This is a genomic window from Streptomyces griseoflavus, from assembly GCF_014649995.1.
Lineage (GTDB): Bacteria > Actinomycetota > Actinomycetes > Streptomycetales > Streptomycetaceae > Streptomyces > Streptomyces griseoflavus.
The window spans coordinates 99,821-193,949 of the sequence record NZ_BMUC01000004.1 but is presented as its reverse complement, the minus strand read 5'-3'; the positions used below and the strand labels follow the sequence as shown (position 1 = coordinate 193,949).

Sequence of the window (94,129 nt, the reverse complement as noted above, 5' to 3'; positions counted from 1 at the left end):
GCGGGGTGGAGCAGCTCGGTAGCTCGCTGGGCTCATAACCCAGAGGTCGCAGGTTCAAATCCTGTCCCCGCTACTGACGTCGCGCAGTCGCGACAACAAAGGCCCGGATTCCCAACGGAGTCCGGGCCTTTGTGATGGGCGAACGCATGTACCTGGACCTTCGACGGCCCTGCCGCCGACGGGAGTTGGCCGATCTGTGTTTGACTTGTCTCTCTGTGGGCATGTCGACAAAACGCTGTAGTGACCTCACTGACTGCGGTATACCAGGTGTACCCAGGTTGCAGGTGGTGCGACGATGGATGGTATGGGGGACAAGGCAACTCTGTTCGCGTCAGGACGATTTGTACAGTCCTTCCCTCGGGAGGAACCTCGCGACGGCGAAGCCGCCGACGAGGCGGCGGAGGAGCTGCGCCGGCGGATCGCCGCCGAGGCCGGTGACGTCGAGGCGATGAGCGTGCTCGGCGCCATGCTGCTGCGCCGCGGTGACCTCGACGGAGCCGAACCCCACCTGCGTGCCGCCACCACCGCGGGCGACCGCGCCGCCGCCAACAACCTGGGTGTCCTGCTGCACCAGCGGGGCTACCCCGACGAGGCCGCCGGATGGTGGCGGATCGCCGCCGTCGCCGGTTCCACCGCGGCGGCCCACGCGCTCGGCCGCCACCACCGCGAGCGCGGCGACGAACCGGCTGCCGAGTACTGGCTGCGCCAGGCCGCCGAGCAGGGGCACGCCCTCGGCGCCTACGCCCTGGCCGACCTGCTGGAACACCGCGGGGACACCGGCGGGGCCGAGCGCTGGATGCGGGCCGCCGCCGAACGGGGGCACCGGGAGGCGGCGTACCGGCTGGCCCGCGCCCTGGACCGCCGGGCCGCTCGCGAGTCCGGCGACGACGGCGGGGCGCCGGCCGACGAGGCCGAGCAGTGGTACCGCCAGGCCGCCGCACGCGGGCACCGCCGGGCCGCGCTGCACCTCGGGGCGATCCTGGAGAAGCGCGGCGAGCTCAAGGAGGCCGGCCGCTGGTACCTGACCTCCGCCAAGGACGGGGAGGCCCGGGCCGCGTGCGCGCTCGGTTTCCTGCTGCGCGACGCCGGTGACAGCGAGAACGCCGCCGTGTGGTGGCTGCGCGCCGCGCAGGACGGCGACGGCAACGCCGCCAACGCGCTGGGCGCCCTGCACGCCCAGCGCGGCGAGACCCAGACCGCCGAGCGCTGGTACCGGGCGGCGATGGACGCCGGCGACATCAACGGCGCGTACAACCTCGGGCTGCTCTGCGCCGACCAGGGGCGGACCGGCCCCGCCGAGCAGTGGTACCGCCGGGCCGCCTACGCCGGGCACCGCGAGGCGGCGAACGCGCTGGCGATCCTGCTGCTGCGGGCCGGGGACGAGACCGGCGCGGAGCCGTGGTTCTCCAAGGCCGCGGAGGCCGGCAGTGTCGACGCCGCCTTCAACCTGGGCATCCTGCACGCCGGCCGGGGCGAGGAGCGGGCCGCGCTGCGCTGGTACGAGCGGGCGGCGGCCGCCGGGCACACCGAGGCGGCGCTGCAGGTCGGCATGGCCCGGCTGCGGGACGGCGAGGAGGGCGAGGCGGAGCGGTTCCTGCGGTGCGCGGCGGGCGGCGGCAGCGCGGAGGCCGCCTACCGGCTGGCGACGGTACTGGACGCCCGCCGGCCGCCGGAGCCCGCGCACGAGCTGGGGGAACCGGTGCACCGGCGCAGCGAGTGCGAGGAGTGGTACGAGCGGGCGGCGTCCCAGGGGCACCGGAGGGCCCAGGTGCGGGTCGGCATGCTGGCCGCGGCACGGGGCGACGTGGTCGAGGCGGCCCGGTGGTACCGGGAGGCGGCGGAGGCCGGGTCGCGCAACGGCGCGTTCAACCTGGGGCTGCTGCTGGCCCGGGAGGGGAGCGAGCCCGAGGCGGCGGTGTGGTGGACGCGTGCGGCGGACGCGGGCCACGGGCGGGCGGCGTTGCGGCTCGCGTTGGTGTACGCGCGGCGGGGGGAGCTGGCGGAGGGGCAGCGGTGGGCCGACCGGGCGGTGGCGCTCGGGCCCGTGGCGGTGGCGGAGCGGGCCACGCGGCTGCGGGACGCGCTGCGGGAGGAGCTTTCGGCGTGAGGTCGCACCGTGCCGGGACGGATTTGCTTCCGTCGGCCCTCTTGACGTAGTGTTTCCTTCATCGACGCGGGGTGGAGCAGCTCGGTAGCTCGCTGGGCTCATAACCCAGAGGTCGCAGGTTCAAATCCTGTCCCCGCTACTGAAGGCCGAGGGCCGGAATCCGACAGGGTTCCGGCCCTCGGTCGTGTGTGAGCCCCCGGCACTGGTCAGTGCCGGGGGCTCTCGTCGTTCGCGTCCGCGGTCGGCGGCTACGGCGCCGCGCAGTTCGGGCAGACGCCGCGGTAGGTCACTTCCACGCCGGAGACCGTGAAGCCGAAGCGTTCGGTGTCCGGCAGGTCCGCCAGCGGGTTGCCGGTGGGGTGGACGTCGCGGATCGCCCCGCACTGCGCGCACACCAGGTGGTGGTGCGGGCGGTGGGCGTTGGGGTCGTAGCGCTTGGCCCGCTTGTCCGTGGCGACCTCGACCACCTCGCCGAGCGAGACCAGTTCGCCCAGCGTGTTGTAGACGGTCGCCCGGGAGATCTCGGGCAGCTTGGCGACGGCCCGGGCGTGCACCTCGTCGGCCGTCAGGTGGACGTGTTCGCCGTCGAGGACCTCGGCCACGACACGGCGCTGTGCGGTCATCCGCCATCCACGTCCACGGAGCCGTTCCAGAAGGTCACTCATAGGCACCAGCCTAACAGCAGGGGGATCGGGTCCCGAATGGGTGTGACTTTGGAGCCTTACTTGACTTAGACATTGTCCATTGTAGGATCGAGCTCGGCTTTAGCCAAGGGACAGGTTGGTCAGTGATGACGCAGGAGGCGCACGTGACGCAGGGACCGCTTACTACGGAGGCCGGGGCTCCGGTTGCCGACAACCAGAACAGCGAGACCGCGGGCGCCGGTGGCCCGGTCCTCGTGCAGGACCAGCTCCTCCTGGAGAAGCTGGCCCACTTCAACCGTGAGCGCATCCCGGAGCGCGTGGTGCACGCCCGCGGCGCCGGTGCCTACGGCACCTTCACGGTGACCGCCGACGTCACGCGGTACACGCGCGCCAAGTTCCTCTCCGAGGTCGGCAAGGAGACGGAGACCTTCCTGCGCTTCTCCACGGTGGCGGGCAACCTCGGTGCCCCGGACGCCGTGCGCGACCCCCGCGGTTTCGCGCTGAAGTTCTACACCGAGGAGGGCAACTACGACCTCGTCGGCAACAACACCCCGGTGTTCTTCATCCGCGACGCGATCAAGTTCCCCGACTTCATCCACACCCAGAAGCGCGACCCGTACACCGGCTCGCAGGAGGCGGACAACGTCTTCGACTTCTGGGGCCTGTCGCCGGAGTCCACGCACCAGGTGACCTGGCTGTTCGGTGACCGCGGCATCCCGGCGTCGTACCGCCACATGGACGGCTTCGGCTCGCACACCTTCCAGTGGAACAACGAGGCCGGCGAGGTCTTCTGGGTCAAGTACCACTTCAAGACGGACCAGGGCATCAAGAACCTGACCGCCGAAGAGGCCGAGATCCTCGCGGGCAAGGACCCCGACTCCCACCAGCGGGACCTGCGCGAGGCCATCGAGCGCGGCGACTTCCCGTCCTGGACCGTCTACGTCCAGGTCATGCCGGCGGCCGAGGCGGCCACGTACCGCTTCAACCCGTTCGACCTGACCAAGGTCTGGCCGCACGCGGACTACCCGCTGATCGAGTTCGGCAAGCTGGAGCTCAACCGCAACCCGGAGAACATCTTCGCCGAGGTCGAGCAGTCCATCTTCAGCCCCGCCCACTTCGTGCCGGGCATCGGTCCCTCCCCGGACAAGATGCTCCAGGGCCGCCTCTTCGGCTACGGCGACGCCCACCGCTACCGCGTCGGCATCAACGCCGACCAGCTGCCGGTGAACCGCCCGCACGCCACCGAGGCGCGCACCCACTCCCGTGACGGCTACCTGTACGACGGCCGCCACAAGGGTGCGAAGAACTACGAGCCGAACAGCTTCGGCGGCCCGGCCCAGACCGGCCGTCCGCTGTGGCAGCCGATCCCGGTCACCGGCGTCACCGGTGAGACGGTCACGCCCGTGCACGCCGAGGACAACGACTTCGTCCAGGCCGGCAACCTGTACCGCCTGATGACGGAGGAGGAGAAGGAGCGCCTGGTCAACAACCTGGCGAACGCCATCTCCGGTGTCACCCGTGACGAGATCGCCGACCGCGCGATCAACAACTTCCGCCAGGCGGACGAGGACTTCGGCAAGCGGCTGGAGGCCGCGGTGCAGGCCCTGCGCGGCTGATTCCAGCGCTGGACCGCTTGTCGATCGACGGGCCGGACTCCCTTCGGGGGTCCGGCCCGTCTCCCGTTTCCTACGCCGGTGCGTGCAGGGCCCGCTGTCGCCGGGGTGCCCAGCAGCGGATGATGTCGCGGACCGAGACGATCCCGGTGGGCTCGCCCCGGTCGAGGACGATCAGATGACGGAACCCGCCGTGGCTCATGGCGACGGCGGCCTCCTCCAGGGTCCAGTCCGGGATGGCGAAGACGACGTCGGTGGTGGTGTGGGCGTGGGCGCGCTCGGTGTCCGGGTCCTGGCCCAGGCCGAGCGAGTTGAGGATGTCGCGCTCGGTCAGGATGCCGATGCCGGTGCCGTCGGGGTCGTGGACCACGGCCGCGCCCACCCGGCGGGCGGACATCAGGGCGGCGGCCTGGCGGAGTGTGTGGGCGGGGCCGATGGTGAGGACCACGGTGCTCATGGCGTCACGGACGAGCATGGATGGAGCCACCTCCTACCGGAAAACGCGAGGTCACGGGCGAGGAAGCCCGCTCGTTCGCGATTTCACAAGTTCACAAGTGGGGGGACTCTCAGAGTGGCAGGCAAAGCGGGGGTCAACAAGAGGGCGCGTGCCGCCGGTCGGGGGCGCGCACCGCCCGCGCGAGCCGTCAGTAGCGCTGGTTGAGATACCCCAGCAGCTCGTCGTGCAGCAGCCCGTTCGACGCCGCCGCGTTGCCGCTGTGCGGTCCGGGGCGGCCGTCGAGGCCCGTGAACGAACCGCCGGCCTCCGTGACCACGATCGCCGTGGCCGCCATGTCCCACAGCGACAGCTCCGGTTCGGCGCACAGGTCCACCGACCCCTCCGCCACCATCATGTACGGCCAGAAGTCCCCGTACGCGCGCGTGCGCCACACCTCACGGGTGAGGTCGAGGAAGCCGTCGAGCCGCCCCTGTTCCTCCCAGCCGCTGAGCGAGGAGTACGCGAAGGAGGCGTCGGAGAGCTCGGCGACGCGGGACACCTGGAGCCGGGAGGCCGACGACAGGCTGCGGCCCGCGTAGGCGCCGTGCCCGCGGGCGGCCCACCAGCGGCGGCCCAGGGCAGGCGCGGAGACGACCCCCACGACCGGCTGGAAGCCGCCCTCCCCGGCCTCCATCAGGGAGATCAGCGTGGCCCACACGGGCACCCCGCGCACGTAGTTCTTGGTGCCGTCGATCGGATCGATCACCCAGCGGCGCGGGCCCGTGCCCTCGACGCCGTACTCCTCGCCCAGGACCGCGTCCCTCGGGCGGGCACGCTGCAGATGGCCGCGGACGAGCTCCTCCGCCGCCTTGTCCGCCTCGCTCACCGGCGTCATGTCCGGTTTGGTCTCCACCTTGAGATCGAGGGCCTTGAACCGGTCCATCGTCGCGGCGTCGGCGGCGTCGGCGAGGACGTGGGCGAGACGCAGGTCGTCAAGGTAGTCGGGCATGCAACGAACGGTATCCGCCGAGGTCGCCGCGGGGCCAGCGGGGGCCCGGTCCGAGAACCCTTGACAGTGCCCGACGGCGCGTCAAATCTGAACCACAGGACCGGCCGCTCGCCCCGAGGGAGGCGAAGATGCCCGCAGCGCGGGAGTCCCTGCTGGACGCCGCATACACGGCACTGGCACGCCGGCCGTGGTCCGCGGTGCGGATGGTGGACGTGGCCGCCGCGGCCGGAGTCTCCCGGCAGACGCTCTACAACGAGTTCGGCAGCAAGGACGGCCTCGCCCGGGCCCTCGTCCGCAGGGAGGCCGACGGCTACCTCGCCGGTGTCGAGCGCGCCCTCACCGCTCACGCCGACCCGCGCGACCGGCTGACCGCTGCCGCCGAGTGGACCGTCGCCAGCGCCCGCGGCAACCCCCTGGTCCGTGCCATGCTCACCGGATGCTGGGGCGAACGCCTGCCCGCGCCGGCCCTCCCGGCCGCGCCCTCCGGCTCCACCGTCCCCGCCCAGCGCCGCGCCGACGGCCCGCTGCCCTCACCCGCCGACTTCGTCGCCCTCGTCCGCGACCGGGCCGCGGCCGTCCTCGCCGGCCCCGGCGCCCCGAGGAGCGACACCGCCGAACTGGCCCGCTCCTGCGAGCTCGTCGTCCGGCTCGCCCTGTCCTGCGTCGCCGCGCCACCGGCCGACGACGGCGTCGCCGACCTGGTCCGCGGCGCCCTGCACCGGCAGCCGGTCACCTGAGACGGCTCAGTGAGCGGACCCCGAGAGCTGCAACCCGATCACCCCGACGATCACCAGAGTGATCGACACGATCTTCAGCGTCGACACCAGGTCCCCGAGGAACACCATCCCGTAGATGGCCGTCCCCGCCGCTCCGATGCCCGTCCACACCGCGTACGCGGGACCGACGTCCAGCTTCTTCAACGCCATGGTCAGCAGCCCGAAGCTGCCCAGCGCGAACGCGCAGAAGGCGACGGTCGGCCACAGCCGGGTGAACCCGTGCGAGAGCTTCAGGCACACGGCGAAGCCGGTCTCGAGCAACCCGGCCACGATGACCAGCAGCCACGCCATGTGTCGTCCTCCCGCATGTCCACGTTCGGTGACCGCTTCGCCGGGTTCGGCAGGTACGGGTCCGGCTCGGTGCGATTATGCACTTACCGTCCGCACGCCACGGCAAACACGCGAGGGTCAGTCGCCCTCGGTGCGCTCCCGTGTCGCCAGCAGCCTGCGCAGCGAGTACAGCCGCGCCGGATCGGCGTGCCCCTCGCTCACCCAGGCGTCCAGCGCGCAGTCCGGCTCGTCGTGACTGCACGCGCGGGGACAGCCCTCGGTGCCCGGCTCCAGGTCGGGGAAGGCGTGGATGACCCGGGACGGGTCGACATGGGCGAGCCCGAAGGACCGCACCCCGGGGGTGTCGATCACCCACCCCCCGGCGCCCGCCAGCGGCAGCGCCAGCGCGGAGGTCGTCGTGTGCCGCCCCCGCCCCGTCACCGCGTTGACATGACCGGTCGTCCGCCGTCGCTCCTCGGGCACCAGCGCGTTGACCAGCGTCGTCTTGCCGACCCCGGAATGCCCCACGAACGCGGTGATCCGGCCGTCCAGCTGCTCGCGCACCCGGTCCGCCGCCTCCCCGCTCTCCAGCTCCGCGCGGCTGGTGACGACGTACGGGATGTCGAGGTCGCCGTAGAGCTCCAGCAGCTTGTCGGCCGGCGCGAGGTCCGACTTGGTCAGCACCAGCAGCGGCTCCAGACCGCCGTCGTACGCCGCGACCAGACAGCGGTCGATCAGCCGCGGGCGGGGCTCGGGATCCGCGAGCGCGGTGACCACGGCGAGCTGGTCGGCGTTGGCCACGACCACTCGCTCGTAGGGGTCGTCGTCGTCGGCGGTGCGGCGCAGGACCGAGGTGCGCTCCTCGATCCGCACGATCCGCGCGAGCGTGTCCTTCTTCCCGGAGAGGTCGCCCACGATCGCCACCCGGTCGCCGACCACGGCCGCCTTGCGGCCCAGCTCTCGGGCCTTCATCGCCAGCACGACACGGTCGTCGACGAGGCAGGTCAGCCGGCCCCGGTCCACGGTGAGGACCAGGCCCTCGGCGGCGTCCTCGTGCTTGGGCCGGATGTGGGTGCGCGGCCGGTTGCCCTTGCGGTTGGGGCGCGAGCGGATGTCGTCCTCGTCGGTGTGCTTGCCGTAGCGGCGCATGGCGGACCCCTATGCCCCGAGCATCCCGGTCCACAGATCGGGGAAGTCCGGCAGGGTCTTCGCGGTGGTCGCCACGTTCTCGATCTGCACGCCCTCGACCGCCAGGCCGATGACCGCGCCGGCGGTGGCCATGCGGTGGTCCTCGTAGGTGTGGAAGACGCCGCCGTGCAGCCGGCGCGGGCGGATGTGCAGCCCGTCGGCGGTCTCGGTGACGTCGCCGCCGAGCTCGTTGATCTCCTTGGTGAGCGCGGCCAGCCGGTCCGTCTCGTGCAGCCGCAGATGCGCCACGCCCCGCAGGGTGGACGGGGAGTCGGCGAGGGCCGCCACGGCCGCGATGCCCGGCGTCAGCTCACCGACCTCACCGAGGTCGACGTCGATGCCGTGGACCGACCCGGAACCGGTGAACTCCAGCCCGTACTCGGTCAGCTCGCAGGAGCCGCCCATCTCGGTGAAGATCTCCCGCAGCCGGTCACCGGGCTGGGTGGTACGGGCCGGCCAGTCCGGTACGACCACCCTGCCGCCGGTCACCAGCGCCGCCGCCAGGAACGGCTGGGCGTTGGACAGGTCGGGCTCCACGGTCAGGTCCCGGCCCAGCAGGGCGCCCGGGGTGACCCGCCACACGTTCGGCTCGCCGCCCGACTCCGGGGCGTCCACCTGGGCGCCCACCGCGCGGAGCATGTCGACGGTCATCCGGATGTGCGGCAGGGACGGCAGGGTCTGCCCGGTGTGCCGCACCTCCACGCCCTGGTTGAACCGCGGCGCGGACAGCAGCAGGGCGCTGACGAACTGGGAGGACGAGGACGCGTCGACCTCGACCGTGCCGCCCTCCAGGGCACCGCCGCCGTGCACCGTCATCGGCAGTGCGCCGCGCTCGTCGTCGTCGATCCTGGCACCCAGCCGGCGCAGCGCGTCGATGACCCCGTTCAGCGGACGCTCGTACGACCGCGGGTCGCCGTCGAAGCGCACGGGGCCGTCGGCCAGCGTGGCGACCGGGGGCAGGAACCGCATCACGGTGCCGGCGTTGCCGACGTCGACGGTGGCCGGGCCGTGCAGACCGTCGGGCAGCACCCGCCAGGCCTCGCCGGTGCCGTCGGGGCCCACGCCCTCCTCGATCCCGACGCCCATGGCGCGCAGCGCCCCCGCCATCAGGAGCGTGTCGCGCGAGCGCAGCGGGCGGCGCAGCCAGCCCGGCTCGGAGGCGAGGGCGGCGAGCACGAGAGCTCGGTTGGTGACCGACTTGGACCCGGGCACGTGGACCGTCGCGTCGACGGCTCCGCTTGCGTGCGGGGCGGGCCAGAGAGCGGTGTGCGCGGGGTTCGGGGCCATGGGGCCACTCTATAAGGAGGGGGACGGCAAGGCCGCCCGCCACCTGCGCGTCCGCGGGCGGGGACCCGCTCGGCTCCCCCGGCGGGTGCCGCCGGCGTCACAGCCCCAGCAGCCACCTGCCCCCGCCCAGCAGGGAGCACAGCGACACCGCGTGGAACAGGAACAGCCACAGCCCCGCCGGTACGTGCGTCAGCCGGGACAGCTGGTCCGCGTCCGAGTCCCCGGCGCCCCCGCGCGCCCGCTTGGCCTGGAGCTCGAAGGCCGGACGCACCCCGCCGAGCAGCAGGAACCACACCACCGCGTACGCGAACGCCGCCTGCACCTGGGGGCCGGCCAGCCAGGACACCAGGACGAACGTACCGCCGGTGACCAGCATCGACACCGCCCCGTAGGCATTGCGGATCATCACCAGCATCGCGAGCAGCAGCGCCGTCGCCAGCCACAGCAGCAGCGTGATGCGCCCGTCGCCCAGCAGCGCGGCGCCGCCCAGGCCCAGCAGCGGGGGAGCGGTGTAGCCGGCCGCCGCGGTGAGGATCATGCCGATGCCGTCCGGCTTGCCGCGGCTGACGGTCAGGCCGCTGGTGTCGGAGTGCAGCCGTATCCCCGTCAGCGTGCGGCCCGTGAGCAGCGCCACCAGCCCGTGCCCGCCCTCGTGCGCGATGGTGATGGCGTTGCGGGACAGCCGCCACAGCCCGGGAGGCACGACCACCGCGGCGGCGGCGACCAGGGTGGCGACGACCACCCACGCGTCGGGGTCGGGCTGGGTGCCGGACACCTCGTCCCAGAGGGAGCCGAGCGACGCGGACGCGGTGCTGACCATGCTTTCCATGTGTGGCGGATCGCCCCCTGTGTGCGTACGGAGTCTGGCAGTGTTGCACGTATGTGCGGACGGTATGCAGCGAGTCGCAGGCCCGAGGACCTCGCGGGGATCTTCGGGATCGAGAAGTGGGAGCCGGAGGAGACCCTGGAGCCCGATTTCAACGTGGCGCCGACCAAGGAGGTCCACGCCGTTCTCGACCGTGCCCTCAAGGACGTGCCGGACCCGCGTCCGGTTCGGCAGCTGCGGAAGCTGAAGTGGGGACTGGTGCCCTCCTGGTCGAAGACCCCCGAGGGCGGCGCCCGGATGATCAACGCCCGCGCGGAGACGGTCCACGAGAAGCCGTCCTACCGCCGCGCCTTCTCCTCCCGGCGCTGCATCCTGCCCGCCGACGGCTACTACGAGTGGGTCACCGGCAAGGAGGAGCGCGACCTGGAGGTCGAGGGCCGGAAGAAGCGGCCCCGCAAGCAGCCCTACTTCGTGACGCCGGCCGACGGCTCCGTGTTCGCCATGGCCGGGCTCTACGAGTTCTGGCGTGACCGGACGCTGCCCGACGACCACCCCCTGGCCTGGTGGGTGACCTGCTCCGTCATCACCACCGAGGCGGAGAGCAGCCCGCTCGCCGTGGCCCCGGCGGACGGGCCGCACGCCCTCGCCGAGATCCACCCGCGGATGCCGCTGATGCTCACCCCGGACCGCTGGGACGCCTGGCTGGACCCGGCCCGCACCGACGTCGACGAGCTGCGCGAGCTGCTCGCCCCGCCGCCCGCCGGCCTGATGCGCGCCTACCCGGTCGCCACGGCGGTCAGCAACGTCCGCAACAACGGGCCGGAGCTGCTGAAGGAGCTGACCGCACCGGAAGAGGGCACACTCTTCTGACGTGACCCCCCACAGCGCAGACGCAGACGTGACGGACGTGACCGAGACCGTCGGGACGGACGCCGGCCCCGCCCGCATCACCTGGCACCGTGCCCCCGGCCGGGCCCGCCTGGTCCTCGCCGTGAGCCACGGCGCCGGCGGCGGCATCGAGGCACGGGACCTCAGGGCGCTCGCCGCCGCGCTGCCCGCGCACGGGGTGAGCGTCGCCCTCGTCGAACAGCCCTGGCGGGTGGCCGGCAAGAAGGTCGCCCCCGCTCCGAAGACCCTGGACACCGGCTGGCGCGGCATCTGGCCCGCGCTGGCGGCACCGGGCCTGCCGGTGATTTCGGGAGGGCGCAGCGCCGGCGCCCGCGTCGCCTGCCGCACCGCCACGGAACTCGGCGCCCGTGCCGTCCTCGCCCTGAGCTTCCCCCTCCATCCGCCGGGCAGGCCGGAGAGGTCCCGCGCCGACGAGCTGCTGGGCGCCGGCGTGCCCACGCTCGTCGTCCAGGGCGGCAACGACCCGTTCGGCAGGCCCGGGGAGTTCCCCGAGGGGGCCTACGAACTGGTCGAGGTCCCGCACGGCGATCACGGCTTCGCCGTGCCCAAGCGGGCGGACATCACCCAGGACGAGGCCGTGGCGGTCGTCACCGGCGCCGTCGTGCGGTGGACCGGGGCCCTCGGCTGAGTCCCGGGGCCCTCGGCTGAGTCCCGGGAATGCCCGGGCGGCTCCCGCTGTTGGGACGGACGTATCTGCCGGTCGACGGCACCACCGTCATAGGAGAGGGAGTCCGCCGCATGGGTTCCACGTTCTGCCCGAGCCGCAGTGCCCGCGCCGACCTGGAGTGGACGGTGCTGCACGCGGCGAAGACCGCCCCTGTTCGGGCGGCGGGCGGACCGGATCGTCGTCTATCCTCCGATTCGGGTGAGACCGGTCTCGGTCTCACGACGACACTGGAGGAGGTGGGTCCGGTTCCCGGTACCGACTCAGGGACCGAACACGGCCAGGCGGAGCAGCCCGAGGGCCGGGGCAGCGCGAGAGCGGAGTCGACCGAGGAGCGCAGCGCGCGCTTCGAGCGGGACGCCCTCGAGTTCCTCGACCAGATGTACTCGGCCGCCCTGCGCATGACGCGCAACCCCGCCGACGCCGAGGACCTGGTGCAGGAGACGTACGCCAAGGCGTACGCGTCCTTCCACCAGTTCCGCGAAGGCACCAACCTCAAGGCGTGGCTGTACCGGATCCTCACCAACACCTTCATCAACTCCTACCGCAAGAAGCAGCGTGAACCGCAGCGCAGCGCGGCCGAGGAGATCGAGGACTGGCAGCTCGCGCGCGCCGAGTCGCACATGTCGACCGGTCTGCGTTCCGCCGAGTCGCAGGCGCTGGACCACCTGCCCGACTCGGACGTGAAGGAAGCACTCCAGGCGATCCCCGAGGAGTTCCGCATCGCGGTGTACCTCGCCGATGTCGAGGGCTTTGCCTACAAGGAGATCGCCGACATCATGGGGACACCCATCGGTACGGTGATGTCCCGGCTGCACCGGGGGCGCCGCCAGCTGCGCGGCATGCTCGAGGACTACGCGCGCGAGCGCGGGCTGGTCCCGGCCGGTGCCGGGGAGTCGAACGAAGCGAAAGGCTCGGGGTCATGAGCTGCGGAGAGCCGCACGAGACGGATTGCAGCGAAATCCTCGATCATCTCTACGAGTTCCTCGACCGTGAGATGCCGGATTCCGACTGTGTGAAGTTCGAGCACCACTTCGAGGAATGCTCCCCGTGCCTGGAGAAGTACGGGCTCGAGCAGGCCGTGAAGAAGCTGGTCAAGCGCTGCTGCGGCCAGGACGACGTGCCGGGCGACCTGCGCTCCAAGGTGATGGGGCGGATCGACCTGATCCGCTCCGGCCAGGCCGTCCCCGACCAGGACGTCACGGCCACCCCCCAGGAGTCCTGAACTCCTGACGGCCCCCGGCCCTCCTGTCACTCGTACGTGCTAATCCGCGGGTTATCGGCCCGTGGAGGCACCCCCCGCCGCCCTAGGCTCCAGAGCCTGGCGGACGTCACGCCGAGTGCGGCGGGCACGGTCGGGGGAGGGGCTCATGGAGGCGTTACCGGCAAGGGCCCGGGCGTATGTCGCCGGTGTCACCCTGCTGGCCCTGCTCAGTCTGCTCCCCCTCCCGGGGCTCCCGTCACCGGGGCTCCCGCCCGGCGCCCGGATCCCCTGGGCACCCGTCGTCCTGCTCGCCGCGCTGTACGCCGGCTGCGAGCGCGTCGCCCGGTCGCGCCTCGTCCCCGCCCCGTATCCGGGCGGCATCTTCCACCCCGTCCTGCTCGCCGGGGCCTTCCTGCTGCCGCCGCAGGCCGCGGCGCTGGTCGCGCTGCCCGGGGCGCTGCTGCTCCCCGTGGAGCAGCGGCCGCGCCGGGTGCGCCGGCTGTGGCGGGCCGGCCGGCTCGTCCTCGCGGTGTGGGCCGCGAGCCGGGCCCACCTGGCGGCCGGGGGCCGGGACGCCGTGGCGGCCTGTGACGTGCCGGGCGCGCTCGTGGCGGCCGGGGCCGCGGTGCTGGCGTTCTGCCTGGTGCTCACGCTGCTCGACGGCGGCGTCCCGGCGACGGCGGCCGGCCCGCTCCCGCGCGGAGCCCGGACGGCGGCCGCGGCCGGCTGGGCGGGGAGGTTCCTGAGATCCCTGGCCCCGCTCACCGTGCACGGACTCGCCGGGCTGATGATGGCACTGCTGTGGCGCAGTACGTACGGCCCCGTGGCGGCGCTGCTGGTGCTGCTGCCGATGGGCGTCTCCTGGTGGGCGTTCGCCCAGGCCCACCGCGAGCGGGCCGCCCACCAGGCCACCATCCGCGCCCTCGTCCAGGCCGTCGACATCAAGGACGGCTACACGCGCGGGCACAGCGAACGCGTCGGACGGGCCTCGACGATGATCGCGCGGGAACTCGGCCTGGACGACGAACGCGTCGAGGTGCTGCGCTTCGCGGGCATCCTGCACGACGTCGGCAAGCTCGGCGTGCCCACCCGGCTGCTCACCAAGGACGGCCCGCTGACCCCCGAGGAACGCCGGGTGATCGAGCTGCACCCCGAGTACGGACACGAGATGGTGCGGGGCATCTCCTTCCTCGGCGAGGCCCGCGCGGCGGTGCTGCACCACCACGAGCGCCTCGACGGATCCGGCTACCCCTACGGACTGGCGGGCGGTCAGATCCCCGAGTCCGCCCGGGTGGTCGCCGTCGCCGACGCCTTCGACGCGATGACCTCCACCCGCTCCTACAGCCGGGCGCGGCCCGTCCCGGCCGCGCTGGAGGAACTCCGCCGGTGCGCGGGCACCCACTTCGACCCGCGGATGGTGAGCGCGCTGGTCCGGGCCGTCGGCCGGACGGGATGGCATCCCGCGGTGACCGCCGACGACACCCGCGCCACCCCCGTACCCGGCCCCGCCGCCCGGAACCTCACCGACCGCCCCGGGGCGCGCCGGTGAGGCCCCGCCTGCACACCGTCGTGCACGTCTGCGCCGTCGTCCTCGCCGCGGGCTGCCTCGGCAGCACCCTCCACCACGGCGTCGCGGACCGGGGCGCCGCCCTGGCCTTCGGGGTGCTCGTCACCGTCGGCGAGCTCACCCGGCGGGGCGGGACGCTGGTCCGGGAGGGCGCGCCGCTCGCCGCCGCCGGATCGCTGTCGTACGCGCTGCTGGGGGAGATCGCCGGACGCCCGGCCCAGCCCGGCGCCGCCCAGGTCGTCACCGTGGTGCTCGCCGCGTCCCTGCTCGGCAGCGTGCCGCACGTCGGGCGCGGCGACGGGCCCGCCCTCGACGCACCGGCCCGCCGGGTGCTGGCCGTCGGCTTCGTCGCCGTGTGCTTCCAGCCGCTCTCCGGCAGGGGCGCCTTCGACGACTGGGGCGGGCCCGCGCACGCGCTGCTGCTGCTCGCCCTGCTGTCCCTGTCCGCGCTGTGCGACGCCGTGCTGGCCGCCGCGCTCGCCCGCTCCCGCACCGGCTGGCCCTTCCTGCCGATGCTCCGCGACGAGCTGCGGGCCGTTCCCGGCATCGGCGCGGCCGTCATCGCCACCGGCGCGGTGATGGCCCTCGGGGTCGCGGTCGTCGGGCTGTGGGCGCTGCCCGTCTTCTCCGTCCCCCTGCTGCTCGCGCAACTGTCCTACCGGCGGTACGCGGCCGTGCGCGCCACCTACCGGCAGACCATCGCCTCCCTGGCGCGCGCCACCGAGATCGCCGGGTACACCCCCGCCGGGCACGCCCGCCGGGTCGCCGCCCTTAGCCGGGCGGTGGGCCGGGACCTCGGGCTGACCGAGGCCGAACTGAACGTGCTGGAGCACGCGGCACTGATGCACGACATCGGCCAGCTCAGCCTCGTCGACCCGGTCCCCGCCGGCGCCACCGCCGGACTGCCGGTCACCGAGCAGCGGCGGATCGCCCTGCTCGGCGGCGCGGTCGTACGCCAGACCGGCGTCGACCCCCGGGTGGCCCGTATCGTCGAACGCCAGGCCGATCCGCACGGGGAGCAGCCGCTCGCCGCACGGATCGTCCGGGTGGTGAACGCGTACGAGGAGAAGTCCCGGGAAGGAGGTCCCGGCGGGCCGCTGACCGCCCTGGAGGAACTGAGGCTCGCCGCCGCCGGGGAGTACGCGCCGGAGGTCGTCGACGCCTTGGCCCGAGTCCTGTCCCGGAAGACGGAGGAGGCGCGTGAGTACCCGGACCGCTCGCGGTGAGAGCCGCGAACACGGCTGTCTGACCCCGTACGAGGCTGGGTAACCCATGGGTAATGAGCGTCCTCGCGGCCGTACGTGGTTGGATGCGAAGGAGAGGGTGTCCGGGGGCGCGGTGCGGAACAGCCGGCCCACCGAACGGAACTGGCAGGCGGGAATCGTGAGGATCTTCGGCAAGGGACGGCACCGGCCCTCCGCCTCCTGGCGGCAGGCCACGGACCGCGCGTTCACGCTCATCGGCGACGGCCGGTACGAGGACGCGGGCGCGCTGCTGACACGTGCCGCCGACCTGGAACCCTGGCTGTCGGAGTCCTGGTTCAACCTCGCGCTGCTGCACAAGTTCCGGCACGACTGGGAGCAGGCCCGCGCGGCCGGTCTGCGCGCCGTGGCGCTGCTCGACCGCGACGCCGGCGCTCCCGACTGGTGGAACGTCGGCATCGCCGCCACCGCCCTGCAGGACTGGCCGCTGGCCCGGCGGGCCTGGCAGGCCTACGGACTGAAGGTGCCGGGGCCGGCCACCGACTCCGGTGAGCCCCTCGGCATGGACCTGGGCAGCGCGGCCGTCCGGCTCTCCCCGGAGGGGGAGGCGGAGGTCGTGTGGGGCCGGCGCCTGGACCCCGCCCGGATCGAGGTGCTGTCCATTCCGCTGCCGTCCTCCGGGCGCCGCTGGGGCGAGGTCGTGCTCCACGACGGCGTCCCGCACGGCGAGCGGAGCACCGCCGCCGGCCACACCTACCCGGTGTTCGACGAGATCGAGTTGTGGGCGCCCTCGCCGGTGCCGACCTGGGTGGTGCTGCTGGAGGCCGCCTCCGAGGCCGACCGGGACGCGCTGGAACAGCTCGCCTCCGACGCCGGTTTCGCCGCCGAGGACTGGTCGTCCTCCGTGCGGCTGCTGTGCCGGATGTGCTCGGAGTCGCGGATGCCGTCCGACGAGGGCGAGGGCGAGCACCTCGACCCGCACGACCACAGCGAGCCGGGGCACCCCGGACCGCTGGGCCACGTCACGGACGGGCAGTCGTGGGTGCCGGAGCGCGAGTGCGGGCTTGCCGCGCCGGCCTCGCTGGTCCGGGGGTTGCTGGACGGATGGGTCGCGGACAGCCCCGATTCCCGGGACTGGCGGGATCTCGAAGAGGTCTGTTAGGGACGGCCGCCCGCGCCGTTCGCCGTACGCTGTATCCGCACCACACCCCCGTTTTTCCCAGGAAGGCACACCCCGGTCATGGCTCAGCAGGACACCGATCAGCAGCACGCGGGCGTGCTCCCCGTCGACGACGAGGGGTACGTCATCGACACGGAGGACTGCGAGGAGCGCGAGGCGGCCTGGCGGGAGCGCGGCACCTCGCGCCCGATCACGGTGGTCGGCAACCCGGTGCTGCACAAGGAGTGCCAGGACGTCACCGACTTCGGCGAGGAGTTCCAGCAGCTGGTCGCCGACATGTTCGCCAGCCAGCGCACCGCCGAGGGTGTGGGCCTGGCCGCCAACCAGATCGGTGTCGGCCTCAAGGTCTTCGTCTACGACTGCCCGGACGACGAGGGCGTGCGGCACACCGGCGTGATCTGCAACCCGAAGCTCGTGGAGCTGCCCGCCGAGCGGCGCCGGCTGGACGACAGCAGCGAGGGCTGCCTGTCGGTGCCCACCGCGTACGCGTCGCTGGCCCGCCCCGACTACGCCGAAGTGACCGGCCAGGACGAGAAGGGCAACCCGGTCCGGGTACGCGGCACCGGCTACTTCGCACGGTGTTTGCAGCACGAGACCGACCACCTCTACGGCTACCTGTACATCGACCGGCTCTCCAAGCGGGAGCGCAAGGCGGCGCTGCGGCAGATGGCCGAGAACGAGCCGCGCTACCCCGTGGTCGCCAACGACTGACCGGCGGCGGGAGCAGCCCCTTCACCGCCCCGCGCACGGCGCCCGGCCGGACCCCGTCCGGCCGGGCGCCGTGCGTTTTCGTGTGCGGAGAACCGGCGAATGAAGCAAATCCGTTCCCAGAACGGTCAGTCGTGGTGCTGAATGGAGGTGCGGTGATACGCGCGGCGTGCGCCCGGCTCGGGGGTGGGCACGCGCCAACTGGCGGCTGAGAGGGGATTGTTCGTGCATGCTCTGTCACACGGCACCACATCGACACCGACCACCGTCGCAGTTCCACCGGCGCTCTCCCTTCCGGTGATCGAGGAGGAATTTCCCCGGCAACTCCACCCGTATTGGCCGAAGCTTCAGGAGACGACGCGGGCGTGGCTGCTCGAAAAGCGGCTCATGTCCCCGGACAAGGTGGCGGAATATGCCGACGGCCTGTGCTACACCGACCTCATGGCGGGGTACTACACGACCGCCCCCGACGAAGTGCTCCAGGCGATAGCGGACTACAGCGCGTGGTTCTTCGTCTGGGACGACCGGCACGACCGCGACATCGTCCACGGCCGCCCCGCCTCGTGGCGGCTGCTCAAGGACAGGCTGCACACGGCCCTCGACAGCCCCGGGGACCACCTCGGCCACGAGGATCCGGTGGTCGCGGGTCTCGCGGACAGCGTGCTGCGGCTGTACGGGTTCCTGCCGGACACCTGGAACGCGCGGTTCGCCCGGCACTTCCACACGGTGATCGAGGCGTACGACCAGGAATTCCACAACCGCACGGAGGGAATCGTCCCCACCGTCGAGGAATACCTGGAACTGCGCCGGCTCACCTTCGCGCACCGGATCTGGACCGACCTGCTGGAACCGAGCGCGGGCAGTGAACTTCCCGAGGCGGTGCGGAAGAACCCGGCATACCGGAAGGCGGCACTGCTCAGTCAGGAATTCGCCGCCTGGTACAACGACCTGTGCTCACTCCCGAAGGAAATAGCGGGCAGTGAGGTGCACAATCTCGGCATCAGTCTCGTCACTCACGAGGGGCTGACACTCGAAGAAGCCATTGCCGAAGTCAGGCACCGTGTGGAGGAATGCATCCGGGAATTCCAGCAGGCCGAGAAGGAAGCCTTACGCTTCGCCGACGGTCTGGACGACGGCACGGTGGGAGGGAAGGAGACGGGCGCTGCCGTACGCACCTGCGTCGCCACGATGCGGAACTGGTTCAGTTCCGTCTACTGGTTCCACCACGAGTCCGGCCGGTACCGGGTCGACAGCTGGGACGACCGGTCCACACCCCCGTACGTCGACAACGAAGCGGCAGGTGAGAAATGACCGTCGAATCGGTGGAATCCGGAGCGTCCGGGACGACCGCACGGCGCGAGCCGCCCCTGGCCGGCGGAGGGCTCCCCGTCCTCGGCCACGGCTGGAAGCTGGCGCGCGACCCGCTCGCCTTCATGTCCGCCCTGCGCGACCACGGCGACGTGGTGCGCCTGAAGCTCGGACCGAAGACGGTGTACGCCGTCACCACCCCCGCCCTCACCGGGGAAGTGGCCCTGAGCCCCGACTACATCATCGCCGGCCCACTGTGGGAGTCCCTGCAGGACCTGCTCGGCGACGAGGGCGTGGCCACCGCCAACGGCCCGCTGCACCGGCGTCAGCGCCGGACCATCCAGCCCGCCTTCAAACTCGACGCGATCCCCGCCTACGGGCCGATCATGGCGGAGGAGGCGTACGCGCTCGTGGACCGGTGGAACTCCGGCGAGGAGCTCGACATCACGGCGGAGTCCTTCCGGGCGGCCGTCCGGATCGCCGCCCGCTGCCTGATGCGCGGCAGCTACATGGACGCCCGGGCGGACCGCATCTGCACCGACCTGGCCGCCCTGTTCAGCGGCATGTACCAGCGCATGGTGGTCCCGCTCGGGCCGCTCTACAAGGTGCCGGTTCCGGCCAATCGGGAATTCAACCGGGCGCTGACCGATTTGCATGTCCTGGTCGACGAGATCGTGGCCGACCGACGGGCAAGCGGTCAAAAGCCGGACGATTTGCTGACGGCTTTGCTGGACGCGAAGGACGACAATGGCGACCCCATCGGGGAACAGGAGATCCACGATCAGGTCATCGCCATACTCACCCCCGGCAGTGAAACCGTCGGGGCGACGATCATGTCGCTCCTCCTGGTTCTCACCGAGCACCCGGAACTCGGCGACAAGATCCGCGAGGAGGTGAAAGCGGTCGTCGGGGACCGCCCGGTCGCATTCGAAGACGTCCGACGGCTGACCTACACCGCGAATGTCGTCACGGAGACGCTGCGGCTGTATCCGGCCGTATGGATATTGACCCGCCGCGCGGTGGCCGAAACGGAACTCGGCGGATACCGCATTCCCAAGGGGGCGGACCTCATCTACAGTCCGTACGCCATCCAGCGCGACCGGCGTTCCTACGAGCGGAACGAGGAGTTCGACCCCGACCGCTGGCTCCCGGAGCGGTCCAAGGACGTGCCCAAGTACGCGATGAGCCCGTTCAGCGTGGGCAACCGGAAATGCCCCAGCGACCACTTCTCGATGGCCGAGCTCACGCTCCTCACCGCGGTGATCGCCTCCGCCTTCCGGTTCGCGCACGTGCCCGGTTCGGACATCCGGCCCCGGATCGGCATCACCCTCCGGCCGCGCCGGCTGATGCTGCGGGCCCTGCCCCGCTGAGCATCCGCCCGGCCGCCCGGGACGCCGTCCCGCACCGCGCGTGCGGTGCGGGACGGCGCCGGGGGAGCACGCGCTAGAAGTCCTCGTCCAGGTCGACCGTGCCCTCCACGGCGACCTGGTACGCGGACGGGCGCCGCTCGAAGAAGTTCGTCAGCTCCTGGACGCCCTGCAGCTCCATGAAGGAGAACGGGTTCTCCGATCCGTACACCGGTGCGAAGCCCAGCCGCACCAGCCGCTGGTCGGCGACGCACTCCAGGTACTGCCGCATCGACTCGGTGTTCATGCCCGGCAGCCCGTCGCCGCACAGGTCACGCGCGAACTGAAGCTCCGCCTCGACCGCCTCGCGCAGCATGTCGGTCACCTGCTGCCCGAGCTGCTCGTCGAACAGCTCCGGCTCCTCCTTGCGGACGGTGTCGACCACGTCGAAGGCGAACGACATGTGCATCGTCTCGTCCCGGAACACCCAGTTGGTCCCGGTCGCCAGACCGTGCAGCAGGCCCCGGCCGCGGAACCAGTAGACGTAGGCGAACGCCCCGTAGAAGAACAGGCCCTCGATGCAGGCGGCGAAGCAGATCAGGTTCAGCAGGAAGCGGCGCCGGTCGGCCCGGGTCTCCAGCCGGTCGAGCTTCTCCACCGAGTCCATCCACCGGAAGCAGAACTCGGCCTTCTCCCGGATGGAGGGGATGTTCTCCACGGCCGCGAAGGCCGCCGCCCGGTCGTCGGGGTCGGGCAGGTAGGTGTCCAGCAGCGTCAGGTAGAACTGGACGTGCACCGCCTCCTCGAACAGCTGCCGCGACAGGTACAGCCGCGCCTCCGGGGAGTTGATGTGCTTGTACAGCGTCAGCACCAGGTTGTTCGCCACGATCGAGTCACCGGTGGCGAAGAACGCGACCAGCCGCCCGATGAGGTGCTGTTCCTCGGGGCTGAGCTTCGCCAGGTCGGCGACGTCCGAGTGGAGGTCGACCTCCTCGACGTGCCAGGTGTTCTTGATGGCGTCCCGGTAGCGTTCGTAGAAGTCGGGGTAGCGCATGGGGCGCAGGGTCAGTTCGAAGCCCGGGTCGAGCAGGTTCTTGGTCTCACTGGTCATCACTGGCAGGCCTCGCAGGACTCGGGGTTTTCCAGGGAGCAGGCGACGGCCTCGGGGTCGGCCGCCTGCTGGACGGGGACGGTGGTCCGGGCCGCGGCGCGGGCGATCCGGGTCGCCGGGCGGGAACGCAGGTAGTACGTGGTCTTCAGACCCTGCTTCCAGGCGTAGGCGTACATCGAGGAGAGCTTGCCGATGGTCGGCGTCTCCAGGAACAGGTTGAGCGACTGCGCCTGGTCCAGGTACGGGGTGCGGGCGGCGGCCATGTCGATCAGACCGCGCTGCGGGATCTCCCACGCCGTGCGGTACAGCCGGCGCACCTCCTCGGGGATCCACGCGAAGTCCTGCACCGAGCCGCCGGCCTCGCGCAGCGCCTCACGGGAGCGCGCGTCCCACACACCGAGCCGCTTCAGGTCGTCCACCAGGTACGAGTTGACCTGGAGGAACTCCCCGGACAGCGTCTCGCGCTTGAACAGGTTGGACACCTGCGGCTCGATGCACTCGTACACGCCCGCGATCGACGCGATGGTGGCGGTGGGGGCGATCGCCAGCAGCAGCGAGTTGCGCATCCCGGTCGCCGCGATCCGTGTCCGCAGCGCCGCCCAGCGCTCCGGCCAGGCGAACTCGACACCGTAGTGGTCGGGGTGCAGCACGCCCCGGGCGGTGCGGGTCTTCTCCCAGGCGGGCAGCGGGCCGTGGCGCTCGGCCAGGTCGGCGGACGTCTCGTACGCGGCGAGCATGATCCGCTCGGCGATCCTGGTGGACAGTGCCTTCGCCTCCGGGGAGTCGAAGGGCAGCCGCAGCTTGAAGAAGACGTCCTGCAGACCCATGGCGCCGAGGCCGACGGGGCGCCACCGGGCGTTGGAGCGGCCCGCCTGCTCGGTCGGGTAGAAGTTGATGTCGACGACCCGGTCGAGGAACGTCACGGCCGTGCGGACCGTCTCGTCCAGGCGCTCCCAGTCGACGTCCCCGTCCGCCACGAAGGCGCCGAGGTTGACCGACCCCAGGTTGCAGACCGCGGTCTCCCCGTCGTCGGTGACCTCCAGGATCTCCGTGCACAGGTTCGAGGAGTGGATGACGTGGCCCGGTTCGGCGGTCTGGTTGGCCGTGCGGTTGGCGGTGTCCTTGAAGGTCATCCAGCCGTTGCCGGTCTGCGCGAGGGTGCGCATCATGCGGCCGTACAGCTCGCGCGCCGGGAGCGTCCTCCGCGCCAGGCCCTTCGCCTCGGCGGCCCGGTAGGCCGCGTCGAACTCCCCGCCCCACAGGTCGACCAGTTCCGGCACGTCCGCGGGTGAGAACAGGGACCACGAACCGTCCGCGTCCACCCGGCGCATGAACTCGTCCGGCACCCAGTGCGCCAGGTTCAGGTTGTGCGTACGGCGGGCGTCCTCACCGGTGTTGTCGCGCAGCTCCAGGAACTCCTCGACGTCCAGGTGCCAGGTCTCCAGGTAGACCGCCGCCGCGCCCTTGCGCCGCCCGCCCTGGTTCACGGCGGCGACCGAGGCGTCCAGCGTCTTCAGGAAGGGGACGATGCCGTTGGAGTGCCCGTTGGTGCCGCGGATCAGCGAACCGCGGGCGCGGATGCGGGAGTAGGCCAGGCCGATGCCGCCGGCGTGCTTGGAGAGCCGGGCGACCTGGTGGTAGCGGTCGTAGATCGAGTCCAGCTCGTCCTTGGGCGAGTCGAGGAGGTAGCAGGACGACATCTGGGGATGCCGGGTCCCGGAGTTGAACAGGGTGGGGGAGGAGGGCAGGTAGTCCAGGCGGCTCATCAGGCCGTAGAGCGCGGCGACCTCGTCCACCGAGCGGGCGCTGTCGTCCTCGGCGAGACCGCAGGCGACGCGCAGCAGGAAGTGCTGGGGGGTCTCGACGACCTTGCGGGTGACCGGGTGCCGCAGCAGGTAGCGGCTGTGCAGGGTGCGCAGGCCGAAGTAGCCGAAGCGGTCGTCGGCACCGGTGTCGATCAGTGCGTCGAGCCGGTCCGCGTGCCGTGCGGCGAACGCTGCGGTCCGGTCGGCGATCAGACCCTCGCGGTGCCCGGTCGCCACGGACCCGGTGAAGGAGGTGACGCCCTGCGAGGCGGCCTCGGCGCGGATGCCGATGGTCAGCAGCCGGGCGGCGAGCCGGGAGTAGGCGGGGTCCTCGGAGATGAGTCCGGCCGCCGCCTCGGTGGCCAGTTCCCGCAGCTCCGCCTCGTCGGCGGCGGCCGACCGGCCGCGCAGCGCGGCGGCGGCGACCCGGCCGGGGTCGGCGTCGGGCAGGTCGGCGGTCAGCTCCGTCAGGGTCCGCAGCAGCGCGGCACCGGGGCCGCCCTCGCTCTCCCGGGTCACCTCGATCGCTGAGGCCGGATCGGCTGGCGCGATGGTCACGTGGGGCTCTCCCTCGCTCGGCACGGGGGCCTCGAAGAGCGCAGGGGGCAGCACACGAACGCACGGGGCGTCGCGTCCACCGGCCCATTCCGCGAGGCCCGGACGTCAGGGCACCCGGACCGGACGGCCGGGCGCACTGTCGGCAGGTCCTCGGACTGACCTCTCCGCACGCCTCGACGTGGGCGTGCGGGGGGACACCGTTGCGGGACAGTTCCGGATTCACACCGGATTCCCCTGCGGCGACAGCGAGCACGAGCATACATCTTGTGCCGGGCGGCGCCAGCAGCCCCATATGTTGTGTCGCGTTGGTGTCGGAGCGTCAGCTCGCAGGCGACGAGCGTGACGTCCGTCCGGGGCGGGTGCCGGACGACGGGCGTGCCGCCGCGGGTACGCCGACGGGCCGCCGGATCTCCTCCCGCGGCCCGTCGCCCGTCGTCCGCGACGCTAGTGCGCGCTGCCGGCCGTGGCCGGCGGGAGCTTCACGTCGACGCCGGGATCGCCCGCGTCCGCCGTGTAGTCCTCGGGCTTGGTCCGGTCGATGCCCTCGGGAGCCTTGAGGGCCCGCATCGCGAAGGTCAGCACCACGGTCACCACGACGTTGAGCACGAAGGCCGTGAGGCCGATGTAGCCGATCTCGCCGATCCCCGGGATCTCCTTCGCGGACCCGCCGAAGTGCTTCTGCGTCGGCGAGGCCACCCCGTACGCGGCGACCGTGCCGTAGATCATGCCGACCGCCCAGCCGCCGATCAGCGCCCAGCGGTGGAACCAGCGGGTGAACAGGCCGCCCACCAGTGCCGGGAAGGTCTGCAGGATCCAAATGCCGCCGAGGAGCTGGAAGTTGATGGCGACGGTCTTGTCCATGGTCAGGACGAAGGCCAGCGCGCCCACCTTCACCAGCAGCGAGACGACCTTGGAGACCTTGGTCTCCTGAGCGGGGGTGGCGTCCGGCCTGATGAAGTCCTTGTAGATGTTGCGGGTGAAGAGGTTCGCCGCCGCGATCGACATGATCGCCGCCGGCACCAGCGCGCCGATGCCGATCGCCGCGAAGGCCACGCCCGCGAACCACGCCGGGAACATGTCCTCGAAGAGCTGCGGGATGGCCAGCTGCCCGTTGCTCACCTTGACGCCGGCCGCGATCGCCATGAAGCCGAGCAGCGCCAGCAGGCCCAGCATCAGCGAGTACAGCGGCAGGATCGTGGTGTTGCGGCGGATCACCTCACGGCTGCGCGAGGACAGCGTCGCCGTGATCGAGTGCGGGTACATGAACAGCGCGAGCGCCGAGCCCAGCGCCAGCGTGGCGTACGTCCACTGGCCCGCCTCGCCCGGCACCAGCGCACCGCGCGGCGCGCCCGTGGCCGGGTTGGTCTCGCTGTACGCCTCCCGCGCCGAGGCGAAGATCTCGTCGAAGCCGCCCAGCTTGACCGGGATGTAGATGATCGCCACCGCGATCACGAGGTAGATCAGCGTGTCCTTGACGAACGCGATGAGCGCGGGGGCCCGCAGGCCCGACGAGTACGTGTACGCCGCGAGCACACCGAAGGCGATCAGCAGCGGCAGGTCCTTGACGAACCAGTTGGTGTTCTCGCCGCCGCCGACGCCCATCACGTCCAGCACGGCCTGGATGCCGACCAGTTGGAGCGCGATGTACGGCATCGTCGCCAGGATGCCGGTGACCGCGACGGCCAGCGACAGCCCCTTCGAGCCGAACCGGCCGCGCACGAAGTCGGACGTCGTCACGTAGCCGTGCTTGTGCGACACCGACCACAGCCGGGGCAGGAAGGTGAAGATCAGCGGGTACACCAGGATCGTGTACGGCACGGCGAAGAAGCCGGCCGCGCCCGCCGCGTAGATGGCCGCCGGCACGGCGACGAAGGTGTACGCGGTGTACAGGTCCCCGCCCAGCAGGAACCAGGTCACCCATGTGCCGAACGAGCGCCCGCCCAGGCCCCATTCGTCGAGCGTGTGCTCGTTCGCGGCCTTGCGCCAGCGCGCGGCCAGGAAGCCCATCGCGGTGACGAGCACGAAGAAGAAGATGAAGACGGCGAGTGCCACGCCGTTCACGCCGTCGTTCACCGCGACGCACCGCCCTTCGAGGCAGAGCGGGCGCGCTGGTCACGCTGCCAGAGCTTGTACGCGACCATCGTCAGCAGGGTGGAGATCAGCACCCAGAGCATCTGGTACCAGTAGAAGAACGGGATGCCGATGACGACGGGGTCGGTCTTCGCGTACGAACCGACCCACAGCATGGCCACGAACGGTGCGACGAGACAGAGGGCGATGACGACGCGCACGGGCGTCACCACCGGCCCTTCCTTGGTTTCCGGGGCTTGTGACATCAGACGGTTTCCGTCCCCTCACTGATCACCGACGGTAAGGCGCTCGGAAATCTAGGTGAGGGCGCGGCGGGGCCGTAACCCCTCGTCAACACAGCGGTATTCAGGCGCGGCCCAACCGAGAGGCAACAGCAACGAAAACCTTGTCAACCACCCGTTTCACAGGGGTTTGGGATGCCCGGAGGTCACCGGCGGGGGCACGGCGGGGTCACCGCGGAATCACTCCTGGGGGCGCTTCAGGCGTGCGACGAACTTGTACCGGTCGCCCCGGTACACCGACCGCACCCACTCCACCGGCTGCCCGTCCCGGTCCCGTGAGTGCCGGGACAGCATCAGCATCGGCAGGCCGACGTCCGTGCCGAGCAGCCCGGCCTCGCGGGGGGTGGCCAGCGACGTCTCGATCGTCTCCTCGGCCTCCGCGAGGCGCACGTCGTACACCTCGGCGAGGGCGGTGTAGAGGGACGTGTACTTCGTCAGGCTGCGCCGCAGCGCGGGGAAGCGCTTGGCGCTGAGATGGGTGATCTCGATGGCCATCGGCTCCCCGTTGGCCATGCGCAGCCGCTCGATGCGCAGCACCCGCCCGCCGGCCGTGATGTCGAGCAGCCCGGCGAGCCGGTCGTCGGCGGTGATGTAGCCGAGGTCCAGCAGCTGCGAGGTGGGCTCCAGGCCCTGGGCCCGCATGTCCTCGGTGTACGAGGTGAGCTGGAGCGCCTGCGACACCTTGGGCTTGGCGACGAAGGTGCCCTTGCCCTGGATGCGCTCCAGTCGTCCCTCGACCACGAGCTCCTGGAGCGCCTGGCGCACGGTGGTGCGCGAGGTGTCGAACTCCGCCGCCAGTGTGCGCTCGGGCGGGACCGGCGTGCCCGGCGCGGCCGTCTCGGTCATGTCGAGCAGGTGCTTCTTCAGCCGGTAGTACTTGGGCACACGCGCCGTACGGACCGTGGTCCCGCCCTCGTTCTCCGCACTGCTGACGTCGGTGCTCATGCTCTGCCTTCCCGGCTCCGGGTGCCGAACGGCCGACATCCCCATCGGCCGCGGCTGACATCGTGGCACGGCTCAGGCCGGGGGTGTGCCCCGCACGCTCCGTGATCCCCTTTGTATACCCCCGGGGCGAGGGCTGGTCCAGACCACGGACGCCGGTCAGATCCCCTGCCAGTCGGGCTTGTTGACGAAGGTGTGCCGGAAGTAGTCGGCGAGCTTCAGCTTGGAGGCGGCGGCCTCGTCGACGACCACCGTGGCGTGCGGGTGCAGCTGGAGGGCGGAGGCGGGGCACACCGCCGCGACCGGGCCCTCCACGGTCGCCGCGACCGCGTCCGCCTTGCCCTCTCCGGTGGCCAGCAGGACCAGGTGGCGGGCCTCCAGGATGGTGCCGATGCCCTGGGTGATGACGTGGTGCGGGACCTGGGCGATGTCTCCGTCGAAGAAGCGGGCGTTGTCCCTCAGGGTCTGCTCGGTGAGTGTCTTGATGCGGGTGCGCGAGGCGAGCGAGGAGCACGGTTCGTTGAAGCCGATGTGCCCGTCCGTGCCGATGCCGAGCAGCTGGAGGTCCACCCCGCCCGCATCGGCCAGCTTCCTGTCGTACGCCTCGCACGCCCCCTGCACGTCCTCGGCCGTGCCGTCGGGGCCCATGAAGGCGTCCATGCCGATGCCGAGCGGCTCCAGCACCTGGCGCCGGAGCACCGAGCGGTAGGACTCGGGGTGGTCGGCGGGCAGCCCCACGTACTCGTCGAGCTGCGCGATCCGCGCCCGGGAGGTGTCCACGGCGCCGGCCTTCACCTTGGCCGTCAGGGCCTGGTAGACGGGCAGCGGCGTCGAACCGGTGGCGACGCCCAGCAGGGCGTCGGGCTTGCGCCGCAGGAGCTGTGCCATGGCCTCGGCGATGAGTTCGCCGCCCGCCTCGGCGTCCGCAACGATGACAACTTCCACGGTGGGCCTGCCGATCTTCAGGAGGACTCGACTGGAACGGTTCCCGACGAGCGGGAACAGGTGGTTTAGACCAATCTCAATCTAGCAGAGAGGCGTGTCCGCGGGCGGGTCCCCCTCCCCGTGCGGGCGCGGCCGCAGGCCCGGAGCGCACGCCGGAAATTGCGGCGGCCGTCCGGTCCGCGAAGGCGGCCCTTCGGGATAGGCTGGATGGCGGAAGCGTCTGCGTCCGGGCGGATCGACGCCCGACAGCAAAGAACGGTGTTCCACGCATTTACAGGGACAGTGGTCTAGTCCACAATGCGTAGCGGAACAGAGTGAGCCTGCCTTCCCCGCACAGGAAGGCGGACCGAGGACCCGGAGCTCTCTGCCCTGACTGCCCCGGCTCCTCATCCACGGCCGACCGGGACCGCACACCCCGCCGGCCGGTGTTGCTCCGGGCTGCGGTGCCGGGAGGGTTGAGGGTCCCTCTCAGGCGCCGCGGCCCGCGGGTGTTCTCGGGCACCGCGCCGACCCACGGGTACGCTCGCTGACGTGCCCTCCATGAACGAACTCGTACGCCAGCACACCGCCCTCGACGACACCGACCTCGAGTGGCTCCATCTGCTGGTCTCGGAGTGGCAGCTGCTCTCCGACCTCTCCTTCGCGGACCTGGTGCTGTGGGTCCCCACCCGCGACGGCACCCGCTACGTCTCGGTCGCGCAGATGCGCCCCAACACCGGGCCGACCTCCTACCAGGACGACATGGTCGGCCATCTCGTCCCGCGCGGCCGCCGGCCCATGCTGGACGCGGCCCTGGACGAGGGCCGGATCGTGCGCGAAGGGGACCCGGAGTGGCGCGAGGAGGTCCCGGTACGGGTCGAGTCCATCCCCGTACGGCGTGAGGGCCGCGTCCTCGGTGTCATCGCCCGCAACACCAACCTGCTCACCGTGCGCACCCCGAGCCGGCTGGAGCTCACCTACCTGCAGAGCGCCTCCGACCTCGCGCAGATGATCGCGGCCGGCGCCTTCCCGTTCGCGAACCAGCAGCTCGAGATGGACGCCTCGCCGCGCGTCGGCGACGGCCTGATCCGGCTGGACGCCGACGGCATCGTCCAGTACGCCTCCCCGAACGCCCTGTCCGCCTTCCACCGGATGGGCCTCGCCGCCGACCTGGTGGGCCATCACCTCGGCACGACCACCGCCGAACTGGCGCCCTCGCGGGGCCCGGTGGACGAGGCGCTGGCCAAGGTCGCCAGCGGCTGGGCGCCGCGCGAGTTCGAGATCGAGGCCAACGACGGGGTGATCCAGTTCCGGGCGATCCCGCTCAAACCCAAGGGAACACGCATCGGGTCGCTGGTGCTGCTCCGCGACGTCACGGAACTTCGCCGCCGCGAACGCGAGTTGATCACCAAGGACGCGACCATCCGGGAGATCCACCACCGGGTGAAGAACAACCTCCAGACGGTGGCGGCGCTGCTGCGCCTCCAGGCCCGCCGCATCGGGTCCGAGCGCGGCCGTGCGGCGCTGGAGGAGGCCGTCCGCCGGGTGGGCTCCATCGCGATCGTCCACGAGACGCTGTCCCAGAACCTGGACGAGCGGGTGGAGTTCGACGAGATCGCCGACCGGGTGCTCGCGATGGTCGCGGAGATCTCCCCGGGCAAGGTCAGCGGCCGCCGCTCCGGCCGCTTCGGCATACTCGACGCCGAGGTCGCCACCCCGTTGTCGATGGTGCTGACCGAGGTGCTGCAGAACGCCCTGGAGCACGGCTTCACCGAGGGGGAGACCGGCACCGTCGAGGTGTCCGCGGTCCGCGGTGGCACCTCCAAGGAGGCCCGCCTGCTGGTCACCGTGCAGGACGACGGGGTGGGACTGCCCGAGGGCTTCGACCCGCACACCGCGGGCAACCTCGGCCTGCAGATCGTACGGACCCTGGTGGAGGGCGAGTTGGGCGGCACCTTCGACATGGTGCCGGCCCCGGAGCGGGGGACCAGGGTGATCCTGGACATCCCCGTGCAGTCGGACAAGTAGCGGGCACGGCAAAAAGCCCCGGACCTCGAAGCGGTCCGGGGCTGATGCTCGTTTTCTTCGGTGTTCCCCCTGCTCGGGCTGTTTCGAGCACTCGGGGAACTACGCGCTGCGGCTCGGGGGCGGGAGATGCGTACGCGGTGTACGCGCCGCCAAGCTCAGGCTGTCGACAGGGGGTGTCAGGCGGAGGCCTGACGGGCCCGGTTGCGGGCGGCGCGGCGCTTCATCGCGCGACGCTCGTCCTCGCTGAGACCACCCCAGACGCCGGAGTCCTGACCGGACTCGAGCGCCCACTGGAGGCAGCTCTCGATCACCGGGCAGCGACGGCAGACGGCCTTGGCTTCCTCGATCTGCAGCAGCGCGGGACCGGTGTTGCCGATGGGGAAGAAGAGCTCGGGGTCTTCCTCGCGGCAAACGGCGTTGTGACGCCAGTCCATGGCTGCTACCTCTCCTTGGTGTAACTGCAAGTGCTTGTGAATGTGAACGCTTTCACGAATCCCCCAACAAGTGAAGGGCCGACCGCCAGGTTCCCTGGCGTGGTCCTTGGGTTCTGAAGAGGGGTTCCGGTGATCTGTGGAGGCTGTTCCTGCGGGCCGTCCCGATCGCCAAGAAGAGACTCGCAAACCTCGGCGGCGGATACAACCCCTTCCGGAAAGTTTTTTTTGATTCTTCGGTGTCGACTAGGTCACAGCCGTACTTCCATGGGGTGGACCCTGGCCTAAACGTTCGAGTGAAAGGACTTTCGCCCTTTCTGCTCACACAATCACACGCAGTGCACGGCGTACGCCTGTGAACGTCACGCTGGTTCGCAGCCCCAGGTGGTCACCGTCCATCTGGAGGGGCAGTGGCACCTTCGAATGCAAGGTGAAGCGTGTCAGATCGTGGCGGGACACCGCGTGCCTGCCATGGGGGCCGCGCTCCGGGGACGAAGTGAGCAACTGCGTGCCATACCGGGCAACGGCGGCGGTGGACATCCGGCTCAGACCGAAGAGATCGAGGCCGGTATCGAACGCGGCCTTAGGTGACGCGTAGATCGGGCGATTGCCGAGAAACGTCCACGGCGAGGTGTTCGAGACTATGGACAGCACCAGATCGCTGACCGGCTCCTCGCCCGGATGCTCCAGGGTGATCACTCCGCGCCGGCGGTGCGGGTCACCGAGCAGCTGACGGACGACCTGGCGCATGTACAGCGCGTGCGTGGACTTCCTACCGCGCTCCCGCTGCTGCTCCACCCGGCCGACGACGCCGGCGTCGAAACCCAGTCCCGCGTTGAAGGTGAACCAGCGGCCCGGCACGGCCTCGTCCTCCGTGCCCGGAGTGCCCGAGGTCAGCCCCAGGCCCACGGTCCGCTCCCGGCCCTCGCGCAGCGCGTCCAGCAGGACGCCGGTGGCCTCCACGGGCTGGTTGGGCAAGCCCAGGGCGCGCGCGAAGACATTGGTGGAGCCGCCGGGGACCACGGCGAGGCCGGGCAGGTGCTCCGGGTCGGGTCCCGCGTGCAGCAGGCCGTTGACGACCTCGTTGACCGTGCCGTCCCCGCCGAGGGCGACCACCAGGTCTATGTCGTCGCTCTCCGCGGCCTGCCGGCCCAGGTCGCGCCCGTGCCCGCGGTACTCGGTGGTGACCGCCTCCAGCTTCATCTCGCTGGCGAGGGCGTGGATCAGCACGTCGCGCGTGCGCGCACTCGTGGTGGTTGCCGCCGGATTGACCACGAGAAGTGCACGCATGACGTGCAGGGTACCTACTGAGCGGTACCGGGCCCAGACGGAGGCCCTGCCGAGCGGGGGGCGAGGGCGTGAACCTCGCCACGGAAGGAGCCCGCGGCGAGGGCTACCCTTCAGGGGTGAGCAGCGAGCAGACCCCCACCACGACCGCCCCGGACGCCACCGGTCCCCGCCCGCGCCGTCTGACCTGTGCCGCGGCACTGGCCGCCCTGGAAGGGGTCGCGCTGGTGGCCGTCGGGGTGTGGATGGCGGTGCTCGCCCTCACCGGGGAACCGGACGACCGGCAGCAGGCCGTCACCGGCGGGGTGACGCTGGTCGCGCTCGCCCTGCTCCCGCTGATCGCCGCGCGGGGACTGTTCGCGCTGCGGAGCTGGAGCCGGGGCCCCGCCGTCATCACCCAGATCATCGCGCTTCCGGTGGCCTACAACCTGCTGGTGTCCGACGGGGTGGCCATCCCCGCCGGCATCGCGCTCGCCGTCGTGGCGGTCAGCACGCTCGTGCTGCTGGTCAACCCCGAGACGACCCGGGCCCTCGGCATCCGAGGACCCGGCAACGCCGAGGACCCGGGTCCGGGAACCGGGTCCTGACCTGCGGAGGCGCCCGCGGACCCCGCTAGCCACAGCGCCGGGCCCACGAACCCCCGGGAGCCCTGCCGGGTCACTCCTCCACGAGCAGCTTCTCCCGGAGCTGGGCCAGGGTGCGGGCCAGCAGCCGGGAGACGTGCATCTGCGAGATGCCGACCTCCTGCGCGATCTGCGACTGGGTCATGTTGCCGAAGAAGCGCAGCAGCAGGATCCGCTTCTCGCGCGGCGGGAGGTCCTCCAGCAGCGGCTTGAGCGACTCCCGGTACTCCACGCCCTCCAGTGCCTCGTCCTCGGCGCCGAGGGTGTCGGCCACCGCCGGGGACTCGTCGTCGGTGTCCGGGACGTCCAGGGACAGCGTCGAGTACGCGTTCGCGGACTCCAGGCCCTCCAGGACCTCCTCCTCGGAGATGGCCAGCCTCTCGGCCAGCTCGTGCACCGTGGGGGAGCGGCCGTGCAGCTGGGACAGCTCCGCCGTGGCCGTGGTGAGCGCCAGCCGCAGCTCCTGGAGCCGGCGCGGCACCCGCACCGCCCAGCCCTTGTCGCGGAAGTGCCGCTTGATCTCACCGACGACCGTCGGAGTGGCGTACGTCGAGAACTCCACGCCCCGGTCGGGGTCGAAGCGGTCGACCGACTTGATCAGCCCGATGGTGGCGACCTGGGTGAGGTCGTCCAGCGGCTCACCGCGGTTGCGGAAGCGCCGCGCGAGATGCTCGACGAGCGGCAGGTGCATGCGCACCAGCCGGTTGCGCAGCTCCGCGTACTCGGGAGTGCCGTCCTGCAGCGTGCGCAGCTCGAGGAACAGGGCGCGCGCCCCGCTGCGGTCCTGCGGGTTGTGATGTGCGTGCGCGCCGTGGGTGCCCGGCGCGCCCGGTGTGCTCCGCGCGCCCTGGGGACCGGGCGTCGTCGGCGCCTCGTCCTCGGAGTGTCGCTCGTGCTCGCTCATCGCCTGGCCCGTCGCCCTTCCCCGAGCGCTCGCCTCGTCCCCCGCCGCCGGTTCCGCCCGCGCGGGAGCGCCCCCGTCGCCCCGGCCGGCCCCGGCCGGGGACGTGTTCCGCGCGGCACCCCCGGCCTGCCCGCCGCCCGGGGGGACGGTCTCCGCGGACTCGTCCTCCGGGTGCGGCCGGGCCTGCTCGGGGATGCCGTCGATGCCGTCCGGCACGCTCTCGGCCGGCAGCTCCCGTGTGCCGCGTTCGTCGTCCCGCACCGGCCCGTCCTCGCTCCTCACGCCGGCCCGGGTCCCGCGCCGCGCTGTTTGTAGAGGCTGATCGACACGGTCTTGTCCTCGTCCACGGCCGACGACACCTTGCCCGCGAGCGCGGACAGCACGGTCCAGGCGAAGGTGTCCCGTGACGGGGCGTGACCGTCCGTGGTCGGCGCCGAGACGGTCACCTCGAGCGAGTCGTCGACGAGCCGGAAGACACAGCTGAGCACCGACCCCGGCACGGCCTGCTGGAGCAGGATCGCGCAGGCCTCGTCGACCGCGATGCGCAGGTCCTCGATCTCGTCGAGGGTGAAGTCCAAACGGGCCGCGAGGCCGGCCGTGGCCGTGCGCAGCACCGACAGGTAGGCCCCCGCGGCCGGCAGCCGGACTTCCACGAAGTCCTGGGTCGCGGGCTCGCCTGCGATCTGGGACACCCTCACCTCCAAGGTGGTACGAGCGTTTCAGGGCCGTTTCGCCCCCGGGTAACGCGCTACGTGGTTCAGCGGTGACGCTATCGCGCCCTCAGCGGTCCTGTCCCGGGACCCCGGCCCACATGCCGTTACTCATAGTAAATCTACGGATACGCTCCGTGGCTAGGGGTCTGCGGCTCCCAAATGGGAAGAGCGCGCGCCGGATTGACGTACCCAGACGCCAGTGCGTCGAACCGTCCGGCACCCCGGTCGCCTCCGGTCACAGCAGTACGTGGTCGACGAAGCACCAGCGCCAGTCCTCGCCGGGCTCGTGGGTCCGCATCACCGGGTGGCCGGTTCTGTTGTGGTGCTCCGTGGCGTGCCGGCGCGGCGAGGAGTCGCAGCATCCGACGTGACCGCAGGTCAGGCAGAGCCGCAGCTGCACCGGGTCGGTGCCGTCCCGCAGGCACTCCGGGCATGTCTCGCCGAGCGGGGCGGGTTCCGGGTCCGGCAGCGCGTCGGCGTGCGTGCACTGTTTCATGATGGCCACAGTACGACGGGCGCGCGGACGACCGCGTCGGAAAGCGAGGGCGGCCGGACATGGATGTGATGCCCCTGCTGTTGCTGGTGGCGGGCAGCGCGGCGATCGCGGCGGCGGCCCGGCGCACCTCGGTGCCGGCACCGCTGGTGCTGGTCGCGGCCGGCCTGGCGGTCAGCTACCTCCCCGGCGTGCCCGACTACGCGCTCGACCCGCACATCGTCCTGCCGCTGATCCTGCCGCCGCTGCTGTACACGGCCGCCACCGAGAGCTCCTACCTGGACCTGCGGGCCCAGCTGCGGCCGGTGGCGCTGCTGTCGGTGGGGTACGTGCTGTTCGCGACCTTCGCCGTCGGCTGGATCCTGTACCTGCTCGTACCGGCCCTGCCGCTCACGGCCGCCCTGGTGTTCGGCGCGGTGGTGGCCCCGCCGGACGCGGTCGCGGCGACCGCGGTGGCGCGCCGGGTCGGCCTGCCCTCGCGCATCACCACCGTCCTCCAGGGCGAGTCCCTGCTGAACGACGCCACCGCGATCACCGCCTTCCGGGTGGCGCTGGCGGCGGCCGTCGGCGAGGGCACGACCTGGGCGGGGGGAATCGCGGACTTCCTGATCGCCGCGGTCGGCGGGGTGGTGTGCGGGCTGGTGCTGATGGCCCCGCTGCACTGGCTGCGCACCCATGTGAGGGAACCGCTGCTGCAGAACACGCTGTCCCTGCTCATCCCGTTCGTCGCCTACGCCTCCGCCGAACAGGTGCACGCCTCGGGAGTCATCGCCGTCGTGGTCGTCGCCCTCTACCTGGGGCACCGCGCGTGGGAGGTCGACTTCGCCACCCGCCTGCAGGAGGAGGCGGTGTGGAAGATGGTGGCGTTCGTCCTGGAGTCGGCCGTGTTCGCCCTCATCGGACTGCAGCTGCCCGTCGTGCTCCGAGGGCTCGGCGAGCACGAGGGCTTCGCCTCCGCCTGGTACGCGCTGGTCGTCTTCGTGGTGGTCGTCGTCGTGCGGTTCCTGTGGGTGTACCCGGCGACCTGGCTGCCGCCGATGCTGTCGGCGAGGATCCGGGAGCGTGAGGGGAGGCCCGGCTGGAAGAGCCCGTTCGTGGTGGCGTGGGCCGGCATGCGGGGCGTGGTCTCGCTGGCCATCGCCTTCTCGATCCCCGTCACGGCCGCGGACGAGGACTTCCCGCACCGCAACCTGCTGCTCTTCCTGACCTTCACCACCGTGATCGGCACCCTGGTCGTGCAGGGACTGACGCTGCCCCCGCTGATCCGGGCGCTGAAACTCCCCGGGCGCGACGCGCAGACCGAGACCCTGGCGGAGGCCAACGCCCAGGCGCAGGCCTCCCGGGTCGCCGAGCAGCGGCTCGACGAACTCCTCTCCGACGAGCGCAACGCCCTGCCGGCACCGCTCGCCGACCGGCTGCGCAGCGTCCTGGAGCGCCGCCGCAACGCCGTCTGGGAACGGCTCGGGCAGGTCAACCCGGTCACCGGGGAGTCGGTCGACGACACCTACCGGCGGCTGGCACGGGAGATGATCAGCGCCGAGCGCGAGGCGTTCGTCAGGCTGCGCGACGGCCGCTACATCGACGACGAGATGCTCCGGACGCTGCTGCGCCGCCTGGACCTGGAGGAGGCGGCCGCCCACCGCGAGACGACCTGACCGTCCGCCCCGGGAAAGCGGGCTCCCGGCGGCCGGTGCGTGCCCGGTGGCGCTCAGCGGGTGGGCGGGTGCGGTGCCGGGCTCCCCGGGGGAGGCGCGGACGGGCCGCCGGCGCGGTGTTCCGGGAAGGGGCGCCCGGTGATCACCGCCGCGACCGTGCTCCCGCGCGGGAACGCCCCCTCCTCCGCGAGGGCGACAAGGGCACAAAGCAACTTGGCGACATAGACACGCTCCACGGGGACGCCGTGACGGTGCTCGAAGTCCTCGGCGAACGCCTCCAGTTCCGGTGTCGTACGGGCGTAACCGCCGAAGTGGAAACGGTCCTCCAGGCTCCAGTCGCCGCGCGGTCCGCCGAACGCCCCGGTCTGCAGGGCCCGTATCGCGCCGGTCAGGAAGCCGCCCTTGAGGACGGGGACGCCCAGCACGCGCATGCCGTCGCCGGCCCCGGCGGCCATCCCCGCGAGGGTCCCGCCGGTGCCGCAGGCCACCGCCGCCACGTCCGTGTGGCCGGCCAGTTCCGCGCCGAGCGCCCGGCAGCCGCGCACGGCGGCGGCGTTGCTGCCGCCCTCGGGCACGACGTACGCGTCCTCGGCGCCCGCCGCGCGCAGGACGGCGGCGAGGGTGTCCGGCTCGGTCTTGCGGCGGTACGCCGAGCGCTCGACGAAGTGCAGCCGCATGCCGTCCGCCGCGCACCGGGCGAGTGACGGATTGAGCGGGCGGGCGGCGAGTTCCTGGCCGCGCACCACGCCGACCGTGCGCAGCCCGAGCAGCCGGCCGGCGGCGGCCGTGGCCCGCAGGTGGTTGGAGTAGGCGCCGCCGAAGGTGAGCACGGTCCGCCCGGCGGCCTCGTGGAGGTTCGGCGCGAGCTTGCGCCACTTGTTGCCGATCAGCTCGGGATGGATCAGGTCGTCCCGCTTCAGCAGGAGCCGCACCCCGTGCCGCTCGAACCGTCCGTCCAGGACCTCGTGCAGCGGCGAGGGCAGCCGCGGCCCCAGCCCCGCGAGAAAGCCGGCGCCGGGATCGTCGGAGCTGGTCACCGGGACATTGTCGCCCGGCCGCTCCCCTCGCGGCAGCCGGCCCCGCGGCCCCGGACGGCCGCGGCCTCCCCGCCCCACGCCGGTGCGGGCGGGGCGCCCGCACCGGCCGGAGTGCCGCGGCGGGGTGCGCGGGAGCGCCGGTGCCTCACTTCAGACGGTCGCCGATACGGGTCCGCATCGACGCCATCGTGAATCCCCGCGGGTCCGGCTTGCCCGGCTGCCACTCCAGATGCCCGATGACGGACCGTTCGTTCCAGCCGTGGTGGCGGCAGACCGCGGCGGCGGCCTTCTCGATCGCCTCCAGCTGCGCCGCCGGCCAGGGGTCCTTGCCGTCGCCCAGGTTCTCGCACTCGAAGCCGTAGAAGTGCCGGTTGCCGTCGGTGTTCGCCTCGTTGTCCGCCGGCAGCCGCTTCTCGGCGATCACCGCGCGCAGCACGTCGTCGTCGCCGAGCCCCGCGTGGTTCGCCCTGCCGTAGCCGACCAGGTGGACCCGGCCGTCCTTGGTGATGACGCCGTGGCACAGCGGACCGGGCAGGCCCGAGTAGCCCTTGCGGCACAGCTCCACGGTCTTCGCGCTGCCCTTGGTGACCGTGTGGTGGATCATCACGCCGTGCACCGGGCCCCAGGGGCCCTTGTGGTTGCGGTTGTGGTCGCGCCAGTCGCCGACCTCGACGACCGTGAGCCCTTCCGCCTTCAGCGCGCGCAGGAACGCGCTCGCGGACATGGGTGGGGCCATGACCGCCCTCCTTCGTGCCGGGCGGCAGCCGCCGTGCGCGACCACCTGGTACTGGCCCTATTACCGGAAAGGAACGAGTTCAACTTTCCGTTCGGGTCCTGTGCGACTCGATCCGGACAATCTCGTTCCGCTACCGGGATGTTGGAGCGGGCGCCGCATGTGTGCCCACACCTCCCAAGATCCAACCCCGCTCGATCGTGTAATGGCGCGGGCACGCCGGGTGAGGAACGCTTGATCACGCAGGACGACGTCCGGCGAGGCCGGGCGTGCACCACCATTGGGGAGGGCAATTTCTCATGTCGGTAGGCGAAGAGGTCCGCACGGAGCAGGCCGGGCAGCAGCAGAGCCTCGGTACGGCCGCCGCGCGGAACCTGGCCACCACGACCAAGTCCGTGCCGCAGATGCAGGAGATCAGCTCGCGCTGGCTGCTGCGCATGCTGCCGTGGGTCGACGTGCAGGGCGGTACGTACCGGGTGAACCGGCGGCTGACGTACGCCGTGGGTGATGGCCGGATGACGTTCGTGAAGACCGGCGACCGTGTCGAGATCATCCCGGCAGAGCTGGGCGAGCTGCCGGTCCTGCGGTCGTACGAGGACGAGGAGGTGCTGACGGAGCTGGCTTCCCGCTGCCGGCAGCGGGAGATCGAGGCCGGCCAGGTGATCGCCTCCTTCGGCAGTCCGGCCGACGAGGTGTACCTGCTGGCGCACGGCCGCGTGGAGCGGGTCGGCACCGGCCCCTACGGCCAGGACGAGTCCCTCGGGGTCCTCGCCGACGGCGCCTACTTCGGTGAGCAGGCACTGCAGGGCGAGGACGCCATCTGGGAGTACACGGCCCGCACCCTCACCCCCTGCACCGTCCTGGTGCTGCCCCGCGAGGCGGTCGAGCAGGTCGCCGAGCGGTCGGACAGCCTGCGCGAACACCTCCGCAGCCGGCTCGAGGTACCCGGGCAGCGCACCAACAAGTACGGGGAGAAGGAGATCGACCTCGCGTCCGGCCACAGCGGGGAGCCGGACATCCCGCACACCTTCGTCGACTACGAGGCCAGGCCCCGCGAGTACGAACTCAGCGTCGCCCAGACCGTGCTGCGCATCCACTCCCGCGTGGCCGACCTCTACAACCAGCCCATGAACCAGACGGAACAGCAGATCCGGCTGACCGTGGAGGCGCTGAAGGAGCGCCAGGAGCACGAGCTCGTCAACAACCGCGAGTTCGGTCTGCTCCACAACTGCGAGTACGACCAGCGGATCCAGCCGCACGACGGGGTGCCGGGCCCCGACGACCTGGACGAACTGCTCAGCAGGCGGCGCGGGACCAGGCTGCTGCTCGCCCACCCGCGCGCGATCGCCGCGTTCGGCCGTGAGCTCAACAAGCGGGGGCTCGTCCCGGAGACCGTCGACATGGGCGGCAACCGCATTCCCACCTGGCGCGGGGTGCCCATCTTTCCGTGCAACAAGATCCCGGTGACCGAGGCCCGCACGACCTCCATCATCGCCCTGCGCACCGGCGAGGAGGACCAGGGCGTCATCGGTCTGCGGGCCACCGGCATCCCCGACGAGATCGAGCCGAGCCTGTCCGTGCGGTTCATGGGCATCAACGAACAAGCCATCATCAAGTACCTGGTCACGGCCTACTACTCGGCCGCGGTCCTGGTACCGGACGCGCTGGGTGTCCTGGAGGACGTCGAGATCGGCCGCTGGCGGTGACCGTCCGCGGGCTCCCGTGCCGCGTGCCGTGTCCCCGGCCGTCCGGGCGGGTACACCTCGGAGGAGCGTGCTCGACGGGTGCGGAAGCGCCCTCCCACCACTCCTCCACCGAACCGGTGCCAGGGGGAAGCCGATGACGGAATCCATCACGGAGCGGCAGACGGGGCGTACGACGGGGCGTCCGGGTGAGGTCCCCACGGTGCCGGAGCAGCGTGCCGGGGACGGACACGAGGCGACGGTGCTGCTGGACAGGGCCCGGGCCGCGGTCGACCCGGTGCTGCGGGCGGCCCTCGACTCGCTGCCCGGACCCATGCGCCGGATCGCGCTGCACCACTTCGGCTGGCAGGACGCGGACGGCACGGCGGCCCACGGAGGCGCGGGCAAGGCGATCCGCCCCGCGCTGGTGCTCGCCGCGGCCTCCGCGATGGGCGGCCCCACCGCACGGGCGGCCGCCGTGCACGCGGCGGCGGCCGTGGAACTGGTCCACAACTTCACGCTGTTGCACGACGACGTGATGGACCGGGACACCACCCGCCGGCACCGGCCCACGGCGTGGACGGTGTTCGGTGACGCCGGCGCGATCCTCGCGGGGGACGCCCTCCAGGCGCTCGCCCTGAGGCTGCTCGCCGAGGACCCCCACCCGGCGGCCCGTGCCGCGTCGGCCCGGCTCGCGGACTGCGTGATCGAGCTGTGCGCGGGACAGCACGCGGACACGGACCTGGAACGGCGTGCCCCCGGAGAGGTCACCCTCGCCGAGACGCTCGCCATGGCCGAGGCGAAGACCGGGGCACTGCTGGGCTGCGCCTGCGCCATCGGGGCGCTGTACGCGGACGCCGGGGAGGAGGACGTGGCGGCACTCGACGCGTTCGGCCGTCAGGCGGGACTGGCCTTCCAGCTCATCGACGACGTGATCGGCACCTGGGGCGACCCGCGCCGCACCGGCAAGCCGGCCGGTGCGGACCTGGCCGCCCGCAAGAAGTCCCTGCCGGTGGTGGCGGCGCTCACCTCCGGCACCCCGGCGGCCGCGGATCTCGCCGCGGTGTACGCGACCCCGCACCGGAAGGAGGATCTGGAACGCATCGTGCGTGCCGTGGAACGGGCGGGCGGCCGGGACTGGGCCCAGACCGAGGCGGCCGACCGGATGGCCCGGGCGATGCAGGAAGTGGCCCGCGCCGTGCCCGACCCGGAGGCGGCGGGCGGCCTGCTGGCACTCGCCGAGTTCGTGACCCGGCGCACCACCTGACGGCCCGCCGGGCCGTCCCCAGTACCCGGCCCCCCGCGCCGTGCGGCCCCCTGACTGCGCACGGCACCGGGGGTCCGGCCCGGCGGGTCCCGCACTTCCCCACGATGTGCGGGGCCCGCCCCTTCGGCCGCTGCCCCCGATAGGGTCAACCACCGTACGAGACAGCATGGTTGAGGCGAAGGGGTGGACATGGGAGTGGCGATCCGGACGGCTGGGGAGGACGACCGGGAGCTGATCGTCCGCCTCCTGGACGAGGCGTTCCAGGACGACCCGGTCAGCGGCTGGGTCTTCCCCGGCGCGGAGTACCGCCGTACGACGCACCACAAGCTCATGGCGGCCTTCACCGACGTCGTCCTCGCCGACGGGCGCATCGACGTCACCGAGGACGGCTCCGCCTGCGCCCTGTGGATGTCGGTGCCCGCGGAGGAACCCGGTGCCGGCGACTCCGGATCCGGTGCCGGAGACCCCGCGGGGGACGACGGCTTCGCGCGGACGCGCCAGGACGTCGATCCCGACAACGAACGCGTGGAACTGATCGGCCGCCTCACGGCGGACATCCACCCCTCGGGCCGGGCCCACGAGTACCTGTGGATGATCGGCGTCGCTCCAGGCCGTCAGGGCGAGGGCCTCGGCACCGCGCTGATCGGCTCCGTCCTGGACCGCTGCGACCGGGAGGGACGGGCGGCCTACCTGGAGGCGAGCAACGAGCGCAGCCGCCGGCTGTACGAACGCCTCGGCTTCGAGGCGGCCGGTCAGCCCCTGTCCCTGCCGGACGGCCCGTCGATGTGGCCGATGTGGCGCGAGCCCCGGTCCACGGCCACCGGCTCGCCGGCCCTCCCGGAGGGCTGACCTCCCTGCCGTCCTCCCCGCCCTCTCCGGGCCCGACAGGGACGTTCGGCCCTGGTCGTCGGCGGCCGTCCCGGCTTCACTGGCTCGCGACCAGCGCCCGTCGGCCGCACCGAGCGGTCCGGCGGGCGGCGGACGACGAGACGGCGGGGGCACGATGCGTGCGGCAGTGGGCGACGGTGGCGGGACGGACGGGGACATCGTGGTGGTGGGGCACGCCGATCTGGCCCCGGACACCGTCCCGCTGGTGGAGTCCGCGTTGCGGACCCGGCTGGCACGCCGCCCGGACCGCGGCGGCATGGCCATGGTGCGCACGGGCGCGGGGACGCCCCTGGTGTCCGGCAGGGCCGCGCGGGCGTCGGGCTGCCCGCTGGCGGTGGTGATCCCCACCCGTGCCGGGATGCCGGCCATGCCGCCCCGGCACGACCGGATGGCGACCGGTGAACTGCTCACCCTCGCCGACCAGGTACGCCTGGTGGCCTACGACCCGTTGGACCGCGCCTCCTGCATCGGCGCCGACGAGCGGCTCGTCGCGGCGGGCGGTCTGCTGCTGGCGGTCTGGGACGGCTCCCCGTCCAACGGCCGCGACGCCACGGCCCACCTGGTGACCTACGCCCGCGCGCGGGGTGTCCCGGTGGAGATCGTGTGGCCCGCGGGCGCCGCCCGGCAGGCGGTGTGGCCGGCCGCCGCACCGGACTGAACCGAAGGACCATTGGTCCCCGGCCCGGGGCCCGCACAGGGCCCCTTCGACCCATGCGGACCCCTTCCCCCGCCGTCGATCATGAGGCGCGCCGAAACGGCTGGGGAGGAAGACATCCGGTGGATGAGATACGCATGGACCAGGTGAGCACCGCGGAGCGGGACCGGTCCCGTCCGGTGCCGCACACGGCGGCCGTGGCCCACGGAGGAGACGCCGCGGGAACGCCCGCCGCGCGCCGGACCGCGTGGGTGGACTGGCTGACGACCACCGACCACAAGAAGATCGGCACGCTGTACCTGGTCAGCGCCTTCGTGTTCTTCGTCGTCGGCGGGGTGATGGCGCTGGTGATGCGCGCCGAACTCGCCCGCCCGGGCACGCAGATCATGTCGAACGAGCAGTTCAACCAGGCGTTCACGATGCACGGTTCGATCATGCTGCTGATGTTCGCGATGCCGCTGTTCACCGGGTTCGCGAACTGGATCATGCCGTTGCAGATCGGGGCGCCCGACGTGGCGTTCCCCCGGCTGAACATGCTGGCGTTCTGGCTGTTCCTGTTCGGCTCCGTGATCGCCGCCGGCGGTTTCCTCACGCCGGGGGGCGCCGCCGACTTCGGCTGGTTCCTGTACGCACCGCTGTCCAACGAGATCTACTCGCCGGGCATCGGCGCCGATCTGTGGATCATGGGCGTGGCCCTGTCCGGCTTCGGTTCGATCCTCGGCGCGGTCAACTTCATCACCACGATCATCTGCATGCGGGCACCCGGGATGACGATGTTCCGCATGCCGATCTTCACCTGGAACGTGCTGCTGACGGCGCTGCTGGTGCTGATCGTGTTCCCGGTCCTGGCGGCGGCGCTGTTCGCGCTGGAGTGCGACCGCAAGTTCGGCAGTCACATCTTCGACGCGGCCAACGGCGGGGCGCTGCTGTGGCAGCACCTGTTCTGGTTCTTCGGCCACCCCGAGGTGTACATCCTGGCGCTGCCGTTCTTCGGCATCGTCTCCGAGGTGATCCCGGTCTTCTCCCGCAAGCCCATGTTCGGCTACATGGGCCTGATCGGCGCGACCGTCGCCATCGCCGGCCTCTCGGTGACCGTGTGGGCGCACCACATGTACGTCACGGGCGGGGTGCTGCTGCCGTTCTTCGCCTTCATGACGATGCTGATCGCGGTGCCGACGGGCGTGAAGTTCTTCAACTGGATCGGCACCATGTGGAAGGGCAGTCTGTCCTTCGAGACGCCGATGCTGTGGACGGTGGGCTTCCTGGTCACCTTCCTCTTCGGCGGCCTGACCGGCGTGCTGCTGGCCTCGCCCCCGCTGGACTTCCACGTCTCCGACACGTACTTCGTCGTCGCGCACTTCCACTACACCGTCTTCGGGACGGTCGTGTACGCGATGTTCGCCGGATTCCACTTCTGGTGGCCCAAGTTCACCGGCAAGATGCTCGACGAACGCCTCGGCAGGATCACCTTCTGGACCCTCACGGCCGGCTTCCACCTGACCTTCCTCGTCCAGCACTGGCTGGGCGTCGAGGGCATGCCGCGCCGCTACGCCGACTACCTCGCGGCCGACGGCTTCACCGCCCTGAACACCCTGTCCTCGATCGGGTCGTTCCTGCTCGGGCTGTCGATCCTGCCGTTCTTCTACAACGTCTGGAAGACGGCCAAGTACGGCAAGCCGGTCGGCGTCGACGACCCCTGGGGCTACAGCCGTTCCCTGGAGTGGGCGACCTCGTGCCCGCCGCCGCGCCACAACTTCACCACGCTGCCGAGGATCCGCAGCGAGTCCCCGGCGTTCGACCTGCACCACCCGGAGATCGCCGCGCTCGAAACGGAGCGGTGAGCCGTGCCGCAGCCCGTCCTCGCCCTGGGGTGCACGGCGGTGACCGTCGCCGGCAGCGTCTGGTACCTGCCCGCCCTCGCCGATCTGCGCGCCGGACCCGACCGTCCGCGCTCCCGTCGTACCGCGGCGCTCGCCTGCCTCACCGGCTGGGGCACGGCGGCGGCGGTCGCCCTGGCGCTGCTCGTGGCCCCGGCCCGGTGGACGCCGGCGGCGGTGGCGGCCGTGGGCGGCGCGGCCGCCATGGCCCTGTGCGTCCGTGCCGCCGTGCGGCGCGCCGCCGAGCGGCGCGAGACGGCCCGGCAGTGGGCGGGCCTGCCGCACGTCCCGCCGCCCGCCGCGCGCAGGCGCCCTCGTGCGGTGGCCGCCACCGCGGCCTTCGCCCCCGTCCTGGTCACGGGCCTGCTCCTGGTGATGGCCGGCCGCGGGCTGCACCCGGGATGACGGTCCGCCCGTCCTCCTACGGCATCGCACCCATACCTCTGCGGCGGAGCGCGGATCGCCGGCGCGCCGGCCGACGAGATCGACGAACCGGTCATCAGGACCTGCCCCGTCGTGCAGGGGTCCGGGATGCCGATGTTCGCCTCCGTCTTCTCCGTCACGGAGTTCGCGCTGGAGTCGGTGCGCGGGTTCGGCAACGGCGTGGTGGTGCGCACGTACAGCAGGAAGCGCCGAACGGGGAGGGCGAAGCCGTGCCGCACCGCCACCGCGGCCCGGGTTACGCCACCGGCCGGCCCGCGGGAAGGCCCGTCTCCGGATCGCGGCCGGTCAGGCAGTAGACGCCGCCCGTGGGGTCGCGCATCACCGTCCAGCGGCCGAACCCGGCCACGGGCACGGCCCCGTGCTCCTCGTGCCGGGCACGCGTCGTGGCGACATCGGCGCAGGCCAGGTCCGGGTGGGCGGAGACCGGCCGCTCGTCCTCGATCCGCTGGAGCAGGAAGCGCACCGGCAGCCCGGCCGGCGGCCGGACCACGTGGAACTCCGGGAGCGAGCCGGGCGCCGCATCCCAGTCGGGCAACAGCCCGCTCCAGAAGGCGACTTCCTCGTCGTAGCGGGACGGCGGGATGTCCAGGCACACCTGGTCCAGCCGGCTGCCGTGCGCGACGGGCGGCCGCGCCGACTCCCCGTGCCAGGGAATCGCGCAGAACACCTGACCGGCCGGCGAGCGCAGTACGGTCCACCCGTCGTGCTCGGCGACCGTCCCCGCGCCCAGGCGCCGCGCCTGAGCGACGAACTCCGGGATGTCGTCCACGGACAGGTCGAGATGCACACCGCCCTCACCCGAGCCGAGGCGCTGCACCCCCGCGCAGGCGTCGGCGCCGTCCACCGCCAGCGTCACGAACTCCCCGTGCTCGCCGCTCGGCCCGGACAGCCGCGTCCCCGTGACGGCCGCCCAGAAGGCACCCGCCCGGTCGGCCGCCGCACCGGGCCGGTCGAGGAAGAGGTACGTCCAGCGGACGCTCACCTGCCGGGGCGTTCCATGAAGCGCAGCATGTTCCCCGCCGGGTCGCGGAACGCACAGTCACGCACCCCGTACGGCTGGTCCGCCGGCTCCTGGATCACGTCGGCGCCGGCGGCCCGGACGCGTTCGAAGAGGGCGTCGCAGTCGGTGGTGGTGAAGTTGACCCCGCGCAGCATGCCCTTGGCCAGCAGCTCCGCCATGGCCTGCTTGTCACCGGGCGAGGCGTCCGGGTTCGCCGCGGGCGGCTCCAGCACGATCTCCACGTCCTGGTCCGGCGAGGCGACCGTCACCCACCGCATCCCCTCGAACCCCACGTCGTTGCGGACCTCCAGCCCCAGCACGTCACGGTAGAAGGACAGCGCCTTGTCGTGATCGTCGACGGCGATGAAGCACTGGGCGAGTTTCGCGTCCGTTCCTGTGTCCATGCGTCCACGCTAGAAGGTTTCGCGCGGATCGGCTTGTGTCCTGCCGCGCACCGGGCGGGTGAACGTCCGCGCCACGCACGGCGGGATCACCGCGCTCTCCTCGTGCGACCGGGCCCGGTAGGCGCTCGGCGTCTCCCCGACCAGTTCGGTGAAGCGCGAACTGAACGAACCGAGGGAGGTGCAGCCGACCGCGAGGCACACCTCCGTCACCGTCAGATCACCGCGCCGCAGCAGCGCCTTGGCGCGCTCCACCCGCCGGGTCATGAGATACGCGTACGGCGTCTGCCCGTACGCCGCGCGGAAACTGCGCTGGAAGTGCCCCGGCGACATCAGCGCGGTCCGCGCCAGCGCGGAGACGTCCAGCGGCTCGGCGTACTCCCGGTCCATCCGGTCCCGGGCCCGCCGCAGCCGCACCAGATCCTCCAGCTCCATCCCCCCAGCATCCCACGCCCACCCGCCCCCTCACGGGCCGTCCGCCGTGACGCCGAGCCGGCGGAACTCCTCCACCGGGTACGGGGTGCGCCTGCTCCGGCCGCGGAAGGCGCGGGTGAACTCGGACATCACCGCGGCGACCGGCGCGTGCCGGGCGAGGATCGCCGCGGCCTCCGCCGGGACGCCCGTGGGACGCCTGCCCCCGGCGAAGTCGCGCACCAGCGCGTACCGCCCGTCCCGGTCATCGACCCGGTACCCGTACAGGGCGGTGACGAGCCAGTTCACCAGGTGGGCGGTGGTGTAGCAGCGGTCGTACGTCCGGTGACCGCGGAGGAAGGCGGCCTCCGCGGCCGACAGCTCGAACCCGGAGGAGACGGCGAGCCCGAAGTCCGCGAAGTAGAGGCGCCGGCCGTCCGTCAGGACGTTCTCGAAGTGCGCGTCGAAGTGCAGCAGCCCGCGGCTGTTCATGAACGCGACGCCGTCCGCGAGACCCCGCTCCACCCTGGCACAGGCCCGGCCGGCGGCCTCGCCCCCCGCCTCGACCCGGGCGCCCAGCCACTGGTGCAGATTCTGCGGGATGTACTCCAGGAACAGCGCCACACTCGCGGCGGACTCCTCCAGGGCCCGGATCCGGCGGCGCACCCGCGCTCCGCCGCCCCAGTAGGCGACCGCCCGGTCGACATCGGCCAGCTCCTCCGGCAGGGGCGTCGCGTCCGGCAGCACCCGCCAGTGGTACATCAGCGGGAAGCCCTCGTGCTCCGCGTCCAGCACCCAGCCGGTGGTCAGGACGTGCGCGGCGAGCTCACGCCAGGCCCCGAAGCCCGGCCCGCCGAGGGCGCCGACGCCGTAGTGGCAGAAGAGGGGCAGCTCGAAGAGGTTCGCCGTGGACCGGACGTGCTCCGGCCGCAGCTCCAGGCCGGTGAGAGGCACCCGCTTCACGAAGACGGGCGTCCCGGCGACCTCCGTCACGGACGCCTTCCCACCGATGCCGGACCCGGTCGGCACGGCCCCGTCCACCAGCTCGCGCAGGGCCCGGTCGGCGCACCGGGCCAGGGTGCCGGAGACGGTGTCGTGAGCGCGCAGCCGGGCGGTGTGCGACAGGTCGGGCCACCCCACTACCGACCCCGCGCCGTCGTACGGACACGGGTGGCGCAAAGGACCGCACCCGGACCGTGGGAGGTGCCGTGGGCGGCGTCCCATGGGCCGGGTGCGGGTGGAGGGACACTGCAAAACGTAAGGAATCGCAGGTCGCAACGCACGAAGGTCAGGCCTTCTTGGTCTCCCAGAAGATCTTGTCGATCTGGGCGATGTAGTCGAGCGCCTTCTGGCCGGTGGCCGGGTCCGTCGACGCCTTGGCGGCCGACAGGGCCTTCAGGGTGTCGTTGACCAGCTGGTGCAGCTCCGGGTACTTCTCGAAGTGCGGCGGCTTGAAGTAGTCGCTCCACAGAACGGAGACGTGGTGCTTGGCCAGCTCGGCGCGCTGCTCCTTGATGACCGTGGCACGGGCCTGGAAGTGCGGGTCGTCGTTGCCGGCCATCTTTTCCTGGACGGCCTTCACCGACTCCGCCTCGATGCGGGCCTGGGCCGGGTCGTACACGCCGCAGGGCAGGTCGCAGTGGGCGCTGACCTTGACCTTGGGGGCAAACAGGCGGGAAAGCATGGAGCGTTTCCTTCCTCGTGATCGTCTTCTCACAGGGGACATTACTCCGTGGCGGACGGCTTTTCGCGGGTGCCCCCGCGGGCTTAGGACAAAAGTCCGGGGTGAGACTGGGACTGGTGGAGGAAGAACCGGGGAGGTGCCGGGAGATGCCGGAGCTGTCGCAGGACGCCGAGCGGCCGAGGCCGCCGCTGCCTTTCGGGGTGGCCGAGGTGACCGGGCCGTCCATGGTGCCCACACTGCACCACGGGGACCGGCTGCTGGTGCACTACGGCGCCCGGGTCAGACGCGGTGACGTGATCGTGCTGCGGCACCCCTTCCAGCAGGACCTGCTCGTGGTGAAGCGGGCCGCCGAGCGGCGGGACGGCGGCTGGTGGGTGCTCGGCGACAACAGCTACGCGGGCGGCGACAGCACCGACTACGGGGTGGTGCCCGACGAGCTGGTGCTGGGCCGGGTCCGGTTCCGCTACCGGCCGCGCACGTCGGAGCGGCGTTCGCCGCTGGCCGTGGTGGGCTGGGCGCTGTCGGCGGCGCGGCCCGTGTTCTCGGCCTCCAGGCGCTTGCGGGCACGGTAGGCGGCCACGTTGGCCCGGGTGGCGCAGCGGTCGGAGCAGTACCGGCGGGAACGGTTGGTCGAGGTGTCCAGGTAGGCGTTGCGGCAGGGCGGCGCCTCGCACAGCCCGAGCCGGTCCACGCCGTACTCGGTGAGGTGGAAGGCGAGGCCCATCGCGGCGATGGCGGCGTAACCCGCCGTCGCGTTGGACGGGTGATCGGCCAGGTGCATGTGCCACAGCGGGCGGCCGTCGTCGTCGCGGAAGTCGTGACCCGAGATCTGCGGGCTGACGGGGAACTCGAGCAACAGGGAGTTCAGCAGGTCCACCGCGAGCGTCTCGTCCCCGCCGTCCGCCGCCTCGAAGACCGAGCGGAGCCGGGCCCGGACCGAGCGGAACCGTGTCACGTCCGCGTCCGTGGCGCGCCGCGCGGCCGACTGGTTCCCGCCGAACAGGCCGCGGACGGCCTCGACCGAGGTGAGCGTGTCCTTGCCCCGGGCCGGCTCCTCGGTGTTGACGAGGCGTACGGCGTAATCCGAGTAATAGGCCAGTTCCACTTGTAGTCCTTACGCAGGGGCTCTATGGTCGTGCGTGCGGTCGGGTAATAGACGGTCGTGCTGCAAGGGTATTACGTGACGGAGACGAGGGAGGGGCTCGATGACGGACGCGCACACCACCACGGCCGCCGCCGACTGGCACGCCTGGCAGGAGAGCTGGGACCGGCAGCAGGAGTGGTACATGCCCGACCGCGAGGAGCGGTTCCGGGTCATGCTCGACATGGTCGAGGCCCTCGTCGGGACCGCCCCGCGCGTGCTGGACCTGGCGTGCGGCACCGGCAGCATCACCGCCCGGCTGCTCGCCCGCTTCCCGGACGCCACCAGCACCGGCGTCGACCTGGACCCGGCACTCCTCGCCATCGCCGAGGGCACCTTCGCGGGGGACGGGCGCGTCACCCTCGTCACCGCCGACCTCAAGGACCCCGGCTGGGCCGAGGCACTGCCGCACGACTCCTACGACGCCGTGCTGACCGCCACCGCCCTCCACTGGCTGCACAGCGAACCCCTCGCGGACCTCTACGGGCACGTCGCGGGCCTGGTCCGCGACGGCGGTGTCTTCATGAACGCGGACCACATGATCGACGAGACCACGCCCCGGATCAACGCGGCCGAGCGCGCCCAGCGGCACGCCCGCATGGACCGGGCCAGGACCGGCGGCGCCCTCGACTGGGCCGAGTGGTGGCGGCTCGCCGCGAACGACCCGGTCCTCGCGCGGCCCACCGCCCGCCGGTTCGAGATCTACGGCGAGCACGCCGACGGAGACACGCCGTCGGCCGCGTGGCACGCGCGGGTGCTGCGGGAGAAGGGCTTCGGCGAGGCCCGCCCGGTGTGGTGCTCGCCGTCGGACACCCTGCTGCTGGCCCTCAAGTAGCACGGACGGACGAAGGGGCGGTACGGAAGATCCGTACCGCCCCTTCGCCGTGCGCGGGACCGCGGTCAGAGCACCTTGGACAGGAACGACTTGGTCCGCTCGTGCTGCGGGTCGGTCAGCACCTGGCGCGGGTTGCCGGACTCGACCACCACGCCGCCGTCCATGAAGACCAGGCTGTCGCCCACCTCGCGGGCGAAGCCCATCTCGTGGGTGACGACGACCATGGTCATGCCGGACTCGGCGAGGTCGCGCATGACGTCGAGGACGTCACCGACCAGCTCCGGGTCGAGGGCCGAGGTCGGCTCGTCGAAGAGCATCAGCTTGGGGTCCATGGCGAGCGCCCGCGCGATCGCCACCCGCTGCTGCTGGCCGCCGGACAGCTGCGAGGGGTAGTTGCCGGCCTTGTCGCCGAGGCCCACCCGCTCCAGGAGCTGCATCGCGCGCTCCCTGGCCTTCGCCCTGCTGACGCCCTTGACCTGGACGGGCGCCTCCATGACGTTCTCGACGGCCGTCATGTGCGGGAACAGGTTGAAGCGCTGGAAGACCATGCCGATGTCCCGGCGCTTCAGGGCGACCTCGCTGTCCTTCAGCTCGTACAGCTTGTCGCCCTTCTGGCGGTAGCCGACCAGCTCGCCGTCGACGTACAGACGCCCGGCGTTGATCTTCTCGAGGTGGTTGATACACCTCAGGAAGGTGGACTTGCCGGAGCCGGAGGGGCCGATGAGGCAGAACACCTCGCCGGTCCTCACCTCCAGGTCGATGCCCTTGAGGACATCGACGTGACCGAAGGACTTGTGGACGCCCTCCGCCTTGACCATGGGGACGGCGGCGTCCTTCACGGGCGCGTCCGTCGTGCTGAGCTTCTTGCTCATGCCGTGCCTCCCTTCGGGCGGCCGAAGGAGAACGTACTGGCCTTCACCTTCTGCCACGGCGTCGGCGGCAGCTGGCGGGTGGTGCCCTTGGCGTAGTGGCGCTCGATGTAGTACTGGCCGACGCTGAAGAGGGACGTCACCAGCAGGTACCAGGCGGCGGCCAGGAACAGCATCTCGGCCGGGGCGCCGGAGGTCTGGCCGATGTCCTGGGCCGCGCGCAGCAGCTCGGGATACTGGACGACCGACACCAGCGAGGTCGTCTTCAGCATGTTGATGACCTCGTTGCCCGTCGGCGGCACGATCACCCGCATCGCCTGCGGGATGACGATCCGGCGCAGCGTCTTCGCGTGGCTCATGCCCAGGGCGTGCGACGCCTCGGTCTGGCCCTCGTCGACCGCGAGCAGGCCGGCCCGGCAGATCTCCGCCATGTACGCGGCCTCGTTGAGGCCGAGGCCCAGCAGCGCCGTCAGGAACGGGGTCATGAAGTCCGACCACTCGTCCTTGTAGAACGGCCCGAGGTTGATGTACTCGAAGACCAGGCCCAGGTTGAACCAGACGATCAGCTGCACCAGGACCGGGGTGCCGCGGAAGAACCAGATGTAGAACCACGCGATCGACGAGGTCACGGGGTTCTTCGACAGACGCATCACGGCCAGCAGGATGCCGCCGACGATGCCGATCGCCATGGCCAGCAGGGTGAGCAGCAGCGTCTTGCCGAGACCGCTGAGGATGCGGTCGTCGAAGAAGTAGTCGGGGATCGTGGCCCAGTTGATCTTGCCCTGGGAGAACGCGTACACGACCCCGACCAGCAGGGCGAGCGCGACGACGGCGGTGACGTACCGCCCGTAGTGCCGGACCGGGACGGCCTTGATGGCCTCCGGTCCGGCGGGGGGCGTGTCGGCCGGACCCGTCGTCTTGTCGATGTCAGCAGTCACGGGTGTTGCCTTTCAGTGCCGCGTGGCCGCGGTCACTTGCCGCCGTTGATGGCGGCCTTGTCGACGGCGCCCTCGGCGACGCCCCACTTGTCCATGATCTTCTTGTACTCGCCGTTGGCGATGATGGCGTCCAGCGCGGCCTGGAGGGCGTCCCGCAGCTGCGTGTCGCCCTTGGCGACCGCGATGCCGTACGGGGCGGCCTCGACCTGCTCGCCGACCAGCTGGAAGTCGTTGCCGCCGCCGGAGGTCTTCACCGCGTAGGCGGCGACGGGGAAGTCGGAGGAGCCGGCGTCGGCGCCGCCCGCGCGCAGGCGGGTCTGCGCCTGCTGGTCGTTGTCGAAGGCCTCGATGGCGATCTTCTTGCCGGCCGGGCACTTCTCGGACTCGGCCTTGGCGAGGTCCTCCGAGACGGTGCCGCGCTGCACCACGATCTTCTTGCCGCACAGGTCGGCCCAGGTCTTGATGCCCTGGTCGTCGCCCTTCTTGGTGTAGATCGAGACACCGGCGGTGAAGTAGTCGACGAAGTCGACGCCCTCGCCGACCTTCTTGCCGGTCTCGGAGTCGACGCCGTCCTGGCGGTCCTTGGTGTCGGTCATCGCCGACATGGCCATGTTGTAGCGGCCCGAGCGCAGACCGGTGATCAGGGTGTCGAACGTGCCGTTCTCGAACTCGAACTTCACGCCGAGCTGCTTGCCCATGGCGTCGGCGAGGTCGGGGTCGATGCCGACGACCTTGCCGGAGTCGTCCTTGAACTCGACCGGCGCGTACGCGATGTCGGAGCCGACCTTGACGACCCCCTTGTCGCGGATCTCCTTGGGGAGCTTGTCGGCCAGCGGGGCGGAGTTGCCCGCCTGGGTGTCGCTGCTGTCCGAACCGGTGTCCTTGGTCTGGTCACCGCAGCCGGTGAGAAGCAGTGCGCCTGCGACCGCGATCGCGCCGACCGCTGCAATCCGGGAGCGTGCGGCGGTGGTACGACGGGTGGTGCTTGCGGTCATGGTGGGTTCCTCCGGCGGATGGGTGGAGTTGCCGATGGGGCCGGCGACTGCCGGAACGGCGTCGCCATGGGTCGTCGAGAGCACACGCCTTCGAGTGTCGCGACCTCGTGTGATTACCGCATCTTGCCATTCGGACTGCTCTATTCAGGGGACTCCCGATGTCAAAATCGGATAACAGGTGACGCTCGAACCGGAGCAGTCCGGTACATCGCGACCGCACAGTCTGCGGGAATCCTCCATTCCGGCCGGAAGATCTTCGGCCTGGCCCGCGTTACGGACGTGACTGCAGTGGTCTTTGGTGCAGTTGTGGGCTTGCTGGAGGTTCGTCCGGGTCTTGTCCTGATATCGGACGATGATTCCGGGTGTCGGCATGTGACCTTGACGTTATGGACTCGTCGCCGACGGCGTCCGTCCGGTAAGAAGGTTCTTTACACCCCTCATCCGGGGCTCGAGGGCGCGTGTGCGGCGCGCCCGTCGCGTTCGGCCCGTACGCATCATCCCTCCGGGCCTTGCGCGGTCCCGCCCACCCCTCACCAGGAGTGGCAACCCTCAACCGTAAATACTTAAGGGGTAAAACCAAGTGGCAGCGGAGATTGTCAATCCTCGCAGCGACAGCGAAAGCCGGAACGGTCACAAGGAACCGGAGAGCGGGGCAGAGCCCCTGGATTCCTTCGACCCGGCGTTCGCGCTGCACCGCGGCGGCAAGATGGCCGTGCAGGCCACCGTGCCGATCCGCGACAAGGACGATCTGTCCCTGGCTTACACGCCCGGCGTCGCGAAGGTGTGCAGCGCGATCGCCGAGCAGCCGGACCTCGTCCACGACTACACGTGGAAGTCGCAGGTCGTCGCCGTCGTGACCGACGGCACGGCGGTGCTCGGACTCGGGGACATCGGACCCGAGGCCTCCCTCCCGGTGATGGAGGGCAAGGCCATCCTCTTCAAGCAGTTCGGCGGCGTGGACGCGGTCCCGCTCGCGCTGGACTGCACCGACGTCGACGAGATCATCGAGACCGTGGTCCGTCTCGCCCCGTCGTTCGGCGGGGTGAACCTGGAGGACATCTCGGCACCCCGGTGCTTCGAGATCGAGCGGCGGCTGCAGGAGCGGCTGGACATCCCGGTCTTCCACGACGACCAGCACGGCACGGCGGTCGTGTCGCTCGCGGCGCTGCGGAACGCGGCGCGACTGAGCGGGCGCACGCTGGGCGAGCTGCGGGCCGTGATCTCGGGCGCGGGCGCCGCGGGTGTCGCGATCGCCAAGATGCTGGTCGAGGCCGGCATCGGTGACGTCGCCGTGGCGGACCGCAAGGGTGTCGTCTCGCGGGACCGCGAGGACCTCACGCCGATCAAGGCGGAGCTGGCGTCGTTCACCAACAAGGCCGGTCTCTCCGGGACGCTGGAGTCGGCGCTGGCCGGCGCCGACGTGTTCATCGGTGTCTCCGGCGGCACGGTCGCGGAGTCGGCGGTGGCGTCGATGGCCGAGGGCGCGTTCGTCTTCGCCATGGCCAACCCGAACCCGGAGGTGCACCCGGAGGTCGCGCACAAGTACGCGGCGGTCGTGGCCACCGGACGCTCGGACTTCCCCAACCAGATCAACAACGTGCTGGCGTTCCCCGGCATCTTCGCGGGGGCGCTCCAGGTGCGGGCCTCCCGTATCACCGAGGGGATGAAGCTGGCCGCGGCCGAGGCGCTGGCCTCGGTGGTCGGTGACGATCTTGCCGCCGACTACGTCATCCCGTCGCCGTTCGACGAGCGGGTCGCCCCCGCGGTGACGGCGGCGGTCGCCGCGGCCGCCCGGGCGGAGGGTGTCGCCCGCCGCTGAGGCGCGGTGCTCTCCCCGTTGGCCCCGTCCGGGAGTGGACGGGGCCAATCCTTTTGCCGCGGCACCCGGCGAGAGCGAGGGGGAGGGGCGCGACGTTCGGCGTGCGGCCGGGTGGCCTGACAAGAGGGCGTGTCTCACAGCGGGCCCCGGTTCCCACGGCGGGGCGGGCACCCTATCGTCAAGGTCATGTTCGCCGTCTACGCCGCCCGAATCGACCGCGACCAGCCGCTCAACGGTCTGGAGTCGGGGGAGCGTCCCGCTCCCGAGACCCGGCCCGGCTGGAGCACCGTCACGGTCAAGGCCGCCTCCCTCAACCACCACGACCTCTGGTCCCTGCGGGGCGTCGGCCTCGCGGAGGACAAGCTGCCGATGATCCTCGGCTGCGACGCCGCCGGTGTCGACGCCGACGGCAACGAGGTCGTCCTGCACTCCGTGATCGGCCAGAGCGGTCACGGGGTCGGGCCCGGGGAACCCCGGTCCATCCTGACCGAGCGCTACCAGGGCACCTTCGCCGAGCAGGTCGCCGTGCCCACCTGGAACGTCCTGCCCAAGCCGAAGGAGCTCTCCTTCGAGGAGGCCGCCTGCCTGCCGACGGCCTGGCTGACCGCGTACCGGATGCTGTTCACCAACGCCGGGGTGCGGCCCGGTGACTCCGTCCTGGTGCAGGGCGCCGGCGGCGGGGTCGCGACCGCCGCGATCGTGCTCGGCAAGGCCGCCGGGTTGCGGGTCTTCGCCACCAGCCGGGACGAGGCCAAGCGCAAGCGGGCGCTGGAACTCGGTGCCGTGGAGGCGGTGGAGCCCGGTGCGCGGCTGCCGCAGCGGGTCGACGCCGTCATCGAGACCGTGGGGGCCGCCACCTGGTCGCACTCGGTGAAGTCGCTGCGTCCCGGCGGGACGGTGGTGATCTCCGGAGCGACCAGCGGTGACCGGCCCTCGCACGCCGAGCTGACCCGCGTCTTCTTCCTGGAGCTGAGGATCGTCGGCTCCACGATGGGGACCAAGGACGAGCTGGAGGACCTGCTCTCCTTCTGCGCCGCCACGGGCGTACGGCCCGTCATCGACGAGGTCCTGCCCATGGACCGGGCGCGGGAGGGCTTCGAGCGGATGGAGGCCGGGGGCCAGTTCGGGAAGATCGTGCTCACCGGTCACTGAGGGGGAACGGGTTCGCGTCGACGGCCGGTCCGGACATCCGGGCCGGCCGTCGACGTGTCAACTGGGGTTGACGGCACCGTGATGTCAACGTACGTTGACATCATGACTGAGGCAACCGATCTCGCCGAGCGGGCGGGCGACCGCGACCCACGGGTCGGCCTGCGGGCCGTCGCCGCGCTGCGCAGGCTGTTGGAGCAGTTGGAGGCCGTCCAGGTGCGCAATGCGCGCAACCAGGGCTGGTCGTGGCAGGAGATCGCCACCGAACTCGGGGTCAGCAGGCAGGCCGTGCACAAGAAGTACGGGAGGCATTGATGTTCGAGCGGTTCACGAAGGACGCCCGGGACGTGGTGAAGGCGGCCGTGGTCCACGCGGAGCGGGCGGATGCCCACCGGGTGGACGCCGGGCACCTGCTGCTGGCCTTGCTCGACCGGGAGGGCAGCCGGGCCTCGTTCGCGCTGGCGGCGCTCGGGCTCGACGGGCGGCGGGAGTCGGTACGGGAGGCGCTGGAGCTGGCCCGCCGACGGGGCGGGCTCACCCAGGCCGAGACGGACGCCCTCGCCGGGCTGGGCATCCATGTGCCGGAGATCGTGGCCCGGGTGGAGGAGGCGCACGGGGCCGGGGCGCTGTCCACCGGTCGTCGGAGCGGCGGCCGCCGGTCGGGGCACCGCCCCTTCGAGCAGGAGGCCAAGGACGTCCTGACCGGTGCGTTGCGCGCCGCCACCGCCCTACGGGACCGGCGCATCGGCGACCAGCACCTCCTGCTCGCCCTCACGACCCGCCCCGGCGTCCCCGCCGAGATCCTCGCCGACCACGGGGTGACGTACGCGTCCGTGACCCGGGTGCTGTACGGGGACGGCGGTGAGGCCAGGGCGGCGGGCTGAGGGCACCTCAGGCCTTCGGGGCGCGCAGTACCGCTCCGATCCGCGCCGCCGCCGTGGACAGGTGGCGGCGGGCGTCGCGCAGCTGGTCGCCGGTGACTCCGTGGTCGCGGGCCGCGTCCCGGATGTCGTCCCGGAAGCGGTCCAGCAGCCGGTCCAGATCGCGGGCCGGGTCGCCGGTGGAGTCGGAGGCGTCCTCGTGCGCCCACGGCGGGGTGTAGTCGGCGGGGAAGTCCTCGGGGGTCTCGGAGTACGACGGCTCGGAGGACTTGCCGGAGGCCGCCGTGCCGGTACGGCCGAGGGCGAAGTCCTTGCCGAACCCGCCCATCTCCTTGGCGAGTTCGCCCAGCCCTTCGCGCAGCCCCGTCGGCCAGTCGCCCCGCGCGAAGTGGCCCTGCACCTGCTCCTGGACCTGCCGCATGATGCGCTGCACCTCTTCCTGCGCCTTGTCCTGGGCCTCCTTGGCCTGGCGGCGGGCGCGCTGGGCCTCCTCGCGGGAGCGCCGGCTCTCGTCCTTGGCGCGCCGGGCCTGGTCCTTCCACTCCTGCTTGGCGCGGCGCATCTCCTCCTTGGCGGCGCGCCAGGCGTCCTTGTCGCCGAAGACCCCGAAGTCGCCGAAGGGGCTCTCCTCCTCGGTGGTCGCGCCGTCGGTGCGGGACTGGCGGGCCTTGCCGGCCGCGGCGCGCATCTCGCGGCGCAGATCGCCCGCGGCGCCGCTGACGTCGGCCCGGATCTCGGCGGCGAGTTCGGCGACCGACTCCCGGATCTCCAGTTCCAGGTCGGCGAGTTCGGCGCTGCGGTCGGCCAGTTCGGCCCGGCCGGCGTCGGTGATGGAGTACACCTTGCGGCCGCCCTCGGTGGTGTGGGTGACCAGGCCTTCCGCCTCCAGCTTGGCCAGCCGCGGGTAGACCGTGCCCGCCGAGGGCGCGTACAGGCCCTGGAAGCGCTCTTCGAGGAGGCGGATCACCTCGTAGCCGTGACGCGGGGCCTCGTCCAGCAGCTTCAGCAGGTAGAGGCGGAGGCGTCCGTGGGCGAAGACGGGGGGCATGTCAGAGCACCTTCTTGTCGGTCGTACCGGCATTGTCTCCTGATGCGTCCCGCGGGTCCGGCTCGTCCTCCCGGGGCGGGCGGCGCAGCAGGGCGATCGAGCCCGAGACGGTGGTGGCCCGCAGCTTGCCGCTGCCGGCGCCCAGCCGGCCGGTGAGCTTGTGGGCGCCCCACAGGCCCTGGACCCGGAGGTCGTCGAAGGCGTTGGAGATCGCGCCGCTGGCGGTGTTCGCCTCGACCTCGGCGTCCGCCGGGTCGGGCATGCGGATGGCGATCTCACCGGAGACGCTGGTCAGCTTGATGTCGGTGGGACCGTCCGGGGCGAGGTCCACGATCATGGAGCCGCTGACGGTGTCGGCCCGCACGGACGGACCGGAGCCCTCGACGACGGTGAGGTCGCCGGAGACGGAGGCGAAGCGGAGGTCGCCGGTGACGGACTGGGCCTCCACGCTGCCCGAGACGGTGTCGGCGCGGACGGGGCCGGAGAGGGAGACGAGGGTGGTGTCGCCGGCGACCCCCTTGACCGCGGCGGGTCCACGGATGCCGGAGACGACGGCCGCGGCGCCGACGACGCCGACCTCGACGCGGGTCTGCGCGGGGACGGCGAGGGAGACGACCGCGCTGCGGCGCCAGCCTTTGTGGTCGAGCCACTTGAGGAAGCCCTTCCAGGGCAGGTCGTCGTAGGCCACCGTGAGGGTGCCGTCCTTCTGGGTGACGACCAGGGGTGGGCCCTCGATCTCCGAGACCTCCAGACGGGCGGGACCTTCGTCGGTGCCCACGACGTTCACCGTGCCGTTGACGATGCGTACGTGGAGTTCGGTCACGGGGGCGTCGAAGGTGAGCGTGGTGGGCTCCGCTACGGACGACTCGGGCATGGTGACGGCCTCCTGGTGGCACCCGTTTGGCATGACGCGCCATATCGCGTCTTACGTGATTCACGATATATCGCGGTCGCGGAAAGTCAAGGTGCTCGTTGGGGTGAACCGTGCCGGGTGCCGGGTGCCGGGTGCCGGGTGCCGGGTGCCGGGTGCGCCGGGCGCGTGATCCTGCGCTGCGTCGGCGAGGGTGCGGGGTCTGGTGCGGGCCGGGGGTGGTGGCGCAGCCCGGCGCTTGCGGGGTGCCGTCGCGCCCACCCGTGCCGCCCTGCGGCACGACTGCCCGCGGAGAGCGGAGAGCGGAGAGCGGAGAGCGGAGGGGTGGCGGGGAGGCGGGGAGGCGGCATGCTCGCGGCAACGCGAGGAGGCGGCGACGCGGCAACGCGAGGAGGCGGGAGCGCGGCAACGCAAGGAGGCGGGAGCGCGGGAGCGCGGCAACGCGAGGAGGCGGGAGCGCGGGAGCGCGGGAGCGCGGGAGCGCGGGAGCGCGGCAACGCAAGGAGGCGGGAGCGCGGGAGCGCGGGAACCCGGGAACACGCGGCAACCAGGGATGCGGCAACCCGGGGACGCGGGGGTGCGGCGAAGCGGCACCGCGGGCGCGGGAATGGGGGCCGGTGTGGGTGCCTGCGGGAGGGGAGGGAAGGGGCGGGAGCGGTGGGGGCCGATGTCCCGCCGGGGTGTCGGGTGGGGTGGGGTTACTCGTCGTCGTCTTCGTCGTCCAGGCGGGCCAGCCAGGTGGCCAGGCGCTCCACCGGGACCTCAAAGTCGGGGTTGAGGTCGACGAACGTCCTCAGCTGCTCGGCCAGCCACTCGAAGGTGACCTCCTCCTCGCCGCGCCGCTTCTCCAGTTCCTCGATGCCACGGTCCGTGAAGTACATGAGGACAAGGATATGTGCGGGAAACCGAGCGGGCCGCACCCCCCGTGGGAGGGGTGCGGCCCGCTTGTACGGCCCGGGGGCTACGCCTCGAAGACCTCGCGCACCAGCTGCTCCTGCTCGGCCTGGTGACGCTTGGCGGAGCCGACCGCCGGGGACGAGCCGTGCGGCCGCGAGATGCGGCGCAGGCGCTCGTCGTGCGGGAGGTCGGCGCCGACCGAGAGGTCGAGGTGGTCGATCAGGTTGAGCGCGATGAACGGCCAGGCACCCTGGTTCGCCGGCTCCTCCTGGGCCCACAGGTACTTCTCGGCGTTCGGGTACTTCTTGATCTCCGCCTGGAGCTCCGCACCCGCCAGCGGGTACAGGCGCTCGATGCGGATGATCGCCGTGTCCGTCGTGCCGCGCTTCTTCCGCTCGGCGTCGAGGTCGTAGTAGACCTTGCCGGCCGTGAAGACGACCTTCTTCACCGCGGCCGGGTCGACCGAGGTGTCGCCGATGACCGGACGGAACTGGCCCGAGGTGAACTCCTCCGCCGTCGACGCGGCGGCCTTCAGGCGCAGCATCGACTTCGGCGTGAAGACGACCAGCGGCTTGTGGTGCGGGTTGTGCACCTGCCACCGCAGGAGGTGGAAGTAGTTCGACGGCGACGTCGGCATGGCGACCGTCATGTTGTTCTGCGCGCAGAGCTGCAGGAACCGCTCCGGGCGGGCCGAGGAGTGGTCCGGGCCCTGGCCCTCGTAGCCGTGGGGCAGGAGCAGGACCACACCGGAGGTCTGGGCCCACTTCTGCTCGGCGGAGGAGATGAACTCGTCCACGACGGTCTGCGCGCCGTTGACGAAGTCACCGAACTGCGCCTCCCACAGCACGAGCGCGTCGGGGCGGGCCAGCGAGTAGCCGTACTCGAAGCCCATCGCCGCGTACTCGGACAGCAGGGAGTTGTAGACGTTCAGCCGTCCCTGGTCCTCGGAGAGGTACTGCAGCGGCGTGTACTCGTCGCCCGTGCTGCGGTCGATGATGACCGCGTGACGCTGGCCGAAGGTGCCGCGCTGGGAGTCCTGGCCGGCCAGCCGGACCGACACGCCCTCCAGCAGCAGCGAGCCGAACGCGAGGGTCTCGCCCATGCCCCAGTCGATGGTGCCGTCCTCGACCATGGCCGCCCGGCGCTGCAGCTGCGGCAGCAGACGCGGGTGGACGGTGATGTGGTCGGGGACGTTCACCTGGGACTCGGCGATCCGCTTGACGGTCTCCGTGGTCACCGCGGTGTTCACCGCGACCGGGAACTCGGCCTGCGGGTCCGAGGGCTCGACCGCCGCCGGCTGCGAGGTGGCCTCACGGACCTCCGTGAAGACCTTCTCCAGCTGGCCCTGGTAGTCCTGGAGCGCCTGCTCGGCCTCTTCCAGGGTGATGTCGCCGCGACCGATCAGGGACTCGGTGTAGAGCTTGCGCACCGAGCGCTTCTTGTCGATCAGGTCGTACATCAGCGGCTGGGTGAAGGCCGGGTTGTCCGACTCGTTGTGACCGCGGCGGCGGTAGCAGATGAGGTCGATCACCACGTCCTTGTTGAACGCCTGGCGGAACTCGAAGGCGAGCCGCGCCACGCGCACGACGGCCTCCGGGTCGTCGCCGTTCACGTGGAAGATCGGGGCCTCGATCATGCGGGCCACGTCGGTGGCGTACATCGACGAGCGCGACGACTCCGGGGCGGCGGTGAAGCCGACCTGGTTGTTGATGACGATGTGGACCGTGCCGCCGGTGCGGTAGCCGCGCAGCTGCGACATGTTCAGGGTCTCGGCCACCACGCCCTGGCCCGCGAAGGCCGCGTCGCCGTGGATCGCCACCGGCAGGACGGTGAAGTCCGTGCCGCCCTTGCCGATGATGTCCTGCTTGGCGCGGGCGACGCCCTCCAGGACCGGGTCCACCGCCTCCAGGTGCGAGGGGTTGGCGACCAGGGAGACCCTGATCTGCTCGCCGTCGAGGCCGGTGAAGGTGCCCTCGGCGCCCAGGTGGTACTTCACGTCGCCGGAGCCGTGCATCGACTTCGGGTCGAGGTTGCCCTCGAACTCGCGGAAGATCTGCGCGTACGACTTGCCGACGATGTTGGCCAGCACGTTCAGCCGGCCGCGGTGGGCCATGCCGATGACGACCTCGTCCAGGCGGGACTCGGCGGCCGAGTCCAGCACCGCGTCGAGCAGCGGGATGACGGACTCGCCGCCCTCCAGGGAGAAGCGCTTCTGGCCGACGTACTTCGTCTGGAGGAAGGTCTCGAAGGCCTCCGCCGCGTTGAGCCGGCGCAGGATGCGCAGCTGCTCCTCGCGCTCGGGCTTGGTGTGCGAGCGCTCGATGCGGTCCTGGATCCACTTGCGCTGCTTGGGGTCCTGGATGTGCATGAACTCGACGCCGGTGGTGCGGCAGTACGAGTCGCGCAGCACACCGAGGATGTCGCGCAGCTTCATCAGGGACTTGCCGGCGAAGCCGCCGACGGCGAACTCGCGCTCCAGGTCCCACAGGGTGAGGCCGTGCTCGACGATGTCCAGGTCGGGGTGCTTGCGCTGGCGGTACTCCAGCGGGTCGGTGTCGGCCATGACGTGGCCGCGGACCCGGTAGGAGTGGATCAGCTCGAAGACCCGGGCGGCCTTGGTGACGTCGTCGTCGTGGGAGGCGTCGATGTCCTTGAGCCAGCGGACCGGCTCGTAGGGGATGCGCAGCGCCTCGAAGATCTCGTCGTAGAAGCCGTTCTCGCCGAGCAGCAGGTTCGCCACCGCGCGGAGGAACTCGCCGGAGGCGGCGCCCTGGATCACCCGGTGGTCGTAGGTCGACGTGAGCGTCATGACCTTGGAGATGCCGAGCTTGTTCAGGGTGTCCTGGCTGGTGCCCTGGAACTCCGCCGGGTAGTCCATCGAGCCGACGCCGAGGATCACCGACTGGCCGGGCATCAGGCGCGGCACGGAGTGCACGGTGCCCAGGCCGCCGGGGTTGGTCAGGGAGACCGTGACACCGGTGAAGTCGTCCATCGTCAGCTTGTTGTCGCGGGCGCGACGGACGATGTCCTCGTAGGCCTGCCAGAACTCGAAGAAGTTCAGCGTCTCGGCCTTCTTGATGGCCGCGACGACGAGCTGGCGGTCGCCGTTGGGCTTGACCAGGTCGATGGCCAGACCGAGGTTGACGTGCTCCGGCTTCACCAGGGTGGGCTTGCCGTCCACCCGGGCGAACGAGTGGTTCATCGCCGGCATGGCCTTGATGGCCTGCACCATCGCGTAGCCGATGAGGTGGGTGAAGGAGATCTTCCCGCCCCGGGCCCGCTTCAGGTGGTTGTTGATGACGATGCGGTTGTCGAACAGCAGCTTCACCGGGACCGCGCGCACGGACGTGGCCGTGGGCAGTTCGAGGGAGGCGTCCATGTTCTTCGCCACGGCGGCGGACGGGCCGCGCAGGGTCACCTGCTCGGGGCCGGCCTTCGCCTCGCCGGCGGGCTCCGCCTTGGGCTTGGCCTCGGCCTTCGGCTTCGCCGGGGCGGGCTTCGCGGCGGGCTGCGCGGGCGCGGCGGCCTTCGCCGGGGCGGCGGGCGCGGCCGGGGCCTTGGCGGCGGGCTGCGCGGGCGCGGCCGGCTGAGCCGGAGCGGCCGGCTGGGCCGGAGCGGCCGGCTGGGCCTGGGGAGTGGAGGTTCCCGCGGCCCCCGCGGCCGCGTTACCCGCCGGTGCCGAGGTCGCAGGCGCGCCCGGCTTGTAGTCGGCGAAGAAGTCCCACCAGGCTCGGTCCACCGAGTTCGGGTCCTGGAGGTACTGCTGGTAGATCTCGTCGACGAGCCATTCGTTGGCACCGAAGGCCGCAGCGGGGTTCTTGCCCACTTGGTCGGTGTCGGTCGAGATGCTCGAGTTACTGGGGGACTGTGGCGACACGGCGTCAACCGCCCTCTTCCGCTTCGCAAGATGATGGACAGCGGAAATAAAGGCTACGCCCCCGAGCGCGGGAAGGTCAGGCCGGGCCCGTTCATCGTCGTGTAAGTCACATCCTCGAGCGTGTTTCGGCGCATGAAATGGCGGGAAACAAGCGGGGTTCCGGTTTCGCCGGCGGCTTTCGGCATCACTCGGCCGTGGCCCGGCGCGCGATGCGCGCGGGCCTGTGCCTGATCACACGTGTCCGCCAGCGCGGACACGGATGGATCGTGCGGCTCCGCTTCGAACTTTACGTCAACTTGGTACGGAAGGAGTTCCCGGAAGAGTGATGAGAATGCGGCAGCCGCGCTCGGATTCGGCCACTCCGATCCGGCCGCCGTGCAGATCCACCGCCCAGCGGGCGATCGCGAGGCCCAGACCGGTGCCGCCGTCGCTGCCCGGGCCGTGCGGCCGGTTGACGTTGCCGCGGTTGAACCGCTCGAAGACCCGGTGCCACTCGGTGCGCGGAATGCCCGGCCCCTCGTCCAGCACCTCCAGCTCCAGGGAGTCCGGCCGGTCGCCGCGCCGGGCCCGGACCGTCACCCGGCCGTGCGGCGGGCTGTGCTTGACCGCGTTGTCGATGAGGTTGGCGACGACCTGGTGGATGCGCTCGGGGTCGGCGTGCGCGGTGAGCTCCGGGGGCGACACGTCGAGGTGCAGATGGACGTCCGTACGGGTGTGGCTGCCGGAGCCGGAGGCCATGCCCGCGCGGGCGGAGGCGAGCATGTTGGCCTCCTTGAGCACGCCCGACAGGTACGGCCACACCTCGAAGCGGCGCTTCTTCAGCGGCACGACCCCGTTGTCCAGGCGGGACAGGTCGAGCAGCGTCTCCACCAGGCGTCCCAGCCGCTCGGTCTGCTTCAGGGCCGTGCGCATCGTCTCGGGGTCGGCCCGGGTGACGCCGTCGACGATGTTCTCCAGCACCGCGCGCAGCCCCGCGATCGGGGTGCGCAGCTCGTGCGAGACGTTGGCCACCAGTTCCTTGCGCTGGCGGTCCTGCGCCTCCAGCTCGTCCGCCATGACGTTGATCGTCTCGGCCAGGTCGCCCAGCTCGTCCCGGCGGTTCTCGCGCACCCGGCGGGTGTAGTCGCCGTGCGAGATGGAGCGGGCCACGGCGTTCATGTCGTCCAGCGGCGCGGTGAGCGAGTGCGCCACGAACTGCGTGATCAGCAGGGTGGCGATCATCGAGAAGACCGTGATGAAGCGCAGCTCCGTCTTGGTGTGCACGGCGATCACCGACAGCCCGGTGGTGATCAGGACCGAGACGACGACCAGCGCACCGAGTTTGGTCTTGATCGAGAACGGGCGTACGCCGCCCCAGGGCCACGAGCCCCGGGGACGCCCGCGTCCGGCCGGCCCGCCGCTCATGGCGTCGGCGTCTCCAGGGCGTAGCCCACGCCGTGCACGGTGCGGATCCGCTCGGCGCCGATCTTCCGGCGCAGCGCCTTGATGTGGCTGTCGACGGTGCGGGTGCCGGAGGCGTCCGCCCAGTCCCAGACCTCGGCCAGCAGCTGCTCGCGGGAGAGCACCGCGCGGGGCGTGTTGGCCAGGCACACCAGGAGGTCGAACTCGGTGGGCGTCAGGTGGACGTCCTCGCTGCGCACGCGCACCCTGCGCTGCGCGTGGTCGATCTCCAGTTCGCCCAGGCGCAGGATGCCGCTGCGCGGGGTGGTGGCCGCGAGGGCGGCGCGCTCCATGCGGCGCAGCAGCACGTGCACGCGAGCCGCCAGCTCCCGCATGGAGAACGGCTTGGTCATGTAGTCGTCGGCGCCGACGCCGAGGCCCACCAGCATGTCCGTCTCGTCGTCCCGCGCGGTGAGCATCATGACCGGCACCGGCCGCTGGGCCTGCACGCGCCGGCAGACCTCCAGGCCGTCGAAGCCGGGCAGCATGATGTCGAGGATCAGCAGGTCGGGCTGCCAGGCCTCCGCCGTGTCCACCGCGGACGGGCCGTCGCCCGCCGTTTGCACCAGGAACCCTTCGGCGCGCAGGCGGGTCGCGATGGCGTCCACGATCGTCGCGTCGTCCTCGACCACCAGGATCCGGCGCTGTGCGCCCGGCGTGGTCGCCGCCGTGCCGTTGTGGGAGGTCTGTGTCTGCTCCATCGCCCGCCCCTGAGGTGTGCTTTTTCCGGAATCCGTGGGGTGATCCGTCGTCTGCGCATCGCTGCGATTGACGCTTGAATGATCCTTGTCAGGGCAGCAGCGTACGGGGATGCACCTCGGCTTTGCTATCCAGGGCGGACGCCGATGTGGACGACGTCCGGAACGCCCCGGGCAACGGGGATCTCTTCGGTACGCACCTGCCGGAACCCGGCATTCCGCAAGGTTCCCTCGAATTCCGGGGACGGCCTCGCGGACCAGAGGGCGAGCACCCCGCCCGGATTCAACACCCGTGCGCAGGCCGTGAGTCCGGCCTGTGAATAGAGCCCCTCGTTGTCCTCGGTGACGGTCCAGTCGGGCCCGTTGTCGATATCGAGGCACAGCGCGTCGAACGTGTCGGACGTCTCATCGACGTAGGCGACGAGGTCCGTCTCGACGATCCGCGTGCGGGGGTCGGCGAGGGCCTGCGCGGAGAGGGCGGACAGCGGCCCCGCGCGGTGCCACTCGATGACGGCCGGCTCGCGTTCCACCACGGTGATCCGTCCCCACCGGGGCTGCCCCGCCGCGTGGGCGAGCGAGAAGCCCACCCCGAGCCCGCCGATCAGCACCCGGGGGTCCGGCACGCGGGCGTCGAGGGCGGCCAGGGCGGCGTCGACCAGCCGCCGCTCCGAGCGGCCGTCGGAGGTGTCCATCAGGAAGCAGCCGTTGGCGATGATCTGCAGCAGGTCGCCGTGCCTGCGCAGCACGACCTCGCCGAACGGTCCTTCCCGGCGGTCCAGGACTTCGGGAGGTTCGGGAATGCCGTACGGGGTGGACATGCGTTCATCCTGGCAGCTCCCGTTCCGCCGCGGCCGGGGGGTTCGAGGACCCCCGAACGATGATCGCTCAGAGCGAACGCGGCCCCGGGAACATTCGGCGGCTCCCCTGCATTGAGTCGGCATAGCTCAACTTGACTGCCGAAGGGGAGATCATGGCTACTGAGTCCACACCGCTCGCCCTGCCCGTGCTGCCGCTCGACGACGAGGTCGTCCTGCCCGGGATGGTGGTTCCGCTGGACCTGAGCGACTCCGAGGTGCGCGCCGCGGTGGAGGCCGCCCAGGCCGCCGCCCGCGCCGAACCCGGGAAGCCCAGGGTGCTCCTGGTGCCACGCGTCGACGGGACCTACGCCGGAACCGGTGTGCTGGGCACGGTCGAGCAGGTCGGCCGGCTGGCCGACGGCGACCCGGGCGCCCTGATCCGCGGCCGGGACCGCGTGCGCATCGGCGCCGGGACCACCGGGCCGGGCGCCGCCCTGTGGGTGGAGGGCACGCGGATCGACGCGACCGTGCCCGAGCCGCTGCCTGGCCACGTGAGCGACCTCGTCAAGGAGTACAAGGCGCTCGCCACCGCCTGGCTGCGCAAGCGCGGCGCCTGGCAGGTCGTGGACCGCGTCCAGGCCATCGACGACGTCTCCGCCCTCGCCGACAACTCCGGCTACTCGCCGTTCCTGACCACCGACCAGAAGGTCGCCCTGCTGGAGACCACCGACCCGGTGGCCCGGCTGAAGCTCGCCACCCAGCAGCTGCGCGACCACCTCGCCGAGCAGGACGTCGCCGAGACCATCGCCAAGGACGTCCAGGAGGGCGTCGACAAGCAGCAGCGCGAGTTCCTGCTGCGCCGCCAGCTGGAGGCCGTCCGCAAGGAGCTGCGCGAACTCAACGGCGAACAGGAGGGCGAGGAGTCCGACGACTACCGCGCCCGCGTCGAGGCCGCCGGCCTGCCGGAGAAGGTCCGCGAGGCCGCGCTCAAGGAGGTCGACAAGCTGGAGCGCTCCTCCGACCAGTCGCCGGAGGGCTCCTGGATCCGCACCTGGCTCGACACGGTCCTGGAGATGCCGTGGAACGAGCGCACCGAGGACGCCTACGACATCCGGGGCGCCCAGGCGGTCCTGGACGCCGAGCACGCGGGCCTGGCGGACGTGAAGGAGCGCATCACCGAGTACCTGGCGGTGCGCAAGCGGCGCGGCGACCGGGGCCTCGGCGTCGTCGGCGGACGGCGCGGAGGCGCCGTGCTCGCCCTCGTCGGCCCGCCCGGCGTCGGCAAGACCAGCCTCGGCGAGTCCGTCGCCCACGCGATGGGCCGCACGTTCGTCCGCGTCGCCCTCGGCGGCGTCCGCGACGAGGCCGAGATCCGCGGCCACCGCCGTACCTACGTCGGCGCGCTGCCCGGCCGCATCGTGCGGGCGATCAAGGAGGCCGGTTCGATGAACCCGGTCGTGCTCCTCGACGAGATCGACAAGGTGGGCTCGGACTTCCGCGGCGACCCGGCCGCCGCGCTGCTGGAGGTCCTCGACCCGGCGCAGAACCACACCTTCCGGGACCACTACCTTGAGGTCGAGCTCGACCTGTCCGACGTCGTCTTCCTCGCGACGGCGAACGTCCTGGAAGCCATCCCGGAGGCCCTGCTCGACCGCATGGAGCTGGTCCGCCTCGACGGCTACACCGAGGACGAGAAGGTCGTCATCGCCCGCGACCACCTGCTCCCGCGCCAGCTGGAGCGCGCCGGTCTCGACGCGGACGAGGTGACGGTCGACGAGGGCGCGCTGCGCAGGCTGGCCGGCGAGTACACGCGCGAGGCCGGCGTGCGCACCCTGGAGCGGTCCGTCGCGCGGCTGCTGCGCAAGGTGGCCGCCCAGCACGAACTGGGCGAGCGGAAGCTGCCCTTCACCGTGACCGCGGACGACCTGCGGGACCTGATCGGCCGGCCGCACCACGTGCCCGAGTCCGCGCAGGACCCGGCCGAGCGCCGCACCGCCGTCCCCGGTGTCGCCACCGGGCTCGCGGTGACCGGCGCCGGCGGGGACGTCCTCTACGTGGAGGCGTCCCTGGCCGACCCGGAGACGGGCGCCTCGGGGCTCACCCTGACCGGCCAGCTGGGTGACGTGATGAAGGAGTCCGCGCAGATCGCGCTGAGCTTCCTGCGCAGTCACGGCGCCGAGCTGGAGCTGCCGGTGGGCGACCTGAAGGACCGGGGCGCGCACATCCACTTCCCGGCGGGCGCGGTGCCCAAGGACGGCCCGAGCGCGGGCGTCACCATGACCACCGCCCTGGCCTCGCTGCTCTCCGGCCGGCTGGTCCGCACCGACGTGGCGATGACCGGCGAGGTGTCGCTGACCGGGCGGGTGCTGCCGATCGGCGGGGTGAAGCAGAAGCTGCTCGCCGCGCACCGCGCGGGGATCACCACCGTGATCATCCCCAAGCGCAACGAGCCCGACCTGGACGACGTCCCGGCCGAGGTGCTGGACAAGCTCGACGTGCACGCCGTCACCGACGTGCGCCAGGTCCTGGAGCTGGCGCTGTCGCCGGCCGTGAACGGCGCGGCGCCGGAGGTTCCGGTCGCCGCGTGACGGAGGGCCCGGGTCCCGTGAGGGAGACCCGGGCCTTCTCCGTGCCCGCGGGCCGGTCAGCCGGCCGCGAAGGCGGCCAGCCGGTCGAGGGTGCCGTTGAAGCGGTCGTGGTCGCCGACGGTCGGACCGGTCGAGGTGTACTGCCACATCGTGTACGTGCTCCAGCCGGCGGGCAGTTCGCCCACGGTGGAGGCGTACCGGGCCACCCACAGGGGAGTGGTGGAGGCGAAGCCGGAGTAGTTGCCGGTGCACTGCTTCCACCAGCTGGTCGCCGTGTAGATGACGGCGTCACGGCCGGTGCGCGCCCGGTACTGGTCCAGGAAGTCGCGGATCCAGCTCACCATCGAGGACGGGGACTTGCCGTAGCAGTCGTCGCCGTACGGGTTCCACTCGATGTCCAGCACGCCCGGCAGGGTCCGTCCGTCGGCGGACCAGGCGCCGCCGCGGTCCACGAAGTAGTCGGCCTGGGCGGCGCCGCTCGCGGTGTCGGGTGTCCCGAAGTGGTACGCGCCGCGGATCATGCCGACGTCGTAGGAGCCGCCGTACTGCTGGGAGTGGTACGGGTTGGTGTAGTACGTGCCCTCCGTGGCCTTGGCGTAGGCCCACCGGACCCCGCTGTTCCACAGGGTCGGCCAGGCCACGTTGCCCTGGTGGCTGGAGACGTCCACGCCCTCCGTCTGGGTGGAGCGGGCGGTGGGGAGGCCGCCCTGGCCGTCGTGGGCGACGACGCCCATGCCCATGTGGGCGGAGCCGCGCGGCGGAAGCGTGGGCGAGGACCCGTCCGCGGCGGCCGTGCCGGGGAGGGTGAGGAGCGCGAGCAGGACCGCTCCGGCGGCCGAGAGCGCGGACACACGGGTGAGGCGGGATCTGTGCACAGGCATGACGCATCTCCGGAAGGTCGGCGGGGGCGAACCCGGGACGTGACCCACGTCCCGGGTGGCGGGCAGGCCACGGGGACAGGGCGCGCGCGGATCACGGCGACGGGCGGAGCTGCCTGCCCCCCCCTGCCTGAAAGGCGTGGGAGGTGCCCCCGGCTGCCGTTGGTCTACGCCTGCGAAATACTGGTGGAGCCGCGGCGACGTCGCCACTTGGCGGGACACGCATCGAACGGCAGGACCGAGGCAGGGGCAGACGTGCACGACAACGGAAACGGCGGCGGCGACCCGGCCACCTCCCCGGGTCCCGAGCCCGATGTGGAACAGCCCGGATTCCTCGCGCTGGAACGCGAGTTGACCGTCCTGCTGCGGCGTGCCCGGGCCAGCCAGGGGGAGATGGCCCGCGCGGTCCACCCCGACCTCGAACCGTCCGCCTACGGGTTGCTGGTCCGTCTGGATGAGTGCGGCCGGCAGCGGGCGACCGAGCTCGCCGGCTACATCGGCGTCGGCAAGGCGACGATGTCCCGCCAGCTGCGCGCGCTGGAGGAGCTCGGCCTCGTCGGCCGCGAGCCGGACCCCGCGGACGGCCGCGCCTGGCTGGTCGCCCTCACCGAGGAGGGGCGGCGGCGGGTGGGCGTGGTCCGTGAGGCCCGCCGCGCGCGGTACGCCGGCCGGCTCGCCGACTGGGACCCGGCGGAGGTCACCGAACTCGCCCGGCTGCTGAACCAGCTGAACCGGGGGACGGAGAGATGACCGTGCGCGGCACGGTCACGCGGTGCCGCTAGCGGGGCGCCAACTCCACGTGGACCACCGTCGCGTCGTCGTGCGTCTTGCCCCGCCGCGGCGCCTCCCCGTCGGCGTCCGCCCGCTCCAGGGCCCGTACGCGGTCCACTAGGGACCGCGGCCCGTCCGCGCGGACCAGGGCGAGGCAGTCCGCCCAGTCGCCCTGGTGGAACCTCTCCACCCAGCGGGCCGCGCCGTCGGTCAGCGCTGTCAGGGTGCGCACCTCGCCGCGCGGCAGCGAACCGGTGACCGCCCGGGAGGACACCGCGGGGTCCGCCGCCGCGGTGAAGAAGCCGCCCTCCCTGTTACGCAGCGTGCCGTCCACCACGGCGTGACTGGCCAGGGCCGAGCGCGGCAGCCGGTCCAGCCGGTCGTCGAGGAGCGGGGTGACCACCCCGTCCGGGGCCTCGACGAGCAGCACCGAGTCGGACAGCACCAGGTACTCCACCGAGACGGGTGACCAGCGGGCCAGCACCACCGTTGCCTGGGGCGTACGAGGGTGAGAAAGGTCACAGGTTGCCGCGTGGCCCTCGGCGGTACGCGCGAGGGCGAGGGACAGCGCCCGGGCGAGGGGGACATCCGGCAGGGAAACGGCCAGTTCGGTCAGCGCGCCGCCCAGCCGGGAGGTGAACCACGGCACCGAATGCAGACAGCCGCCCCCGTCGCCCGGCGGCGTCACCCCGTCCAGTACCACGAGCGAGCCGCCCTGCCCGGAGGCGGGGAGCGCGACGGCCGCGAAGTCCTCGTTGGGGCGGTCCGGATCACCGGGTTCCGAAACAAGCTCCGTACGCATCCGGCCAGTCTGCACGAGCTCTCCACAAAGGCCGCACCAGACCGGCAATGGTTGCCGGATCCCTACAGCCGCGCAGGTCAGCCGCCTGGTTTGGGACGTAATGAAGCACTCCGGGAAGGCGTGGCGGCGAATATTGCCACCGCCCGCCGCAGACGTCCAACCGGCCTGCCGCGCCCGACGGCTGTGCGACGCGACGCAACTTGCTCCCCAACTCACCTCCGGGGTTCACTCCTTCGAGTGGCGGGTCAGGTGATGCGCATCCACTGTCCACGGGCACTGGGAGGGTCGGGGAGCGATGGGGGCGCCTCGCTGCCCGAGCGCGCTCAGCCGCTCGGGGTGACCGCCCGCACCCGTTGACGGAGCGTCACCCGGGCCCACGGGTACACGAGTCAGGAATGCGAGCACCGGTGCAGAAGACGCGGCCTCGTCGCAAAGGCAAGCAGACGGCCCCCGCGGGGGACGCGGAGCAGAAGCCCACCGTCGGCAGGGGCCGCCCCACCCACGTGCGCAACCGGCTCATCGTCGCCGTGGCCGTGGTGGCCGCCGCGATAGCCGGAGCCGGGGCACCCTCCGTGATCGCCGCCTCCGGGCAGCTCAACGACTCCCAGAACCTGGTGACGCTCGCCGAGCGGACCCAGGACGCCCTCGCGCTCGCCCACTCCCTCGCCGACGAGCGCGACGAGGTCATCCCCTACATCGCGGCGGGCCGCCCCGAGTCCGAGGCGCCCTCCGAGGAGCACAGCGCCCGGGTCGACCGGCAGGTCGAGGAGCTGCGCGCCGACACCGACACCTCGGAGGCGCTGCGCGAGGAGCTCGACGCCGTCGCGGCCGTACGCAGAGCGGCGCTCACGGGGAAGAGCGGCGCGCTCGAAGCGCATCAGGCGTACTCCACCGCCATCACCCAGCTCCACCGGCTGGCCGGACAGCTCGCCGAGCGGACCCCGCCGCGGGCCGGCTCCGGAGCCCACGCCTTCGCCGAACTGGACGCCGCCGTCCAGCAGGCCGCCGCCACCCGCGGACTGCTGCTCGCCGCGCTCTCGGTGCCGCGCGGCACCGAGACCGTGATCGACCCGATCACCGGCCTGCCCACCACGTCCACCTCTGACGCCGACGGCGAGCGGCGCGACGAACTGACCGCCGCCGCGCTCCAGGCCCGGCTGCGCTCCGACGCGGCCCTCGCCGAGTTCCGCGAGGCCGCGCCGCAGAGCGCCCGCGCCTCCTACGACGCCACGGTCAACGGCCCCGAGGTCGACTCCGCGGAGAAGTACCTCGCGCGCCTCACCGACAAGCCGACCCTCTCCGACTCCGAACTCGACACCAGCACCAAGAAGCTGCGGGCCGCGCTCACCGCCCGGATCGAGACGATGCGCGGAGTGGAGTTCGCGCTCTTCGACCAGCGCACCAAGGACCTCGCCCAGCTCCGCGACGACGACGTCACCGAGCTGGAGATCCGCATCGCCGTCCTCGGCGCCCTGATGCTGCTCGCCGTCGGCGTCGCCACGGCGATGGCCCGCACCCTCACCCGCCCGCTGTCCGTGCTGCGCCGCGGCTCGGCCCGCCTCGCCGAGGCGGAGGACCCCAGCAGCCAGGAACCGGTCGCCTTCACCGGCCGCAACGACGAGTTCGCCCAGGTCGTGCGCTCCGTCAACGCCCTGCACGCGCACGCCGCCCAGCTCGCCGAGCGGATCGCCACCCTGGAGGCCGACCGCAAGCACCTCGTCGGCCAGCGGCAGAAGATGGCCGACGCCCGCGAGGAACTGCGCACCGAACTCGCCGAGTCGGCCGCCCACCTGGAGCGGCTGCGCGCCGGCATCGGCGGCACCTTCGTCAATCTCGCCCTGCGCACCCTCGGGCTGGTGGAGCGTCAGCTCGGCGTCATCGAGGGACTGGAGGAGCGCGAGGACGATCCCGAGCGGCTCGCCACCCTCTTCAAGCTCGACCACTTCGCCACCGTCATGCGCCGGCACAGCGAGAACCTCCTCGTCCTCGCCGGTACCGAGCAGGGCCGGCACACGGCCGGCCCGGTCCCGCTCGTCGACGTCGTACGGGCCGCGGTCAGCGAGATCGAGCGGTACGAACGGGTCCGGATCGCCGCGCTGCCGCCGCACGCGCACATCGCCGGGTTCGCGGCGGACGACCTGTCCCACCTGCTCGCCGAACTGCTGGAGAACGCCACCTCGTTCTCCCCGCCCGACCTGCCCGTCGAGGTGTCCGGCTGGCTGCTGGAGAACGGCGAGGTCATGCTCTCCGTCCAGGACGAGGGCATCGGCATGGCGGCCGACCGGCTGGAACGGCTCAACGCCCGCCTGTCCGACTTCGACCCGCAGACCACGTACGACACGGAGGGCGAGGACGGTCTGGGCCTCGGCCTGTACGTCGTGGCCCGGCTCGCCCACCGGCACGGTGTCCGGGTCCGGCTGCGCGAGCAGAAGCAGGGCGGCATCGCGGCGGTCGTCGTCCTGCCGGACCCCCTGCTGGCCCCCGCCACCCCCACCGCCGTCCCGGCCTCGGTCCCCGGCGCCCCCCACGCCGTGTCCCTGCCCGGCGCGGACGCCGAGGCCAACTCCAACGTCCTGCACGGCCGCACCGAGTCCGGCGACCCGCTGGTCGCCCTCGCGGAGAAGGCGGTGGACGACGCGGCCCCGGCCGGCGGGGAAGCACCGCCGGTCAGCCCCGCGGGCGCCGCCGCCGACGGCGCGGACGAGCCGGTCCCCTCCGACGGCCCCGCCCCGGCCCAGGGGGACGCCGCCACGCCGGGACTCCCCGGCACGCCCGCCCCGACGCGCGCGGACGTACCGGTGGACGGCCCGACGGAGGACCGTGCCGATGACGCCAGGCCGGGCCGTGAAGACGGTCCCGTCCCGGCCCACGGGGACGCCCGCGACCAGGAGGGCACCGACGCCGCCCCGTCCGCACGCGCGGGCGGACCGGAGACGGAGCGGGTGGAGAACCCCGCGGAGGACCGTGCCGCCGACGCGGCCGTCGCTCACCCCCGGGTGGACGAGCCGGCGGACGGCGTCGCGGGCGCGGGCGCCCCGCCCGAGCGGCCGGCCGAGACGACGATGGAACTGCTGATCCCGGCGCAGTCCGAACCGGCCGACCCCGCGTCCCCGCCCACCGCGGCCGGTCCGGAAGCCACCCGGGACCAGGGGAGCGGCGAGGAACCCGACGCCGTGCGTCCGGGCGCCGGGACGCGGACGGCCGGTGCGTACCCGTCCGTCCCCGGCGACGGACCGGACGTCGAGGCCACGCGCCCGGGCAGCGGGCACGGGGCCGGGGACGAGCCGGCCACCGGGGCTTCCCAGCCTGCCGACGCCGTGCGTCCGGGCGCCGGCCACCGGACCGGGGACGTGCCGGTTCCGGAAGTCTCCCGGCCCGCCGGGTCCGGGAGCGCACGTCCGGACGCCGGGCACGGGTTCGGGACCGAGCCTGCCGCCGGCGATCCCCGGCCCGCCGAGGACGTACGGCCCGGCACCGGGCACGGGCCCGGGGACGAGGCGGTCCCCGTGGCTCCCCGGCCGGCCGGGGCCGAGGGCGGCCGTCCGGGCGCGAGGGACATCCCCCCGTCCCCCCGCGCGGACGCGCTGCCGCGGCGGCCGGTGTCCGAGGGCGACGGCGGTGCGGAACACACGCGCGTCGCCGACGAGGAACCCGTCACCGCCAAGGGACTGCCCAAGCGCACGCCGAAGATCAGCGCCCCCGTCGCCGCCCCGCGCCCCCGTGCGGGCTCCGTGGACGCCGAGGCGCTGCGCCGCAGGCTGGGAGGGTTCCGCCAGGGGGCGGACGCCGGCCGCCGGGACGTCGAGGCGGAGATCGCCGAGCGGTCCCGTGCCGTCCGCCACCCGGAGCCGGACGGCACCGGCACACCATCCGAAGAAGCCACGGGGGGCACCGTCGAGGAGGCAAGCAGTTGACCGCGCCCAGTACCTTCGGACTGAGCAGTGAGGCCCGCAACCTGCACTGGCTGCTGACCAACCTCGTCGAGGAGGTGCCCGGCATCCTCTCCGTCGCGGTGGTCTCCTCCGACGGGCTCCTGCTCCTCTCCTCCGACGACGACCGCCACTCGGAGGCCCGCGACGCGCGCAGCGCCCCCCGCGGCGGACCGCGCGGCTCGGCCGCCGACCTCGCCACCGTCGTCTCCGGCATCGGCAGCCTCACCGTCGGCGCCTCCAAGCTGATGGACTCCGGCCCGGTCAAGCACACGATGGTCGCGATGGACGAGGGCAGCCTCTTCGTCATGTCGATCAGCGACGGCTCGCTGCTCGGCGTGCACGGCGCCGCCGAGTGCGACATGAGCGTGGTGGCGTACCACATGGCCCTGTTCGTCGGCCGCGCCGGTCACGTCCTGACCCCTGAGCTCCGCAGCGAGCTGCGCCAGAACCTGGAGACCGAGTCCACCGGGAGTCCCCGATGAGCAGCAAGTCCAGGAAACACCTGCCGGTGCGCGGCGGTGACCGCAAACCCGCCCGGGTCCGGCCCTACTCGCTCACCGGCGGCCGTACCCGCTTCGGTCACGTCCTCCTCGTCGAGACGATCGTCGGCGCCACGGCCGGCACCGCCGCCCTCGAAGCCGCCGAGGAACGCAAGGAGCTGACGAGCGGCGGCCTCACCTCCCGGGTGATGCCGGAGATGCGCGCCATCGTCGAACTGTGCCGCCGCATGCGCACGGTGGCCGAGATCGCCGCGCTGCTGAAGATGCCGCTCGGCGTGGTCCGCGTGCTCCTGAGCGACCTCGCGGACCAGGGAAAGATCCGTGTCTACGGAACGGGAACCGGCCACGGCACGGGCCGCCCGGACCGCGCGCTGCTGGAAAGGGTGCTGAGTGGACTCCGCCGTCTCTGACGCCGCTCACGGTGTCTCCCCGCTCGTCGAAGAGGACGAGCCCGTGCTGCCCTGGCAGACGGACCCCACCCGCGCCCCGATCGCCACGAAGATAGTGGTGGCGGGAGGTTTCGGCGTCGGCAAGACGACGCTCGTCACCACCGTCTCGGAGATCACGCCGCTGCAGACCGAGGCGCTGATGACCGAGGCGAGCGCGGAGACCGACGACCTCACCGCCACGCCGGGCAAGCTCACCACCACCGTGGCCATGGACTTCGGCCGTCTCACGCTCGACGACGACCTGGTGCTCTACCTCTTCGGCACCCCCGGGCAGCAGCGGTTCTGGTTCATGTGGGACGACCTGGTGCGCGGCGCGATCGGTGCCGTCGTCATGGCCGACACCCGGCGGCTGAAGGACTGCTGGCCGGCGCTGGACTACTTCGAGAGCTGCGGACTGCCGTACGTCGTCGCGGTCAACCACTTCGACGGCAGTGAGCAGTTCGACGCCGAGGACGTACGGGACGCGTTGACGATCCCCGCCCACATACCTGTCATGATCATGGATGCGCGGCGTCGGATCTCGGCCATCGAGACCCTGTTGTCCCTCGTGGGCCACGCGCTCGACGAAACCCCCGAGTAGTCCCCGAGCAGCCCCCTTAGGAGCGTCCCCCGCATGCGGAAGATACTCGTCGTCGGAGCCGGCCAGTCCGGTCTCCAGCTCGCCCTCGGCCTCCAGTCGAACGGGTACGAGGTCACCCTGATGTCCAACCGGACCGCGGACGAGATCCGCACCGGGCGGGTCATGTCGACGCAGTGCATGTTCCACACGGCCCTGCAGCACGAGCGCGACCTCCAGCTCAACTTCTGGGAGTCCCAGGCCCCGAAGATCCAGGGGCTCGGTGTCTCGGTCGCGGCCCCCGGCTCGTTCGACCCGGGCCCCTCGCAGCGCGCGGTCGACTGGCTGGGCCGGCTCGACGGCTTCGCCCAGTCGGTCGACCAGCGGGTGAAGATGGCCGGCTGGATGGAGACCTTCGCGCAGCGCGGCGGACAGCTGGTCATCCACGGGGCGGCCGTCGGCGACCTCGACTACTTCTCCCGTACGTACGACCTCGTGCTCGTCTCGGCCGGCAAGGGCGAGCTGGTGCAGATGTTCGGCAGGGACGCGGAGCGCTCCCCGTACAGCGAGCCGCAGCGCGCCCTCGCCGTCGCCTACGTCCACGGCATGGGACCGCGTCCGGAGCACCCGGGCACGGAGGCCGTCCGCTGCAACCTGGTCCCCGGTGTCGGCGAGATGTTCATCATGCCGACGTTCACCACCTCGGGCCGCGCCGACATCCTGTTCTGGGAGGGCGTGCCCGGCGGCCCGCTGGACGCCTTCAAGGACATCAAGGACCCCGCCGAGCACCTCTCCCTGACCCTGGAACTCATGGAGACGTTCCTCCCGTGGGAGTACGCGCGGGCCACCAAGGTCGAACTGACCGACGCCGGCGGCACCCTCGCCGGGCGGTACGCCCCCACCGTCCGCAACCCCGTCGGCCGGCTGCCCTCCGGCGGGCTCGTCCTCGGTGTCGCCGACGTGGTCGTGGCCAACGACCCCATCACCGGGCAGGGCTCCAACTCCGCGTCCAAGTGCGCCGCCTCCTACCTCGCCTCGATCATCGAGCACGGCGAGAAGGAGTTCGACGAGGCGTGGATGCGGCAGACCTTCGACCGCTACTGGGAGACCGCCCAGCACGTCACCAAGTGGACCAACGCCATGCTCGCCCCGCCGCCGGAGCACGTCCTGAACCTGATCGGCGCGGCCGGCCGGCTCCAGCCCGTCGCCGACCGTTTCGCCAACGGGTTCAACGACCCGGCCGACTTCGAGAACTTCTTCTACGACCCGGAGAAGACCGGCGCCTACCTGGCGGAGGTCTCGGGCGCGTAACCGGCCGGCCAGCCCTCGTCCGGCCCGTCCGTCGCACCTTCGGGGAGCTCCGGCGGCACGTACCCCTTCAGGGGCTCCCCCTCCGGGTCGGGGCGCACCGCGCCGAGCACCGGGTTGGCCGCGATCGGCGAGACCTTGACCCTCGCGCCGGGCCGGGGCGCCTGCACCACCATTCCGTCGCCGAGGTAGAGCGCCACGTGCGTGGCCTCCGGGAAGTACACGACGAGGTCCCCCGGCCGCAGCTCCGCCAGGTCGATCCGTTCCAGCCGGGCCCACTGCTCCTGGCTGGTCCGGGGGACCGGCGTCCCGGCGGAGGCCCACGCCCGGGAGGTCAGCCCCGAGCAGTCGTACGTCGCCGGCCCCTCCGCCCCCCACTCGTACGGCTTCCCGAGCTGCTCCACGGCGTACCGCACCGCCCGTTCGCCCGCCGCGGTCGGAGGTGTGCCGCCGCTGCCCAGGGCGCCGGAGGCGATCAGCTCCTCCTGCGCCTCGGCGACCGTGCCGCGCTCCAGTTCGGCCAGCGCGGCGAGCTGCTCGGCGCTCAGCGACGCCAGCAGGACCTCGACCGCGCGGAGCCGTGTCCGCACCTCGTCCCGCTGCTTCCTGCTCCGCTCGCTGAGGGCGCGCCGTTCGGCGAGTGCCTCGCGGGCCCGCCGGGCCAGTTCACCGGCCGCCTTCTCCTCACCGGTGAGCCGGCCCACCGTCTCCGCCCGCTCCCGCGCCAGCCGGCCGATCACGTGCCCCTGCTCGATCGCGCGCTGCGGATCGCGCGCCAGCAGCAGACGGACGTAGGGGGAGAGGCCGGTGACGCTCTGGTACTGCTGCCGGGCCAGCCGTCCGGCCTCCGTGCGGCTGTCGCTCAGGGAGGTGCGGGTGCGGGCGAGGGCGCGCTCCAGCCGCACGGTCTCGGCGTGCTGCCTCTTCAGCCGTTCCCCGGTGGCGTTGTAGGACTCGGTGGCCTTCCCGGCCTCCCGGTACAGGGTCTGAAGCTCCGTCAGCAGTTCCGCCACGGAGCGCCCTTCGGAGCCGCCCGCGCCGACTCCCGGTTCCGGCGCCGCCGAAGCGGACGCGGGTGCGAGTACGGTCCCGGCCGCCAGTGCCGCCGTGCACACCAGTCGCAGAAGCATCCCTGACACACCATCACCTCCGACGCGGGACGGCCCGTCCGCTCCGCATCGCGAGCATCGGGCGGGCCGGCGCGGCCCGCTCGGCGAGTGTGCGCGGTTCGGCGCAACGGGGTCACCCGTCGGCGTCGTCCGGCTTGCCCCGCGGCGTGGCGTCCGGATCGGTGGCCGGCTTCGACCACGGCCACCTCGGCCGCCGGGAGGCCGGCCCCGCCGGGTCGTACAGGTACTTCCACCCCCGGGTCAGCCCGGTCCGCGAGCTCCGCGCGCGGGGCACCCGCCGGTAGACGAGCACCGTGGGCGGGCCGCCGTCCGGGGCGGGGACGGGGATGCGGTACGTCTTGGGCGGGTGCCCGGTGATGCCCAGCAGCACGGGCAGGACACGCCCGTCCATGGGCCCGCCCTCGAAGGGGGTGTCTTGGCTCTTCACCTCACCAGTTTCGGCCATCGCGCGCGGAGCCGGCCGCGGCGCTCCTCGGCCCCGGCACCTCAGAGCTCCGCGGTCAGCGTCCCCACCAGCGCGTCGGTCTGCGCGTCGCGCCGCGCGGTGACCACCAGCACCGCCACGAACTGCTCCACCAGCCAGTCCCGCAGCTCCTCCAGCGGCGGCTGCTTGCCCTCGTCGAGCCAGATCAGCGAGGCCGCCTCCACGGCGGTGATCCACATCCTGATGGTCATCCGCAGCCGGGGGCCGGGCCCGGTGACGCCGAGGTGGCGGAGGATGTGCTCGGCGGCGGCCCGGCGCACCCCGTCCACGATCGCGGTCGTACGGGACGTCTCCACCACGCTGCCGCCCTGGAGCAGGGCGCTGAAGCCGGCGTCGTGCTGGTCGACGAAGGCGAGGTAGCGGTCCAGGGCCCGGGACAGCCGGGGCAGCATCGGGCCCTCGCGCGGCTCGTCGAAGCAGTTGCGCAGCTCGTCGGCGGCGGACATCAGGGCCGCCTCGTACAGCTGCTGCTTGCCGCCCGGGAAGTACCGGTAGACCAGGGGCCGTGACACACCGGCCGCCTCCGCCACGTCGTCCAGCGACACCTCCTCCGGGGCGCGGTGGGCGAACAGGGACAGCGCGGCCTCGAGCAGCTGGCGGCGGCGCTCCTCGACGCCGAGCCGCCGGTATGCGGGGGTGGAAGCCTGCGGGGTCATGCCCGCAGCGTAACCGTCCGCGCACGCCGCCCGCCGGGGTCCGGCCTACGCCAGCAGTCCCGACGACCTCCACAGCCGCCGTCCGGCCCCGCGCAGTACCCCGATGTCGTCCAGGAAGTCCGTGAGCCGCTTCGCCCCCTGCTGCATCACGTCCCGCCGGTGCCCGCTCGCCTTCACCTGCGCGACGGCCTCCCGCCGGTCGAGGCCGACGTTGGTGTACACCTCGGGGTTCACGAACGCCACGGAGAACACCCGGGCGAACTCCCCCGAGGTGAGCCGGGTGAACTCCTGGGACCACTTCGGGGCGGTCACCATCTGGCGCCGCAGCTCCTCGCGGGCGTAGCGCACGTGCCGGGCCTCCTCGACGACGTGGATGCGCGTGACGCCCCGGATCAGCGGCTGGACCCGCTCGTCCGGGAAGGTCAGCCGCTGCATCCAGTCCAGGACCTCCTCGCCGAGCAGCGTCGCGGTGAAGGAGCCGGGCGTGGTGGACACCGTCTTGAACAGCCGTCCGAGGTTCTGGTGCACCCGGCCGACCGGATACCAGGGCGTGCCACCGCGCGTGATGACCCGGGCGAACATCTTCGAGTGCCGGCACTCGTCCTCGATCTCGGTGAGCGCGTAGCGCACGTGCGCGCTGGTGGCGGCCTTGTCGTAGACGTGCCGGACCAGCAGCTGCATCAGGATCAGCTCGAACCAGATGCCGAGCGAGGCCAGCGCGGCCGCCTCGTGCCGGGAGAGCAGGATGCGCTGCTCCTCGCTCATCCGCCGCCACATCGGGGTGCCGTACAGCGACACCAGCTCCGGCGGCCAGAACCACTTGCCGTCCTCGAAGGGCGCCTCCCAGTCCAGCTCCCGGTCCGGGTCGAAGGAGTGCCGGGCGGACGCCTCGAGCAGCCGCTCGGCCACCTGCTCCCGGTCCTTGAGCATCCCCAGCGCGTCCCGCAGCCCGTCGACCGCGTCCGCATCCGTCAGGGTCGTCATGGCGGCTCCACCTCAGGGCGTCTCGTGCTACCGGCAGGTCACCCACTTATGAGACTGCCTGTCAGCAAGCCCGTCAATCCCTTGGACGGGAGTTGTCGACGACGGGTGTGCGCGAGGGCGGCGTCAGCGCAGCGCCGGGTGGCCACCCGGCGGAGCGCACCGTCCGTGATCGGTCCGGGTGCGCTGAGTGCGTCCGTCGGACTCCGGCACATGGGAGCGATCATGAGCGCCGCACGGTCGTTCAACTCCGGGGAGTTCAACGGGGCCTTGAGGCGGGCTATGTTCACCTGGGCGAGTTCGTACGCGATGGCGGCATCGGTCATGTACCGGACGTCAGGTCGGGAACGCGGCACTCCGGGACCCCCGTCGCACCAAGTGGGCAGCGTCGTCTAGGACTTGAGCACCGCCTCCATCACCGCCCGCGCGATCGGCGCGGCCGTCCCGCCCCCGCTGATCTCCCTCCGGTTCGCCGCCGCGTCCTCGACCACCACGGCCACGGCCACCTTCGGCTCCATGTCCTCGTCGTGCTGCGCCCAGGAGATGAACCAGGCGTACGGCGTCCCGGAGTTGCCCAGCCCGTGCTGGGCGGTGCCGGTCTTGCCGCCCACCACGGCACCGGGGATCGCGGCCTTCTTGCCCGTGCCGTCCTCCACCACGCCCCGCATCAGCTCCCGCAGCCGCAGGGCCGTCGCCGGATGCATGGCCCGCCGCACCGGGCTGGAACCCGCCGACGACACCGTGCCGCCGCCCGCCCGCGTCGTCCGCTCCACCAGGTACGGCTCCCGCACCTGCCCGCCGCCCGCCACGGCCGCCGCGACCATCGCCATCTGCAGCGGCGTGGCGCGCGTGTTGTACTGCCCGATCGACGACAGGGCCAACTGCGCGCGGTCCACCGTGGTGTCGAAGGTGCTGCGCGCCACCGGGAACGGGACCCGCAGGCCGTCGTCGTTGAAACCGAAGTCGCGCGCCGTGTCCTTCATCCTCTCCACCCCCGTGGCCACCCCGAGCCCCGCGAAGACCGTGTTGCACGACCACACGAACGCCTCCCGCAGCGTGGCGTCCTCGCAGCCCTCGGACCCGTTGGTCAGCCGGGTCGTCGTCCCCGGGAGGGTGTACGGGTCGGGGGAGTCGGTCGGCTTGTCCAGGCCCTTCACCACCCCCGCGTCCAGCGCCGCCGCCGCGGTGACCACCTTGAAGGTGGAACCCGGCGGATACGTGCGCTGCACCGCCCGGTTCAGCATCGGCCGGTCCGGGTCGGCGTTCAGCCGCGCCCAGGCGTCCCGCGCCGTCCTGCCGTTGCCCGACAGCAGCGCGGGATCGTACGAGGGGACCGACACCAGCGCCAGGATCCGCCCCGTCGACGGCTCCACCGCCGCCACCGCCCCCTTCCGCGAGCGCAGCCCCTCGTACGCCGCGCGCTGCGCCGCCGGGTCGATCGTGGTCACCACGTCACCGCCGGCGTTGCGGGAGCGGGTGAGCTCGTTCCACCGCGGGAGCGGCGCGAGCAGCGGGGCGGCGCCGGAGAGCAGCCCGTCCTCCGTGTGCTCCAGCAGCGTCGTGCCGTACCCCTGCGAGGCGAAGCCCGTCACCGGAGCGTACAACGGCCCTTCGGTGTAAGTCCGTTCGTAGCGAAGGTGCTCCCCGGTGTCCCGCGACCCGGTGACCGGCCGGCCGGCGACCAGGATGTCACCGCGCGGCTGCTGGTAACGGGCAATGGCGTCACGGCGGTTGGCCGGGTTGGCCTCGTAGTCGCCGGCGTGCAGCACCTGCACGCGGGCCGCGTTGACCAGCAGGGCGACCAGCAGCAGGGCGCAGAACAGCGCGGCGTGCCGGATGTGCCGGGTCACCGGCCGCCACCCCCGCCGCCCTGCCGCCGCGCGCAGTCGCTCAGCCGGACCAGCAGCGCCACGATCGTCCAGTTGGTCACCACCGACGAGCCGCCCTGCGCCAGGAACGGCATCGCCATCCCGGTCAGCGGGATCAGCCCGGTGACCCCGCCCGCGATCACGAAGACCTGGAGCGCCAGCAGGGAGGCCAGGCCCACGGCGAGCAGACGGCCGAAGGGGTCGCGCAGGGCCAGCCCGGCCCGGTAGCCGCGCTCCACCAGCAGCCCGTACAGCAGGATGATCGCGGACAGTCCGGCCAGTCCCAGTTCCTCCCCGGCCGTCGCCAGGATGAAGTCGGACTTGACCGCGAAGCCGATGAGCACCGAGTGCCCGAGCCCGAGCCCGGAGCCGAGGATGCCGCCCTCCGCGAAGGCGAACAGCGACTGGGCGAGCTGGTTCGGTCCCTCACCCGCCTCGATGGAGGCGAACGGGTGCAGCCAGGTCTCGATCCGGTGATGGACGTGCGGCTCGTAGCGCCCCACGGCCACCGCGCCCAGCGAGGCCAGCAGCAGCCCCACCGCGATCCAGCCGGTGCGGCCGGTGGCGACGTACAGCATGACCACGAACAGGCCGAAGAACAGCAGCGAGGTCCCGAGGTCCCGCTCCAGGACCAGGACGCCCACACTGACCAGCCAGACGGCGACGATCGGGCCGAGCACCCGCCCCGTGGGCAACTGCAGTCTCCACACCCGGCGGCCGGCGTAGGTGAGGGCGCCGCGGTTCGCCGCGAGGTAGGCGGCGAAGAACACCGCCAGCAGTACCTTCGCGAACTCGCCCGGCTGGATTGAGAATCCGGCGACCCGGATCCAGATCCGGGCCCCGTTCACGGCCGGGAACAGGATCGGCGCCGTCAGCAGGACGAGCGCGACGGTGACGCACAGGTAGGTGTAGCGCTGGAGCACCCGGTGGTCGCGCAGCACCAGGACCACCGAGGTGAACAGCGCCACTCCCAGCGTCGACCAGATGAGCTGGGCCGGGGCGGCCGGTTCGCCCGGCGCCTCCAGGTCGAGCCGGTAGATCAGGACCAGGCCCAGACCGTTGAGCAGGACCCCGATCGGCAACGGCAGCGGATCGGCGTGCGGGGCGCGCCAGCGCACCGCCAGATGCGCGACCAGGGCGAGCACACCGAGCCCGGCGCCGTAACCGGCGGCGCCGGGCGGGACGGTGCCGTTCCTGGCGAGTCCGACGGCGCAGTACCCGTACACCGACAGCGTCACGGCCAGGACGATCAGGGCGAGTTCGACGCCACGGCGCCGGGGGAGGCCCCGAGCGGTGGGCGCGGGCGGATCCGCCGTCGCCAGGGTGATACCGGCCTTGCTCATGCCCGGAACTTACCGAAAGGGGGTTGCTTGCGCGCTTTGCCCGTCAGCACCAGCGTGGCGCGGGGCCGATGTTGTCGATGTGCCCGGCCGGGCCCCACGCCCAGGTGCCGTTCGTGAGCAGGTACCAGAGGGGGTTGCCGTTCACCTTGTCGCCGGGGACCTTGCAGAAGATCGAGACGACCTCGCCCTTGTGGGCGTACCGGATGATCTGCGCACCCCGGTTCGGGGCGGTGCGCAGGGCCAGCCGGTCGGCCGTCACGCGGCCCTTGTACTGACCCTGGTCGCCGTGGTCCCCGCCGGCGTTCCCACCGGCCTGGTGGTTCCCGGAACCGTTGCCGCCGGACTGCTGACCGGAGCCGGTGCTGTAGTTGTGGCCGTTGTTCGCGTTGCCGGACTGCTGGCCGGCGTTGTTGCTGTTGTGCCCGCCGTTCTGCTGGCCGGCGTTGTTGTTGTGGCCGTTGTTTCCGTTGCCGGACTGCTGGCCCGAGCCGTTGTTGTGCCCGCCGTTTGCGTTGCCGTTCTGCTGGCCGGCGTTGTTGTTCCCGCCGCCGTTCTGCTGGCCGGAGCCGTTGTTGTAGCCGCCGTTTGCGTTGCCGTTCTGCTGGCCGGTGCCGTTGTTGTACCCGCCGTTCTGCTGACCGGAGCCGTTGTTGTACCCGCCGTTCTGCTGACCGGAGCCGGTGTTGCTCCCGCCGTTCTGCTGCCCCGAGCCGTTGTCGTACCCGCCGTTCCCGCCGCCGGACTGCTGACCCGAGCCGTTGTTGTTGGTGCCCTTTCCGCCCTGCTGGTTCCAGTGGCCCTGGCCTCCGCCCTGGTTGGGGTCGTCGGCGGCGACGGCGGGGGTGACGGCGGCCGCGACCGTGAGGGCCCCGGCGGCGAGGGCTATGGACAGTCGGCGGGCGGTCGGGGGGCGCGGAGTCATGGTGGTACCTCCATGTAGGGGACAAATGGGTCATGGGTGACCTGTCGCCACACTAGGAGCGCCTCCCCGCACCCCGCCCGCCCTGCTGCGCCATCGGGACGGCGCCGCGCCCGCCGGGCGGCATCCGGGCCGCACTGCGCCCTCCGGGTGAAGCCTCCGCCCGCCGACGGCTACTCCGTCAGCTCCTCCAGCAGCCGCACCGTCGGCAGCCCTGCCCGCAGGTAGTCGCCGAACAGCTCGTTGTGCAGGGCCCAGGAGGAGCGGCGGGAGCGGATCAACCGGATCGCCGCCTCGGCGGGACGGCCCCGGCGCATCAGCGCGTGGGCCACGACCAGACCCGAACGGTTGTATCCGTGGAAGCAGCGCACGAGGACCCTGCGGCCGTCGTCCAGCGCCTCGCACGCCGCTTCGGCGAGCCGGATCACGCCCGCGAGCTGCGTCCCGTCCAGCGGCCCGTCGGGGATCGGCCACACCTGGTGCCCGACGCCCGGATCCGGACCGTGCCCGGGCAAACGCAGCAGCGTCTGCACCAGGTCGAACTGCCGGTGCACCACGGCGGACTCCAGCCGCCCGGACAGGCCACGGAACTCGTGCCCGCCCATCCACAGACCGGGCACGATCTCGTCCCAGGGGCTGTCGGGAGCCGGTACGTCGGATCGCTTCCCACGGGTACGCAACGGCGCCTCCCCACCCTGGCCGCCCAACTCCTCTCCAAGGTAACCGGCTTCTTGCCCCGTGAGCACCCGCCTGCTCCCATGGACGTGGGGTGATGGTGCATGGACCGGCTGCGCGTCATACCGACCTGGCGGCACGGCCGGGAGCGGATCCGCGTCTGCCTCCCGGACGGCCGGAACGTCGCCTGGTACGACCGGGGCGCCGGCCGGGTGCACCTGCTCGCCGCGGATTACGAGGAGGACGTCCTCACCGCACTGCGTCCCTTCCTCACCGGCCCCGTGTCGGTCGGCCCGCCTCCGGTCCCCACCCCCGCCGAACTGGCCCGCCTCTGCCTGCACCCCGACGACGACCTCGCGCCGAACCGCCCCGGCGAGGCACTGCTGATCGCCCTCGACCGCGATCCCGCCCCGGTCCGCCGTCTGCGCCGCCCCGACCCGCGCCGCGGGGAGCTCGCCGCGCAGCAGGCGGTGGGCGAGGCGCTGGACCGCGCGGAGGGCTCGGGCCGGTACACCCTGCACTCGGTCCCGCTGCCCGGAGGTGACCACATCCACCACCTGCTGATCGGCCCCGGCGGCCTGTACGCGGTCCACGCCCTGCACGCCCGCCGGCAGCGGGTCGCGGTCGCCGACCCGGTCGTCGCCGTGGGCCGGCACCGGCCGCGGCCCCTGCTGCACCGGGTCCGCTCCGACGCCGACCGGGCGTCCCACGCCCTCACCGCGCAGGTCCGCCCGGTGCTCGCCCTGGTCGGCGCGACGGACGTGACGGCCCCGGCGCCGCCCAGGGGCGTGCTCCTCCTGACGGACGCCGACGTCCCGTCCCTGGCCCTCGCGGGCGGAGTCCTGAAACCGGCCGACGTGGAGGCCCTGCACGCCATGGCCCGGGACCGGAACACCTGGGCCCGGCTGTAGAGGCCGGTCCCGCGGGCGCGGGGAACGACCGGGCTTCGTCACCCGTGCGGAACAGCGAAGGCGGCGGACCGCACCCGGCGCACCGTCCCTCCCGTCGCCGTGCGCTCACGGCGGTCTCACGGCAGCGGGCCGGCGTGCGCCGGGTCCAGCAGGGGCGCCAGCAGGTCGCCGTAGTCCTGGACCCGGGGGCCGATGTCCGGGGCGCCGAGGGCCAGCCCTTCGGGGGACCGGCAGTCCTCGACCTCCTCCCAGGTCACCGGCGCCGACACCGTCGGTTCGGGCCGGGCGCGCAGCGTGTAGGGGGTGGCCGTCGTCTTCCGGGCGGCGTTCTGGCTCCAGTCGACGAAGACCTTCCCCGGCCTGAGGCTCCGGGTCATCCGGTGCAGCACCAGCCGGGGCATGGCCTTCTCCGCCTCCACGGCCAGCCGCTTCGCGTACTCCGACACCTGATCGGAGGAAGCGCCGCGCACCGCCGCCAGCAGATGCAGCCCCTTCGACCCGGAGGTCTTGGCGTACGCCTCGATGCCGTCCGCCGCGAGCCGCTCCCGCAGCCACACCGCGACCTCGCAGCAGTGCACGATCGTCGCCGGCGCCCCGGGATCCAGGTCGAACACGATCCGGTCGGCCTGCCCCGGGTCGCCGATGAGCCACTGGTGCGTGTGGAACTCGGTGACCAGGTTCGCTGCCCACATCAGGCTCGGCAGGTCCTGCACCAGCACCATCCGGGCCGGCCCCTCGGACCTCGGCACCTCGGCGGTGGTGACCCACTCGGGCGTACCCGGCGGCACGTTCTTGGTGAAGAACACCTGGCCGTCGGGCCCGTCCGGATACCGCAGGAAGGACACCGGCCGGTCCCGCAGGTGCGGCAGCAGCACGTCGGCGACGGTCGCGTAGTAGTGCAGTACCTCCGCCTTGGTGAACCCGGTGGCGGGATACAGCACCTTCTCCAGATTGCTGAGCGCGAGCCGCCGCCCCTCCACCTCAGTGATTGGCGCCATACGATGAGAATCCCACGCATACCATGACATAAGCCCCGACAGTGATCGGCGGACGACCGGAAAGGTGCTGCACGTGAGATCCATCTGGAACGGCGCGATCTCGTTCGGCCTGGTCAGCATCCCGATCAAGCTGGTGAACGCCACCGAGAACCACGCGATCTCCTTCCGCCAGATCCACACCGAGGACGGCGGCCGGATCCGGTACCGCAAGTTCTGCGAGCTGGAGGACCGCGAGGTCACCGGCCAGGAGATCGGCAAGGGCTACGAGGACGCGGACGGCACGATCATCCCGATCACCGACGAGGACCTGTCCGCCCTGCCGATCCCCACCGCCAAGACCATCGAGATCGTCGCCTTCGTCCCCGAGGACCGGATCGACCCGCTCCAGATGGACGCGGCGTACTACCTGGCGGCGGGCGGCGCGCCGGCGGCCAAGCCGTACACGCTCCTGCGCGAGGCGCTGAAGCGGAGCAACAAGGTGGCCATCGCGAAGTACGCCCTGCGCGGGCGGGAGCGGCTGGGGATGCTCCGGGTGGTCGGCGACGCCATCGCCATGCACGGACTGCTCTGGCCGGACGAGGTCCGCGCCCCCGAGGGCGTCGCACCCGACACCGACGTCACGGTCCGCGACAAGGAGCTGGACCTGGCGGACGCCCTGATGGACACCCTCGGCGAGGTCGACCTGGAGGACCTGCACGACGAGTACCGGGAGGCGGTCGAGGAGGTCATCGCGGCGAAGGCCTCCGGCGAGGCCCCGCCGGAGTCGCCCGCGCCGGAGCGGGGCGGCAAGGTCCTGGACCTGATGGCCGCCCTGGAGAACAGCGTCCGCGCGGCCCGCGAGTCCCGTGGGGAGCAGCCGGAGGAGGAGGCCGAGGTCAAGAGCCTGCCGCAGCGCGGCGGGTCCCGCTCGTCGCCCAAGGAGACCGGGGGCAAGAAGTCCACGTCGACGGCGAAGAAGAAGACCGCGTCCTCGGCCCGCGCATCGGCGTCGAAGACGAGCCGGGCCGAGAAGAAGACCACGGCGAAGAGCACGTCCAAGGCGACGGCGAAGAAGACGCCCGCGAAGAAGTCCACCGCGAAGAAGACGGCGTCCCGCAAGCGCTCCGCCTGAGCGGGTGCCGTGACCGGGACCCGGACGCCCACACGGACGGAGTCGCACAGGGAAGCGACCACCGGCACCCGGGAACCCGCCCCGCACGGCACCATGGGAACCATGCCCGACGACAACCGGATCGTGAACACCCAACAGTTCGAGGCGTGGAACGGCTACGAGGGCCGGCACTGGGCCGCCCACCAGTCGCGCTACGACGCCCTCAACGACCCCGCCAACTCCCCGCTCCTCGACGCCGCCCGCATCCGCGACACGGACACCGTCCTGGACATCGGCTGCGGCAACGGCCGCCTGACCAGGCTGGCCGCCCGCACCGCGCACCACGCCGTCGGCGTCGACCTGTCGGCCCCCATGCTGGAACGGGCCCGCGAGACCGCCGCCGACGAACACCTCACCAACGTCACCCACCTCCAGGCCGACGCCCAGGTCCACCCGTTCGAGCGTGCCTCCTTCGACGTCGCCCTCAGCCGCTTCGGTGTCATGTTCTTCGCCGACCCGGTCGCCGCGTTCGCGAACATCGGCCGCGCCCTGCGCCCCGGCGGCCGCCTGGCCTTCGTCTGCCCGCAGCCGTTCGCGGCCATGGACCAGTCGGTGATCTTCAGCGCCGTCGCCGGCCACGTCACGCTGCCCGACTTCACCGAGAAGCAGGAGACGGGCCCGGCCGCCTTCGCGGATCCCGCCCGCACCACACACGTCCTCGGCGAGGCCGGCTTCGAGCACATCGCCGTGGACCCGCTCGAAGTGGTGCAGCGCTGGGGCACGGACGCGACCGACGCCGCCGACTTCCTCTTCGGCTGGGGCCCGATGCGCCACTGGCTCCGCGACGCCACCCCCGCCTCCGTCGCCGACGCCCACCGGGCGGCCACGGCCGCCTTCGACACCTACGCGACCGACGAGGGCGTGGACCTGACAGCCCGCTACTGGCTGGTGACCGCCACCTGGCCCGGCACGGACCACCCGCACGACGCCTGACCCCACCGGAGGCGACACCCGCCCCGAACACGAGCCGGGGCGGCCCGTTCCCACGCCCCGCCCGAGCGGCCGGCGCCGCCCGGGCCGGAAATGATCGTTGCCTGACGATAAACGATCGTTGATTTCCCGAAAGCGGGACGCGTACGCTGCGAGCGCACCGGACCCGTCGACCTCACCGTGGGAGCCCCCGGATGGAGCCACCCACAGCGCCCACGCCACTCCCCGAAACCCTCCGACGCCTCCACGCGCTCATCGAGGAGCGGGGACTGAACCGGTCGGAGATCCTCGACTCCCGCGACCTCGCCGCCAGGACGCTCCTGCCGGAGGAGACGGTCCGCACGCTCCTCGAAGGCCGCACCCCTCCCGCCGACACGGTCAACGACCGCGTCCGTGCCCGCATCAAGACGATGGCGGACGCCCACCTCACCCGCACCGGCACACGCATGTCGAGCCTGGCCGCCGACCTCTCCCGCCGACTCGGGGTGTCGGCCGTCTGGGCACGGCAGGTGTGCGCCGGCGACAAGGTGCCCAGCGTCCAGCTCCTGCACGGCCTCGTGGGCTTCTTCCACGTCCCCGGCGGCGAGACGGCCTTCACCGCCGAAGCGGCCGAGGTACTCCACCGCGCCCTGCTGCCCCTCCTCGCCGCACTCGAGCCGCCACGCGCCCCGGAACCCGCAACCGACGCGCCGACAGCACCGTCCGGCCACGACGACGTCCGCGCCATCGCCCTCAGACAGGCACGCGACCTGCCACCGGAACGGTGGAACGTCCTCAACGCGACCTTGCAGGCCCTGCTGGACCTCGACAACGACCAAGGGAACCCATGAGCAGGCCATCACGGGCGATGCGAAAGCTCAGCACCGAACTCGTGCGCCACTTACGGCCGCCGACGGACCACGGCGACCTCATCACCGGGATAGGCCGGGCACTGAGCCTCGTACGGGGCCGCCCCGTCCGACTGCGCGAGGCCGCCTTCCCGCCCGCGACCGCCAGCGGCGTCTGGGTCGACCGCACCGACCGCGACCTCATCGTCTACGAGCAGAACACCGGCCCGGAACACCAGATCGTGATCATCGGCCACGAGGCCTGGCACATGTTCCAGGGCCACGGCAGCCCGGGCACCGACCTCCGCCCCACCGCCGCCCGCGCCACGGACAGCGCCCCGGCGGAAGCACTGACCGCCTTCGTGGCCACCGTCTCCGAGGCCGCCCGGACCCACCTGCCGCCCGACCGGCACAGGGACGCGGCCCTCCACTACGCCGCACGCACCGACGACGACGGGATCCGCCAGGAACTCGAAGCGGAGCACTTCGGCTTCCGCTTCGCCACGGACGTCCGGGCCGCCCTCGACGAAGCCCGGACAGCCGGCGACCCGCGCCACCTCACCGGGCGCATCCACGCCTCCATGGCACACCGCTTCGGCCCGACCTGACCAGTCCCCGCGCCCCTCCTGCCGCGACCGCAACGAGGAAGGAAGCAGCACGGTGACATCCGGACCGAGCAGCCTCGGCTTCTACGTCTACGGGGCCATGCTCCTGCTCGTCTGCGCCCTGAAGATCCCGGCGCTGCTCCGCAGACGCCACGACACGCTGCTCCGCGCGGCCTGCCTCCTGCTCCTGGCCGCCGGCTGCCTCATGATCTTCGCCGCCCCGGACTCCATCACCGCACTCAACCGGCTCACCGGGATCACCAACTTCGCCGCCCCCGTCGTCTACGCGACGACGACCGCGTTCGCCGGGGCGAGCCTGCTCCTGATCATCAACTGGCGGCCGGCACCCCCGGAACGGACCCGACGCGCCTCACGCCAGTGCGTGACCGCCTACGGCCTGACCGTCCTCGCCATCGCCGTCCTCTTCTGGGCCGGTGACACGCCCACGGAGCAACCCACCCTCTTCGACGCCCACTACGCCACCACCCCCTTCATCCGGGAAATGATCGTCACCTACCTGACCGCACAGGGCGTCGCCATGATGACCGCGAGCATCCTGTGCCTGCGCTGGTCCAGAGAAGTCCACGGCTGGTTACGGGCGGGCCTGCGCGTCCTCGCCCCGGCCTACCTGATCATCGTCTGCTACGACGTCCTGAGACTGACCGCCGTGACCGCCCGCTGGACCGGCCACCACCTCGACTTCCTCGTCGACGAGATCTCCCCCCGACTCGCCGCCCCCGCGAGCGTCCTCGGCATCCTCGGCTTCGTCCTCCCCCTGCTCGGACCCCGCCTCGCCGACACCACCCGCGCCGTACGGCAACTGCGGCAGCTCGCCCCGCTCTGGCGCGCCCTCCGCGACACCCCCACCCCCGGCGCCGTCCGCGTCCCCCTGCCGTGGTGGCGGACACCACCCGCCGTCCTCCTCACCGGACGGAAGACCGCCCTCTACGACGCGATCCTCGCCCTGACCCCCTACTGCGACCCCGCCGTCCGCGAGGCCGCCCACCGCACGGCCCTCCGCCACACCGGCGACGCGGCCCACGCCGCCGTCACCGCCGACGCCGCCATGCTCCTCGCCGCCCGCGAACGACAACGCACCACCACCCCCCACCAACCACCCGACACCACCCCGCCCCTGCCCCACCGCCCGCACGACCTCATACCGCTGTCCCGGTCCCTCTCCTCACCCGTCGTGCAGAACTTCCGCCACCACCGCACACCCCCGCAGAAAGCAGCCCACCATGAGTGACACCCCGCGCCGCGGTCCCTACCGAGCCGTCGTCATCGGGGGCAGCATCGCGGGAATGCTCGCCGCGGCGGCCCTCAAGGAACACGCCGACTCCGTCGAGATCATCGAAGCCCACGAACTGCCCGAAGGCCCCCAACCACGCACCGGCGTCCCCCAGGCCGCCCACATCCACTTCCTGCAGACCGGCGGCGTCGAGGCGTTCGACGCACTCCTGCCCGGCACGACCGCTCTCCTCCTGGCCGCCGGAGCCCACCGCATCCCCGTCACCACCAACATGGTCATCTACTCGCCCGAGGGCTGGTACCGCCGCTGGAAACGCGCCACCCACCACCTCATCACCGCCAGCCGCGACCTGACCGACCACATCGTGCGCGGACAGGTCCTCAAGGACCCCCGGATCAGCGCACGCACCCGCACCAGGGCCGTCGCCCTCCTCGGCACCCACCGCCACATCACCGGCGTACGCGTACGCACCGCCGACGGCACCGAAACCGACATCCCCGCCGACCTCGTCATCGACGCCTCCGGCCGAGCCTCCCGCACCCCCCACTGGCTCGCCCGACTCGGCATCACCGGCCTCACCGAGGACCGCATCGACTCCGGCCTCGTCTACGCCAGCCGCTTCTACCGCGCCCCCGTACCCACCCACGACTGGCCCGTCATCGGCGTCCAGGCCGACCCCGGCCGGCCCGGCCCCGCCAACTCCGGCGGCATCCTGCCCATCGAGGGCGACCGCTGGCACGTCAGCCTCATGGGCGCCCCCGGAGCCCACCCCACCAGCGACCCCGACACCTTCGAGACCTACGCCCGCACCCTGCGCCACCCGATCATGGCCGACCTCCTCGCCCACGCCGAACCCCTCACCGACGTCAAGGTCACCCACAGCACCACCAACCGACGCCACTACTACGAACGCCTCACCCCCTGGCCGGACGGGCTGGTACTCCTCGGAGACTCCGTCGCGGCCTTCAACCCCTCCTACGGCCACGGCATGTCCGTCGCCGCACAAGGCGCCCTCGCCCTGCGCGACGTCCTCGCGACCGGCCCGACCCCCGGCACCGCCCGCCGCGCCCAACGCGCCATCGCCAAAACCATCGACCCCGCCTGGGCCCTGGCAGTCGGCTCCGACATCCACTTCCCCACCACCACCGGCAAGCCCGTCAACCCCGCCGACCGCCTCCTCCACCGCTACATC

Annotated in this window: 90 protein-coding genes, 2 tRNA genes, 2 pseudogenes and 1 riboswitch; of the genes and pseudogenes, 45 read left to right on the top strand and 49 right to left on the bottom strand. The window is 72.1% G+C overall.

Going from position 1 to position 94,129, the window contains the following annotated elements; translation table 11 throughout:
- The 3 genes from IE172_RS11825 to IE172_RS11815 all read left to right on the top strand — a co-directional run bounded on the left by IE172_RS11825 (position 1) and on the right by IE172_RS11815 (position 2,246).
- Positions 1–73: transfer RNA gene (locus IE172_RS11825), tRNA-Met, on the top strand.
- Between the two features lie 222 nt (positions 74–295).
- The gene (locus IE172_RS11820) at positions 296–2,107 is read left to right on the top strand and encodes a tetratricopeptide repeat protein (protein WP_190097124.1); all 1,812 of its coding nucleotides are present in this window, start codon (positions 296–298) and stop codon (positions 2,105–2,107) included.
- A gap of 65 nt (positions 2,108–2,172) precedes the next feature.
- Positions 2,173–2,246: transfer RNA gene (locus IE172_RS11815), tRNA-Met, on the top strand.
- 109 nt (positions 2,247–2,355) lie between these two features.
- On the opposite strand, the gene IE172_RS11810 is transcribed toward IE172_RS11815, so the two are convergent.
- Entirely contained in the window at positions 2,356–2,772 is a 417-nt protein-coding gene (locus IE172_RS11810) for a Fur family transcriptional regulator (protein WP_190097123.1), read from the bottom strand.
- 143 nt (positions 2,773–2,915) lie between these two features.
- On the opposite strand from IE172_RS11810, the gene IE172_RS11805 reads away from it, so the two are divergent.
- On the top strand, positions 2,916–4,367 hold the full coding sequence (locus tag IE172_RS11805; protein ID WP_190097122.1) for a catalase: 1,452 nt from the start codon (positions 2,916–2,918) through the stop codon (positions 4,365–4,367).
- Between the two features lie 70 nt (positions 4,368–4,437).
- Here IE172_RS11805 and IE172_RS11800 read toward each other — a convergent pair whose 3' ends face one another.
- A complete protein-coding gene (locus IE172_RS11800; protein ID WP_190097121.1) occupies positions 4,438–4,839 on the bottom strand; it encodes a CBS domain-containing protein in 402 nt (133 codons plus the stop codon).
- 169 nt (positions 4,840–5,008) lie between these two features.
- A complete protein-coding gene (gene hisN / locus IE172_RS11795) occupies positions 5,009–5,809 on the bottom strand; it encodes a histidinol-phosphatase (protein WP_190097120.1) in 801 nt (266 codons plus the stop codon).
- A gap of 128 nt (positions 5,810–5,937) precedes the next feature.
- On the opposite strand from hisN, the gene IE172_RS11790 reads away from it, so the two are divergent.
- A complete protein-coding gene (locus tag IE172_RS11790) occupies positions 5,938–6,546 on the top strand; it encodes a TetR/AcrR family transcriptional regulator (RefSeq protein WP_190097119.1) in 609 nt (202 codons plus the stop codon).
- Between the two features lie 6 nt (positions 6,547–6,552).
- Here the strand turns inward: IE172_RS11790 and IE172_RS11785 are convergent, their stop codons facing one another.
- From IE172_RS11785 to IE172_RS11770, 4 genes are all read right to left on the bottom strand, one after another.
- Positions 6,553–6,876, bottom strand: coding sequence for a DMT family transporter (locus tag IE172_RS11785; protein WP_189559290.1), 324 nt, complete (start codon positions 6,874–6,876; stop codon positions 6,553–6,555).
- A gap of 117 nt (positions 6,877–6,993) precedes the next feature.
- Positions 6,994–8,004, bottom strand: coding sequence for a ribosome small subunit-dependent GTPase A (gene rsgA / locus IE172_RS11780; RefSeq protein ID WP_190097118.1), 1,011 nt, complete (start codon positions 8,002–8,004; stop codon positions 6,994–6,996).
- A gap of 9 nt (positions 8,005–8,013) precedes the next feature.
- On the bottom strand, positions 8,014–9,330 hold the full coding sequence (gene aroA, locus IE172_RS11775; RefSeq protein ID WP_190097117.1) for a 3-phosphoshikimate 1-carboxyvinyltransferase: 1,317 nt from the start codon (positions 9,328–9,330) through the stop codon (positions 8,014–8,016).
- 97 nt (positions 9,331–9,427) lie between these two features.
- Entirely contained in the window at positions 9,428–10,150 is a 723-nt protein-coding gene (locus IE172_RS11770) for a M50 family metallopeptidase (RefSeq protein ID WP_190097116.1), read from the bottom strand.
- A gap of 60 nt (positions 10,151–10,210) precedes the next feature.
- Between IE172_RS11770 and IE172_RS11765 the strand changes: the two genes are divergently transcribed.
- From IE172_RS11765 to IE172_RS11720, 10 genes are all read left to right on the top strand, one after another.
- On the top strand, positions 10,211–11,026 hold the full coding sequence (locus IE172_RS11765; protein WP_190097115.1) for an SOS response-associated peptidase: 816 nt from the start codon (positions 10,211–10,213) through the stop codon (positions 11,024–11,026).
- A gap of 37 nt (positions 11,027–11,063) precedes the next feature.
- A complete protein-coding gene (locus IE172_RS11760) occupies positions 11,064–11,693 on the top strand; it encodes an alpha/beta hydrolase family protein (RefSeq protein WP_190097337.1) in 630 nt (209 codons plus the stop codon).
- 275 nt (positions 11,694–11,968) lie between these two features.
- Positions 11,969–12,655, top strand: coding sequence for an RNA polymerase sigma factor SigR (gene sigR, locus IE172_RS11755; protein WP_190097336.1), 687 nt, complete (start codon positions 11,969–11,971; stop codon positions 12,653–12,655).
- On the top strand, positions 12,652–12,954 hold the full coding sequence (rsrA, locus tag IE172_RS11750; protein WP_189559286.1) for a mycothiol system anti-sigma-R factor: 303 nt from the start codon (positions 12,652–12,654) through the stop codon (positions 12,952–12,954). The genes sigR and rsrA overlap by 4 nt, the downstream gene beginning before the upstream one ends.
- Positions 12,955–13,099: 145 nt before the next feature.
- Positions 13,100–14,482: an HD-GYP domain-containing protein gene (locus IE172_RS11745; RefSeq protein WP_190097114.1), complete on the top strand. Its 1,383-nt coding sequence runs from the start codon at positions 13,100–13,102 to the stop codon at positions 14,480–14,482.
- Positions 14,386–15,726, top strand: coding sequence for an HD-GYP domain-containing protein (locus IE172_RS11740; protein ID WP_190097113.1), 1,341 nt, complete (start codon positions 14,386–14,388; stop codon positions 15,724–15,726). The genes IE172_RS11745 and IE172_RS11740 overlap by 97 nt, the downstream gene beginning before the upstream one ends.
- Positions 15,727–15,883: 157 nt before the next feature.
- Positions 15,884–16,864, top strand: a complete 981-nt coding sequence (locus tag IE172_RS11735) for a tetratricopeptide repeat protein (protein WP_190097335.1) — start codon at positions 15,884–15,886, stop codon at positions 16,862–16,864.
- A 78-nt stretch (positions 16,865–16,942) separates the two neighbouring features.
- Entirely contained in the window at positions 16,943–17,593 is a 651-nt protein-coding gene (gene def, locus IE172_RS11730; RefSeq protein WP_190097112.1) for a peptide deformylase, read from the top strand.
- 222 nt (positions 17,594–17,815) lie between these two features.
- Complete coding sequence (gene cyc1, locus IE172_RS11725) at positions 17,816–18,901, top strand: epi-isozizaene synthase (RefSeq protein WP_190097111.1); 1,086 nt, start codon at positions 17,816–17,818, stop codon at positions 18,899–18,901.
- Entirely contained in the window at positions 18,898–20,268 is a 1,371-nt protein-coding gene (locus IE172_RS11720; RefSeq protein WP_190097110.1) for a bifunctional albaflavenone monooxygenase/terpene synthase, read from the top strand. Before cyc1 ends, IE172_RS11720 begins: the two co-directional genes overlap by 4 nt.
- 73 nt (positions 20,269–20,341) lie before the next feature.
- Here the strand turns inward: IE172_RS11720 and IE172_RS11715 are convergent, their stop codons facing one another.
- From IE172_RS11715 to nagB, 6 genes are all read right to left on the bottom strand, one after another.
- Positions 20,342–21,355, bottom strand: coding sequence for a ribonucleotide-diphosphate reductase subunit beta (locus IE172_RS11715; protein WP_190097109.1), 1,014 nt, complete (start codon positions 21,353–21,355; stop codon positions 20,342–20,344).
- The gene (locus IE172_RS11710; protein WP_190097108.1) at positions 21,355–23,718 is read right to left on the bottom strand and encodes a ribonucleoside-diphosphate reductase subunit alpha; all 2,364 of its coding nucleotides are present in this window, start codon (positions 23,716–23,718) and stop codon (positions 21,355–21,357) included. Before IE172_RS11710 ends, IE172_RS11715 begins: the two co-directional genes overlap by 1 nt.
- A gap of 124 nt (positions 23,719–23,842) precedes the next feature.
- Positions 23,843–23,977, bottom strand: a riboswitch (cobalamin riboswitch).
- A gap of 185 nt (positions 23,978–24,162) precedes the next feature.
- Entirely contained in the window at positions 24,163–25,791 is a 1,629-nt protein-coding gene (gene mctP / locus IE172_RS11705; RefSeq protein ID WP_190097107.1) for a monocarboxylate uptake permease MctP, read from the bottom strand.
- Positions 25,788–26,054: a DUF3311 domain-containing protein gene (locus tag IE172_RS11700; RefSeq protein WP_190097106.1), complete on the bottom strand. Its 267-nt coding sequence runs from the start codon at positions 26,052–26,054 to the stop codon at positions 25,788–25,790. The genes mctP and IE172_RS11700 overlap by 4 nt, the downstream gene beginning before the upstream one ends.
- A gap of 216 nt (positions 26,055–26,270) precedes the next feature.
- The gene (locus IE172_RS11695; RefSeq protein ID WP_190097105.1) at positions 26,271–27,035 is read right to left on the bottom strand and encodes a GntR family transcriptional regulator; all 765 of its coding nucleotides are present in this window, start codon (positions 27,033–27,035) and stop codon (positions 26,271–26,273) included.
- A 156-nt stretch (positions 27,036–27,191) separates the two neighbouring features.
- A complete protein-coding gene (gene nagB, locus IE172_RS11690) occupies positions 27,192–27,977 on the bottom strand; it encodes a glucosamine-6-phosphate deaminase (RefSeq protein WP_190097104.1) in 786 nt (261 codons plus the stop codon).
- A 540-nt stretch (positions 27,978–28,517) separates the two neighbouring features.
- On the opposite strand from nagB, the gene IE172_RS11685 reads away from it, so the two are divergent.
- A complete protein-coding gene (locus tag IE172_RS11685) occupies positions 28,518–29,984 on the top strand; it encodes a sensor histidine kinase (RefSeq protein ID WP_190097334.1) in 1,467 nt (488 codons plus the stop codon).
- A gap of 176 nt (positions 29,985–30,160) precedes the next feature.
- On the opposite strand, the gene IE172_RS11680 is transcribed toward IE172_RS11685, so the two are convergent.
- Positions 30,161–30,418, bottom strand: coding sequence for a WhiB family transcriptional regulator (locus IE172_RS11680; RefSeq protein ID WP_030219886.1), 258 nt, complete (start codon positions 30,416–30,418; stop codon positions 30,161–30,163).
- Positions 30,419–30,736: 318 nt separating this feature from the next.
- A complete protein-coding gene (locus tag IE172_RS11675; RefSeq protein ID WP_190097103.1) occupies positions 30,737–31,705 on the bottom strand; it encodes a diacylglycerol/lipid kinase family protein in 969 nt (322 codons plus the stop codon).
- Positions 31,706–31,821: 116 nt separating this feature from the next.
- On the opposite strand from IE172_RS11675, the gene IE172_RS11670 reads away from it, so the two are divergent.
- The gene (locus IE172_RS11670; protein WP_190097102.1) at positions 31,822–32,289 is read left to right on the top strand and encodes a hypothetical protein; all 468 of its coding nucleotides are present in this window, start codon (positions 31,822–31,824) and stop codon (positions 32,287–32,289) included.
- A 70-nt stretch (positions 32,290–32,359) separates the two neighbouring features.
- Here IE172_RS11670 and IE172_RS11665 read toward each other — a convergent pair whose 3' ends face one another.
- The 3 genes from IE172_RS11665 to IE172_RS11655 all read right to left on the bottom strand — a co-directional run bounded on the left by IE172_RS11665 (position 32,360) and on the right by IE172_RS11655 (position 34,438).
- Positions 32,360–33,490 (bottom strand): RNA polymerase sigma factor SigF, encoded by a 1,131-nt coding sequence (locus IE172_RS11665; protein WP_190097333.1) that lies wholly within the window; start codon positions 33,488–33,490, stop codon positions 32,360–32,362.
- Between the two features lie 17 nt (positions 33,491–33,507).
- Positions 33,508–33,921, bottom strand: a complete 414-nt coding sequence (locus IE172_RS11660) for an ATP-binding protein (RefSeq protein WP_004925829.1) — start codon at positions 33,919–33,921, stop codon at positions 33,508–33,510.
- Positions 33,922–34,177: 256 nt separating this feature from the next.
- Positions 34,178–34,438, bottom strand: a complete 261-nt coding sequence (locus IE172_RS11655) for a UBP-type zinc finger domain-containing protein (RefSeq protein ID WP_190097101.1) — start codon at positions 34,436–34,438, stop codon at positions 34,178–34,180.
- 59 nt (positions 34,439–34,497) lie between these two features.
- Here IE172_RS11655 and IE172_RS11650 point away from each other — a divergent pair, with 59 nt between their 5' ends.
- Positions 34,498–36,090: a Na+/H+ antiporter gene (locus IE172_RS11650; protein ID WP_190097100.1), complete on the top strand. Its 1,593-nt coding sequence runs from the start codon at positions 34,498–34,500 to the stop codon at positions 36,088–36,090.
- A 53-nt stretch (positions 36,091–36,143) separates the two neighbouring features.
- Here the strand turns inward: IE172_RS11650 and IE172_RS11645 are convergent, their stop codons facing one another.
- A complete protein-coding gene (locus IE172_RS11645) occupies positions 36,144–37,127 on the bottom strand; it encodes a 1-aminocyclopropane-1-carboxylate deaminase/D-cysteine desulfhydrase (RefSeq protein WP_190097099.1) in 984 nt (327 codons plus the stop codon).
- 145 nt (positions 37,128–37,272) lie between these two features.
- On the bottom strand, positions 37,273–37,863 hold the full coding sequence (locus tag IE172_RS11640; protein WP_190097098.1) for an N-acetylmuramoyl-L-alanine amidase: 591 nt from the start codon (positions 37,861–37,863) through the stop codon (positions 37,273–37,275).
- 296 nt (positions 37,864–38,159) lie between these two features.
- Here IE172_RS11640 and IE172_RS11635 point away from each other — a divergent pair, with 296 nt between their 5' ends.
- The 7 genes and pseudogenes from IE172_RS11635 to IE172_RS34445 form a co-directional block, all read left to right on the top strand.
- Complete coding sequence (locus IE172_RS11635) at positions 38,160–39,566, top strand: family 2B encapsulin nanocompartment shell protein (RefSeq protein ID WP_190097097.1); 1,407 nt, start codon at positions 38,160–38,162, stop codon at positions 39,564–39,566.
- 133 nt (positions 39,567–39,699) lie between these two features.
- The gene (locus tag IE172_RS11630) at positions 39,700–40,809 is read left to right on the top strand and encodes a family 2 encapsulin nanocompartment cargo protein polyprenyl transferase (protein ID WP_190097096.1); all 1,110 of its coding nucleotides are present in this window, start codon (positions 39,700–39,702) and stop codon (positions 40,807–40,809) included.
- A 189-nt stretch (positions 40,810–40,998) separates the two neighbouring features.
- On the top strand, positions 40,999–41,658 hold the full coding sequence (locus IE172_RS11625) for a GNAT family N-acetyltransferase (RefSeq protein WP_190097095.1): 660 nt from the start codon (positions 40,999–41,001) through the stop codon (positions 41,656–41,658).
- 154 nt (positions 41,659–41,812) lie between these two features.
- Positions 41,813–42,355 (top strand): hypothetical protein, encoded by a 543-nt coding sequence (locus IE172_RS11620; protein ID WP_190097094.1) that lies wholly within the window; start codon positions 41,813–41,815, stop codon positions 42,353–42,355.
- 134 nt (positions 42,356–42,489) lie between these two features.
- A complete protein-coding gene (ctaD, locus tag IE172_RS11615; RefSeq protein WP_438817013.1) occupies positions 42,490–44,193 on the top strand; it encodes an aa3-type cytochrome oxidase subunit I in 1,704 nt (567 codons plus the stop codon).
- A gap of 3 nt (positions 44,194–44,196) precedes the next feature.
- Positions 44,197–44,634 carry a hypothetical protein gene (locus IE172_RS11610; RefSeq protein WP_190097092.1) on the top strand — a complete coding sequence of 146 codons (438 nt, stop codon included), beginning with the start codon at positions 44,197–44,199 and terminating at the stop codon, positions 44,632–44,634.
- Positions 44,635–44,667: 33 nt separating this feature from the next.
- Positions 44,668–44,862: pseudogene (locus tag IE172_RS34445) on the top strand (dihydrofolate reductase family protein); the annotation flags it as partial.
- A 46-nt stretch (positions 44,863–44,908) separates the two neighbouring features.
- On the opposite strand, the gene IE172_RS11605 reads toward IE172_RS34445, so the two are convergent.
- From IE172_RS11605 to sodN, 5 genes are all read right to left on the bottom strand, one after another.
- A complete protein-coding gene (locus tag IE172_RS11605) occupies positions 44,909–45,655 on the bottom strand; it encodes a VOC family protein (RefSeq protein ID WP_190097091.1) in 747 nt (248 codons plus the stop codon).
- Positions 45,652–46,077, bottom strand: coding sequence for a VOC family protein (locus IE172_RS11600; protein WP_190097090.1), 426 nt, complete (start codon positions 46,075–46,077; stop codon positions 45,652–45,654). Before IE172_RS11600 ends, IE172_RS11605 begins: the two co-directional genes overlap by 4 nt.
- A 9-nt stretch (positions 46,078–46,086) precedes the next feature.
- Positions 46,087–46,509 carry a helix-turn-helix domain-containing protein gene (locus IE172_RS11595; RefSeq protein ID WP_190097089.1) on the bottom strand — a complete coding sequence of 141 codons (423 nt, stop codon included), beginning with the start codon at positions 46,507–46,509 and terminating at the stop codon, positions 46,087–46,089.
- 30 nt (positions 46,510–46,539) lie between these two features.
- Positions 46,540–47,625, bottom strand: a complete 1,086-nt coding sequence (locus IE172_RS11590) for a protein kinase family protein (RefSeq protein WP_190097088.1) — start codon at positions 47,623–47,625, stop codon at positions 46,540–46,542.
- Positions 47,626–47,773: 148 nt separating this feature from the next.
- Complete coding sequence (gene sodN, locus IE172_RS11585) at positions 47,774–48,169, bottom strand: superoxide dismutase, Ni (RefSeq protein ID WP_004983535.1); 396 nt, start codon at positions 48,167–48,169, stop codon at positions 47,774–47,776.
- A 146-nt stretch (positions 48,170–48,315) separates the two neighbouring features.
- On the opposite strand from sodN, the gene sodX reads away from it, so the two are divergent.
- Positions 48,316–48,741 (top strand): nickel-type superoxide dismutase maturation protease, encoded by a 426-nt coding sequence (sodX, locus tag IE172_RS11580; RefSeq protein ID WP_190097087.1) that lies wholly within the window; start codon positions 48,316–48,318, stop codon positions 48,739–48,741.
- Here sodX and IE172_RS11575 read toward each other — a convergent pair.
- Positions 48,633–49,274 (bottom strand): CGNR zinc finger domain-containing protein, encoded by a 642-nt coding sequence (locus IE172_RS11575; protein ID WP_190097086.1) that lies wholly within the window; start codon positions 49,272–49,274, stop codon positions 48,633–48,635. The two genes, sodX and IE172_RS11575, sit on opposite strands and share 109 nt — an antisense overlap.
- Before the next feature lie 100 nt (positions 49,275–49,374).
- Between IE172_RS11575 and IE172_RS11570 the strand changes: the two genes are divergently transcribed.
- Positions 49,375–50,145 carry a class I SAM-dependent methyltransferase gene (locus tag IE172_RS11570; protein ID WP_190097085.1) on the top strand — a complete coding sequence of 257 codons (771 nt, stop codon included), beginning with the start codon at positions 49,375–49,377 and terminating at the stop codon, positions 50,143–50,145.
- Between the two features lie 65 nt (positions 50,146–50,210).
- Here the strand turns inward: IE172_RS11570 and IE172_RS11565 are convergent, their stop codons facing one another.
- Genes IE172_RS11565 through IE172_RS11555 form a run of 3 tightly spaced genes read right to left on the bottom strand, consistent with a single transcriptional unit; the run spans position 50,211 to position 52,947 of the window.
- Positions 50,211–51,017 (bottom strand): amino acid ABC transporter ATP-binding protein, encoded by an 807-nt coding sequence (locus IE172_RS11565; RefSeq protein ID WP_306432786.1) that lies wholly within the window; start codon positions 51,015–51,017, stop codon positions 50,211–50,213.
- Positions 51,014–51,952: an amino acid ABC transporter permease gene (locus tag IE172_RS11560; protein WP_190097084.1), complete on the bottom strand. Its 939-nt coding sequence runs from the start codon at positions 51,950–51,952 to the stop codon at positions 51,014–51,016. The genes IE172_RS11565 and IE172_RS11560 overlap by 4 nt, the downstream gene beginning before the upstream one ends.
- Positions 51,953–51,984: 32 nt before the next feature.
- A complete protein-coding gene (locus IE172_RS11555; RefSeq protein WP_190097083.1) occupies positions 51,985–52,947 on the bottom strand; it encodes an ABC transporter substrate-binding protein in 963 nt (320 codons plus the stop codon).
- A gap of 580 nt (positions 52,948–53,527) precedes the next feature.
- On the opposite strand from IE172_RS11555, the gene IE172_RS11550 reads away from it, so the two are divergent.
- The 4 genes from IE172_RS11550 (at position 53,528) to IE172_RS11535 (ending at position 56,799) form a co-directional block, all read left to right on the top strand.
- A complete protein-coding gene (locus IE172_RS11550; protein WP_190097082.1) occupies positions 53,528–54,766 on the top strand; it encodes an NAD(P)-dependent malic enzyme in 1,239 nt (412 codons plus the stop codon).
- Positions 54,767–54,952: 186 nt separating this feature from the next.
- Positions 54,953–55,918, top strand: coding sequence for a zinc-binding dehydrogenase (locus IE172_RS11545; RefSeq protein ID WP_190097081.1), 966 nt, complete (start codon positions 54,953–54,955; stop codon positions 55,916–55,918).
- 102 nt (positions 55,919–56,020) lie between these two features.
- The gene (locus IE172_RS11540) at positions 56,021–56,230 is read left to right on the top strand and encodes an HTH domain-containing protein (protein ID WP_003992902.1); all 210 of its coding nucleotides are present in this window, start codon (positions 56,021–56,023) and stop codon (positions 56,228–56,230) included.
- Positions 56,230–56,799: a Clp protease N-terminal domain-containing protein gene (locus tag IE172_RS11535; RefSeq protein ID WP_190097080.1), complete on the top strand. Its 570-nt coding sequence runs from the start codon at positions 56,230–56,232 to the stop codon at positions 56,797–56,799. Before IE172_RS11540 ends, IE172_RS11535 begins: the two co-directional genes overlap by 1 nt.
- 7 nt (positions 56,800–56,806) lie before the next feature.
- Here the strand turns inward: IE172_RS11535 and IE172_RS11530 are convergent, their stop codons facing one another.
- The 8 genes from IE172_RS11530 to IE172_RS11495 all read right to left on the bottom strand — a co-directional run bounded on the left by IE172_RS11530 (position 56,807) and on the right by IE172_RS11495 (position 66,445).
- Positions 56,807–57,844: a helix-turn-helix transcriptional regulator gene (locus IE172_RS11530; protein WP_190097079.1), complete on the bottom strand. Its 1,038-nt coding sequence runs from the start codon at positions 57,842–57,844 to the stop codon at positions 56,807–56,809.
- Between the two features lies 1 nt (position 57,845).
- Entirely contained in the window at positions 57,846–58,718 is an 873-nt protein-coding gene (locus tag IE172_RS11525; RefSeq protein WP_190097078.1) for a DUF4097 family beta strand repeat-containing protein, read from the bottom strand.
- 695 nt (positions 58,719–59,413) lie between these two features.
- On the bottom strand, positions 59,414–59,596 hold the full coding sequence (locus tag IE172_RS11520; RefSeq protein ID WP_019075209.1) for a DUF6104 family protein: 183 nt from the start codon (positions 59,594–59,596) through the stop codon (positions 59,414–59,416).
- An 80-nt stretch (positions 59,597–59,676) separates the two neighbouring features.
- Positions 59,677–63,489 carry a multifunctional oxoglutarate decarboxylase/oxoglutarate dehydrogenase thiamine pyrophosphate-binding subunit/dihydrolipoyllysine-residue succinyltransferase subunit gene (locus tag IE172_RS11515; protein WP_190097077.1) on the bottom strand — a complete coding sequence of 1,271 codons (3,813 nt, stop codon included), beginning with the start codon at positions 63,487–63,489 and terminating at the stop codon, positions 59,677–59,679.
- A gap of 53 nt (positions 63,490–63,542) precedes the next feature.
- Positions 63,543–63,746: a hypothetical protein gene (locus IE172_RS11510; RefSeq protein WP_190097076.1), complete on the bottom strand. Its 204-nt coding sequence runs from the start codon at positions 63,744–63,746 to the stop codon at positions 63,543–63,545.
- Positions 63,747–63,780: 34 nt separating this feature from the next.
- Positions 63,781–64,893, bottom strand: a complete 1,113-nt coding sequence (locus IE172_RS11505) for a sensor histidine kinase (protein WP_190097075.1) — start codon at positions 64,891–64,893, stop codon at positions 63,781–63,783.
- On the bottom strand, positions 64,890–65,630 hold the full coding sequence (locus tag IE172_RS11500; protein ID WP_190097074.1) for a response regulator transcription factor: 741 nt from the start codon (positions 65,628–65,630) through the stop codon (positions 64,890–64,892). Before IE172_RS11500 ends, IE172_RS11505 begins: the two co-directional genes overlap by 4 nt.
- 125 nt (positions 65,631–65,755) lie before the next feature.
- Positions 65,756–66,445, bottom strand: coding sequence for a spermine/spermidine synthase domain-containing protein (locus IE172_RS11495; protein WP_190097073.1), 690 nt, complete (start codon positions 66,443–66,445; stop codon positions 65,756–65,758).
- Positions 66,446–66,597: 152 nt separating this feature from the next.
- Between IE172_RS11495 and lon the strand changes: the two genes are divergently transcribed.
- A complete protein-coding gene (lon, locus tag IE172_RS11490) occupies positions 66,598–69,012 on the top strand; it encodes an endopeptidase La (protein WP_190097072.1) in 2,415 nt (804 codons plus the stop codon).
- 56 nt (positions 69,013–69,068) lie between these two features.
- Here lon and IE172_RS11485 read toward each other — a convergent pair whose 3' ends face one another.
- Positions 69,069–69,893 (bottom strand): lysozyme, encoded by an 825-nt coding sequence (locus IE172_RS11485; protein ID WP_190097071.1) that lies wholly within the window; start codon positions 69,891–69,893, stop codon positions 69,069–69,071.
- 252 nt (positions 69,894–70,145) lie between these two features.
- Between IE172_RS11485 and IE172_RS11480 the strand changes: the two genes are divergently transcribed.
- Entirely contained in the window at positions 70,146–70,640 is a 495-nt protein-coding gene (locus tag IE172_RS11480; protein WP_190097070.1) for a MarR family winged helix-turn-helix transcriptional regulator, read from the top strand.
- A gap of 28 nt (positions 70,641–70,668) precedes the next feature.
- Here IE172_RS11480 and IE172_RS11475 read toward each other — a convergent pair whose 3' ends face one another.
- Positions 70,669–71,463 carry a hypothetical protein gene (locus IE172_RS11475; protein WP_190097069.1) on the bottom strand — a complete coding sequence of 265 codons (795 nt, stop codon included), beginning with the start codon at positions 71,461–71,463 and terminating at the stop codon, positions 70,669–70,671.
- A 407-nt stretch (positions 71,464–71,870) separates the two neighbouring features.
- Here IE172_RS11475 and IE172_RS11470 point away from each other — a divergent pair, with 407 nt between their 5' ends.
- Genes IE172_RS11470 through IE172_RS11450 form a run of 5 tightly spaced genes read left to right on the top strand, consistent with a single transcriptional unit; the run spans position 71,871 to position 78,211 of the window.
- Entirely contained in the window at positions 71,871–75,377 is a 3,507-nt protein-coding gene (locus IE172_RS11470; protein WP_190097068.1) for a sensor histidine kinase, read from the top strand.
- Complete coding sequence (locus IE172_RS11465; RefSeq protein WP_190097067.1) at positions 75,374–75,877, top strand: roadblock/LC7 domain-containing protein; 504 nt, start codon at positions 75,374–75,376, stop codon at positions 75,875–75,877. The genes IE172_RS11470 and IE172_RS11465 overlap by 4 nt, the downstream gene beginning before the upstream one ends.
- Positions 75,874–76,305 carry a DUF742 domain-containing protein gene (locus IE172_RS11460; RefSeq protein ID WP_190097066.1) on the top strand — a complete coding sequence of 144 codons (432 nt, stop codon included), beginning with the start codon at positions 75,874–75,876 and terminating at the stop codon, positions 76,303–76,305. Before IE172_RS11465 ends, IE172_RS11460 begins: the two co-directional genes overlap by 4 nt.
- Positions 76,286–76,924 carry a GTP-binding protein gene (locus IE172_RS11455; RefSeq protein ID WP_190097065.1) on the top strand — a complete coding sequence of 213 codons (639 nt, stop codon included), beginning with the start codon at positions 76,286–76,288 and terminating at the stop codon, positions 76,922–76,924. The genes IE172_RS11460 and IE172_RS11455 overlap by 20 nt, the downstream gene beginning before the upstream one ends.
- Before the next feature lie 33 nt (positions 76,925–76,957).
- A complete protein-coding gene (locus IE172_RS11450) occupies positions 76,958–78,211 on the top strand; it encodes a styrene monooxygenase/indole monooxygenase family protein (RefSeq protein ID WP_190097064.1) in 1,254 nt (417 codons plus the stop codon).
- On the opposite strand, the gene IE172_RS11445 is transcribed toward IE172_RS11450, so the two are convergent.
- From IE172_RS11445 to IE172_RS11410, 9 genes and pseudogenes are all read right to left on the bottom strand, one after another.
- Positions 78,184–79,347, bottom strand: coding sequence for a C40 family peptidase (locus tag IE172_RS11445; protein WP_190097063.1), 1,164 nt, complete (start codon positions 79,345–79,347; stop codon positions 78,184–78,186). The two genes, IE172_RS11450 and IE172_RS11445, sit on opposite strands and share 28 nt — an antisense overlap.
- A gap of 103 nt (positions 79,348–79,450) precedes the next feature.
- A complete protein-coding gene (locus IE172_RS11440; RefSeq protein WP_190097062.1) occupies positions 79,451–79,765 on the bottom strand; it encodes a DUF8847 domain-containing protein in 315 nt (104 codons plus the stop codon).
- Positions 79,766–79,824: 59 nt separating this feature from the next.
- On the bottom strand, positions 79,825–80,478 hold the full coding sequence (locus IE172_RS11435) for a TetR/AcrR family transcriptional regulator (RefSeq protein WP_190097061.1): 654 nt from the start codon (positions 80,476–80,478) through the stop codon (positions 79,825–79,827).
- 45 nt (positions 80,479–80,523) lie between these two features.
- Positions 80,524–81,462, bottom strand: a complete 939-nt coding sequence (locus tag IE172_RS11430; RefSeq protein WP_190097060.1) for an AurF N-oxygenase family protein — start codon at positions 81,460–81,462, stop codon at positions 80,524–80,526.
- A 236-nt stretch (positions 81,463–81,698) separates the two neighbouring features.
- Positions 81,699–81,785: pseudogene (locus IE172_RS34440) on the bottom strand (DUF3291 domain-containing protein); the annotation flags it as partial.
- Between the two features lie 66 nt (positions 81,786–81,851).
- Positions 81,852–83,309 (bottom strand): penicillin-binding transpeptidase domain-containing protein, encoded by a 1,458-nt coding sequence (locus tag IE172_RS11425; RefSeq protein ID WP_190097059.1) that lies wholly within the window; start codon positions 83,307–83,309, stop codon positions 81,852–81,854.
- Positions 83,306–84,670: an FtsW/RodA/SpoVE family cell cycle protein gene (locus IE172_RS11420; RefSeq protein ID WP_190097058.1), complete on the bottom strand. Its 1,365-nt coding sequence runs from the start codon at positions 84,668–84,670 to the stop codon at positions 83,306–83,308. Before IE172_RS11420 ends, IE172_RS11425 begins: the two co-directional genes overlap by 4 nt.
- A gap of 43 nt (positions 84,671–84,713) precedes the next feature.
- On the bottom strand, positions 84,714–85,592 hold the full coding sequence (locus tag IE172_RS34435; RefSeq protein ID WP_229885954.1) for an SH3 domain-containing protein: 879 nt from the start codon (positions 85,590–85,592) through the stop codon (positions 84,714–84,716).
- Between the two features lie 170 nt (positions 85,593–85,762).
- Positions 85,763–86,269, bottom strand: a complete 507-nt coding sequence (locus IE172_RS11410) for a protein-tyrosine phosphatase family protein (RefSeq protein WP_190097057.1) — start codon at positions 86,267–86,269, stop codon at positions 85,763–85,765.
- 99 nt (positions 86,270–86,368) lie between these two features.
- Here IE172_RS11410 and IE172_RS11405 point away from each other — a divergent pair, with 99 nt between their 5' ends.
- A complete protein-coding gene (locus IE172_RS11405) occupies positions 86,369–87,175 on the top strand; it encodes an NERD domain-containing protein (protein ID WP_190097056.1) in 807 nt (268 codons plus the stop codon).
- A 116-nt stretch (positions 87,176–87,291) separates the two neighbouring features.
- Here IE172_RS11405 and ligD read toward each other — a convergent pair whose 3' ends face one another.
- On the bottom strand, positions 87,292–88,173 hold the full coding sequence (ligD, locus tag IE172_RS11400) for a non-homologous end-joining DNA ligase (protein ID WP_190097055.1): 882 nt from the start codon (positions 88,171–88,173) through the stop codon (positions 87,292–87,294).
- 73 nt (positions 88,174–88,246) lie between these two features.
- Here ligD and ku point away from each other — a divergent pair, with 73 nt between their 5' ends.
- From ku to IE172_RS11370, 6 genes are all read left to right on the top strand, one after another.
- Complete coding sequence (gene ku / locus IE172_RS11395; protein ID WP_455681296.1) at positions 88,247–89,284, top strand: non-homologous end joining protein Ku; 1,038 nt, start codon at positions 88,247–88,249, stop codon at positions 89,282–89,284.
- 102 nt (positions 89,285–89,386) lie between these two features.
- Positions 89,387–90,256 (top strand): class I SAM-dependent methyltransferase, encoded by an 870-nt coding sequence (locus tag IE172_RS11390; RefSeq protein WP_190097053.1) that lies wholly within the window; start codon positions 89,387–89,389, stop codon positions 90,254–90,256.
- A 191-nt stretch (positions 90,257–90,447) separates the two neighbouring features.
- Entirely contained in the window at positions 90,448–91,083 is a 636-nt protein-coding gene (locus IE172_RS11385; RefSeq protein WP_190097052.1) for a hypothetical protein, read from the top strand.
- A gap of 17 nt (positions 91,084–91,100) precedes the next feature.
- Positions 91,101–91,688, top strand: a complete 588-nt coding sequence (locus IE172_RS11380) for a toxin-antitoxin system, toxin component (RefSeq protein ID WP_190097051.1) — start codon at positions 91,101–91,103, stop codon at positions 91,686–91,688.
- Positions 91,689–91,740: 52 nt separating this feature from the next.
- A complete protein-coding gene (locus IE172_RS11375; protein ID WP_190097050.1) occupies positions 91,741–92,934 on the top strand; it encodes an MAB_1171c family putative transporter in 1,194 nt (397 codons plus the stop codon).
- On the top strand, positions 92,927–94,129 hold a 1,203-nt coding region (locus IE172_RS11370; RefSeq protein ID WP_229885980.1), incomplete at its 3' end, for an FAD-dependent oxidoreductase. The genes IE172_RS11375 and IE172_RS11370, both read left to right, overlap by 8 nt.

What these genes read in the sequence shown, in the direction of transcription:
- IE172_RS11820 (WP_190097124.1), top strand. Translation starts at nt 296, where the DNA reads ATGGATGGTATGGGGGACAAGGCAACTCTGTTCGCGTCAGGACGATTT.
- IE172_RS11810 (WP_190097123.1), bottom strand. Translation starts at nt 2,772, where the DNA reads ATGAGTGACCTTCTGGAACGGCTCCGTGGACGTGGATGGCGGATGACC.
- IE172_RS11800 (WP_190097121.1), bottom strand. Translation starts at nt 4,839, where the DNA reads ATGCTCGTCCGTGACGCCATGAGCACCGTGGTCCTCACCATCGGCCCC.
- hisN (WP_190097120.1), bottom strand. Translation starts at nt 5,809, where the DNA reads ATGCCCGACTACCTTGACGACCTGCGTCTCGCCCACGTCCTCGCCGAC.
- IE172_RS11790 (WP_190097119.1), top strand. Translation starts at nt 5,938, where the DNA reads ATGCCCGCAGCGCGGGAGTCCCTGCTGGACGCCGCATACACGGCACTG.
- IE172_RS11785 (WP_189559290.1), bottom strand. Translation starts at nt 6,876, where the DNA reads ATGGCGTGGCTGCTGGTCATCGTGGCCGGGTTGCTCGAGACCGGCTTC.
- rsgA (WP_190097118.1), bottom strand. Translation starts at nt 8,004, where the DNA reads ATGCGCCGCTACGGCAAGCACACCGACGAGGACGACATCCGCTCGCGC.
- aroA (WP_190097117.1), bottom strand. Translation starts at nt 9,330, where the DNA reads ATGGCCCCGAACCCCGCGCACACCGCTCTCTGGCCCGCCCCGCACGCA.
- IE172_RS11770 (WP_190097116.1), bottom strand. Translation starts at nt 10,150, where the DNA reads ATGGTCAGCACCGCGTCCGCGTCGCTCGGCTCCCTCTGGGACGAGGTG.
- IE172_RS11765 (WP_190097115.1), top strand. Translation starts at nt 10,211, where the DNA reads ATGTGCGGACGGTATGCAGCGAGTCGCAGGCCCGAGGACCTCGCGGGG.
- rsrA (WP_189559286.1), top strand. Translation starts at nt 12,652, where the DNA reads ATGAGCTGCGGAGAGCCGCACGAGACGGATTGCAGCGAAATCCTCGAT.
- IE172_RS11745 (WP_190097114.1), top strand. Translation starts at nt 13,100, where the DNA reads ATGGAGGCGTTACCGGCAAGGGCCCGGGCGTATGTCGCCGGTGTCACC.
- IE172_RS11740 (WP_190097113.1), top strand. Translation starts at nt 14,386, where the DNA reads ATGGCATCCCGCGGTGACCGCCGACGACACCCGCGCCACCCCCGTACC.
- def (WP_190097112.1), top strand. Translation starts at nt 16,943, where the DNA reads ATGGCTCAGCAGGACACCGATCAGCAGCACGCGGGCGTGCTCCCCGTC.
- IE172_RS11720 (WP_190097110.1), top strand. Translation starts at nt 18,898, where the DNA reads ATGACCGTCGAATCGGTGGAATCCGGAGCGTCCGGGACGACCGCACGG.
- IE172_RS11715 (WP_190097109.1), bottom strand. Translation starts at nt 21,355, where the DNA reads ATGACCAGTGAGACCAAGAACCTGCTCGACCCGGGCTTCGAACTGACC.
- IE172_RS11700 (WP_190097106.1), bottom strand. Translation starts at nt 26,054, where the DNA reads ATGTCACAAGCCCCGGAAACCAAGGAAGGGCCGGTGGTGACGCCCGTG.
- IE172_RS11695 (WP_190097105.1), bottom strand. Translation starts at nt 27,035, where the DNA reads ATGAGCACCGACGTCAGCAGTGCGGAGAACGAGGGCGGGACCACGGTC.
- IE172_RS11685 (WP_190097334.1), top strand. Translation starts at nt 28,518, where the DNA reads ATGAACGAACTCGTACGCCAGCACACCGCCCTCGACGACACCGACCTC.
- IE172_RS11680 (WP_030219886.1), bottom strand. Translation starts at nt 30,418, where the DNA reads ATGGACTGGCGTCACAACGCCGTTTGCCGCGAGGAAGACCCCGAGCTC.
- IE172_RS11675 (WP_190097103.1), bottom strand. Translation starts at nt 31,705, where the DNA reads ATGCGTGCACTTCTCGTGGTCAATCCGGCGGCAACCACCACGAGTGCG.
- IE172_RS11655 (WP_190097101.1), bottom strand. Translation starts at nt 34,438, where the DNA reads ATGAAACAGTGCACGCACGCCGACGCGCTGCCGGACCCGGAACCCGCC.
- IE172_RS11650 (WP_190097100.1), top strand. Translation starts at nt 34,498, where the DNA reads ATGGATGTGATGCCCCTGCTGTTGCTGGTGGCGGGCAGCGCGGCGATC.
- IE172_RS11640 (WP_190097098.1), bottom strand. Translation starts at nt 37,863, where the DNA reads ATGGCCCCACCCATGTCCGCGAGCGCGTTCCTGCGCGCGCTGAAGGCG.
- IE172_RS11635 (WP_190097097.1), top strand. Translation starts at nt 38,160, where the DNA reads ATGTCGGTAGGCGAAGAGGTCCGCACGGAGCAGGCCGGGCAGCAGCAG.
- IE172_RS11630 (WP_190097096.1), top strand. Translation starts at nt 39,700, where the DNA reads ATGACGGAATCCATCACGGAGCGGCAGACGGGGCGTACGACGGGGCGT.
- IE172_RS11625 (WP_190097095.1), top strand. Translation starts at nt 40,999, where the DNA reads ATGGGAGTGGCGATCCGGACGGCTGGGGAGGACGACCGGGAGCTGATC.
- IE172_RS11620 (WP_190097094.1), top strand. Translation starts at nt 41,813, where the DNA reads ATGCGTGCGGCAGTGGGCGACGGTGGCGGGACGGACGGGGACATCGTG.
- ctaD (WP_438817013.1), top strand. Translation starts at nt 42,490, where the DNA reads ATGGACCAGGTGAGCACCGCGGAGCGGGACCGGTCCCGTCCGGTGCCG.
- IE172_RS11600 (WP_190097090.1), bottom strand. Translation starts at nt 46,077, where the DNA reads ATGGACACAGGAACGGACGCGAAACTCGCCCAGTGCTTCATCGCCGTC.
- IE172_RS11595 (WP_190097089.1), bottom strand. Translation starts at nt 46,509, where the DNA reads ATGGAGCTGGAGGATCTGGTGCGGCTGCGGCGGGCCCGGGACCGGATG.
- sodN (WP_004983535.1), bottom strand. Translation starts at nt 48,169, where the DNA reads ATGCTTTCCCGCCTGTTTGCCCCCAAGGTCAAGGTCAGCGCCCACTGC.
- sodX (WP_190097087.1), top strand. Translation starts at nt 48,316, where the DNA reads ATGCCGGAGCTGTCGCAGGACGCCGAGCGGCCGAGGCCGCCGCTGCCT.
- IE172_RS11570 (WP_190097085.1), top strand. Translation starts at nt 49,375, where the DNA reads ATGACGGACGCGCACACCACCACGGCCGCCGCCGACTGGCACGCCTGG.
- IE172_RS11565 (WP_306432786.1), bottom strand. Translation starts at nt 51,017, where the DNA reads ATGAGCAAGAAGCTCAGCACGACGGACGCGCCCGTGAAGGACGCCGCC.
- IE172_RS11555 (WP_190097083.1), bottom strand. Translation starts at nt 52,947, where the DNA reads ATGACCGCAAGCACCACCCGTCGTACCACCGCCGCACGCTCCCGGATT.
- IE172_RS11545 (WP_190097081.1), top strand. Translation starts at nt 54,953, where the DNA reads ATGTTCGCCGTCTACGCCGCCCGAATCGACCGCGACCAGCCGCTCAAC.
- IE172_RS11540 (WP_003992902.1), top strand. Translation starts at nt 56,021, where the DNA reads ATGACTGAGGCAACCGATCTCGCCGAGCGGGCGGGCGACCGCGACCCA.
- IE172_RS11535 (WP_190097080.1), top strand. Translation starts at nt 56,230, where the DNA reads ATGTTCGAGCGGTTCACGAAGGACGCCCGGGACGTGGTGAAGGCGGCC.
- IE172_RS11530 (WP_190097079.1), bottom strand. Translation starts at nt 57,844, where the DNA reads ATGCCCCCCGTCTTCGCCCACGGACGCCTCCGCCTCTACCTGCTGAAG.
- IE172_RS11525 (WP_190097078.1), bottom strand. Translation starts at nt 58,718, where the DNA reads ATGCCCGAGTCGTCCGTAGCGGAGCCCACCACGCTCACCTTCGACGCC.
- IE172_RS11520 (WP_019075209.1), bottom strand. Translation starts at nt 59,596, where the DNA reads ATGTACTTCACGGACCGTGGCATCGAGGAACTGGAGAAGCGGCGCGGC.
- IE172_RS11505 (WP_190097075.1), bottom strand. Translation starts at nt 64,893, where the DNA reads ATGAGCGGCGGGCCGGCCGGACGCGGGCGTCCCCGGGGCTCGTGGCCC.
- IE172_RS11500 (WP_190097074.1), bottom strand. Translation starts at nt 65,630, where the DNA reads ATGGAGCAGACACAGACCTCCCACAACGGCACGGCGGCGACCACGCCG.
- IE172_RS11495 (WP_190097073.1), bottom strand. Translation starts at nt 66,445, where the DNA reads ATGTCCACCCCGTACGGCATTCCCGAACCTCCCGAAGTCCTGGACCGC.
- lon (WP_190097072.1), top strand. Translation starts at nt 66,598, where the DNA reads ATGGCTACTGAGTCCACACCGCTCGCCCTGCCCGTGCTGCCGCTCGAC.
- IE172_RS11485 (WP_190097071.1), bottom strand. Translation starts at nt 69,893, where the DNA reads ATGCCTGTGCACAGATCCCGCCTCACCCGTGTGTCCGCGCTCTCGGCC.
- IE172_RS11475 (WP_190097069.1), bottom strand. Translation starts at nt 71,463, where the DNA reads ATGCGTACGGAGCTTGTTTCGGAACCCGGTGATCCGGACCGCCCCAAC.
- IE172_RS11460 (WP_190097066.1), top strand. Translation starts at nt 75,874, where the DNA reads ATGAGCAGCAAGTCCAGGAAACACCTGCCGGTGCGCGGCGGTGACCGC.
- IE172_RS11450 (WP_190097064.1), top strand. Translation starts at nt 76,958, where the DNA reads ATGCGGAAGATACTCGTCGTCGGAGCCGGCCAGTCCGGTCTCCAGCTC.
- IE172_RS11435 (WP_190097061.1), bottom strand. Translation starts at nt 80,478, where the DNA reads ATGACCCCGCAGGCTTCCACCCCCGCATACCGGCGGCTCGGCGTCGAG.
- IE172_RS11430 (WP_190097060.1), bottom strand. Translation starts at nt 81,462, where the DNA reads ATGACGACCCTGACGGATGCGGACGCGGTCGACGGGCTGCGGGACGCG.
- IE172_RS11420 (WP_190097058.1), bottom strand. Translation starts at nt 84,670, where the DNA reads ATGAGCAAGGCCGGTATCACCCTGGCGACGGCGGATCCGCCCGCGCCC.
- IE172_RS34435 (WP_229885954.1), bottom strand. Translation starts at nt 85,592, where the DNA reads ATGACTCCGCGCCCCCCGACCGCCCGCCGACTGTCCATAGCCCTCGCC.
- IE172_RS11405 (WP_190097056.1), top strand. Translation starts at nt 86,369, where the DNA reads ATGGACCGGCTGCGCGTCATACCGACCTGGCGGCACGGCCGGGAGCGG.
- ligD (WP_190097055.1), bottom strand. Translation starts at nt 88,173, where the DNA reads ATGGCGCCAATCACTGAGGTGGAGGGGCGGCGGCTCGCGCTCAGCAAT.
- IE172_RS11390 (WP_190097053.1), top strand. Translation starts at nt 89,387, where the DNA reads ATGCCCGACGACAACCGGATCGTGAACACCCAACAGTTCGAGGCGTGG.
- IE172_RS11385 (WP_190097052.1), top strand. Translation starts at nt 90,448, where the DNA reads ATGGAGCCACCCACAGCGCCCACGCCACTCCCCGAAACCCTCCGACGC.
- IE172_RS11380 (WP_190097051.1), top strand. Translation starts at nt 91,101, where the DNA reads ATGCGAAAGCTCAGCACCGAACTCGTGCGCCACTTACGGCCGCCGACG.